Origin of the sequence: Dactylosporangium sp. NPDC000555 (assembly GCF_040300025.1) — a bacterium.
Taxonomy (GTDB): Bacteria; Actinomycetota; Actinomycetes; order Mycobacteriales; family Micromonosporaceae; genus Dactylosporangium.
The window spans coordinates 297,014-406,337 of the sequence record NZ_JBEPDB010000001.1 but is presented as its reverse complement, the minus strand read 5'-3'; the positions used below and the strand labels follow the sequence as shown (position 1 = coordinate 406,337).

The following is a 109,324-nucleotide window of genomic DNA, read 5'->3' as shown; positions in this document are numbered from 1 at the left end:
CGGACCCCCCATGCCCGCTCCGCGGACACTTTCGCCTGCGCTGCGCGGCCCCTGCGCCCTGGGCGCCGTCTCGTGTGGGCGCCTCTGGCGCGGGGCGCCGGGCTGGTTTCTAGCCGGCGGCGCCCCCGGCCCCATGTCCGCTGCGCGGACACTTCTGCCTGCTTCGGGCAGGGGGCGCGGTTTCCGGCGGCGTGCCATGTGCGGTTGTACGGATGGCCGAGGACCGGCGCGTCCCAACCTGCGGAAGATCTTCCCGCGGCGCTTGACCGCGTGCCATACTCGGCTACGTGATCGAGCGGGCGACCCACTACTTTTTTTACGGCTACCGGAGTCCGGCAGCCGTGGGTAGCGCCTGATCGCAAAACCTACCGACGCCCCGGGTTCCGAGCCCGGGGCGTTCGCGTTCCCGGGAGCGGAGCACCGGACCGATCCGACAAGGACGCAGAGAAATGGCCGCCATCACCATGGAGCAGCAGCCCGCCGACGCCCAGCAGGGCTCCCCGGACGACCACATCGCCGGCCTGCGCAACCGCATCGACGACATCGACGCCGCGATCGTCGCGCTGTGGAAGGAACGCGCCGCGATCTCGCAGGAGGTCGGCAAGACCCGTATCGCAGCCGGCGGCACCCGGCTCGTGCTCTCCCGTGAGCGCGAGATCCTCGAGCGCTTCAGCAAGGAGCTCGGCGCCGACGGCACGCAGCTCGCGCTGCTGATCCTGCGCGCCGGCCGGGGCCCCCTGTAGGTCCCGGGGGCGGTACTAATAGATACATGAGTTTTCCGCCCTCGGCCGCGCCCCTGACCGACGTCCAGCGCGTGCTGTGCGTGCTCGCGCACCCCGACGATGTCGACTTCGGCTCGGCCGGCACGGTCGCGACCTGGGTCGATGCCGGCATCGAGGTGGCATATCTGCTGGTGACCCGGGGCGACGCCGGCGGCTTCGACGACACGCCCCGCGAGCAGATGCCCGCGCTGCGCGAGGCGGAGCAGCGGGCGGCCGCGGGGATCGTGGGCGTCAAGCAGGTCGAGTTCCTGGAGGGATACCGCGACGGCATCCTCGAGCCCACGATCGGGCTGCGCAGGGACATCACGGCGGCGATCCGCCGTTTCCGGCCCGACCGGATCCTGACCAGCTCTCCCCTGCGCCGCTGGGACCGCATCGTCGGCCCCAGCCACCCCGACCACCTGGCCGCGGGCGAGGCCACGACCTGCGCGGTCTACCCGGACGCGCGCAACCCGTTCACGTTCACCGACATCGGGCTGGAGCCCTGGACGGTGCGCGAGATCTGGTACAGCGGGGGCCCCAACCCCGACCACTTCGTCGACGTCACCGACGTGTTCCCGCGCAAGCTGGCGGCCCTGCGGGCGCACGTGTCGCAGACGTCGCACCTGGACGGGTTCGACGAGATGCTGCGCGGGCGGCACGCCATGGTGGCGAGGGCCGGCGGCCTGCCCGACGGCCGCCTCGCCGAGGGCTTCTCGATCTTCTCGACCGCCTGAGCCTCAGACCAGCCGGCGGTCGGCGGCCCACCGGGACAGCTCGTATCGGTTGGACATCTGCAGCTTGCGCAGCACGTTGGAGACGTGCGTCTCGACCGTCTTGATCGAGATGAAGAGCTCCTTCGCGATCTCCTTGTAGGCGTATCCCCGGGCGAGCAGCCGCAGCACCTCCCGCTCCCGGTTGGTGAGCTGGTCGAGCTCGGGGTCGGCCACCGGGGCGTCCGGTCGTGCGGCGAACGCGTCGAGCACGAAGCCGGCCAGGCGTGGGCTGAACACCGCGTCGCCGTCCGCGACCCGGCGGATGGCGTCGGCGAGCTCGTCCGGGGAGATCGTCTTGGTCACGTAACCGCGGGCGCCGGCCCGGATCAGCCCGATCACGTCCTCGGCCGCATCGGAGACCGACAGCGCCAGGAAGCGCACGTGCGGGTGGCTGCGGCGCATCGCGTCGAGCACCGCACGGCCGCCGCCGTCGGGCATGTGCACGTCGAGCAGCACGACGTCGGGCTCGATCGCGGAGATCTTCTGCACCGCCTCGGCGACCGCGCTCGCCTCGCCCACGACGTCGACGTGCAGGCCGAGCTCGGCGCGGACGCCGGCCCGGAACATCGCGTGGTCGTCGACCAGGAACACTCGCAGCCGCTGGGTCTCTTCGGTGCTCATCCTTCTCCGCCTTCACTGTGACCTACGCCCTGCGCCGCGGGCTTGCGGCGCAGGGCCTCCGTGTCGATCGGCATGCTGAGGCGCACCTCCGTGCCCTCGCCCGGCGTGCTGCGGATCTCGGCCTTGCCGCCGTGGCGCTGCATGCGCAGGATGATCGAGCCGCGGACGCCGTGCCGATCGGCGTCCACCGCGGCGAGGTCGAAGCCGGCCCCCCGGTCACGCACGAAGACGCTGACGCAGTCGGGCTCCACTTCGGCGTACAGCGAGATCGTCTGCACCTTCGCGTGCTTCGCGGCGTTGACCAGCGACTCCCGGGCCGCCGCGACGATCGCGCCGACCTTCTCGTCGACGTCCACGTCGCCGACGACGACCGTCTCGACCGCGACCGCGAACGTGTCCTCAACCTCTGCGGACGCCTCCTCCAGCGCCGCGCTGAACTTCTCCATCGCCGAGGCCGTGGGCTTGTACAGCCAGTTGCGCAGGGTGCGCTCCTGGCCCCGGGCGAGGCGCTGCACCTCCTTGACGTCGCCGGCGTTGCGCTGGATCAGCGCCAGTGTGTGCAGCACCTGGTCGTGGATCATGGCGGCCAGCTCGGCCCGCTCCTGCTCGCGCACCCGCGCCTCGCGCTCCGCGCTGAGCTGGGTGAACATGCGATACAGCAGGGGCGCGAGCGCCAGCCCGACGCCGGCGAGCGCCACGGCGGCGAAGACGAGCCCGTAGCCGATCGAGGAGAACGGCACGCCGCGCAGCGGGAACACACCGACCACGAACACGCCGATGATCCCGACGATGACCAGCAGGCCGCCGCCGACGAAGCGGATGAGGTACGACTTGCGGTTGTTGTCCATCATCGCGCCGAGCCACGGCATGCCCGGCACGGTCGACGACCAGCGCTCCCGCCGCTTCGGGTCGGCCTGGTGCCAGATGATGCCGGCGCCGAGCGCGATGATCGCGGCGAGCCAGCCGATCACGGCCTCCACGCTGCCGTCGGGCTGCACCATCAGGCGCAGGACCGCGATGCCGACGCCGAGCGCGAGGAACGAGAACAGCTGGTTGACGTTGCGCCCGCCGCGGCGGCCGTGCGGTGGCAGCGGCAGCACCGCCCAGAAGGCGGCGTAGAGCAGCGCGCCGAGCCCGTTGAACACGGCGAGCACCACGAACGCGCCCCGGATCAGCATCACCGGCGCGCCGAGGTGCGCGGCGATGCCGGCCGCCACGCCTGCGACGACCCGGTCGGCGGGCTCGCGGTACAGGCGGCGGGCGGGGTTTGGGCTGCTCATTGCGCTCGTTTCTGCTCCGTTCGGGATTTGGTACCTCAGATCGTCACACGAACGGCGACGGCCGGACCACTCCGAGCGCCCCGGAGCCGCAGAATCAGGGTGGCGTCAGGGTCGTTGCCTGAGGCGGCGGGCGGGCCGGGTCCGCGAGCATTGATGCCATGACGAAACCGCCTGCCGCCGACGAGCCGGCCGCCGACGCCGCCGCGGAACGGGCCGCGGAGGCAGTGGAAGAGCGCACTCCGGACGAGGCCGCCACGGCCGCGACCGAGCCGTCCGCCCACGAGTCCGCGAGGCCCGCCGCATCCGGCGCCGGCGACGAGACCCCCGCCCGCACCCTCGACGACGAACCCCGCCTGGAGGCGGACTACGTTGCCGCCGGCACCCCCTCGCCGGCCGACTGGCCGGCCGGCGAGCCGGGGACGGCGGAGGAGCCGACGCCATCCCCGCAGCCCCCGCCGCGCGCGGCCACGCCGCCCCCCGGCAGCACGCCACCGCCGGGCGGTATGCCGCCGCCCGGCACACCACCGTCGGGCAATGTGCCGCCGCCTCCGCCGCCGGGGGCCACTCCGCCACCGTTCGGCAACCAGCCGCCCTTCGGCAACCAGTCACCGTTCGGGGCCGGGTTCAACCGGGCGCTGCTCGTGCGGCCGCAGCAGGGCCGTTACGTGGCAGGCGTCTGCGCGGCCATCGGCCGGGCCACCAACACCGACCCCACGCTCTGGCGGGTCATCTTCGCCGTGCTGACGCTGGCCGGCGGCGTGAGCATCGTCGCGTACCTGCTCGGCTGGCTGCTCCTGCCCGCCGAGGGCGACACCGGCTCCCCGCTCGATGCGCTGCTCGGCCGAGGCCGCTCGGCCACCTCGGCGCCGGCGGCGGTCGTCATCGGCGTCTGCGCGGTGATCGCCTTCCTGCTCGTCATGTCGCAGAACTTCAGTGCCGCCCTGGTCGGGCTGGCCATCGTGATCGGCGTGGTCACACTCGTGATGCGCGGGCAGGGCGGCAACCAGCAGACGGCCGCCGGGCCGTTCGTGCCGCCCGCCGGGCCCAACCCGCCCCACCCGGGGCCGTTCGCCCCGGCCGGGGCGCCGTTCGGGGCCGCGCAGTTCGAGGCCCGCCCGGGCGCGACCGGTTCGTTCGGGCCCGCATCGTCCGGGCCCCGGCCGTTCGGGTCGCCATCGTTCGGATCCCCCTCGTTCGGACCTGTGCCGTTCGGGGCCCCGTCGCCGGCCCCCGCCCCGGCCACCGATACCAAACCGGGTGCCGCCGCCGGCCCGGTGCGGGAGGACAGGACCGCCGACGCCCCCACCACCGGATCGGCGCCGACCACGGCGTTCCCGGCGACCGGCGGGCCCGCCGCGTACTCGGCGGGAGATGAGCGGGCACCCTCGGTACCGAATCCGCTGCCGATCCCCCCGACGCCGCCGCTGCCGCCCTTTCCGCCCCTGCCACCGCCCAAGGCCGGCCCGGCGGGCTACCGGGCACCGTTCGCCCCGCACGGCCCCTACGCCGGCACCAGCCCGTACGCGGCGAGCCTCGGCTACCCGCCGCCCGGCGTCCCGGTGTCGCCCTACCCGGGGCTGGCACCAGCCCCCCCGCCGAAGCCGCCGAAGGAGCGCTCGAAGCTCGGGCGGATCACGTTCTCGATGATCCTGCTCTCGCTTGGGGTGCTGGCCGTGCTCGAGGTCACCGTGGCGGACTTCAAGGCCAGCACGTTCTTCGCGGTACCGCTGGCGATCACCGCCCTCGGCCTGATCACGGGCGCGTGGCTCGGCCGGGCCCGGGTGCTGATCCTGCTCGGCGCCCTGCTGAGCATCGCGCTGGCGATCGCGACCGCGGCGAGCACGCCCGAGCCGCGGAACACCAGGAACATCCCCATCGCGCCCACGTCGGTCGGGGCCCTGCAGCCGCGGTACTCGACGGACTTCGGCAGAGTCAACGCGGACCTCACGCAGATCGACTTCGTCGACCAGGAAGTGACGGTGGCGTTCCGGGTCAGGGCCGGCAGTCTCAACATCGTGGTACCGCCGGAGGTCGACGTCACCGTGGACGTGCACATCCAGGGCGGCGACTGCCGGGTCTTCGGAAACGACTGCGGCGGCTTCAGGCAGACCAGCTCGTTCACCGACTACGGCAAGGACGGACAGGGCGGGGGCAGGCTCCACCTCAACCTGGACATGCAATGGGGCGAAGTGAAGGTGACCCGATGAAGCCGCACCGACTGGACGGCGTCTCGCTGACGTTCGGCCTGATCTTCCTGGGAATCGTGGTGGTCTGGCTGTTCAACCAGGCCGTCTCGGTGCACCTCAACGCGGGCTGGATCGTGGCTGTGGGCCTGATCCTGTTCGGGGGGCTCGGCCTGGTGGGGGCGCTGCGCTCCGACAAGTCGTCGGAGCGGGGCAAGGCCGGGCAGAACGCGGATCCGTACGACTACGACCTGGATGCCGACTGACGGACCGCGGCACGGAATATGCTGGCCGGCGGGGCAGGTGACCCGTCGGCCAGCTGCCCGTTTCCGTCCGCTGCCTTCTCCGTCCGCTGCCTTCTCCGTCCTGTGCCTTTTCCGTCTTCTGCTTGAGGAGTCCTTCCGAGATGACCCAGTTTCCCGTTGGCGGCACGTCCGGCGCATCCCGCCGTCCGATCCAGATCGGTGACCGGGCCGCCCGGGTCCTCGCCTCCGAACTCGCCCGCCACGGCGGCCCCAAGACCGGCCTGGTGATCGGTGCGGCCGCCGGCTCCGCCGCCCTCGCCGCGGCGATCGACGCGCTGCTGCCGGACGACCGGCTGACGGTGGTCGGGTCCGGCCCCGGCGCCGCAACTGCCCTGCGCGAGCACGTCGAGCGCCAGGGCCGCTGGGTCGCCGAACGCACCCGCGTGATCGACTCGGTCGACGGCGCCGACCCCGCAGACGTGGTGATCCACGCCGAGGCGCTCACCGGCAGCGCCGAGGAGGCCCGCGAGGTGCTCGCCGGCCTGACCAAGCTCGTCACCACCGGCGGCGTGCTGGCCGTGGTGGTGCCCGCCACCCGGCTGCCCAGCGGCGCCGCCGACGAGGTCGAGCGGCAGGCCGCGCTCTACGGCGTCGGCAGCGACCTGGTGCTGCGCAACGTGCCGCCGGTGCGCATCCATCGGCTGCGGCACAGCCCGGCCGACCACGTCGCGGCGGAAAACCTGCTGCCCGCGCTGCGCCCCTCCAGCGTCCCGCTGACCCGGGGCATGAACATCGACTCCAACGGCGTGGCCGCGGCCGGCATCGCGCTCGGCCTGGCCGCGCTGGCCAAGGCGGCCCGGCCGAAGTCGAAGCTGTGGCTGGTCCCGGCGCTGGCCGCGGCCCCCGTGGCGGCGTTCTTCCGCGACCCGCAGCGTGACGTGCCGGAGGACCCGAAGGCCGTGGTGGCCGCGAGCGACGGCAAGGTGCTCGGCGTGGAGCGGCTGCACGACAAGCGCTTCGGCGACGTGGAGTTCCTGCGGATCGCGGTGTTCCTGTCGGTCCTCGACGTGCACGTCAACCGGGCGCCGGTGGCCGGCAAGGTGATCGACTACTTCGTCGAGGACGGCGGATACGCAGCGGCTATGAAGCCGGAGGCCGAGCACAACGTGGCGGCGTACACGCTGTTGGAGACCGCGCACGGTCCGGTCGCGGTCGTGCAGCGCACCGGGCTGATCGCGCGGCGGATCGTGCAGCGGGCACCGATCGGCTCGCTGCTGGCCAAGGGCGAGCGGTTCGGTCTGATCCGGTTCGGCTCGCGCACCGACGTGTACCTGCCCGCCGACCGGGCGACGCCGGCCGTGGCACCGGGCGACCGGGTGGTCGGCGGCCAGACGGTCATCGCCACCTGGCACTGACGGCGGCGACGGCACGGAGGCGGCACGGCCGCCGAAGGCACAGAAACTGAGACGGCCCCCACCCGCGCGGGTGGGGGCCGTCGTCGCGACGCGGGCCGGTCAGGCGGCGCGGCTTCGCTGGCGCAGCCAGATCAGCGGGCCGCTGACCAGGTAGGCCAGCACGACCACGACGAACGTCATCTGGTAGTTGACCAGCGCGCCGACGACCGGCAGCACCAACAGCCACGGCGGCAGCTTGAGCAGCCGGGCCAGCTTCGCGTAGGGGAAGCTGGAGACCATCGCCAGGCCCAGCAGCACCACGCCGGTCACGCGCAGCACGGGCGGCATCTGCGGAGCGATCAGCGTGCCCAGGGCCAGCACCGCGGCGCACATCGTGGTCGGCACGCCGCAGAAGAAGCGGCCGTCCTTGGGCGACACATTGAAGCGGGCCAGGCGGATCGCCGCGGCGCACGCGACCAGCGCGCAGGCCGGCACGAGCAGGGCGGTCGGGGCCGAGCCGTTGAGCCAGGCGAACACCACGACCGGAGCCGCCAGGCCGAACGAGCACATGTCGGCGAGGGAGTCCATCTGGGCGCCGAACGGGCTCGCGACGCCGAGCCGGCGAGCCAGGAAGCCGTCGAGACCGTCGAAGACGACGCACGCGATGAGCAGCGAGGCCGCGATCCTGACGTCGCCATGGTTGACCGCGATGAAGATCGCCGACAGGCCGAGCATCAGGCTGCTCAGGGTGCAGGCGTTGACCAGCGCGAACCGGATGCGGCGGGCGATCGTGCGCTCGCCGGGCAGCAGCGGGATCGCCAGCGATGCCGACTCGTCGTGCACCACGCCGGCCGCCGATTGCCCCGTCTGGGGGGCGGCGACGGCCGGGCTGACCGGCGCGATCGAGATCGCCTCGGTGGCCAGGTTTCGTGACAATCCGTCACGGCGGCGCATCCGAAGGCGCGGCAGCCGAACCCGGCCGGTGCGGGTGTCGGTCTCTGCGGGGGGCACGAGCAGCGAGGTCGCGCCGGCGACATTGCCGTCACCGCGACGGCTGACGCGTCCGGCGAAGAGCACCTGGCGGGCGAGGGAGCCGCTGTTTCGCAGCCGTCCCGCCCACTGCCGGCCCCCGCCGGGTCGCGGACTGTCCGTGGTGCGTCGTCGCTGCCAAGGTGCTCTCGGCACTGATCCTCCATGTAGGAACGAGGTTCCCACGGTCGCGTTTCGGGGTCGATTGACCCCTGGTGTCCGTTTCGCGAGCCCATCTCGCGATCTACACGATCCCATATCGGGTCGCAGTTTGCGATGCCTCAGGAAGGAAACCGCCACCAGAGGCGATCCACGGGACTACAGGGTGTAGTTTCTCGTTAACCTGAAGTCCATATTAACGAGAACGGTCACTCCGCCGTCGCGGACGGTGAGACGGCCCATTGGACCACCTCGGTCACGGACAGGCCCGGCAGCTCCCCGGGATCGAACCAGGCCGCCGCCGCGGTTGACCCGCCGGCCGCCTCCGTCACGCTCGGTGTCGACGGTTCGGACACCAGCACCCGGTAGAGCGCCCGGACCGCGTGCCAGTTCATCGGGTACCCCTCCGGGCCGACGAGCCCGAGGCTGCGCCGGTGCGTGACCCCGAGCAGTTCGACGATCTCGCCTCGCTGGCCGGTCTCCTCGTACAGCTCGCGCAGCAGCGCATCGGACGGCTGCTCGCCGACGTCGGTGCCGCCGCCCGGCAGGTGCCAGCGGCCGGCCCCCGGAAACCCGCGGGCGATCTCGGTCAGCAGCACGCGTCCCGCGGGGTCGGTGACGAACCCGTATGCGGCGAACCGCTGCCCCCTCGGCAGCTCCGACTCCGCGCCGGGCTCCGCGGCCTTCGCGGGCGCCGAGCCCGCCGAGCCCTCTCTGGCGGCGGGCACCACGTCGAAGGTCACCCGGTCCTCGTGGACGCCGGGGGTGATCAGGGCACGCACCTCGCGTACCGCCGAAACCACCACCGGCAGCCCGGCCTCGTCGCGGAAGAGGCGGACCACCGCGGACGCGGGATTCTCCCCGTGCCGGATCGGGCCGCCCACCTCGTCGTCCACGCCCGGCAGCCGCCCGTAGACCGTGATCAACCGAGTCTGCGTCATGGCGATCAGCGTAGGCCGACGCCGCGCAGCGCCTCCTCGGTGACCTCGGTCAATGGCAGCTCGTCCAGATCCTCGGGGTCGAACCAGCGCGCCTCGACGGTCGAGCCGCCGACGTCGTGGATGACCGGACGGCTGGAGCGGGCCACGTGCACCCGGTAGAAGGCGCGCACGCCGTGCCAGTCGATCGGGTAGCCCTCGGGGCCCAGCTGCGCCGCGTCGCGGTGGCTGGCCACGCCGAGCAGCTCGACGATCCGGCCCTCCTGGCCCGTCTCCTCGACCAGCTCGCGGATGAGCGCGACGCCGGGCTGCTCGCCGAAGTCGGTGCCGCCACCGGGCAGGTGCCAGCAGCCACCGCCCGGGTAGCCGTCGGCGATGCGGGTGAGCAGGACGCGGCTACGCCGGTCGGTGCAGACGGCGTAGGCGGCGAAGCGCTGCGCCCGGTGCAGGCCGTCGGGGCCCGGCACCGCGTAGAAGGACGGCACCTCGGGCACCCCGTCGGGCCGGATGTCGGCCGTGGCGTCGGGCAGGCCGAGCGCGTCGGCGGTGAACCGGCGCAGCGGTAGCGACTGCGCCTCCTCGATCGTCACCCAGCGGGCGAGGTCGGTGGGCTGGCCGACCCGGTCGCGCAGGGCGCCGCCGCGCACGGAGACCTCGTAGATCAGCCGGTCGGTGTGGATCGTCAGCTCCCGCAGCGGCAGCGCCCGCATGTCGGCGAGCACGTCGCGCAGTCGCACCACGGCGACGGACAGGCCGGTCTCGGCCGCGGTCTCCCGCACGACGGTGTCGACCGGGTTTTCACCGTGGTCGACCGCGCCGCCGGGCAGCGACCACACGCCCGGCGTGCCGGACTTGGTCGACGCGCGGACCAGCAGGAACCCATCGCCGTCGGTGCAGACGCAGTAGGCCGCGATGCGCCGCAGCGGCTGTAACGCAGGAGTCACGTCGATCAATTGTCCGGTTTTTACCACCGGCCGCAAGACCGGAACCCACCTGAAGGGGGATTCACTCCCATTCAATGGTGCCCGGCGGCTTGGATGTGACATCCACGACCACGCGGTTGACCTCCCGGACCTCGTTCGTTATCCGGGTCGAGATCTTAGCGATCAGCTCGTGCGGCAGCCGCGACCAGTCGGCGGTCATCGCGTCGTCGCTGGAGACCGGGCGCAGCACGATCGGGTGGCCGTAGGTCCGCCCGTCGCCCTGCACGCCGACGCTGCGCACGTCGGCGAGCAGCACCACCGGGAACTGCCAGACGCTGCGGTCCAGCCCGGCCGCGGTGAGCTCCTCGCGCGCGATGAGGTCGGCGGCGCGCAGGATGGCCAGCCGCTCCTCGTCGACCGCGCCGATGATCCGGATCGACAGCCCCGGGCCCGGGAAGGGGTGGCGCATGACGATCTCCTCGGGCAGGCCGAGGGCGGCGCCGATCTGGCGAACCTCATCCTTGAACAGCGTCCGCAGCGGCTCGACCAGCGCGAACTTCAGATCGTCGGGGAGCCCGCCGACGTTGTGGTGCGACTTGATGTTGGCGGTGCCGGTGCCGCCGCCGGACTCGACCACGTCGGGGTAGAGCGTGCCCTGCACCAGAAACTCGACGTGCTCCTCGGCGTCGAGCTCGCGGGCGGCCCGCTCGAAGACCCGGATGAACTCCCGGCCGACGATCTTGCGCTTCTGCTCCGGGTCGGTGACGCCGGCCAGCGCGCCGAGGAACTGCGCGGACGCGTCCACGACCTTGAGGTTGATGCCGGTCGCGGCGACGTAGTCCTTCTCGACCTGCTCCGCCTCGCCGGCCCGCAGCAGCCCGTGGTCGACGAACACGCAGGTCAGCTGGTCGCCGACGGCCCGGTGGACGAGCGCCGCGGCCACCGCGGAGTCGACGCCGCCGGACAGCGCGCAGAGCACCCGCTTGCTGCCGACGCGCGCGCGGACCGCCTCGACCTGCTCCTCGATGATGTTGTTCGAGGTCCAGGTGGGCTCGATGCCGGCGATGTCGTAGAGGAAGCGGCGCAGCACCTCCTGGCCGTGCGGGGTGTGCGCCACCTCGGGGTGGAACTGCACGCCGGCCAGCCGGCGCGCGGTGTCCTCGAACGCGGCGACCGGCGCGCCCGCCGACCCGGCGGTGACCGTGAAGCCCTCGGGCGCCGCGGTGACGCAGTCGCCGTGGCTCATCCAGACCGACTGCTCGGCCGGCAGGTCGCGCAGCAGCACGCCGCCCCCGCCGGTGATCGTCAGCGCGGTGCCGCCGAACTCACGCTGTCCGGTGTGACGGGCCTCACCGCGCAGCGCGACGGCCATCGCCTGGAAGCCGTAGCAGATGCCGAACACGGGCACGCCCGCCTCGAACAGGGCCGGGTCGATCTGCGGCGCGCCGGCCTCGTAGACCGACGACGGGCCGCCGGACAGCACGATGGCGGCGGGCCGCTTGGCCAGCATCTCGGCGACCGGCATCGAGCTCGGCACGATCTCCGAGTAGACGTGGGCCTCGCGCACGCGGCGGGCGATCAGCTGTGCATATTGGGCACCGAAGTCGACGACGAGAACCGGCGGCGTGGTCATGCCGAAAAGCCTAGTCGGAGCGCGGCCGGCGCCTCCGGCGGGACCGCCGGGCGTGACGGAGCTATCGCCGCCACGGGGGTGTAGGGCGCGCCGAGTCCGGGGCGCGGGTCGGCCTCGCCCTTGTTGGGCCACATCGACATCGCCCGCTCGGCCTGCGCGGTGATCGTCAGCGAGGGGTTCACCCCGAGGTTGGCCGAGACCGCGGCGCCGTCGACCACGTGCAGCCCCGGGTGGCCGAAGACGCGGTGGTACGCGTCGACGACCCCGGTCGCCGGGGAGTCCCCGATCGCCGCGCCGCCCAGGATGTGCGCGGTCAGCGGGATGTTGAAGACCTCCGACCAGCTGCCGCCGGGCACGCCGCCGATCTCCTCGGCCAGCAGGCGGACCGCCTCATTGCCGGCCGGGATCCAGCTCGGGTTGGGCTCGCCGTGGCCCCGGGTGGTGGTCAGCCGCCGGCGGCCGGTCCACGAGCGGCGGTAGTGCACGTCGAGGGAGTTGTCCAGCGACTGCATGACCAGCGCGATCACGGTCTGGTGCGACCACCGGCGCACCCAGAGCACCCGCAGGTGCTTGACCGGGTGGCGGAAGAACGCGCCGAACCAGCGCAGCGGCCGCCACGGCCCGCCGTCGGTCAGCACCGTCTGCAGCAGGCCCATCGCGTTGGAGCCGGGACCGTAGCGGACCGGCTCGATGTGGGTGTTCGCGTCGGGGTGGAACGAGCTGGTGATCGCGACCCCGTCGGTGAAGTCCACGTCCCCGCGCAGCGACCTCGCCCCGACGATGGACTCGGAGTTGGTCCGGGTGAGCGCGCCCAGCCGCGGCGACAGCCCCGGCAGGGCTCCCTCGGCGCGCATCCGGTGCAGCAGGCGCTGGGTGCCCAGGGCCCCGGCGGCGAGGACGACCTGGCCGGCCTCGAAGATCAGGCGGCGACGGCGGCGATCCGTGCCGCGGGTGCGCACCACGTAGCCGCCGTCCGGGGCGGGGCGGACCGCGTCGACCGTGGTCAGCGCGAAGACCTCGGCGCCGAGCCGCTCGGCGAGGTACAGGTAGTTCTTCACCAGGGTGTTCTTGGCCCCGACGCGGCAGCCGGTCATGCAGGCGCCGCAGTGCGTGCAGGTCTGGCGCTCGGGCCCGGCACCACCGAAGTACGGGTCGGCGCCCGGCCGGCCGAAGTGCACCCCGACCGGCGTGGCGTGGAACGTGCCGCCGGCGCCCATGCGCTCGGCGACCGTCCGCAACGCGCGGTCGGCGCTGGTCGTGCGGGCGTAGGTGGCGGCCCCGAGCATCCGCTCGGCCTGGTCGTAGAACGGCTCGAGCTCGGCGCGCCAGTCGGTGATGGCCTTCCACTGCGGGTCGTCGTAGAAGGGCTGCGGCGGGCGGTACAGCGTGTTGGCGTACACCAGCGAGCCGCCCCCGACGCCGGCACCGGCCAGCACGAGCACGTTGCGCAGCATGGTGATGCGCTGGATCCCGTAGCAGCCGAGCGCGGGGGCCCACAGGAAGCGCCGCGCGTTCCAGGACGTCTTCGGGAACTCGTCGTCGGCGAAGCGCCGGCCGGCCTCCAGCACCGCGACCGAGTACCCCTTCTCGGCCAGGCGCAACGCGGTCACGCTGCCGCCGAAGCCGGAGCCGATCACCACAACGTCGTAGCGCATGCCCCATGGTGACTCATGGGTAACTTACCGGGAAGACCCTTCGGTTTCGGTACCGTTCTGCGGCAGACTGATCAACCATGGCGAGACTTCCCGGCGGACTGGCCGTCTGGCGTGGTCGCCGTCTGCTGGGCGGCCCGGCCGAGCCGTCGCCGCCCGTGCTGCCGGCGGTCGACGCGGGCAACCACGCGGCCCTGCACTCGCTCGTGCTCGACGCGCTGAAGTTCGCCGATGTACCGCTACCGCACTCGATACACCTCGGCGGCACCGCGACCGTGCGGACGACCGGCGGGGTGCTGGTCATCGGGCTGCCGCTGGCGTGGGGTCTCTCCGCCGACCAGCTGCGGATCCTGCTGACCCACGAGCTCGCGCTGCCCGCCTCCCGCCACCCCGACCTGGTCCGCGAGCTGCTCAACGAGCGGCTGCGCTCGCCCGCCACGGAAAAGGCCGCCGTCCGGCGCGCGCGCCTGCTGGCCGCGACCGAGACGCTGCTGGCCGAGGCCGAGCGGGTCCGCGACGCGGCGGCGGTGACCGCGGCCGGCGGCGGGCTCTCCGCGGTCGAGGACGCGGCCCTGGCCCTGCTCAAGGCCGCCGCGATCGAGGGGGCCTTCGCGGCCTTCGCCGCCGCCCCGCTGGCGTCGGGCACGCTATCGGCGTTCGCGACCGGGTCGCTGCCCACGGCTGGCCCGATCCGGGCGGAGGACCTGCACGCCGGCTGGCGGCTGCGGCTCGAGCGCTGGGGCGCGCCGGCCTGGGACGTCGCGGCGTTGCACGGCGAGCTGGCGGCCCGGCACCCCGGGCTCGCCGAGGAGCTGCGCGCGCCGGCCGCCGGGCCGCTCGTGGCGCTCGCCCCGGACGCGGTCGCCCTGGACGAGCTGGGGCCCGCCGCCGGGCGCGCCCTCGCCGCCGAGGCGCTGAGCGCCGCCGAGGGCCCCTGGGTCCGCCTCGCCGACCTGCCCGTCGAGGCCTACCTGCCCGACGTCGAACGGCGGGCGCGGCAATATGTCGAGGCCGTGCACGAGGTGCTGGGCCGCACGCCGGACGGGCGCGACGAGCTCGCGGGCACGCTGCTGCGCCGCCCGGTCGACGTGGAGCGGGCCCGCCGCGGCCTGCCGGCCGGGGGTGAGGACGACGCCGCCACGCCGCCGTGGATGGGGGCGGCGCTGCTCGCGGTCGTGGTGGAGTACGCGCTGCTGCGCCAGGGCTGGCGGCGCGAGCACCCGCTGCTGCCCCGCCGGCTCGTCGGCCCGGACGGCTCGGACGTGCTCGACCTCAACGAGCTGGTCCGCAGCGACCCCGCCGGGCTGCGCGCCCACCTGGGGTGAGCCGGCCGGTCACAGGTTCAACGTCGGCGTGGCCGCCAGCTCGGCCGGGTGGACGACCAGGTAGCCGTTCGGCACGCGCTGCTCGATGACCCCGGCCGCGAGCTGGTTGGCGCCGTTGCCGTCGAATCGCACCCCGTTCCACGGCATGATCGTCTGCGTGGCCGGGAACGCCACCTGCTGCACGGCGTTGCGGACCGCCTGCTTCGAGTAATCGAGCGACTGGTCCATCGCCATCGCGAGCACCAGCGTCGCCATGAAGGCGTCCGCGGCGACCTCGGTCAGCTTGGTGTGGAACGCCTGCTCGTACATCCCCGCGACGACCTGCGCGATCGGGTTGCGCGCGGCGAACTCGTTCGACCAGCCGGAGGCCCGCAGCGCGGTCGGGTTCTTCACCAGGTCGAGCGCGGACACGGCCGGCCCGATCGCGATCACCGGGGCGGTGCCCTTGAGCTTCACCGCGAGGTCGTTCGCCGCGGACGCCTCGGCCGCGCTGGTCACGATCGCGAGCACCGCGTCGCCCTTGGTCACCTGGCCGCCGGGCTGCCCGGCCTCGCTGCCCGCCAGCGGCACGACATGGTCCTTGCCGGCCACCTCGTAGCCCGCGGCCAGGCTCAGGTCCTCGATCGAGTTCTTGAGGGCGGCAGCCTCGTCGCCGAGCGGGCCCGCGGGCGAGCCGACCGCGGTGACGATCCGCTTGTACTGCCCGCCGCCGCGCTGGCGGTGGAGCATGTCCAGCGCCGTGGTGACCATCCGCCGGTCGCTCGGCTGGATCCGGAAGTGGCCGATGCGGTTGAGTTCGCCGAAGGTGTCCGAGGTGCTCAGCGCGTCGACCAGCGAGACGCCGAGCAGGTCGGTGACCCGGCCGGTGGACAGCGCCACGTCGATCGTGTCGGCCACCACCAGGCCGACGGCGCCTTGCTCGACCAGGCGGGTGGCCTCCTTCTCGACCTTCTCCGGCGCGCTCTCGGTGTTGCCGGTGATCAACGTCAGCTTGGTGCCGTTACGCAGTCCGGCGCCGGGGCCGAGCGGCAGGGGCAGCGGCTGGGCCGGAATGTCCCGGTTGACCAGTTCGATGGCGAGCTTCGCGCCCAGCGTGGCCTGCTGGCCGAGGGCGGCGTTGGCACCGCTGGTCGGCACCAGCAGTCCGATCGCGATCGTGGCCGGCGCGTGCGATCGCGGCGTGTCGCCGCCCGTGCAGGCCGACATGAGTAACGCCGACGCGAGCACCAGGGCGATCACTGCGGGCCGGAGCCCCCGGGTGAGCACGGCGTAAGACTCCTTGCGGTGCGCGGTAGGTCAGACGGCCGTATCCTTCCCGTCCAGTCAATGTGGAGCAAGCCCGCTGTCCGGCTTCGAGTAATGTGACCTGCGCCACTGTGACGTGGTTGGACACGAGTCGCAACCCTGGTTTGATAAGGGCCGCACGCTGCTCAGGCAGCGCGATGACGCATGCGAAAGGTGTGAGGGGTGCAGACCTTCGCTTCGCCGCCTCCCACGCCGGCTCCGGCCGTCGTGATGAAGGTGAACAGCCATCGGCGGAGACGGCTGGGGGAGCCGCAACGCCGCAGCGCATCGCTGTTCCGGGTGCGCGACTGGCGTGTGCCCACGAAGCTCGCGGCCGTCCTCGTCCTGCCCGCCGTCGCCTTCCTCGTCATCGCCGGCGTGCAGATCAACCTCTCGGTGCAGGACGCGACGAAGCTGGGTCAGTTCGCCCAAGGAGTCAAGGTCGGCCGCCAACTGACCGAACTCATCCACCAGTTGCAGATCGAAAGGGACCGAACGGCCGGAGTTCTCGCCAAGTCGAACGCCCCCACCGCGCCGACCGGCCCGAACGGCGCCGCCGACGAGCTCACGGCGAGCTACGCCGCGACCGACGCGGCGCTGCAGGCCTTCTCCACGCAGGCCCACCCGCTGCTGGAAAACCCGATCTTCGGCCAGACGCAGAACCGGGTCACCGCCGACTTCCAGGACCTCGCGCTCGTGCGCGCCGGCGTGAAGTCGCGCTGGCTGCGCGAGGAGGCGGTCTTCGAGCAGTACTCCGTGACGATCCAGCACCTCTTCGACCTGGTGCCGGCCCGCCCGGACATCGGCGGTGACTCCCAGTCCGTCGCCGAGGTCTCCTCGCTGATGGATCTCGCGCAGTCCAAGGAGCTCAAGGACCAGCTGCGCGGGCGGATCTTCGCCGCGGCCAGCGCGGGCAGGTTCGCACCCGACGACTTCGAGACGTTCTCGGAGATCCAGGCCCGGCAGGTCGCCGCCGCCGAGCGGTTCCGCGCCTCGGCGAGCCCCCGCCACCTCGCCCTCTATGACAGCAACCTGCGCCAGTCCGCGGTCTCCACCGTCGCCCGGCTGCAGCGGGAAGTCATCTCCCGCGCCCGGGGCGCCGCGGTCGGCGTCTCCGCCGAGGACTGGTGGCGCGCCAGCACCCAGGAGCTGGACTACCTCCGCAGCATCGAGAAGGAGATGCTGGAGGACGCCATCCAGGGCGCCGGCAAACGCAGCACCACGCAGCGCAACAGCGCGATCGCCGCCACCTCGGCCATCGTGCTGGTCATGCTCCTGGCGCTGCTGCTGTCCTGGCTCATCGGCCGGTCGATGGCCCGCTCGCTGCGCCAGCTGCGGGCGCAGGCGCTCGATGTGGCCCAGCACCGCCTGCCCGAGGCGATCCAGCGCCTGAGGACACTGCCGCGCGGCGAGACGGTCACGGTCGACACGACGACCCGGGTCCGCTCCTCCGACGAGATCGGCGAGGTCGCCGACGCGTTCACCGCCGTGCACCGCAGCGCGGTCAGCCTGGCCGTCGAGCAGGCGGTCATGCGGCGCAACGTCAACTCGATGTTCATCAACCTGGCCCGCCGGTCGCAGACGCTGGTCGAGCGCCAGCTCCAGCTGCTGGACCAGCTGGAGTCGGCGGAGACCGACCCCGACCAGCTGGCCAACCTGTTCCGGCTGGACCACCTGGCCACGCGCATGCGCCGCAACGACGAAAACCTGCTGGTCCTCGCCGGTAGCGACGCGACCCGCCGGTGGGCGCAGCCGGTCTCCCTCTCGGCCGTGATGCTCGCGGCGATGGCCGAGATCGAGCAGTACGCCCGAATCCGCCACGACGTGTCCAACGACATCTACCTCGTCGGCCACGCCGTCTCCGACATCGTGCACCTCTTCGCCGAGCTGCTGGAGAACGCGACGACGTTCTCCCCGCCGGACACGGTGGTGGCGGTGACGGGCTGGCCGGCCCAGCAGGCCCGCGAGGCGACGATCGTCATCGAGGACAAGGGCATCGGCATGACCGAGTCCGGCCTCATCGAGGCCAACGAGCGCGTCTCCAGCCCGATCGCGATCGACGTCGCCGCCTCCGAGCGGATGGGCCTCGTCGTGGTCGGTCACCTCGCCGAACGTCACGGGGTCTCGGTCCGGCTCACCGCCACCGAGGACGGCGTGACGGCATACGTGACGCTGCCGGCCCGCCTGCTGGCTCCGCCGCCCGAGGGCGTGGGGCTCTACGGCAACGCCGCCAATTGGCTCGCCGGCGCGGCCCGGCTGCCGATCCCGGCCGACAGCGCCGCGCCGCAGGTGCTGACCGGGCCCGATCTCGCCGACGCGCCGACCGCCGTCCTGCCGGCCCTGCCCAGCCGGCCGGCGTCCGCGGCCGGACAGGAGGGCACAGAGACGGCATGGCCGGTCTCCGGGGTGCCCGCGGTCGCGGCGCCGCAGCTGCCGCAGACTCCGGCGGCGGACACGACCTGGCCCGTGGCGTCCTCCGCCGCGGCGGCCGCGGCCCGCGAGGCGGCTGGCCCGGATCAGAACACGGCTCAGGACGCGGGTCAGGCCGACGAGGCCTCCGGACCGCGGGTGCTAGGCGGGACCGCACCGGTCTCGGCCGCCCCAGTCTCCGCAGCCCCGGTTTCCTCGGCCCCGGTTTCCGCGGCTCCGGTCTCGGCGGCTCCGGCGTCGGCGGCCCCCACGTCGGCGACGCAGGTCTCCGCCGCGCCGGTCTCGGCGACGCCGGTGTCGTCCGGGCCTCTGCCGGCGACGCCGTCGTCCGGGGTGCCGGCCGCGTCCGGTGCGCCGGTGACGGAGGCGCCCGCGTCGGCGCCGCTGCCGAACCGCGCCGCGAACGGCGGCCCGGCCAACACCCGGCGCGGCCCGAGCCGCGCCGAGGACATCCTGGGCGCCGCGGCGCGCGGCAATGTCGCGCCCCCGGCGAAGGGCACCCGCTGGTGGTCCCGCGGCGGGGGTGGCGACGCGGCCGTCGCGTCGCCGGCGATCCCGGCGCAGCGTCAGCCGGTCACGGCCGGCACCAGCAACGCCGGGCTGCCCATCCGCGTCCCGCTCGCCCAGCTGCCAGGAGACCCCGCCGGCCAGGTGCCGGCGCCCGAGCCGGCGCAGCCGATCTCGGGCCCTCATACGGAACCGGATCCGGCCAGCGTTGGGAGCATGCTCACCCGGTTCTACAGTGGTGTGCACCGGGCCGCGAACGAGGACGAGGTGCCCACGGTGCCGATCAACGAACATCGAGGGAGCACGGCGTGACCCTGAGCCAACAAGCACGGGACCTGAGCTGGCTGATCAACGCGTTCACCGAGCGGGTGCCCGGCATCGCACATGCTGTGGTGGTCTCCTCCGACGGCCTGCTGGTGGCCGTCTCCGACCACCTGCCCCGCGACAGCGCCGATCAGCTGGCCGCGGTCACGTCCGGCCTGGTGAGCGTCACCAGCGGCGCCGCGCGGATCTTCGACGGCGACGAGGTCAAGCAGACCGTGGTCGAGATGGGCCAGGGCTTCTTCCTGGTCATGTCGATCCGCGACGGGTCGATCCTGGCCACGCTGGCCGGCCGCGATGCCGACATCGGCGTGGTCGGCTACGAGATGGCCCGCCTGGCCAAGCAGGCCGGCGAGATGCTGACCCCCGCGCTGCGCGCCGAGCTGCAGCAGGCCCTCCCCCGCTGAGCCATCAGCGGCAGGACCGGAAGCCCGGCCCTCCCGCCGGCGTCGCTACGAGCAGGACGAACCAGGGGCCCGTCCTGCTCGTGGTCGACTTGTCGAGGGCTTACTTGTCGAGGACGAGGCCGACCTTCTGGAACTCCTTCAGGTCGCGATACCCGCACTTGGCCATCGCCCGGCGCAGGCCGCCGAAGAGGTTGAGCACGCCGTCGGGGTCCTCGGACGGGCCGTAGAGCACCCGCTCCAGGCTGCCCAGCGAGGGTTCGGCCGAGCCGAACGAGCCGCGCGGCAGCTTCGGGTGGCTCGCCGCCGAGTGCCACCACGCGCCGCCGGCCGGGGCCGTCTCGCTGCGCGACAGCGGCTCGCCGACCATGACGGCGTCCGCGCCGCAGCCCAGCGCCTTGGCGATGTCGCCGGAGGTCTGGATGTTGCCGTCGGCGATGATGTGGACATATCGCCCGCCGGTCTCGTCCAGGTAGTCGCGGCGCGCGTCGGCGGCGTCGGCGATCGCCGTCGCCATCGGGACCCGGATGCCGAGCACGCGGTCGGTGGTCGACCACTCGTCGGCGCCGATGCCCACGATGACGCCCGCGGCGCCGGTGCGCATCAGGTGCAGCGCGGTCTGGTAGTTGGTGCAGCCGCCGACGATGACCGGCAGGTCGAGGTCGGCGATGAACTCCTTGAGGTTGAGCGGCTCGTCGGTGGTCGAGACGTGCTCGGCGGAGACCAGCGTGCCCTGGATGACCAGGAGGTCCACGCCGGCGTCGAGGATCACCGGGGCCAGGGCGAGCGTGTGCTGCGGCGACACCCGCACCGCCACCGTGACGCCGCCGTCGCGGATCTCCTTGACCCGCTCGCCGATCAGCTCGGGCTTGATCGGCTCGGAGTAGACCTCCTGGAGGCGGGCCGTGGCGGGCGCGTCGTCGTCCAGCCCGGCCAGCTCCTCCAGGATCTTGGTGGGGTCGGTGTACCGCGTCCAGAGCCCCTCGACGTTGAGCACGCCGAGACCGCCGAGCTTGCCCAGCGCGACGGTCGTGGCCGGGCTCATGGTGGCGTCGGAGGGGTGCGCCACGCAGGGAATCTTGAACGGATACGCATCGAGCTGCCACGTCGTGGAAACGTCGTCGACGTCGCGGGTGCGGCGCGTCGGGACGATCGCGATGTCGTCCAGGTGGTAGCCACGCCGGGCAATCTTGCTGAGCCCGATCTCGACCACGTCACGCATTGTCAGCTCCTGTTGAATTCGGGGTGTGGACCACCGCTACCGCGAGTGGTAGTTCGGTGCCTCGACGGTCATCTGGATGTCGTGCGGGTGACTCTCCTTGAGCCCGGCCGCGGTGATCCGAATGAGCCGGCCGCGCTCGTGCATCTCGGCGACGGTCGGCGCGCCGACGAACCCCATACCGGAGCGCAGGCCGCCGATGAGCTGGTGGGCGACCGCGGCGAGCGGGCCGCGGTAGGGCACCTGGCCCTCGATGCCCTCGGGGACCAGCTTGTCGTCGGAGAGCACGTCGTCCTGGAAGTAGCGGTCCTTGGAGTAGGAGCGCGCCTGGCCGCGGGACTGCATGGCGCCGAGGGAGCCCATGCCACGATACGCCTTGAACTGCTTGCCGTTGATGAAGATCAGGTCGCCCGGGCTCTCCTCGCAGCCGGCGAGCAGGCTGCCCAGCATCACCGTGTGGGCGCCGGCCACGATGCCCTTGGCGATGTCGCCGGAATACTGCATGCCGCCGTCGGCGATGATCGGCACGCCGAGCGGGCGGCAGGCACGGGCGGTCTCCATGATCGCGGTGATCTGCGGCACCCCGACGCCGGCGACCACCCGGGTCGTGCAGATCGAGCCGGGCCCCACGCCGACCTTGACCGCGTCGGCGCCGGCCTCGGCGAGCGCCTTGGCGCCCTCGTAGGTGGCCACGTTGCCGCCGACGACGTCGACCGACGTCTCCTTCTTCAGGCGGGTGACCATGTCGACGACCTGCCGGTTGTGCCCGTGCGCGGTGTCGACCATCACGATGTCCAGGCCGGCGTCGATGAGCGTGCGGGCCCGCTTGTAGGCGTCCTCACCGACACCCACCGCGGCGGCGACCCGCAGGCGGCCGGCCTCGTCCTTGGTCGCGTGCGGGAACTTCTCGCTCTTGGAGAAGTCCTTCACGGTGATGAGGCCGCGCAGCTTGCCCGAGCCGTCGACGATCGGCAGCTTCTCGATCTTGTGTTGGCGCAGCAGCGCGAGCGCCTCGTCCTTGCTCACCCCGACGCGCGCGGTGATCAGCGGGGCGACGGTCATGATGTCGCGCACCCGGGTGTTGGGGTCGGACACGAAGCGCATGTCGCGGTTGGTGACGATGCCCACGAGCTGGCCCTCGGCGTCGGTGACCGGGACGCCGGAGATGCGATAGCGGCCGCACAGCGCGTCGACCTCGCGGAGGGTGCTGTCGGGCGAGCAGGTCACCGGGTTGGTGATCATGCCGGCCTCGGACCGCTTCACCAGGTCGACCTGCTGCGCCTGGTCCTCGATCGAAAGGTTGCGGTGCAGGGTGCCGATGCCGCCCTGCCGCGCCATGGCGATCGCCATCCGCGCCTCGGTCACGGTGTCCATGGCGCTGGAGACGAGCGGTATCCGGAGGGTGATGTTCCGGGTGATTCGGCTCGACGTGTCGACACCACTGGGCACGACGTCCGATTCGCCTGGAAGTAGCAGCACGTCGTCGAAGGTCAGGCCCAAAGGCAGCACGTCAGGTCGCGAGAAGTCCATGAAGCGCATCCCAGCTCTCGGTCGTCCAGCGGGTGCGTCTCATCGTACTTCCGCTCCGGCGGCGCACCCGCCCGCCATGGCAGAGCCGTGCCCGGGCCCACATCGGGGCCGAATAGGGCTACCGTTGAGTCGTGCACGAAGAGCCCATCGACCCGTTCGCCGGCGACCCGGCCGATCCGTCGGCCGAGCTCGACGACAGCGCGACCGACGACCCGCTGACCGCCGCCGAGCGCCAAGACGTTCTCGAGGACCTTGCCGACCTCGAGATCTACCAGGCGCTGCTCACGGCGATCGGCGTCCGTGGGCTCGTCATCGAGTGCGAGGACTGCCACGAGCCGCACTATTTCGACTGGGACCTGCTGCGGGGCAACCTGAAACACCTGCTGACCTCCGGGCGCCCACGCGTGCACGAGCCCGCCTTCGACCCCGACCCCGACCATTACGTCACCTGGGAGTATGCGCGGGGTTACGCTGACGGTGTGCACGATGCGCTCGCGAGCGCGACCGACGACAACGACGGCTGAAGAGGCCTCTCGTTTAGGTTTGTGGCGCGACGGGTACGGGCTGCGGCATGCGCTGGATCGCCCGCACCGCCGCTAGCTCACGAGCCCGGCCCGAAACGCCGCCGCTACGGCGTGCGCACGGTCACGCGCACCCAGCTTCCGAAACAGCCGGCGAGCGTGCGTCTTGACGGTGTCCTCGGAGACGAAGAGCTCGCGTCCGATCTCGGCGTTGCTCTTCCCGTCCGCCATCCCCCGCAGCACCTGCAGCTCGCGCTCGGTCAGCTCGACGCGGCGCCGTGGCGGCTCGCCGGGCACATCGCCGCGCTGCTGGGGCACCCCGGCCCCGGCGGCCCCGGCGACCCGGGCGTTCGGCACGCCGACGGCGGTGCGCGCGGTGGCGGGCAGCCCCCGGCCCGAGTGCACCATGCCGCCCGCGGCCTGGCTCGGCGCGCCGACGCGCGCCTGGAGCACCGGCTCGCCGTTGCCACGACCGACCTGGCTCAGCACCAGCAGCACCGCCTTGGCCAGCGTCGTCACCGGGTCGGCCGTATCGACGCGGATGACCGCCCGGGCACCGGCGGCGATCGCCGCGGCGGCGGCCCTGGGCTCCTCCGTGCCGAAGAAGACCACCGTCGCGCCCGGCGACACGGCCAGCACGCGGCGGGAGAACTCCGCGCTGTCGGGCCGGGAGAGCGTCGGGTCCGCCAGCACCAGGTCGGCCGGCTGCTCACTGAGCCGCGCCAGGGCCTCGACCATCGTGACGGCGGTCCGCACCGCGTGTGCCACTCCCAGCCTGGCCGCGGCTGCGGCAACCGTCTGCGCCGCGACCTGTGTTCGCACACACACCAAAATCGTACGCACCGTCGTGCTCCTCTCTCTCAAAGAGAGAAACACGAAATGGCGAGATCTAGACGTGGTTTCACCGCGATTGGCTCACGAGAAATTGACCGACGACGTGCCGTCACCCGCGGCGGTCTCGCGCGTTGTACAGGGATTGCACCCCGCGCGAACTCCAGGCCGCACGAGGAGGAGCGAATGACGAATGTGACTCGCCTGCCCGGTCCGATCGCGGACGTGTGGGACTGGCAGCGGCTCGGCCTGTGCCGCGGACGGGACAGCGCACAGTTCTTCCACCCCGACGGCGAGCGCGGGGCCTCGCGCGGCCGCCGCGAGACCGCCGCCAAGAACGTGTGCCGGGCGTGCCCGGTGCGCGCGGAGTGCGCCGCGCAGGCGCTGAGCACCCGCGAGCCGTACGGCGTGTGGGGCGGCTTCACCGAGGGCGAGCGCCTGCGTCTGCTGGCCCTCGGCTGGGAGGACTCCGCCGACCGCCACCACGCCCGGGTGGACGTGTCGCGGCTGGAGGCGAAGCTGGGCCTGCGCCCGACGCCGACCGGCGCGGGCGCGCAGCAGCCGCTGCGCATCGCTCCCGGCGGGCGGCCGGGCCCCACGCACCCGGCGCCCGGAGCGCCGACGCAGCGGCGCCCGCAGACCACGGCCGGCACCCCTCGGTCACGTACCGCGGCTCGCTAGCGGGCGCGTCACTTCACCTCGACGTCGATCGAGTGCCACCCCGTGGCGCCGTCGGGAGCCGGCGGCGCCACGGCGTCCGTCTGCGTCTGGCCGCCGTTGTCGCTCGCGCGCACCGTCAGCCGGTGCCGGCCGGGCGTGGCCCGCCACTTGAGGGTCCACTGCCGCCACGTGTCGATCGACGGTACGGGCAGCAGCGTCGCCGCCTGCCAAGGCCCGTCGTCGACCCGGACCTCGACCTTGGCGATGCCGCGGTGCTGCGCCCAGGCGACGCCGGCAATCATGACCTCGCCGGCGTGGGGATTGGCACCGTCGCGTGGGGTGTCGATTCTCGATTGCGTCTTGATCGGCCCCTGCGCCGACCATCCGCGCTTGATCCAATAAGCGTCGAAATCGGCGAACGACGTCAGCTCGAGTTCCACGAGCCATTTCGTCGCCGAGACGTATCCGTACAGTCCCGGCACCACCATGCGGACCGGAAAACCGTGCTCGATCGGCAGCGGCTCGCCGTTCATGGCGATGGCGAGCATGGCGTCACGGCCGTCGCGCAGGACCGCCGTGGGGGTGCCCGCGGTGAACCCGTCGATCGAGCGGCTCACGACCTGGTCGGCGCCCGGCCTGGGGCGCGCCTCGTCGAGCAGGTCGGCGACCCGCACGCCCTGCCACTTGGCGTTGCCGATGAGCCCGCCGCCGACCTCGTTGGATACGCACGCGAGCGTAATGTACCGCTCGATCATGGGCCGCTCGAGCAGCTCCCGGTAGCCGATGGTGACCTCCTTCTCGACCCGGCCGTGGATGCGCAGCTTCCAGTCCTCGCTGGTCAGCCGGGGCACCACCAGCGCGGTGTCGATCAGGTAGAAGCCCTTGTTCGGGGTGACGAACGGGGCGAGACCGGGCAGGCCGGCGTCGGCCTGCGGCGGCAGGGGCGCCACCCTGTCGGGCGGGACGCTGGGCAGGTCGATCGCGGCCCGGTCCGCCTCCACGCCGCGCCGCGTCGACCACCAGCGGCTCGCGAAGCCCGCGACGGCCGCCACGGCGAGCGTGTAGGCGGCGGCGCGCAGGAACCACCGGCGCTCCTCGAGGGTCGCGTTGTCCCCCGCCTCGTGGCCGAGCAGCCAGCGCAGCACGGCGGCGCCGGCGAGCGCGCCGGCCAGGGTGGGGGCGAACGCGTACCACGGGGCGTTGTGCCGGCTGAGCGCCGCGGCGATGCCGACGACCCCGAAGACGGCGATCCCGATGTACCCGATGATCCGGCGCCTGGTCGCCAGTATCCCGATCACCGCGGCGAAGAGGGCCAGCACGACGATCGTGCCGATCGTGAGGGCGAGCTTGTCGTAGGTGTAGAACACCGAGACGGCGAGGTCCTTGACCCCGGCCGGCACGCTGTCGATGACCACACCGCCGACGCTGACCAGGGGCGACGTGGTGGCCCCGGTGAGAATCGCGACGGCTTCGGCGACGCCGAGCGCGACGGCCGCGGCGGCCAGCCCGGCGAGCGCCCCGAACCTACGAGTCTGCACGCCCCAAGCATGCGGCGATCGTCCCGGCGGCTCCAAGCCCGGTAATCAGTCCCTAATGTTTTGCGCCGCCACCCGATCGGAGAACGGCCCCGGGCGCGAGCGCCCGGGGCCGTCGGTGTGGCATTCGCCGGGTCAGAAGCCCGGGCCGTGCGAGTGGCCGTGTCCGTGCCCGTGGCCGTGACCGCCGGCGGCGGCGGGCTCCGGGGCGACCGGCTTGTCGACGACCAGGCTTTCCGTCGTCAGCAGCAGGGCGGCGATCGACGAGGCGTTGGCGACCGCGCTGTGCGTCACCTTCACGGGGTCGACGATGCCCGACTTCACCAGGTCGACGTACTCGCCCGTGGCAGCGTCCAGGCCGTGGCCGAAGTCGAGCGCCGTGACCTTGCCGACCACGACGTATCCGTCGAAGCCGGCGTTCTGGGCGATCCACCGCAGCGGCTCGACCAGGGCCTTGCGCACGATGGAGACGCCGACCTTCTCGTCGCCGGTGAGGCCGAGGTCGCCGTCGAGGACCGAGACGATCTGCGCCAGAGCGGCGCCGCCGCCCGGGACGATGCCCTCCTGCACCGCGGCCTTGGTCGCGGAGATCGCGTCCTCGATGCGGTGCTTGCGCTCCTTCATCTCGATCTCGGTCGCCGCGCCGGCCTTGATGACCGCGACGCCGCCGGCGAGCTTGGCGACCCGCTCGTTGAGCTTCTCCTTGTCCCAGTCGGAGTCGGAGGCCTCGATCTCCTTGCGCAGCTGCTCGACGCGCCCGGTGACCTCGGACTGCTCGCCGCCGCCGTCCACGATCGTGGTCAGGTCCTTGCTGACCACCACGCGGCGGGCGGTGCCGAGCTGCTCCAGGCCGACGCCCTCGAGCTTGTAGCCGAGCTCGGGGGCGACCAGCTCGGCGCCGGTCAGGATCGAGATGTCCTGCAGCATCGCCTTGCGACGGTCGCCGAAGCCGGGAGCCTTGACCGCGACGATCTTGAACGTCTTGCGGATCGCGTTCACGACGAGGGTCGACAGCGCCTGGCCCTCGACGTCCTCGGCGATGATCAGCAGCGGCTTGTTGTTCTGGACGATCTTCTCCAGGAGGGGCAGCAGCTCCTCGATGGCGGAGATCTTCTGGGTGGTGACGAGGACGTACGCGTCCTCGAGCACCGCCTCCTGCGCCTCCGTGTCGGTCACGAAGTGCGGGGAGATGAAGCCCTTGTCGAACTGCATGCCCTCGGTGACCTCGAGCTCGGTCGTGAGGGTCGAGCCCTCCTCGACCGTGATGACGCCGTCGCGGCCGACCCGCTCCATCGCCGAGGCGATCAGGTCACCGATGGTGGCGTCCTGCGCGGAGATGGTCGCGACCTGCGCGATCTCGGTGTGGCTCGCGACCGGCGTGGCCTTGCCCTTGAGCGCGTCCACGACCGCGGCCGTGGCCGTGTCGATGCCGCGCTTGATGCCGGCCGGGTTGGCGCCGGCCGCCACGTTGCGCAGGCCCTCGCGGACGAGCGCCTGGGCCAGGACCGTGGCGGTGGTCGTGCCGTCGCCCGCCACGTCGTTGGTCTTGGTGGCGACCTCCTTGACCAGCTGGGCGCCGAGGTTCTCGTACGGATTGGCGAGCTCGATCTCCTTGGCGATCGTCACGCCGTCGTTGGTGATGGTGGGGGCACCGAACTTCTTGTCCAGGACGACGTTGCGCCCCCGGGGGCCGAGCGTGACCTTGACCGTGTCGGCCAGGTGGTTGACGCCGTGCTCCAGCAGGTGGCGCGCCTCGTCGGAGAAGCTCAGGATCTTCGCCATGCTTATGGATTCCCTTCAAAGCGACACCGCCCCGGCTGCCTCGCGCCTGCGCACGGGTCCGGGGCGGTGGCCACTGCTTCTAGTGTGATGCTTCTAGTTGAAACGCGGTCACTTCTCGATGACGGCGAGCACGTCGCGGGCCGAGAGCACCAGGTACTCCGCGCCGGCGTACTTGACCTCGGTGCCGCCGTACTTCGAGTAGATGACGGTGTCGCCGACCTTGACGTCGATCGGCACCCGGTTGCCCTTGTCGTCGATGCGACCGGGGCCCACCGCGATGACGGTGCCCTCCTGGGGCTTCTCCTTCGCGGTGTCCGGAATGACGATGCCCGAGGCGGTGGTCGTCTCAGCCTCGTTGGCCTGGACCAGGATGCGGTCCTCGAGCGGCTTGATCGCAACCTGCGTCGCGGTAGTCACGGGCATACCCTCCTGGGGTATCGAGCTTGCTATCGGTGCCCGGTGAAGCCGTCGTCGCGGGTGCCGGCTCCGGCCGGGTTTACTGGCACCCTCGACTGGAGAGTGCTAATCGGAGATTATGTCGGCGGCTAGCACTCCGTCAACTAGAGTGCCAGACACGCCGCGAAATCACCCCGGGATAATCGCTGGGTGGAGCTCGACGATGTGCAGGCCCTGGAAACCGAGGCCGGACGGGCCGCACTCGAGGCGGCGGCCGCCCTGCCCGACGGCGACCCGCTCGCCGCGGCCTCGGCGCTGCGCGCCCGCGGATTCGCGCCGGCCCTGGCCGCCGCCGCGCTGACCCAGGCCGCGCTGCGCCGCCGCGCGGCCACGAAATTCGGCGCGGACGCCGCCGTGATGCTCTTCACCCGCGCCGGGCTCGAGCAGGCGACCCGGGCCGCGGTCGCGCGCCGCCGGGCCGCCCGGCTGGCCGCCGCGGGCGTGCGCCGCGTCGCGGACCTGGGCTGCGGTGTGGGCGCCGACACCATCGCGTTCGCCCGGGCCGGGCTGCGGGTGCTGGCCGTGGACGCATCCGCCGCCACCGCCGCCGTCGCGGAGGCCAACGTCCGCGCCCTGGGTCTGGCGGATTCGGTACTCGTGGAGACCCGCGACGCCACCGAGGTCCCCCTCGACGCCGTCGACGCCGTGTTCTGCGACCCGGCGCGCCGCACGCCGGGCGGCCGGCGGGTGTTCGACCCGCGCGCGTACTCGCCGCCCTGGGACTTCGTCACCGGACTGCCCGGCCGGGTGCCGCACACGGTGCTCAAGCTCGCCCCCGGCATCGACCACGCCCTGCTGCCCGCCGGCGCCGAGGGCGAGTGGGTCTCGGTGGACGGCGACGTGGTCGAGGCGGCCGCGTGGTGCGGGCCGCTGGCCGCGGCCCCGCGCCGGGCCACCGTGCTGCGCGGCACGGACGCCTTCGAGCTCACCGGCTCCGGCGACGAGCGCGCCCCGGTGGGCCCGGCCTGCGCCCACCTCTACGACCCCGACGGCGCCGTGGTCCGCGCCCACCTCGTGGCCGAGCTCGCGGCGCAGCTCGACGGAGTGCTGCTGGACCCGACGATCGCCTACATCACCGCGGCCTCGGCGACACCCACCCCGTTCGGCCGCCGCTACGAGATCCTCGACCGGCTGCCGATCGCCCTGAAGAAGCTGCGGGCCGCGCTGCGCTCGCTCGACGTCGGGTCCGTCCAGATCCTCAAGCGCGGGTCGGCCCACAACGTCGAGGACCTGCGCCGGCAGCTGCGGCTCGAGGGCTCCCGCCCCGCGACGCTCGCGCTGACCAGGATCGCCGGGGAGCCCGCCGCGCTGCTGCTCACACCAGCGGATGGCCCAGGCGGCGCTGCAGGTCGTTGAGCACGTCGTCGGCGAGCAGGTCGGGCGGGCGCGTCCCGAGGTGGCCGAGCAGGTGGCGGCCGGTGTCGCGGCACATCTCGTATGTCAGGCGGTCGTTGAGCCAGCGCAGCCACTCCACGATGTCGTTGACGTAGAAGGCGACGCTCTGCTCGGAGTTGCGCTGCCGGCGCTCCTCGGCGACGACCAGCAGCGCCGCCGCCAGGCGCTTGCGCGGGAAGTCGTGCCCGGCCAGGGCGTCGGCGAACGCGTCGGCCCGGTGCCGCGGTGCGGTCGGCGACACCGTCAGCTTCGCGAACGGCGGCTCGCCGGCGGTCCACACCTGCGCGCTGCGGGGCACGAACTCGGGCTCGAGGACGACGTCGACGCGGGAGGCGTGCCCCGGGTCGTCGACCGCGATCAGCACGCGCGGGCTGTGGCTGTTCACCTTGGTGACGTACCGCGAAAGCCCGGTGCCCTCCTCGACGCAGAACTTCGCGTCCGGCAGCTTCAGCAGCCCGTCGAAGACCAGCCGGCCGACCCGCGGCCCGGCACCCTGCCACAGCCGCACCCGCACCATCCCGACCTGTGGCCGGGCCGCGATGCGCACGTGGTGCTCGGTCGCGGTGACCGCCCCGTCGCCGTCGAACACCGAAAGGTCCACGCCGTTCGTCGCGCCGAGGAACAGGTGGCCGTGGCCGAGGTACAACTGGACCGCGCCGATCTGCATGTCGCTATTGTGGGCCAGTGGCGAGCAAGGGCACCCCGGCGACCGCACTGCTGACGCGCGCGAAGATCGCGTTCACCCCGCACACCTACGAGGTCGACCCCCGCGCGGCCTCCTACGGCGAGGCCGCCGCCGAGGCGCTGGGCGTCGATCCCGCGCGGCTGTTCAAGACCCTCGTCACCGCGGTCGACGGGCAGCTCACCGTCGGTGTGGTGCCGGTGTCGTCCTCGCTGGACCTCAAGGCGCTGGCCGCCGCGGTCGGCGGCAAGCGCGCCGCGATGGCCGAGCCGTCCGCCGCCGAGCGCGCCACCGGCTACGTGACCGGCGGCATCTCCCCGGTCGGCCAGCGTTCCCGGCTGCCGATCGTCATCGACGACACCGCGTCGCAGCTGCCCACCATCTACGTCTCGGGCGGGCGGCGCGGACTGCAGATCGAACTGGCCCCCGCCGATCTCGTGCAGGTCACCGGGGCCACCCTGGCGCCGATCGCGGCACGCTGACAGCATGGTCGCTGTGCGGGCATCCAACGAGGACCGGCAGCGCGTGATCGCGGCCCTGCAGCGGCACACCGAGGCGGGGCGGCTCACCCTGGACGAGTTCTCCGACCGGGTCGGCATCGTCTACGCGGCCAAGACGATCGACGAGCTGCGCGCCGCGATCGTCGACCTGCCGGCGCTGGCCCCCGCCGCGCCGCCGGCTCCGCACGGCGACCGGCAGCTGCTGCTGACGTTCGTGCTCGCGATCCTGGCGGTGGCGCTGCTCGGGACGGTCTACACGCTGTTTCATTAGGGACTATCTGGTCCCGTGCCACTTCACTAGGGACTATCTGGTCCCGTGCCACGAGCGCCACAGCGCCGCGTAGGCGCCGCCGGCCTCCACCAGCTCGTCGTGACTGCCGAGCTCGGTGATCCGGCCGTCCTCCACGACCGCGACCCGGTCGGCGTCGTGCGCGGAGAAGAGCCGATGCGCGATCGCGACCACGGTCCGGCCCTCCAGCGCGCCGGCGAGCGAGCGCTCCAGGTGGCGGGCCGCCCGCGGGTCGATCAGGGACGTTGCCTCGTCGAGCACCAGCGTGTGCGGATCGGCGAGCACCAGCCGCGCCAGCGCCAGCTGCTGGGCCTGCGCCGGGGACAGCGCGAGGTCGGTGGTGTCCAGGCCCTTGGGCAGCGCCAGCGCCCAGTCCAGCGCGTCGACGGTGGCCAGGGCCGCGCACAGCTCCTCGTCGGTGGCCCCGGCGCGGGCCAGGGTCAGGTTGTCCCGCAGGCTGCCCAGGAAGACGTGGTGCTCCTGCGTCACCAGCGCTACGTGGCCGCGCAGCTCGTCCAGCGGGAGTTCGGTCAGCGGCACCGCGCCCAGCTCCACCGAGCCGGCCCGGGGCGCGTGGACCCCGGCCAGCAGCCGGCCGAGCGTCGACTTGCCCGCCCCCGACGGGCCGACCATGGCGAGCCGCTCGCCGGGCCGGATCGCGAGGTCGACGCCGTGCAGGACGTCGCGGCCGGCTACATAGGAGTACCGCACGCCCTTCGCCACGAGCTGCTCGTCGACCGGCTGCGGGCCGCCCGCCGGCACCGGTTCGGCCGCCGCGGTGCGCACGCCGACCAGGCGCGCGAAGGAGGCGAGGCCGAGCTGCAGCTGGTCGAAGTACGACAGGACGCGGTCCAGCGGGTCGATGATCGCCACGAAGTACAGCACCGCGGCGGTCACCTGCCCGACCGTCGACCAGCCCTCCGCCACGAACCACCCGCCGGCGACCAGCGTCACCGCGGCCGGCAGCGCGTAGCCGAACTCGGTGACCGGAAACCAGACCGTGCGCAGCGACAGGGTGTATCTCGCCGCCGCGTAGGTCCCGGCGAGGTGCTCCTGCGTGCGCTCGATCCGGCGCCGCCGCAGCCGAAGTGCGTCGACGGTCCGGGCGCCCTCTACGGTCTCGGTCAGCCCGTCGGTGAGCCGCGCGTACGCCGCCCCCTCGCGCAGGTAGCCCGCGGTCGCGCGGCGGAAGTACCAGCGGGAGACGAAATACAGCACCGGGACCGCGACCAGGCCCGGCAGCAGCAGGATCGGCCCGACCAGCGCGATGGCGCCGAAGGTGAGCAGCATCTGCAGCACCCCGACCACGATCGCCGGCAGCGCGCTCTGCACCGACTCCGAGGTCTGCGAGACGTCCCGCGAGGCCCGGCTGAGCAGGTCGCCGGTGCCGGCACGCTCCACGGTGGACAGCGGGATCGCGAGCACCCCGTCGACGAACTCCTCACGCAGCCGGGCGAGCGCCAGCTCCGCGAGCTGCGCGGCGGCCAGCCGGGCGTAGCGCACCAGCACCGACTGCGCGACCACGAAGCCGGCGATGGCCAGCGCGATCCGGTCGACGGTCCAGGTCGTGGTGCCGGCCGCGACCCGCTCCACCAGCGCGCCGAGCAGCGGCGGCGCGGCCAGCCCGGCCACCGCGGCGGCCAGGTGCAGCGCGAGCACCAGCGCGAGCCGCCCGGGATGGGCGGCGAACAGGCCGCGCAGGTATGCGCGCACCTGCGCCGGTCCGGCGATCGGCAGCATCAGTCCTCCCCGCGGGTCACGGCGGCTGCGTACTCCGGGCAGATGTCCAGCAGCTCGCGGTGCGGCCCGGTCGCGGCGACCCGCCCGTCGGCGCCGACGAACGCGACGGTGTCGGCCCGGTCGAGCAGCAGCGGGCTGGTCGTGCAGACCACGGTCGTGCGCCCGGAGCGGGTCGCCGGCAGCCGCTCGGCGATGCGCGCCTCGGTGTGCGCGTCGACCGCGCTCGTGGGCTCGACGAGCACCAGCACCGGCGGGTCGAGCGCGAGCGCCCGGGCCAGCCGCAGCCGCTGCTGCTGGCCGCCGGAGAAGTCCCGCCCGCGCTCGGCGATCTCGGTGTCGAGGCCGTCGGGCAGCGCGTCGACGATGTCCCGCGCCGCCGCCGCGTCCAGCGTCGCGCCGCCGCCGACCTCGTCCCGCAGCGGGCCGCGGAACAGCCGCCCGTCGTTGTCGGCGAGCACGATCCGCCGCCGCACGTCCTCCAGCGCCATTTCCCGCAGCGGTACCCCGTGCAGGCGGGCCGAGGAGCCCGGGGCGAGCAGCGCGATCCGGTCGGCGATGGCCGCCGCGTCCTCCGGGCGCACGGCCGCCACCGCCGTGAACCGGTTCTCGCGCACGACCAGTCCCGAGTCTGGGTCGTCGAGGTCGCCCGGCTCCGGCGGTACCGTATCCGGGGGATCCTGAAGATCCGGCTCGATCCGCAGCAGGTCGACCACCCGCCGCGCGCTCACCAGGCCGCGCGTCACCTTGTCGGCGAACTCGGTCAGCGTCCGCAGCGGCGCGATCAGGAACGCCGCATACGCGTAGAACGCGACCAGCTCGCCCGGCGTGATCCGGCCCGCCACCGCGAACCGCGCGCCGAGCCACGTCACCAGCGCGACGAAGCACCCGGGCAGCAGGATCTGCGCCGCCTCCAGCATCGACTCGACCCGGGCGACCCGAACGCCGGCGGCGCGCACGCGCTGGGACTCGGCGCGGTACCGCGCGGAGAACACCGCCTCGCCCCCGACCCCGCGCAGCACCCGCAGCCCCGCCACGATGTCCGCGGCCCGCCCGGTGAGCGCCCCGGCGAGGTCGCGCTGGTGCCGCCGCCGGTGGTGCAGCGGACGCAACAGCAGCCCGACCACGGCGACCAGGATCGGCACGCCGATCACCACCACCAGGCCGAGCGGCACCGACACCCGCAGCAGCAGTGCGGAGACGACCACGATCGCCACGACGGCGCCGCTGCCGCGCGCGGTGATGTCGATCGAGTACCCGATGTGGTCGAAGTCGGTGGTGCCGATGCTGACCACCTCGCCCGTCGCCACCCGCCGCGACAGCGTGGCCCCGAGCCGCGTCGCGTGGCGCACCGTCACCTGCATGGTGCGGAAGCCGGCGCCGAGGAAGTTCGAGACCGCGAACCGGTGCCGCATGATCCCGGCGAACGCGGTCGCCGCGCCGAGCCCGAGCACCCCCGCCGCCGCCCAGAGCAGCCCCCGCTGGTCGTGCCGCGCGAGCGCGTCGACCCCGGCCCCGATCGCCGCCGGCACGAGCGCCTGGCTGACCATCCACACGATGCCGAAGCACACGCCTCCGGCGATCAGCGAAATCTGGTGACGCGCGATCCAGAGCAGATATCGGGCGGCCGACCGGCTGTCGGGCTCCCCGGGCTCGGCAAGGGGCAGTCTGCGCACAATCCCCGACGGTAACCGCAGCCCCCGGTCGAGCGCCTTACATTTTTCAGCGGTCGACCTGCGTGAAGTCCCAGAACTGCGGCTTGCGCGCGACCAGGTGCGACGGCGGCTCGGTAAAACCCTCGGGCGTGCTGCCCCGCCACTTGGACACGACGACGAGCCGCTGGTCCGTCGAGGCGTACACCTCGCTGCTCATGTGCATCGGGTGCACCTCGACCTTGGGCAGCATCGCCTCACAGACCCAGGACAGCAGTTCATCGAACGCCTCCGGGTGCGCCCTGACCTCCCACATGCGCACGATCACGGCGCTGGACTCTACTCCCACACCCATCCCCTCAATGACCATGGTGGACACCCCCGGTTACGGATCACGCCCCGCGCGGGGACGCCGACACCCGGCTCCATTGTCGCGAAGGCCACCGCGCGCCGCCGGGTTTACGGCCCGCGATCTCGGTGACAGCGGCTCGGAGGGGAAGAAGCGCTCACATAGCTCGATCGCGGTGTCGATGGTGGGTTCGCAAGCGTGCGTAGGTCGTCCTCGTCACGGCTGCGGGCCCGACGGGCGCACACGACCCCAGCCCGCCCTGGGGTGTGAGTCGGCACGACCCGGCCCGCGCGGCCTCGAAGCTTTGCGTCGCCCCGGTCCTACGCCGTGACGAGCGTGATCGGCATGGCCGAATCGGAGGGCAACCCCAGCGACCCGGGCGCCGCGCCCGCGGCCACCAGATGCGACCCGAGCGCCGCCACCATGGCGCCGTTGTCGGTGCACAGCTTCGGGCGTGGCACTCGCAGCGTGATGCCGTATTTGTCGCAGCGCTCCTGGGCCATCGACCGGATCCGCGAGTTGGCCGCCACGCCACCGCCGATCACGAGCGTCTCCACGCCGTGCTCCCGGCACGCGTCCACGGCCTTCGCGGTGAGCACGTCACACACCGCCTCCTGGAAGCTCGCCGCCACGTCGTTGACCGGCACCGCCTCGCCGGCCCGCTGACGCGCCTCGACCCATCGCGCGACGGCCGTCTTCAGCCCCGAGAACGAGAAGTCGAACCGGTGCTCGGCGAGGTCGCGCGGCGCCGTGAGCCCGCGCGGGAACGGGATCGCCACGTGCCCTTCGCGCGCCGCCCGGTCGATCGGCGGCCCGCCCGGGAACGGCAGCCCCAGCACCCGAGCCACCTTGTCGAACGCCTCGCCGGCCGCGTCGTCGATGGTCGCGCCCAGCGGTGTCACCCCGCCGGCCAGGTCGTCGACCCGCAGCAGCGAGGAGTGCCCACCCGAGACCAGCAGCGCGATCGCCGGCTCCGGCAGGGCCCCGTGCTCGAGCGTGTCGACGGCGACGTGGGCGGCGAGGTGGTTGACGCCGTAGATCGGCTTGCCCGCGGCCAGCGCATACGCCTTCGCGGCGGCCACCCCGACCAGCAGCGCGCCCGCCAGCCCCGGCCCGGCCGTGACCGCGATGGCGTCCACGTCGGACAGTGTCACGCCCGCCTTGTCCAGCGCTCGCTGCATCGTCGGGACCATCGCCTCGAAGTGCGCCCGGCTGGCCACCTCGGGCACCACGCCCCCGAACCGCGCGTGCTCGTCCACGCTCGACGCGATCTCGTCCGCGAGCAGGGTGTGCCCGCGGACGATCCCGACGCCGGTCTCGTCGCACGAGGTCTCGATCCCGAGAACCAGCGGCTCAGTCTTCGTGCTCACGCATCATCACCAGTGCATCCGTGTTGCTGGGCTGGTAGTAGCCGCGGCGGATGCCGACGGCCTCGAACCCGTACCGCGCATAGAGTTTCTGCGCCGGCGCGTTGTCGACGGCGACCTCGAGCAGCACCTGCCGGACCCCGCGCCGCGCCGCCTCGTCGAGCAGGGCCTCCAGCAGCAGCCGGCCGATCCCGCGTCGCTGCGCGTCCTTGCGCACGCCGATGTTCTGTATCCATGCCTCGTCCGGCGGCGCCACGGCGAGCCCGGCATATCCGACGATCCGCCCCGCCCCCGCATCGCCGCCGAGGCCACCGGAGACACCGGTGCCCTCCGGAGCACGGTGCGCGCCGCCCGTGTCGCCGTCTGAGCCACCTGAGGCACTCGGGGCACTCGCGTCGTCGGCCAAGACGCCCAAGGCACGGCGCGCGCCGACCGCGTCGTGATCCGAACCGCCCGGCTCGACGGCTGAGACCCCCCGCTCACCGAGCGCGGCGGCCGGGGTGCGGTCCGCGCCGGCGAAGGCCGATGCGGCCGGCGTCGAAACGGCTGAGGTCGAAACGGCGGGAGTCGCGGCCGCGTCCAGGGCGACCAGGTAGTGATGCCCGTTGGCCAGCTCGTTCCAGAACATGCCGGCCGACCAGCGCTCCTCGCCGAACAGCTCGTCCTCGATCGGCAGCAGCTCCTGGATGTGGAACCACCGCAGCTCGGCCAGCGTCACCGCGGTCACTGCAGGGCCGGTTTCCGCTCGCCGGGCAGGACGGCGTCGGGACGGCGCAGGTAGAGCGGGGTCAGTGTCTCGCCCGGCGCCTTGGCCCGCACACGCTCGGCAGCCAGCTCGGCCAGCGCGAGCGCGGACGGATAGCGCGGCCCCTCGACGGGGAGGCCGAGCACGTCGGCATACTTCTCGGCGCCGTCTCCCGCGGCCCGCTCGATCCCGTCGAGCGCGACGGCCACGGGCCGGGCCACGTCCGGCCCGGCGAGCCGGTGGCCGTCCTGGTAGACCGCCCAGTAGATCTCCTTGCGGCGCGCGTCGGTCGCCACCAGAGCCTGGCCGGGCAGCCGCACGCCGATCGCGTCGAGGGTGCACACCCCGTAAACCGGCACGGAGAGCGCGTGGGCCATCGCCGTGGCCGTGACCAGCCCGGCACGCAGCCCGGTGAACGGCCCGGGCCCGAGGCCCGCGACGACCGCCGCCAGGGCGCCAGCCGCCACACCGCCCTCGGCCAGCACGGCGGCGATCTGCGGCGCCAGCAGCTCCCCGGCGCCGCGGGCGTCGACGGTCACCCGCTCTGCGAGCAGGGTCACCTCGTCGTCGCCGACCCGCGCGAGCGCCGCGGTCACCGCCGCCGTCGCCGTGTCCACCACCATCACCAGCACGGCCCCAACTCTAGAGGAGAGGTCCGACACTTCTTCGGCGTGACCCTCGACCTTGCGACGTCACAGGCACGATCAGTTAACGCGACCGCAACGAGCGGCTCTTAGCATCGGCCGCTATCGACGCCGGGAGTATCGCAGTGACCGAACCGATCCTGGTCGTGGACATCGGGTCGTGGGCCCTGTCCGCCGCCGTCGTCCTGCCCGATCAGCTGCACCCCGTCCGCGAGCCGGTCACCGGCGCTCCACGCTGGCCGGGCAGCGCTGCCCTCGCCACCGGCGCAAGCCACCCGCGCCTGCTCGTCGGGGCGGCCGCGGAGCGGGCCCGCGACCAGCATCCGCGACAGTACGTCGACGGCGCGCGCCGCGCGGTCGACGCCAACGCTCCGATCTGGCTCGGCGACCAGCTCGTCAGCGGCGTGGAGCTGGTCGGCAGCGCGCTGAAGGCGATCGCCGACGAGGCGCGCCGCGGCTACGGGCCGATCGGCCGGCTGGTGCTGAGCGCGCCCACGGCATACCGCATCCATGACCCCCGCCGCGAGGCCCTTGTCGCCGCCGCGAACATGGCCGGCTTCCCCGACGCGGAGCTCGTCTGCGACGCGACGGCTGCGGTGCTCGACCCGATGGCGCTGGCCGAGGTCGCCGAGGGCGGCCACGTGCTCGTGTGCGACCTGGGCGCGACGTGGTCCGCCACGCTGGCGCAGGTGCGCCACGGCCAGCCGGTACCGCTGAGTCAGGAAAGCTCCGGCAGCGGCCGCGACATCGACGTGATGCTCGCCGCGGACCTGCGGGCCACGCTCGCCGAGTGGGTGGAGCCGGCGTTCGCGGCCGGCGGCGACACGAGCGTCCGCGCCAACCTGCACGCCCTGGACATCGTCCGCCGGCTCAAGCACCGGCTGGCCGACACGCCCGAGGCCGCGGACGAGGTGGAGGCGGGCGTCCCCGCGTACCAGATGGATCGCCGGATGCTCGACCAGCTCACGGAGCCGGCGACGCGCTGGCTGATCGCGAGCTGCCGGGCGGTCGTCGCGCGGGCCGGGCTCGTGCCGGCCGACGTGACCGCCGTGCTCCTGGTCGGCGGCGCGGCCCGGCTGCCCGGCGTCGGCCCGGCGCTGCACAGTGGCCTCGGCCGTCCGGTCACCCGCCCCACCGACCCCGAGCTCGCCGTCATGCGCGGCGCCGCCGCCTGGGCCCGCGGCCACCAGTCCCGAGCTGTGCCCGCCGACCCGCCGTCGTGGCGGGTCGAGCCGCTGTCGTGGACGATCCCGGGCGGCCGTGGCCGGCTGGTGCGGTGGCTGGTCAAGGAGGGCGAGGGGTACCGCCAAGGCACCCGGCTGGCCCAGGTCCGCACCGTCGACGACAGGGTGTACGACCTGACCGGCGACCGCGCCGAGGGCATCCTGCTCAAGCAGTGTGTCGCCGTCGATGGCGTGGTCGTCTCCGGCGCCGTCGCCGCGCACGTGCGCCTGGAGCCGGCCGGCCCCGAGCGCTTCCAGCTGGCCAAGCGCCACCACCTACGCGTGGCCGGCGACTGGCTGCTCACGCCCGACCGCCGGACGCTGGTCGAGTGCGCGCGCACCGGCGAATACGTCAAGGTTCGCGCCATCGACAGCGGTGCCCTGGTCACCGAGTTGCGTCCCGGCCGCGGCGCCGGCCGCCCCCGGCACGCGCAGGTCGCCCTCGGCCCGGGCCACCAGCTCGCGCTCGTCACCTGGGACGCCGACGGGCACTTCGCCGTGTGGGACGTGCTCTCGGGCCGCGTCACGGCCAGCTTCTCGGACGCTCACAAGCCGGATGCCGTACTGCTCAATGAATCCGAATGGCGCCTCGTCAGCACCGGCGAGGGCGCGGCGAGCGTCGGCCGCTACCGCCGCGACGTGGCGACCGTCTGGGACCTGGCCACGGGCGCCCGCCTCGACCGCATCGTGGGCGAGGATCTTCCGAAGCGCTTCACCGGGTACACCGGGACGAGCCGCGCGGACGCCTTCGCCGCGGAGATGGACAGCCCGGATGGCCGTCTGCGCGCGGCGGCGCTGGACGGCACGCTGTCGGTGCGCGACCTGGAGACGGAGGCGGAGGTGTTCCGCGCCGACCTGGCCCCGGGCCGCCGGGTGAGCACCGCGTTCTGCCACGCCGGCCGCCACCTGCTGGCCCGCGCCACAGACGACGAGGGCACCTGGGTCGACGTCTGGGAAGTCCTCCAACCCGCTTGACAGTCATGTCTGCGGGGGCAGGACTGACGCGATGAGCCGATGCATCCCTGACGATGGATTGTCGTCCGGGACACAGGTGCTGTTCTGCTGATGGAACCGATCGAGTGCGGCGGCGCGGCGCGCGGCGTCGCGCTTTTGCGGCATGTAGACCGTTCCGTCGATCCCCTTGTCGGCGGACCCGTCATGCTCGCGGCGCACGCGACGGGCTTGTTCGTTGTCAAGGAATCGGCGGTAGTCCCGAAAATGCAGCACCAGCCACAGCTCGAAGCAGGGGTTCGACACCGCAAGGTTGATCCCGTTGCGCTGGGCGAGATCGCGCGCCTCGACGAGTGCCGGGTGATGTTTGGGCCACTCAACGTCGTACACGCACCAGATCTCGTCGATCTCGCTCTGCTCCCGCCTCGCCCTCTCGCGGATCTCGAGCGCACGGCGTACCAGAGTGAGGGGGACCGCACCACTGGCAGAGCCCTCGATACGAATATCCACGGCCGCGACGTCATGGATCTCTCGATCGCGCCGAAGCGCGTCCAGGTATTCGGGCTCGGTGCGCCGCCCTTCGCAAAGGATCACGAGCGTCTTGCGCGGCTGCCGTTCGCCGACCTTGCGACGCAGCGACGCCGGCGGTTGCCTGCCACGTGTCATCAGGCAACCGGCCCGAGCGCCCGGCGCAGCCGCTGCTGGTCGAACTCGGGAACACCGCCGAACCGGCCCTGGAGATATGCCCGTTCCAGGTTCAATGAGCGGCGTACCTTGTCGCCGCCGAACTCGGCCAGCGCGGTCAACGTCGTCGCTCCCGAAGGCCCCTTCTCGGTCAGCCAGACCTCGTCCCGGTTGAGGTGGTTGAGCAAGCTTGTGTCGTGGGTCGTGAAGACCAGTTGGGCCGCCGCCGGGTTCGTCGCAGGATCTTGGAAGAGTTCGATCAGCTTGGCCGACAGCCGCGGATGAAGGCTGGCGTCGATCTCGTCGAACAGTAGAACCTGGCCGGTGCTCAGCGCATTCAGGACCGGGCCGATGAGTTCGAACCAAGCCAGCGTGCCGTCGGACTCGTCACGCGAGTCGAAGGCCACGAACTGTTCGCCGACCTGATGGACGAGCCGGACCCGCAGCTGCGTCGCGGCCTTGCCGTCCCGGTTCACGACCGGCTTGCCCGCCGCGTCGACGAACTGATGCTCCGTGACGTCGATGTCGTTGATACCGAGATCCGCAAAGCGCAGTAGCTCGAGCGCTGCCTCCGCCGCCAATCCATCGGGCAGCGGCAGCCCCGCCGCCGACGCCAGCAGCCGCGCCGTGGAGCGGGACGACCTGCGGCGACCGACGCCGAGCGTCCCGATGCCCGCGAGCGCGCGGGCGAACGGACGCACCTCCGGCTCGTCGAATCGCATAGCCGCCGACAACGCCAGGGTCGTCGGCGTCAGCAACTCGCGGATGCCGGAGAGCCGGCCGAGCCCTCGGCGCAGCGAGAGGTTCAGGTCCTCACGTTCGAAGAGCGACCGCGGCTGCCGCTTCGGGTAGCTGTGGAGTGCCTCGTAGAGCACGCGAGTGTCGTCAAGCTCGATCTGGTACGAATACCGCACGCCATCGACCACCATGTCGATCTCGAAGCGCGTCGGCCGGTCGGGGCCGTCGCCGAACTTGAACGGCTCCCGCGGCACGGCGTCGCCCCATGATCGCAGCGACCGGTCGACCGCCTCGGCGAGCCAGGCTAGGGCGGCGAGCAGGTTGGACTTGCCGGACGCGTTCGCACCGTACACACCGGCGACCGTCAGGACATGCTCGTTGAGACGCTCGAACGCCCGAGCCGCGGGTCGATCCTCGTCGACCGCGATCATCGAGAACTCGATCGGCTCGCCGATAGAGCGGTGATTGGCCACTTGAAAACGCAACAGCACGGCGTCGACCCTCGCAGCAAGATGCACGTCCAGGCCACTCTACGTCAATTTTCGACGAAAAGTGTCGTGGGCGTGCTACAGCACCGCAAGTGCCGGCAAGACCGGCGAACGTGCCGGTGGGTCAGGCGGTCAGGGCGGCCGCGCGGGAGGGCCAGTCGCCGCCGCGCGGGATCAGGGCCACCACCCGCGAGTCGTCGTCGCGGCGGTCGAGGCGGACCTCCAGGTGCTCGTCGCTGAGCTGCTCGACCAGGCCCTCGCCCCACTCCACGAGCGTGACCGAGTCCTCCAGCGTCGCGTCGAGGTCCAGGGCGTCGACCTCGCCGATCGGGTCCTTGACGTCGCCCAGGCGATAGGCGTCGACGTGGACGAGCGGCAGCGTCCCGCCGCGCGACTCGTCGGGGCGGTGCACCCGCGCGATCACGAACGTCGGGGAGGTGACGTCGCCGCGCACGCGCAGGCCCGCGCCAACCCCCTGGGCCAGTGCGGTCTTGCCCGCGCCGAGCGGGCCGGTCAGGACGACCAGGTCGCCCGCCCGCAGTACCGCCGCCAGGGCCTTGCCGAAATCCCTCGTCTGCTCGACGGTCGACAGGATTCTCGTCACTCCAGCACCTTCGTCAAGAACATGTCCATCGCGTCGTTGACCTCGTCGGCGTGCTCGAGCATGACGACGTGGCCGCCGTCGGCGACCACCACCAGCTCCGCCTCGGGCAGCACCGACGTTATCTCGTACGTGTGCGCCAGCGGCGTCAGCAGGTCCTTGTCGCCGCAGACCAGCAGGACCGGCACCGTGCGCAGCGGGCCCAGAACGAGCAGCCGGGCGTGAGTGTAGAGGGTGCGCAGGTATCGCGCGATCACCTCGGTCGACGTGGTCGAGTTCATCTTCTCGACGTACGACACCAGGGCCGGACTGGGACGCGCCGTGCCGAACCCGTAGCGCCGGGTCAGCAGCCAGGCCAGGTCGGTCGAGGCGCGGCGGGCCCGGTCGATGACGGCCGAGCTGATCGGGCCGGCGAAGCCGACGACCGGCAGCAGCGGGCGGCGGAACCGGGCCACGATGTCGGGGAAGCCGAAGTTGACCTGGTCGAGCTTGCCGGCGGAGGTGGAGATCAGCACGGCCGCGGCCACTCGGGACTCGAACAGCTCGGGCACCTGCTCGGCGAGCGCCATGATGGTCATGCCGCCCATGGAGTGGCCGACGAGCACCACCGGGCCGGTCGGCGTGGTGGCCTGCAGCACCGCGCGCAGGCCGGCGCCGAGGGAGTCCAGGGTGTACTCCCCCTTGGTGAGCCGTCCCGAGCGGCCGTGGCCGGGCTGGTCGTAGAAGACCATCCGGTGCTTGCCCTGAAGGTACCTGCGCTGGAAGTGAAACGTGCCCATGTCCAGGCAGAAGCCGTGCACGAAGACCAGGGTGGGGCCGTCGTCTCCGGGCGGGCCGTCGACGACCTCGACGTAGAGATCGAGGCCGTCGTCGGTGGTGACGGTGAGCTGCTCGTCGCTGTCCCAGACGCCGAACTCCTCGTCGGCGTAGGGGTCGTCGGCGTTCTTGGAGCGGCGGACAATGTACCGCTCGGCGGCGACCCCGGCGGCCACGCCGGCCGCCGCGAGACCCACGACCGCGCCGATGATGCCGGCCGTTCGCTTGCGGTTGCCGCTCTTGACCACCTCGGTACCCATGCGCAAAGACTAAACGTTCGTTACCTAGGAGTTAAGATCGCTACCGATTCGCGCAGCTGGGAGGCCACGTCGGCGGAGGTCACCGGGCCGCCCTCGGCGGCGAGGCGGCCGGCCAGGCCGTGCGCGTACGCCGCGGCGAGGGCCGCGTGCTCGGCCTGCACACCCCCGGCGAGCAGCGAGCCCAGCAGCCCGGACAGGACGTCGCCGGTGCCGCCGGTGGCCAGGGCCGCGGTGCCGGTCGGGTTGACGAAGACCCGGCCGTCGGGCGTGGCGATGATCGTGCGGTCGCCCTTGAGCAGCACGACCGCGCCGATCCGAGCGGCGAGGCCGGTCGCGGCGGCGACCCGGTCGTCGCCCGGAGCACCCCCGGCGAGGCGCTGGAACTCCCCGTCGTGCGGCGTCACCACGGTGGGCGCGTCGCGCTCCCGCAGCCGGTCGGCCAACCGGGCGTCGGCGAGCAGGGTCAGCGCGTCGGCGTCGAGCACCACCGGCACCGGCGTACCCAGCACGGCACGCAACTCGCCGTAGGCGCGCTCGTCGGTGCCGAGGCCGCTGCCGCACACCCACGCCTGCACCCGGCCCGCGTCGGCGACCCGCTCATTGGCGATCACGGGCGGGTGGTGCAGGCGCACCGCCTCGGCCGCGGCGCCGGCGTAGCGGACGAGGCCCGCGGGGCCGGCGAGGGCACCACCGACGGAGAGCACGGCGGCCCCCGGGTACTTCGCGGAGCCGGTGGCGAGGCCGACGACGCCGCGGGAGTACTTGTTGTCGTTCGCCCGTGGATGCGGCCACCAGGCGGCGATGTCGGCGGCGTCGGGCACGTAGAGGGCGGGGTCGCCGTCGAGGTGCCCGCCGAGGCCGATGTCGACGAGCTCCACGATCCCGCTGTGTACCGCACCGGCGCCGACCACCAGCCCCGGCTTGAGCACGCCGAAGGTGACGGTGATGTCGGCGTGGATCGCCATGCCCGTCACCGCGCCGGTGTCGGCGTCGACGCCGGACGGCACGTCGACGGCGATGACGGGAGCGTCGTGCAGGATGTCGGAGATCTCGGCGACCCGGGCCGCGGCCGGCTCGCGCAGCCCGCCGCGCCCGCCGATGCCGAGGATGCCGTCGACCACGAGGTCGACGCGGCCCCGCGGCCGATCGACGGTCACGCCCCCGGCGTCGCGCAGCGCGGCCAGCCCCCCGTGGTGGGCCCGCTCCGGGTCGAGCAGCATGACCGCCACGTGTGCGCCGCGGCGGGCGAGCCGGGCGCCGGCGTAGAGGGCGTCGCCGCCGTTGTTGCCGGGGCCGACGAGCAGCAGGACGCGGCTGCCGTACACCCGGGGCAGGGTGTCGGCGCAGCGCCGCGCCAGACCCGCGGCGGCGCGCTGCATGAGCGCGCCGTCGGGCAGGGTGCTCATCAGGGATTCTTCGGCGGCGCGTACCTGCGCGACCCGCCACGCGGCCCTCATTGGGCGCTCCCGAGGTTGGCCGGCGTCTGTTCCGCCACCACCATGGCCGAGGCGATCCCACCGTCGTGCGACAGCGACAGGTGCCAGCGGGAGATCCCGCGCTCGGCGGCGGCCTCGGCGACGGTCCCGGAGACGGTCAGCCACGGCCGGCCGTCCGGATCGGTGACGATCTCGCAGTCGTGCCAGTGCAGTCCGCCGGGCGCGCCGAGCGCCTTCGCGACCGCCTCCTTCGCCGCGAAGCGGGCCGCGAGCGACTCCGCCGAGCGGGGGTTTCCCGATGGGGTGACCCGCTCGGCGGAGGTGAACAGCCGCTCGGTGAGCAGCGGCGTGCGTTCCAGCGCCTGGCCGAACCGCTCGACCAGCACGACGTCGATGCCGACAGACACGATCACAGGGACAACCCTGTCACATGTGCACTACTCGACGGTGACGGACTTGGCCAGGTTTCGCGGCTGATCCACGTCGTGGCCGCGGGCCGAGGCGATCTCGCAGGCCAGGACCTGCAGCGGGACCGTGGTGACCAGGGGCGCCAGCAGGGTCGGGGTGACCGGGACGTAGAAGAGGTGATCGGCGTAGGGTGCCACGGCCTCGTCACCCTGCTCGGCGATCACGATCGTGCGCGCGCCACGGGCCCGGACCTCCTGGATGTTGGAGACGACCTTGTCGTGCAGCACCCCGCGACCGCGCGGCGAGGGCACCACGCACACCACCGGGGTGCCGTGGTCGATCAGCGCGATCGGCCCGTGCTTGAGCTCGCCCGCGGCGAACCCCTCGGCGTGCATGTAGGCGAGCTCCTTGAGCTTCAGGGCGCCTTCCAGGGCCACCGGGTAGCTGACGTGCCGGCCGATGAACAGCACGCTCTTGGCGTCGGCCAGCTCGCGGGCCAGCTTGCGGATCGGCTCCATCATCGACAGCACCTGCTCGACCTTGGCCGGCATCTCCTGCAGCTGGGCGACGACGGCGGCGACCTCGTCGGCGTACTTCACCCCGCGCACCTGCGCGAGGTGCAGCCCGACGAGGTAGCAGGCGACGAGCTGGGTGAGGAACGCCTTGGTCGAGGCGACCGCGATCTCCGGGCCGGCGTGCGTGTAGAGCACCGCGTCGGACTCGCGCGGGATGGTGGATCCGTTGGTGTTGCAGATCGCGAGGACCCGGGCCTTCTGCTCCTTCGCGTGGCGCAGCGCCATCAGGGTGTCCATCGTCTCGCCGGACTGCGAGATCGCCACGACGAGCGTGGATCGGTCCAGCACCGGGTCGCGGTAGCGGAACTCGCTGGCCAGCTCGACCTCGCACGGGATGCGGGTCCAGTGCTCGATGGCGTACTTGGCCACCATGCCCGCGTGGTAGGTGGTGCCGCAGGCCACGATGAAGACCTTGTCGACGTCGCGGAGGTCCTGGTCACTGAGGCGGACCTCGTCGAGCATGAGGTCGCCTTGCTCGTTGAGCCGGCCCAGCAGCGTCTCGGCGACGGCGTGGGGCTGCTCGGCGATCTCCTTGAGCATGAAGTAGTCGTAGCCGCCCTTCTCGGCGGCGGAGGCGTCCCAGTCGATGTGGAACGGCTTGCCCTCGGCGGCCTGACCGAGGAAGTCGGTGATGACGATCTCGTCGCCGCTGATCAGCACGACCTGGTCCTGGCCGAGCTCGACCGCCTCGCGGGTGTGCTCGATGAACGCGGACACGTCGCTGGCCAGGTAGTTCTCGCCGTCGCCGCGGCCGACCACGAGCGGGGAGTTGCGCCGGGCGCCGACCACCACGCCGGGGGCCTCCACGTCGACGGCGAGGAGCGTGAACGCGCCCTCCAGCCGGCGGCACACCGCGCGCATCGCCTCGGCGAGCCGCTCGCCGGGCGTGTCGCCGGCGGCGCCCTGAGCACCCTCCGCCAGCGCGAGCGCGAGCAGGTGCGCCGCGCACTCGGAGTCGGTGTCGCTGGCGAACTCGATGCCGGCGGACTCGAGCTCGGTACGCAGCTTGGCGAAGTTCTCGATGATGCCGTTGTGGATCACCGCGACCCGGCCGTCGTAGGAGCGGTGCGGGTGAGCGTTTCGGTCGGTCGGGCCGCCGTGGGTGGCCCAGCGGGTGTGGCCGATGCCGGTGGTGCCGACGCCGATCGCGTGCCCGCTCTCCTCGGTCAGCAGCTCGGACACGGCCTTCTCGAGGTTGGCGAGCTTGCCGGCGCGCTTGGCGGTGAGCAGCTCGCCGTTGACGATCGCGACGCCGGCGGAGTCGTAGCCGCGATACTCCAGCCGCCGCAGCCCGTCCAGCACGATGTTCAAGGCCGGCCGGGCGCCGGCGTACCCCACGATTCCGCACATGCCGGTACCGTAGCAGAAATGCGCGCATAGCCCTTGCGTGAAACAGTCACATACGCGCATGGGCCATGCACGCAAACGGGCGGTCGTCAGGCGAGGGATGAGAGGATCTGTGCCCCGCCGTCCACGACGATGGTCTGCCCGGTCATCCAGCGTGACGCCGCACCGGCCAGGAAGGTGATGACGTCGGCGATGTCCTCCGGCTCGCCGATGCGCCTGAGCGGCAGCCTGCCGCTGAGATACTCCTCGTGGTCCTCCCACAGCCCGCGCGCGAGCTGCGTGCGCACGATGCCGGGCGCGACCGCGTTGACCCGCACCGACGGTGCCAGCTCGGCGCCCATCTGCCGGGTGAGATGGATGACGGCGGCCTTGGTGGCGTTGTAGTAGCCGATGCCCGGCTCGGTGAGCATGCCGCCGAGCGAGGCGACGTTGACGATGGCCCCGCCGCGCGCGGACATCGACGCCTTCCACACCAGCTGGCTCCACAGGACCACGCCGAACTGGTTGAGCCGGACGGTCTTCTCCGCGCGGACCGGGTCGATGTCCATCAGCGGCCCGAAGTACGGGTTGGTGCCGGCGTTGTTGACCAGGACGTCGATCGCCCCGAAGCGCCGTACGGCGGCGTCGACGACCTCGGCGGCCTGGTCGGGCTCGGCCGCGTGCGCGGCATGGGTGAGCACGCCGACGTCCGGGAAGCGGGCGGAGATCTCCGCCGCGACCTCGTTCAGCGCGTCGATCTTGCGAGAGGTCAGCACGACGTTGCAGCCCTCGGCGGCGAAGGCCACGGCGCTCGCTTTGCCGATGCCGCGGGAGGCGCCGGTGACGATGACGGTGCGGGCATTGGTCATGCGCGCACGCTACTACCCGGTAGACACGGTCCTCACGATGTGCGCGATCCGCTCGGCGGCATCCCGAGCGACCTCCTGCGTCCCGGCCTCCACCATCACCCGGACCAGCTGCTCGGTGCCCGACGGACGCAGCAGCACCCGGCCGGCGCCGCCCAGCTCGGCCTCGACCTGCTTGGCCGCATCGAGCACCTGCGGCGAGCGGGCGGCAGCGGTCCGGTCGAGCACGGGCACATTGATCATCACCTGCGGCAGCCGCCGCACGACCGCGGCCAGCTCCTTGAGGCTCTTGCCGGTCTGCTCCATGCGGCCCATGAGGTGCAGCGCGGTGAGCACGCCGTCGCCCGTGGTCGCGAACTCCGGCATCACGATGTGCCCGCTCTGCTCCCCGCCGAGCGCGAGGCCCTTGGCGCGCAGCTCCTCCAGCACGTACCGGTCGCCGACCCGGGTCTCCAGCAGCCGGATGCCGGCCTCGGCCATGGCGAGCTTCAGGCCCAGGTTGCTCATGACGGTCGCGACGAGCGTGTCCTGCGTCAGCGCGCCCGCGTCGCGCATCGACAGCGCCAGGATCGCCATGATCTGGTCGCCGTCGATCTCGGTGCCGTCCGCGGCGACCGCGATGCAGCGATCGGCGTCGCCGTCGTGGGCGATGCCCAGGTCAGCGCCGTGCTCCACGACGGCCGCACGCAGCTGGGCGATGTGGTTGGAGCCGCAGTCGTCGTTGATGTTGAGGCCGTCGGGGTCCGCGTTGATCGCGATGACCGAGGCGCCGGCCCGGCGATAGGCCTCCGGCGCGGCCGAAGAGGCGGCCCCGTTGGCGCAGTCCACGACGACCTTGAGCTCGGCGAGCGGGCCGGGCAGCGACGTGAGCAGGTGCCGCACGTAGCGGTCCTCGCCCTCGGCGTAGTCGGTGACCCGGCCGACCCCGGCCCCGGTCGGGCGGCGGTGGGTGCCGCTGTCCATGAGGCGCTCGATCTCGTCCTCGACCTCGTCGGGCAGCTTGTGCCCGCCGGCGGCGAAGAGCTTGATCCCGTTGTCGGGCATCGGGTTGTGCGACGCCGAGAGCATCACCCCGATGTCGGCGTCGAGCACGCCGGTGAGATAGGCGACGGCCGGCGTCGGCAGTACGCCCACCCGCACCACGTTGGCGCCGGCGCTGGTGAGGCCGGCCACGACGGCCGCCTCCAGCATCTCGCCGCTCGCCCGCGGGTCGCGGCCGACGACGGCGACCGGGGCGTGGGAGTGGTCATGTTCGAACAGCGCCTGGGCGGCGGCGATGGCGACCGCCATCGCGAGCTCGGGAGTGAGGTCGGCGTTGGCCCGCCCACGCACTCCGTCAGTGCCGAAGAGTCGCCCCATCGCGGTACCTCCCTGGTCGAACCCCACCCGTGCGTTCCCCACTTGGCATGACCGCCCACGCGACACGAAACGGCCGGGCGCACACCTCCAGGGTGGCACCCGGCCGACGGGCTTCGTTAGCGCTTCGAGTACTGCGGGGCCTTGCGGGCCTTCTTCAGGCCGTACTTCTTCCGCTCGGTGGCGCGCGCGTCCCGGGTCAGGAAGCCGGCCTTCTTGAGCGCCGCGCGGTCGTCCGCGTCGTTCTCGACGAGGGCCCGCGCGATCGCGAGCCGCAGCGCACCGGCCTGGCCGGTGGTGCCGCCGCCGCGCAGGTTGGCGAAGACGTCGAACGTCTCGGCCTTCTCGGCGATGACCAGCGGCTCGCGAACCGACTGCTGGTGCACCTTGCTCGGGAAGTAGTTGTCCAGCTCGCGCCCGTTGAGCAGGAACTTGCCGGTGCCGGGGACCAGGCGGACCCGGACGATGGCCTCCTTGCGGCGGCCCACGGTCTGGATCGGCTGGCCGGCGCGGCGCGACCGGGTCGGCGCGGTGGCGGTAGCGGTGGCGGTGGGCGCCTCGACGGTCGCGACAGCGGCCGGCGTCGGGGCGGCGATGGTCTCGTCGGTCACGCTCTGTCCTTCGTCCGCGCTCACTGCGCGATCTGCTTGATCTCGAACGGCTGGGGCAGCTGGGCCGCGTGCGGGTGCTCGGCGCCCGCGTAGACCTTCAGCTTGCGAATCTGGCGCGCGCCCAGGCGGTTGTGCGGGAGCATGCCCTTGACGGCCAGCTCGATCGCCCGCTCGGGGTGCTTCGTCAGCAGCTCGTCGTAGCCGACCGCCTTGAGACCACCCGGGTAACCCGAGTGGCGGTAGGCGACCTTCGACTGCCGCTTGTTGCCGGTCAGCGCCACCTTGCCGGCGTTGATCACGATGACGAAGTCGCCGGTGTCCACGTGCGGGGCGAACGTCGGCTTGTGCTTGCCGCGCAGCAGCGTCGCAGCGTGCGTGGCCAGGCGGCCGAGCACCACATCGGTGGCGTCGATGACGTGCCACACGCGCTCGATCTCACCCGGCTTCGGGCTGTACGTACCCACAGGTCTACCTTGTCTTCCACGTCGTCGGTCCGGGGTGCGCTCTCGATGGCGGCGTCGAACCGGTCGGCCTCGGCGCACGACCATCCAGCGTACCCGAACAATGGGGACGCCTTGTCATCGCACAACAGCAGTCCACGATACTCGGCGTCCCCATCGACACAAAATCGGGTGCCGCCTCAGACCGCCGCGAGCCGCCCGGGCGACTTGCGCAGATAGACGAACCAGGTGACCACGAAACACAGGGCGTAGAAGCCGATGAAGGCGACGTACGCACCGTCACCCGTCTTGTACTCCAGGAACGACTGCCGGAACGCGAGGTTGACGAGGACACCGCCGAGCGCGCCGACCGCCCCGGCCACGCCGATGAGCGCGGTCGCCAGGCGCCTGGCCTCCCGCTCGCCGTCGGGGTACTTCGCCTTGAAGATCGCCGGGATCATCTTGTACGTCGATCCGTTGCCGATGCCGCTGAAGAGGAAGAGCAGCACGAACCCGGTCACGAACAGCGGCAGCGAGTGCTGGCGGGAGGCCAGCAGCACGGTGCCGGCGCCGGCGGCCATGGCCACGAAGTTCCAGAAGGTGATCAGGGCGCCGCCGAAGCGGTCGGCCAGCATGCCGCCGACCGGGCGGATCAGCGAGCCGAGCAGCGGGCCGAGAAAGGTCAGGGAGGCCGCCTGCACGGGGGTGGAGAAGTCCGCCTTGAACTGCACCTGCAGGACCTGCCCGAAGGCGAAGCCGAAGCCGATGAAGGAGCCGAAGGTCCCGATGTACAGCAGGGACATGATCCAGGCGTGGCGGTCCTTGATGACGTCCCGCATGGCCCGCTTGTCGTTGGAGGCGTGTGTCAGGTTGTCCATGTGGATCGCGGCGAGCAGCGCGGCGATCACGATCAGTGGCAGGTAGATCAGCACGATGAGGCGGGGGTGCGCGGCGCCGGCCGTCGCGAGCACCAGCAGGCCGACGAGCTGCACGGCAGCCACGCCGATGTTCCCGCCGCCCGCGTTGACGCCCAGCGCCCAGCCCTTGAGCCGCTGCGGGTAGAAGGCGTTGATGTTCGCCATCGACGAGGCGAAGTTGCCGCCGCCGACGCCGGCCACCGAGGCCGCGATGAGCAGTGTGGTGAACGAGACGCCGGGCGAGAGAATGATCCCGGCGAAGACGGCCGGCACCAGCAGCATGAGGGCGCTGAAGATCGTCCAGTTGCGCCCGCCGAAGGTGGCCACCGCGAAGGTGTACGGCAGGCGCAGCGCGGCACCGACGAGCGTGGGGGCGCTGGTGAGCAGGAACTTCTGCGCGGGGTCGAGCCCGTATTCGGGACCCAGGAAGAGCACGAAGACCGACCACAGGCTCCAGATCGAGAAGCCGATGTGCTCGGAGAGGATCGAGACGATGAGGTTGCGCCGGGCAACCTTGGCCCCGGTCCGCGCCCAGAACTCGGGGTCCTCCGGGCGCCATTCGTCGAGCCACCGGCCGCGGCGCGGCTCGGGCTGAGGCTGCGGTTTTTCCACGGCGAGGGTCATGACCGTGAATCTTATGGATGCCCGGTTTCCGCTCGTCGCGTCGAAGTTGTCGGCGCCGAAACGTTTGCCACACGGCGGCGGACCGGCGTTTGTGAGATCCGCCGCCGGGAGAAGATCCTGATCAGGCCTTCTTGAACGTCCAGGTGCCGGTGTCGGCGCCGCCCTGCGGCGGGGAGAGCTTGAGCGTGTCGCCGCCGCACTCGTACCGGCTCTTCTTGAGCACCGGCTGCGCGTCGACGGCACCGCCGGTGTCCGCGGTGCCGCTCCCGGTGAACTCGGTGATCGCCATCTTGTCGGCGACGCGGACCGAGGCGGGGGCGGTGAGGTCCACGGTCACCGTGAGGGTGCCGAAGTCGACCGTGCCGGTGGGCTCGAGCGTGCCGGTCGCCGCCGACGGGGTCTTGATCGAGCCGTTGACCTTGCCGCCGTAGGCGAAGCTGCCCTTCACATCGTTGCCGGACACGGAGAAGGTGAAGGCCACCGGCTGCATCGGGCCGAAGTCGACCTGCGTCTTGCCGCCGGCGCCGATCGTCAGCAGGGCGCCGCCGCCACCCGTGAAGGTGCCGTTCACCGAGCCGCTGAGCTTGCCGGTGAGCGCGTCCGCCTTCCAGGTGCCGACGAGGCACGACGCCGCGGTGCCCTGCCCGCCACCACCGGTGGCGCCACCACCGGTGGCGCCGGCGCTGCTGCCGTCGCCCGCGCCGGCGGACACGCCCGCGCCGGCCGAAGCGCCCGCGGAGGCGCTGCCGGAGGCTCCGGCCGAGGTGGCCGCCCCGGGGTTGACCTTGTCGCCGCTGCATCCGGTGAGCCCGATGCCGAACACCGCAACGGCCGCGATCGCGGCCTTGCCGGTCGTGCGCATCTGCGTCCTCCTCGCTGCTACATAGGGGTCGATGGTTTGTTACCCCGCCGTGAACCGTCGCCACCCTACCGTGCGAAGATCTGGCACATCCGGCGCCCAACATCCGGGACAGCATCGACCGTGATCGACGGAAATTCCACCACGGGCCGGTAACGGCCTGCTCAAGACGCGTGTGAGCCGCTCTTAGCAGGCGTGAAACATTCGGGACTTTGGCGCGAAACCGCCCCCCGGCAGCCTTTGGCCATGTCCGAAGCGCGGCTTACCGGGGGGCACGCATGAGTGACTCAAGGCCTTCGATGAGGGTCGTCGTCGTCGGTCACGGCATGGTCGGGCACCGCTTCGTCGAGGCGCTGCAGTCCCGCGACACCGGGCGGCGCTGGCACGTCACCGTGCTGGCCGAGGAGGGCCGTGCCGCCTACGACCGGGTGCGCCTTTCCGCGTACTTCGACGGCGTCTCCGCCGAGGAACTGACCTATGCGGTGCCCGACGGGATCGACCTGCGACTCGGCGAGCCGGCCGTGTCGGTCGACCGCGAGGCGCGCCGGGTCCGCACCGCCGCCGGGGAGTACGAGTACGACGTGCTGGTCCTGGCCACCGGCTCGTCGGCGTTCGTGCCCCCGATCAGCGGCGTCGACCAGGACGGGGTCTTCGTCTACCGCACCCTCGACGATCTCGAGGCGATCCGGGACCACGCCAAGGGCAGAGAGGTCGGCGCGGTCATCGGCGGCGGCCTGCTCGGCCTGGAGGCGGCCAACGCGCTGCGCCTGCTGGGCCTGCGCACGCACGTGATCGAGTTCGCGCCGCGGCTGATGCCCGTGCAGGTGGACGAGGCCGGCGGCGCCGTCCTGCGCCGCCACGTGGAGGACCTCGGAGTGCGCGTGCACGTCGGTGCCGGCACCACCGCGATCCGCCGGACGGCCCCGGGCGGGCGGCTCGGCCTGACCCTGTCCGACGGCGCGCACGTCCCGGCCGACATCGTGGTGGTGGCCGCGGGCATCCGGCCGCGCGACGAGCTGGCCCGCTCGATGGGGCTGGCGACGGGGGCGCGCGGCGGGGTGGTCGTCGACGACGGGTGCCGGACCGAGGACCCGGCGATCTACGCGATCGGCGAGTGCGCCGAGATCGGCGGGCGCTGCTATGGCCTCGTCGCGCCGGGCTACGCCATGGCGGAGGTGGTGGCCGACCGGCTCGTCGGCGGGGCCGCCGAGTTTCCCGGCGCGGACACGTCCACGAAGCTCAAGCTCCTCGGCGTCGACGTGGCGAGCTTCGGCGTTGGGCCCGAGAAGACGACGCCGGACGACGGCCTGCTCGACATCGTGTATCTCGACCCGGCCAACGGCCGCTACGCCAAGCTGGTGCTCTCCGACGACGCCCAGACCCTGCTCGGCGGCATCCTGGTCGGCGACGCGAGCGCCTACCCGACGCTGCGGGCGAGCGTCGGCGGCCCGCTGCCCGGCCACCCGCTGACCCTGCTGGCCGGCGACGCGCCCAGCGACGTCGCCCTGCCGGCCGAGGCGCAGGTCTGCAGCTGCAACGCGGTCACCCAGGGCCAGGTGGTCGCCGCGATCGCGGACGGCTGCGCCGACGTCGGCGCGCTCAAGGAGTGCACCCGGGCCGGCACGAGCTGCGGCTCGTGCGTGCCACTGCTCAAGCAGATCCTCAAGCAACAGGGCGTGGCCACGAGCAAGGCGCTGTGCGAGCACTTCGACTACTCCCGCGCCGAGCTGTTCGACATCGTCCGCATCCGCGAGATCCGCACGTTCTCGCAGCTCATCGCCGAGCACGGCCGGGGCCGCGGCTGCGACGTCTGCAAGCCGACGGTCGCCTCGATCCTGGCGTCGCTGCACAACGACTACGTCCTGGACGGCGAGCAGGCCTCGCTGCAGGACACCAACGACCACTTCCTGGCCAACATCCAGCGCAACGGCACCTACTCGGTGGTCCCCCGCATCCCCGGCGGCGAGATCACGCCGGAGAAGCTGATCGTGATCGGCGAGGTCGCCCGGGACTTCAACCTCTACACGAAGATCACCGGCGGGCAGCGCATCGACCTGTTCGGCGCGCGCGTCGAAGAGCTGCCGGCGATCTGGAGCCGGCTGGTCGCGGCCGGGTTCGAGTCCGGCCACGCCTACGGCAAGGCGCTGCGCACCGTGAAGTCCTGCGTCGGGTCGACCTGGTGCCGGTACGGCATGCAGGACTCGGTCGGGCTCGCGATCGAGCTCGAGCTGCGGTACCGCGGCCTCCGCGCGCCCCACAAGATCAAGTCGGCGGTGTCCGGCTGCGCCCGCGAATGCGCCGAGGCCCGGAGCAAGGACTTCGGCATCATCGCCACAGAGAACGGCTGGAATCTCTACGTCGGCGGCAACGGCGGCTTCCGCCCGCGCCACGCCGACCTGCTGGCCGCGGACCTCTCCACCGAGGAGCTCATCCGCGTCGTCGACCGGTTCCTGGTGTTCTACATCCGCACCGCCGACCGGCTCCAGCGCACCGCGGCCTGGATCGAGGGCATGGAGGGCGGCCTGGACTACCTGCGCGCGGTGGTCGTCGAGGACTCCCTCGGCATCGCCGCCGAACTCGACGCCATGATGGCGCACCACGTCTCCTCCTACATCGACGAGTGGCGCGCGACGGTCGAGGACCGGGAGCGGCTGGCGCGGTTCGTGTCGTTCGTGAACGCGCCGGGCACCCCGGACCCGACGATCTCCTTCGTATCCGAACGTGGACAGCCCGTACCTGTAGTGCTAGGAGCGCGCCCATGAAGTGGACCGCCATCTGCCCGTTCCTGCGCCTGGAGCCGGAACGCGGCGTGGCCGCGCTGATCGACGGGGTACAGGTGGCGCTCTTCCGGACCTTCGACGGCAGCCTGCACGCGATCGGCAACCTCGACCCGCTCAGCGGCGCAGCGGTGCTCTCGCGTGGCATCGTGGGCAGCCGCGGCGACGCACCGGTCGTCGCGTCGCCGATGCACAAACAGGTGTACTCCCTGACCACCGGGGAGTGCCTGGACGAGCCGGGCGTGCGCGTGCCGGTCTACCCGGTCCGCGTCAGCGACGGCATGGTCGAGGTCGCCGTGGTACGGATGGCGGCCGTCACGGGTGGAGAGCCGACGTGAGCGCGGGCAGCACCCTGGAGGCGCGCCCGGCGTCGGGCGAGGACCTTCCCCTGGCCGGCTTCACGGTGGCGGTGACCGCCGACCGCCGCCGCGACGAGCTCGGCGCCCTGCTGGAGCGGCGGGGCGCCCGCGTCGTGCTCGCCCCGGCCCTGCGCATCGTCCCGGTCGCCGACGACACCGAGCTCAAGGCGGCCACGGTGTCCTGCGTCGAAATGGCGCCGGACATCGTCATCGCCACCACCGGCATCGGCCTGCGCGGCTGGATCGAGGCCGCCGAGGGCTGGGGCCTCGGCGAGGCGCTGCGGGCGCGGCTCGGCCAGGCCTACCTGATCGCGAGGGGCCCCAAGGCCAAGGGCGCGGTCCGAGCGGCCGGCATGATCGAGTCCTGGTCCCCGGACGCCGAGGGCTGCGACGAGGTCCTGGACCACCTGCTGTCCGCCGCCCTGCCGGGCGGGATCGCGGGCCGGCGGATCGCCGTGCAGATGCACGGCGAACCGCATCCCGAGTTCACGTCCTCGCTACGCGACGCCGGCGCGATCGTCGTGGAGATTCCCGTGTACCGCTGGGCTCCGCCGGTCGACCCCGCACCCCTGCGCCGCCTCGTGGACCTGATCTGCTCGCGCCTCGTCGACTCGGTGACGTTCACCTCCGCGCCCGCGGTCGGCTCGCTGCTGCGGGTCGCCGCGTCGGAGGCCCCGGACGTGCTCGAAGCGCTGCGCACCGACGTCCTGGCCGCGTGCGTCGGCCCGGTCACCGCGGCCCCGCTGCAACGCCTCGGCGTGCCGGTCACGGCGCCCGCGCGGGCCCGGCTCGGTGCGCTCGTGCGCATCCTCGTCGACGAGCTGCCGAAGCGCTCCCCCACCCTGCACGTCGCGGGCGCGGCCGTCACCCTGCGCGGCCACGCCGCGATCATCGACGGCACGCTCAAGCCGCTGGCCCCCGGCCCCATGGCCGTCCTGCGCGCCCTGGCGGCCTCGCCCGGCCGCGTGCTGTCGCGCGCGGCCCTGCTGCGAGAGCTACCGAGGGGTGCGGACGAGCACGCCGTGGAGATGGCGGTGGCCCGGCTGCGGGCGGCGCTGGGCGGCCCGACGTTCGTGCAGACGGTCGTGAAGCGGGGCTACCGACTGCGGGTCGACTGATCGCCGGCTTCGACGGCTACTGCAGGTAGTGCTCGACCTCGTCGATCGAGTGCGCCTCGACCTCGTCCGGCGAGAGGCCCTGCTGCCGCGCCGCGCGCCGGCGGCGCAGCAGGTCCCAGAGCTGGTCGAGCTGCTCCTCGATCCCGCGCAGCCGGTCGTGCTCCTCCTGCTCGGTGATCTTGCCCGCCTGCAGCTGGGTGCGCAGCTTGTGCTCCTCGTCGACAAGGGTCGAGATCTGGTGGATCAACGTCTTCTCATCCATGGGTTGCATCATCCACCACACGGCGGGCGGCGGCCGCCCCTCAGCGCCCTCACCCGTCAGCCGCGCCCCTCCCACACCGGCTCGGGCACCTCCACCACCTCGCCGTCGGCGCGGAACAGCACGTATCGGTCGAACGAGCGGCTGAACCACCGGTCGTGCGTCACCGCGACCACGGTCCCGTCGAAGCGCCGCAGCCCCTCCTCCAGGGCCTCGGCGCTGGCCAGGTCGAGGTTGTCGGTCGGCTCGTCGAGCAGGAGCAGCGTCGCGCCGGACAGTTCCAGCAGCAGGACCAGGAACCGGGCCTGCTGGCCGCCGGACAGCGTGCCGAAGCGCTGGTCGGCCTGGCCCGCCAGCTCGTACCGCGACAGCGCCGGCATCGCCTGCGGGCGGGGCAGCCCGTCGCGCCAGTCGTCGCCGCGCCAGAGAATCTCGGCGAGGGTGCGGTCCACGAGCTCGGGGCGGTCGTGCGTCTGGGAGAAGTGCCCGGGCCGGACCCGCGCGCCGAGGCGCACCTGCCCGCCGTGGGCCACCGGGGCGAGCTCCGTACCGATCCCGGAGCCGATCTGCGGGCCGTCGGGGTCGGTGCCGCCGCGGGCCAGCAGCCGCAGGAAGTGCGACTTGCCGGTGCCGTTGCCGCCCAGGACCGCGACGCGGTCGCCGTACCAGACCTCCAGGTCGAACGGGTAGGTCAGGCCGTCGAGCTCGAGCTGCTCGCACATGATCGCGCGCTTGGCCGTGCGGCCGCCGGACAGGCGCATCTGGATGTCCTGCTCCTTCGGGGGCGCCGGCGGCGGGCCGGCCTCCTCGAACTTGCGCAGCCGGGTCTGCGCCGCCTGCAGGCGGGAGGCGAGCCCGTCGTTGTAGGCGGCCTTCGCGCGGTACATCTGGACCAGGTTTTTGATCTTCTCGTGCTCCTCGTCCCAGCGCCGGCGCAGCTCGTCCAGCCGCTCGTGCCGCGCGCTGCGGGCCTCGTGCCAGGAGGCGAAGCCGCCGGGATGCACCCACGCGGAGCCGCCCTCGACCGCCACCACGCGGTCGGCCGACTGGGCCAGCAGCTCCCGGTCGTGGGAGACGTACAGGACGCTCTTGGGCGACTCGCGCAGCCGCTCCTCCAGCCAGCGCTTGCCGGGCACGTCGAGGAAGTTGTCGGGCTCGTCGAGCAGGAGCACCTCGTCCTCGCCCCGCAGCAACAACTCGAGCGCGAAGCGTTTCTGCTGACCGCCGGAGAGGGTGCGCACCGGCCGGTCCCGGGTGTCGTCCCAGGTCAGCGCGAGCGCGGCGACGCTGGCGGTGTCGAAGAGCACCTCGGCGTCGTACCCACCGGCCTCGCCCCACGCCGCGAGAGCGTTGGCGTAGCGCAGTTGGGCCTTCTCCGCGGCGGCCCCGGTGGCCTCGTGCACGGCGCGCTCGGCGGCGGCCAGCCGCCGCCCCACCTCGCCCAGTCGCGGCGGCGCGAGCTGCAGCGCCAGGTCGTACAGCGTGCGATCGTCGCCGATCATGCCGATGAACTGGCGCATCACGCCGAGCCCGCCGGAGCGCGCGACCGAGCCCGCAGACACCGGCAGGTCGCCGGCGACCATCTTCAGCAGGGTCGTCTTGCCGGCGCCGTTCGGCCCGACGAGCGCCACCTTCGCGCCCTCGCCGACCCGGAACGACACCTCGGAGAAGAGCTCACGGCCGTCCGGCAGCGTGTGCCCGACCCCAGCGACGTCCACATATCCCACGCTGAAGAGCTTCAGCGGCAGCGGCAGGTCACGGAAGCGATTTTTCCACGCGCAGCACCCGGAACCCCTTGTGGCTGGCGTACCGATCGGCCGCGAAACCCTGCTCGCCGAGCCAGCGCTGCAGCGAGTCGCCGCCCAGGTTCTTGGCCACGACCAGCCACGCCGTGCCGCCGGGCACCAGCCGGGGCAGCCAGCGCAGCAGCAGCGCGTGCAGCTCCGGCTTGCCGATGCGGATCGGCGGGTTGGACCAGATCTGCGCAAACCTGACAGTCTCCGGCACCTCGTCGGGGAGGGCCGCGACGATCCGGCCGGCCGCCCCGAGCGCCGCCGCATTCTCGCGGACCAGGTCGAGGGCGCGCTGATTCACGTCGATCGCGTAGACGGCGGCCCTCGGCGCGGCGGCGGCCAGCGCGGCGGCGATCGGCCCGTATCCGCAGCCCAGGTCCAGCAGCGCCCCTTCCGTGCCAGGGTCGGGCGGAGGCGCCTGCGACAGCAGCACCGCGGTGCCCGGATCGAGCCGGCTCCACGAGAACACCCCGGACGCCGAGGTCAGCCGAAACTCCTGGTCAAAGGCCTCGAACGCGACCTCGTGCCGCTCGTGCGCGACCGCCGGATCGGCCGAGAAATAGTGCTCGCCCGCCAAGATGCCCTCCCTCTGCGCGGCTCGCAACGCATTGTCCTCGCACCGGTGACCGGGCGTTCGCGCGGCCACCTGTTCGGATTGTGCGAAACCTCGCCGGCAAGCCACCGGCTGGCGCCGTCGGCTACTGTGTGCGACATGACTTCTCGGGACGAGCCGCGTCGAAAGCGGCGTTCCGACTCGTCCCGCCAGGATGAGGCGGACGAGGCCGACAACTGGCTCGCGGGCCTCCGGGGCGGCGGACGGGGCGAACCCGACCCGTTCGCGGCTCCTCCGCCCGAGCCCGCGCCCTTCGATCGCCCCGGCCCTCCACCCGGCTCGTTCGACCACCCCGGCCCGCCGGAACGCTCAGGATCCTTCGATCGCCCCGGGCCACCGGAATGGTCCGGATCGTTCGATCGCCCCGGGCCACCGGAACGGTCCGGATCCTTCGATCGCCCGGGCCCGCCGGAACGCCCTGACGCGGCCGATCGGACCACGGCGATCCAGCGGCCTCGGGCGGCCGACCGCCCGGGCGGCTACGAGGGCAGCGGCGAGTCCCGGGCACCGGGTGCGCCCCCGCGCGGCGGCCGGCGCTCCAACGACGACTCCCCCAGCGGCGTCTTCGGCCCGTCGGCCCTGCCGCCCGCCCCGCCGCCGGGACGGCCCAACCTCGACGGCTGGTCCGCACCGGAAGCTGCCCCGTCCGGCCGCCGGCGCGCCGCCGACGATTCGCCCGGCGGCACGTACGGGCGCTCCGCGGTCCCGGCGAACCCCCCGCCCGGCCAAGCCACCGCCCAGCCGCCGGCCGCCGAAGCCCCTGGCACGTACGGGCGCTCCGCGGTCCCGGCGAACCCTCCACCCGGCCAAGCCACCCCCCAGCCGCCGGCCGCCGAGTCCCGCGGCCGCCGTCGCGCTCGCGAGGAGGCGGAGCATGGCCCCTCGGAGTCGTACGATCACGGCCCGCAGCTGACGCCGATCATCAAGCCGCTCACCGATCTCGCGTCGGCGGCGCCGCCGACCGAGCCCCCGCCGCTCGTGCCGATCTTCCCGAACATGCGCCCGGACCCGTCCCCGACGAGCGGTGCCGACCGGCGGTCCAGGCGCCCGGCGGAGGATGTCCAGCCCGCCGCCTTCACCGGCGACGTCACGGGCGGACGCCGCGGCGCGGACGAGTCCACGGGCCGCCGTCGCCGCGACGACAGCGGCGAATTCGGACCCCGCACCGGCGACCTCGCATCCGGGACCGGCGACCTCGGCGGGCGGCGCCGTGCCGCGTCCGACGAGCCTCGCACCGGCAACGGCTTCGAGTCCCCGGCCTTCGGCGCCGACCGTGACGAGGTCGGCACCCGGCGCAACGGGTTCGGCGGCGAGCCCGGCCCCGCGGGCCGTAGCAGCGCGTACGCGGGCGAGACCACGATGTTCCGCCAGGGCGACGAGACCGGGCGTGCCGCCCCGTATTCGGGCGAGACGACCATGTTCCGCCCCGGTGAGGACAGCGGCGTACGCCGGCGCGAGGCGGCCCTGCGCCACCCGCCGGCTCTGGACGAACCGCCGCACCAGCGCCGCGCGCTCGACGACGCGATGCCCGGCTACGACCCGTACGCCGATCCGTCCGCCGCCCGTGGGCGCGGCGAGGGGCGGCGCGGCAGCGGGGAGCAATCCGGCGACTACAGCTCCGGCGGCACCCGCCGCGCGCTGCGCGAGCCGCCCGGCGGCGGGCCCGACCGCTTCGACCGTGACGATCGCTCCGGCGGGGCGCCGGCTCGCGCGGCCGCCGACCCGGCCCGCACCGGTCCGCGGCCGCACCGCTGGGTGGCGCTGCTCAGCGTCGTGGCCGTGCTCGTGGTGCTGGGCGCCTGCGTGATGGGCACCTGGTTCATCCTCAAGGACGAGAAGAACGGGCCGGACTCGACGAAGTCCAGCGCGGCGTCCGCGCCGAAGAAGCGCGACATCAGCAGCCGCGACGTCGACTCGAAGCCGCTGACCGAGGCCGAGGTGTTCCCGAGCAACAACATCCAGGCCGCGCCGGACGAGCAGCCGTACGTCATCCTGGCGACGAAGGCGTCCAACGACTGCAAGGTGGCCGCGACCGACGAGCTGGCGAAGCTGCTGGCCAACGGGGGCTGCAGCGAGGTCGTGCGCGCGACGATGAAGTCGCCGAACGGGGAGTACCTGGTCACGGCCGGGGTCTTCAACCTGAGCACCGAGAAGGTGGCCGGCCAGACCTTCGAGGGCATCAGGCCCATCGTCGACGCCCAGAAGGGCCGCTTCGCCGGCATGAGCGTGGGCGTGGGCACCGGCACGGACGCCCTGGTCCGCGCGCCGACGCAGCTGGGCTGGAACTACAAGGGCCACTTCATCACGTACTGCGTGATCGCCCGCGTCGACGGCAAGAACTTCGCCCAGGGCGACCCGTACCCGAGCCAGATCACGTTCGACATCGTCGAGACGTACCTGGACAACGGCATCATCGAGAACCGCGCGACCATCCAGCCAGAGGCCGCCCCGGCGGCGTCGCTGCCGGGGTCGCAACCGCCGAGCTGACGCACACGGGCCGGCCGGCGCGTCGCCTATAGGTCGCGGCGGCGGCGGGTCTGGGCGGCGCGCTCGCGGAAGGACTCGGCCGAGGACGGGTACGTCACCTCGACCAGGGTCAGGCCGTGGGCGGGGGCCACCATCACCTCGTCCGCGCGGACACTGCGCGTCAGCAGGGTCGCCGGCCAGTCCGGCGCGCGGCGGCCGTCGCCCGCGACCAGTTGAGCGCCCACCAGGCTGCGGACCATCGACCAGCAGAACGCGTCCGCCTCGACGGTGGCCACCAGCGTGCCGTCCGGGTCGCGGCGCCAGTCCATGCGGGTCACGGCGCGGATCGTGCTCGCGTGCTCCTTGCGGCGGCAGTAGGCGGCGAAGTCGTGCTCGCCGACGAGGTCCGCGGCGGCGGCGTTGAGCCGTTCTAGGTCGAGCGGGCGGGGCCAGGCCAGGGTGTCGCGGCGGCGCAGCGGCGCGGCGCCGTGCGGGGCGTCCGTGACGCGGTACTCGTAGCGGCGCGACAGGGCCGAGAAGCGCGCGTCGAACTCGGCGGGAGCGGCGCGGGTCGCCAAGACGCGGACGTCGGGCGGGAGGAGGCCGGACAGCTTGCGGATGAGCGCCGGCTCGAGGGCCGCCCAGCGCTCCTCGGGCACGTCGGCGTGGCAGACCTGGCCGGTGGCGTGCACGCCGGCGTCCGTGCGGCCGGCGACGGTCAGGCCCTCGACCGTGCCGAAGAGGCGCTCCAGGACCGCTAGCAGCTCGCCGGCCACCGTCCGGCGGCCCGGCTGCAGGGCCCAGCCCGAGAAGTCGGTGCCGTCGTAGGAGACGTCGAGCCGGATGCGCACGCTCATGCGGTACAACTCCCAAAGGAAAGCCCGGCACCCCACGAAGGGTGCCGGGCCGACGGACCTCGACCGGTGATCAGGCCTTGGTCTCTTCGTCCTTCGCCTTCTCCGCCTCGTCGGCGGCCTTGGCCTCGGCGACGTCCTCGCCTGCGGTCTCGGCGGCGGCGACCGGGGTCTCCTCCGCCTCGTCGCCGGCGAGCACCGCGATCGAGTCCGCCTTCGCGGCCTTGCGAGCGGCCGTGCGCGGCGCCTTCGGCGCGGCCACCTCAAGCTCCTCGACCAGCTCGATGATCGCCATCGGGGCGGCGTCGCCCTTGCGCGGGCCCGTCTTCACGATGCGGGTGTAGCCACCCTGACGGTTGCTGAACCGCGGCGCGATCTGGTCGAACAGCGCGAACACCACGTCCTTGTCCCGCACCACGGAGAGCGCTTGACGGCGCGCGTGCAGGTCGCCGCGCTTGGCCTTGGTGATGAGCTGCTCGGCGAGCGGGCGCAGCCGCTTGGCCTTCGTCTCGGTGGTCGTGATGCGACCGTGCTTGAACAGCGACGTGGCAAGGTTCGCCAGCATCAGCCGCTCATGCGCGGGGCTGCCGCCGAGGCGGGGACCTCTGGTGGGCGTGGGCATTGTTGGGACTCCTCTAATACAGCAGCTTGTGATGCAGCTGCCGACGTTATTAAAGCTGCTCGGTCTCGCGGTAGTCGTCGGCGTCGTAGTCCACCTCGGCGAAGGAGTCCACGACGTGGGCCGGGTCGAACGTCGGCGCGGAGTCCTTGAGACCCAGGCCCATCCCGGCGAGCTTCATCTTGACCTCGTCGATCGACTTCTGACCGAAATTCCTTATATCGAGGAGGTCGGCTTCCGTGCGGCTGATCAGCTCACCGACGGAGTTGATGCCCTCACGCTTGAGGCAGTTGTAGGAGCGGACGGTCAGGTCCAGCTCCTCGATCGGCAGCGCCAGGTCGGCGGCCAGCTGCGCGTCCTGCGGCGACGGGCCGATGTCGATGCCCTCGGCGTCGGCGTCCAGTTCCCGCGCCAGGCCGAACAGCTCCACCAGCGTCGAGCCGGCCGAGGCCAGCGCGGTGCGCGGGGTCAGCGACGCCTTGGTCTCGACGTCGATGATGAGCCGGTCGAAGTCGGTCCGCTGCTCGACGCGGGTCGCCTCGACGCGGTAGGTCACCTTGAGCACCGGCGAGTAGATCGAGTCGACCGGGATGCGCCCGATCTCCTGGCCCTGCTGCTTGTTCTGGTTGGCGGTCACGTAGCCGCGGCCACGCTCGACGGTGAGCTCCATGTCGAGCCGGCCCTTGCCGTTGAGGGTCGCCAGCTTGAGGTCGGGGTTGTGCACGGAGACGCCGGCCGGGGGCTGGATGTCGCCCGCGGTGACGTCGCCCGGGCCCTGCTTGCGCAGGTACATCGAGACCGGCTCGTCGTGCTCGGAGCTGACGCACAGCTCCTTGATGTTCATGACGAGCTCGACCACGTCCTCCTTGACGCCGGGGATCGTGGTGAACTCGTGCAGCACGCCGTCGATCTTGATGCTGGTCACCGCCGCGCCCGGGATGGAGCTCAGCAGGGTGCGCCGCAGCGAGTTGCCGAGCGTGTACCCGAAGCCCGGCTCGAGCGGCTCGATGGTGAACTTTGACCGGACCTCGCTGATCGACTCTTCGGCGAGGCTGGGCCGCTGGGAGATGAGCACGTTCTGTTCCTCCAGTTCGTTGCGCGCCCGCTATTTGACGCGCTCCGCTTCGGCGGGGCCGTCAGGCCCCTACGCCCAGTCTGGCTCGATGACGCTTCGCGAAGATCGACCCAGACCGGGCGCCGACGATGGTGCTACTTGCTGTAGAGCTCGACGATGAGCTGCTCCTGGACCTGGGTGTCGATGACCTGCCGCGCGGGCAGGCTGTGCACCAGGACCTTGAACTCGCTCGGGATGAACTCCAGCCACGCGGGGACGGTCTTGCTGCCCGCGAGGCCCTGCGCGATCTGGAACGGGGTGAGCTCCCGCGACTTCTCGCGCACCTGCACGATGTCGTGCTCGCGCAGGCGGTACGACGGGATGTCGACCTTGCGGCCGTTGACCACGATGTGGCCGTGCTTGACCAGCTGGCGGGCCATGTCGCGCGACGACGCGAGGCCGGCGCGATACACGACGTTGTCCAGCCGCGACTCGAGGATCTTCAGCAGCTCCTCACCGGTCTTGCCCGGCTTGGCCACGGCCTCGGCGTAGTAGCCGGCGAACTGCCGCTCCAGCACGCCGTAGATGCGGCGGGCCTTCTGCTTCTCGCGCAGCTGCAGGAGGTACTCGGTCTCCTTCGGACGCCCACGGCCGTGCTGGCCGGGCGGGAAGGGGCGCGACTCGAACGGGCACTTCGGCCCGTCGCACTTGCTGCCCTTCAGGAACAGCTTCATCTTCTCGCGACGGCAACGACGGCAGTCGGCACCTGTATAACGAGCCATGTTCTCTTCGTCTCTTCCCTTAGACCCGGCGGCGCTTCGGCGGACGGCAACCGTTGTGCGGCTGCGGCGTGACGTCAGAGATCTGCCCGACCTCCAGGCCGACGGCCGTCAGCGAGCGGATCGCGGTCTCCCGGCCGGAGCCGGGGCCCTTCACGAAGACGTCGACCTTGCGCATGCCGTGCTCCATCGCGCGACGCGCGGCGGCCTCGGCGGCCAGCTGCGCGGCGAACGGGGTCGACTTGCGCGAGCCCTTGAAGCCCACCTGACCGGCGGACGCCCAGGAGATGACGGCACCGGTCGGGTCGGTGATCGACACGATGGTGTTGTTGAACGTGCTCTTGATGTGCGCCTGCCCGTGGGCGACGTTCTTGCGTTCCTTGCGCCGGACCTTCTTGACAGCGGTCGCGCCGGCGCGAGCCTTCGGCGGCATTCTCTATGCGCTCCTAGATACGTTTCTGATCTCGAACCGGCTGTTACTTCTTGCCCGGCTTCTTCTTGCCGGCGACCGTGCGCTTCGGCCCCTTGCGGGTGCGCGCGTTGGTCCGGGTGCGCTGACCGCGCACGGGCAGGCCCTTGCGGTGCCGGATGCCCTCGTAGCAGCCGATCTCGACCTTGCGGCGGATGTCCGCGGCGACCTCGCGGCGCAGGTCACCTTCAACCTTGTAGTTGGCCTCGATGTAGTCGCGCAGCTGCACGACCTCTTCATCGGTCAGGTCCCGGGCCCGCTTGTTCGGGTCGATGCCAGTGGCGGCCAGGGTCTCGACGGCACGGGTACGCCCGATGCCGAAGATGTAGGTGAGTGCGATCTCGGTGCGCTTCTCGCGCGGGAGATCGACACCAACGAGACGTGCCATAAGTGGGCGTGCTCCTCGTGTGTGCGGAGGTCTGTGCCCGCTCCGCTCCCGTCTGCCCACAGACGGGCCCCGGCCTCCGACCGGGGGTGCAGCCCACGAACGCCGCCGTGACAGCGGCCGCCCGGGGCTGGAACGGGCAAATGCAATGTGTTGCGGTGGATCCGGCAGCGCCCGGGACTCAGCCCTGGCGCTGCTTGTGGCGCGGGTCAGTGCTGCAGATGACCATGACCCGGCCATGCCGCCGGATGATCCGGCAGTTGTTGCAGATCCGTTTGACGCTCGGCTTGACCTTCACGGTTTGCCTAACTCTCGCTGCGTGCGCGCTGCTACGAGCGGGCACGACAAAACCCGACCGTTTCCTGGGTACCGACACCGATCACTTGTAGCGGTAGACGATGCGCCCGCGAGTGAGGTCGTAGGGCGAGAGCTCCACGACGACACGGTCCTCGGGCAGGATGCGGATGTAGTGCTGCCGCATCTTGCCACTGATGTGCGCCAAGACCTTGTGGCCATTGGCGAGCTCAACCCGGAACATCGCATTCGGGAGTGGCTCGATCACTCGGCCCTCGATCTCGATGGCCCCGTCTTTCTTCGGCATGTCCTCCGCTACCTGACATCGGGTCTGGTGGTCGACGCTCGCATCCGTTTCACGAGGTCATCGGCGGTGCCGTTGAGCAGTGCCGAAGTCCTCGAGCCAGCCGCGGCTCCGGTCATGCCACTAGAAGCGCGTGGAGGCATGGCGGAGTGGACGCTTTGCGCCAATGGGGAAGTCTACGCGTGGGAGGGCGACGCACCAAATCGGGGGTGTCTAACTGTCGCGGTAGCGCTTCTGGTTGTCCGGGTTGTTGCCCAGCGCCTTCACCGAGAAGGTGGTGGCCAGCAGAACGGCGCCCCAGGGGCCGGCGACCCACATCGGCCAGAAGTATACGGCCTCGCGGTTGGTGATGCTGACAAGAGCCCAGATCACCACGTTGACCGAGACGGCGACGAACCAGGCGCTCCAGACGCCGACCAGCCACTTCGGGTTGTGGCCTTCGGAGCGATCGGACCGCTCGTCCGGGTCGCCAACGGCCGACTGGACGGGCACACCCGGTTCGAGCTGGGAGCCGGCAACGGGATGGAAGCCGGGCAGGTCCTTGAGGACGCGATCCAGGTCGCCGTAGGTGCGCGACGCGTACGTCTCCTCGATGCGATCGTCGTACTCGCTGAGCGACAGCCGGCCCTCGTCGAGCGCCGCCTTCAGGCGCTCGGCGACGAACTGCCGATCCACGTCGGCCGCACGCAGATCTTCCCGCCGCTCTTCCCGCCGCTCCGCCACCGTTCCCCCTTCGCCTCCGCCGACAGCATCCCATCCTGCCCGCAGGGGGCTCCACCCCGATCTTTCCCTTACTCGGTCGCCGGCACGGGTTCACGGGCGGTGATGAGGTCGCCCAGGCGGGCCCGGCCGCCGTCGCGGGCCGTGAGCACCCAGACGCCGTCGTCGCAGAAGGCCATCGTGTGCTCCACGTGCACGGCGACCGATCCGTCGACGGTCACCACGGTCCAGCCGTCGTCGAGCTCGGCGACCTTCGGCTTGCCGCGGGTGATCATCGGCTCGATCGCGAGCGCCATGCCGGGCCGCAGCATCGGGCCCTTGCCCGGCCGGCCGGAGTTCTGCACGAACGGGTCCTGGTGCATGGCGGTGCCGATGCCGTGGCCGCCGTAGCCTTCGACGATGCCGTACCGGCCCGCCTTGCGGATCGAGGACTGGATGGCGAACGAGATGTCGGTCAGCCGCCCCCGGCCCGAGCGCGCCCCGCGGGCCGCCGCGGCGATCCCGGCCCACATCGCGTCCTCGGCGACCCGCACGAGCCGGCGCAGGTCCGCGTGGACCTCACCGACCGGGACGGTGATCGCCGCGTCGCCGTGCCAACCGTCGAGGTCGGCGCCGCAGTCGATGGAGATCAGGTCCCCCTCGCGCAGCACCTGGCGGGGGCTGGGGATCGCGTGTACGACCTGGTCGTTGACCGACGAGCAGATCGAGGCCGGGTAGCCGTGGTAGCCCTTGAAGGACGGCACGGCGCCCGCGGCGCGGATCGTCTCCTCGGCGATGCGGTCCAGCTGCGCAGTGGAGACCCCGGGCACGACGGCGGCCCGCATCCGCTCCAGCGCGTCGGCAACAACGAGCCCGGCTCGGCGCATGAGGCCGATCTGTTCCGGGGTCTTGAGTTCGATCTCGACCTTGTGGGCCATGAACCTACCGCCGCGCTTTCAGCCGCCGTACGAACGGAGAGCGTCGATCGCGCGCACGGTGACGTCCTCGACGGGACCCGTGGCGTCGATGCCCACCAGCTTGCCCTGCGCGCCGTAGTAGTCGACCAGCGGCGACGTGTCGCGGGCGTACACCTTCAGACGCTCGGCGATCGTCTCGGCCTTGTCGTCGTCACGCTGGAACAGCTCGCCGCCGCACCGGTCGCAGACACCGTCGTGCGTGGGCGCATCGAACTCGACGTGCCAGATCTTGCCGCAGCCACGGCAGGTCCGCCGGCCCGAGAGCCGGCGGATGACCTCTTCGTTCTCGACGACCAGCTCGAGGACGATGTCCAGGCCGGTGCCGAGGTCGGCCAGCAGCTTGTCCAGCGCGTTGGCCTGCGGCACCGTGCGAGGGAAGCCGTCGAGCAGGAAGCCGTCGAGCGCGTCGCCCTCGGCGAGCCGGTCGGACACCATGTTGATGGTGACCTCATCCGGCACCAGCTGCCCGGCGTCCATATACCGCTTGGCCTCGATGCCGAGCGGGGTGCCCTGCCCGACGTTGGCCCGGAAGATGTCGCCCGTGGAGATTTTGGGCACAGCGAGGTGCGCGGCGATGTACTCGGCCTGGGTCCCCTTGCCCGCCCCGGGGGGACCTACCAGCACCAGCCTCACTACCGGAGGAACCCTTCGTAGTTGCGCTGCATCAGCTGGCTCTCGATCTGCTTCACCGTCTCGAGGCCAACACCAACAATAATGAGTACTGCGGTGCCGCCGAACGGGAAGTTCTGCAGAGCCTGTCCGTTGCCCACCATCCCGATGAGCAGGTTGGGCAGGACCGCGATGATGCCCAGGTACAGCGCGCCGGGGAGGGTGATACGGCTGAGGATGAAGTTCAGATACTCGGCCGTCGGCTTACCCGGGCGGATGCCGGGCACGAAGCCGCCGTACTTTCGCATGTTGTCCGCCACCTCGGTCGGGTTGAAGGTGATGGACACGTAGAAGTACGTGAAGAAGATGATCAGCAGGAAGTAGATCACGATGTGCCAGACGCTGTCCTGCGGCACGATGTTGCGATTGATCCACAGGATGGTCTTGTTCGTCGTGTCGCTGCCGGCGAACTGGGTGATCAGCGTCGGCAGGTACAGCAGCGACGAGGCGAAGATGACCGGGATGACACCCGCCTGGTTGACCTTCAGCGGGATGTAGGTCGAGGTGCCGCCGTACATGCGCCGGCCGATCATCCGCTTCGCGTACTGGACTGGGATGCGCCGCTGGGCCTGCTCGAGGAACACGACGAAGGCGATGACCACGATGGCGAGGCCGACGATCACGAAGAACGTGGTCTTGTTGTCCTGCCAGATCTGGATGCCCTCGAGCGGCAGGCGAGCCGCGATCGAGGTGAAGATCAGGACCGACATGCCGTTGCCCACGCCGCGGTCGGTGACGAGCTCGCCGAGCCACATGACGACGCCGGTGCCGGCGGTCATCGTGATGACCAGCGCGGTGAGCGTCAGCCACATCGGGATCTTGTTGGTGTCCGGGATGATCGGGAACCGCGACTGGTCGCACGAGCCGCCGAAGAGCTGGCCGGACCGCGCCAGGGCGACGAACGCCGAGGCCTGCAGGATGCCGAGGCCGAGGGTCAGGTAGCGCGTGTACTGCGTGATCTTCGCCTGACCGGACTGCCCCTCCTTGCGGAGCTGCTCCAGGCGCGGGATCACCACCGTCAGCAGCTGCAGGATGATGCTCGCGGTGATGTAGGGCATGATGCCCAGCGCGAACACCGACAGCTGGAGCAGTGCCCCACCGGAGAACAGGTTCAACAGGGTGAAGACCTGGTTGTCCTTGCTGTTCTCAACGATGTTGAGGCACTTCTGCACGTTGCCGTACGACACCCCGGGGCTGGGCAGCGTGGCGCCGAGCCGGTAGATGCCGATCACCAACAATGTGAAGAAAATTTTCTTGCGCAGGTCAGGCGTACGGAACGCACTGGCAAAGGCGGAGAGCAACTTCATCCTCCTGCGCAAGGCGGCCGGTCGTTCGGCCGACGAGGTGGGGTCCTGGTGGTGCCGGTAACACTGTCGAACGTATGAGTCGTACGTGGTACTGCGCAACGGACTCTAACAGGATGTCCGGGGCACATCACGTCCGGCTTTTGAGGCGCCGCGTGGCGCCCACCGAACCGGTGGACGCCACGATAGCGTTCTATGCGGTTTCGCCGCCGAGCAGCGCCACGGAGCCGCCGGCCGCCTCGATCTTCTCTTTGGCCGACGCGCTGAACTTGTGCGCGCTGACCTGCAGCTTCACGCCGCCGAGCTCCCCATCGCCGAGAACCTTGACGAGCTCGCCCTTGCGGACGGCGCCGGCCTCGACCAGGTCGGCCACGCCGACCTCGCCGCCCTGCGGGAAGAGTTCCGCGAGGCGCGCCAGGTTCACCACCTGGAACTCGATGCGGTTGCGGTTGCGGAAGCCCTTGAGCTTCGGCAGCCGCATGTGGAGGGGCATCTGCCCGCCCTCGAACGCCGCCGAGATGTTCTTGCGGGCCTTGGAGCCCTTGGTACCACGACCGGCGGTCTTGCCCTTGGAGCCCTCACCGCGACCCACGCGGGTCTTCTCGGTCTTGGCACCCGGGGCGGGCCGCAGGTGGTGCAGCTTGATCGTCATCGGATTACTCCACCTCTTCCACGGTGACCAGGTGCGTCACGGTGTGGATCATGCCGCGGATCTCCGGGCGGTCCTCCTTGACGACCACGTCGCGAATCCGCTTCAGCCCGAGCGTACGCAGCGTGTCCCGCTGGTTCTGCTTCGATCCGATCTCGGACCGGATCTGGGTGACCTTCAGACGAGCCATGGCTAAGCACCCACCCCGGCACGAGCGGCCAGCATCGCGGCCGGCGCGACATCCTCGACCGGCAGGCCGCGGCGTGCAGCAACCGCCTCCGGCGACTCGAGCTTCTTCAGCGCCGCCACCGTCGCGTGGACGATGTTGATCGCGTTGGAGGAGCCGAGGCTCTTGGAGAGCACGTCGTGGATGCCCGCGCACTCCAGGACCGCGCGGACCGGACCGCCGGCGATGACGCCCGTACCGGCGGAGGCCGGCTTGAGCAGCACCACGCCGGCCGCGTCCTCGCCGATCACCGGGTGCGGGATCGAGGCCGCGAGCCGCGGAACCTTGAAGAAGTGCTTCTTGGCCTCCTCGACGCCCTTGGCGATCGCCGCGGGCACCTCCTTGGCCTTCCCGTAGCCGACGCCGACGGTGCCGTCGCCGTCGCCGACGATGACCAGGGCGGTGAAGCTGAAGCGACGACCACCCTTCACGACCTTGGCGACGCGGTTGATCGAAACGACCCGCTCGAGGTGCGGGGTCTTCTCGGCGGGCGCGTTGCCGCGGCCGCCACCCTCGCGACGGTTCTCGCGACGGCCGCCACCACCTTCTTGGGTGTTACCGGACCCGCCGCCCCTGCGCTGAGGACCAGGCATGAACGTTTCTCCTTCTCAGAACTCGAGTCCGGCTTCGCGGGCGGCATCCGCCAGCGCCGCGATGCGGCCGGCGTACCTGTTGCCACCACGATCGAAGACGACCTTGCCCACACCCGCGGCCTTGGCCCGCTCGGCGAGGAGGGCGCCCACCTTGCGGGCCTGCGCCTTCTTGTCGCCCTCGGTGCCGCGGACGGTCGCGTCGAGCGTCGAGGCCGAGGCCAGCGTGTGGCCCTTGAGGTCGTCGACGATCTGCGCGCTGATGTTGCGCAACGAGCGGGTGACCACCAGGCGGGGACGCTCGGCGGTGCCACCGACGTGCTTGCGGATACGGAAGTGCCGGCGAGCACGCCCCGTGCGGCGCGCGGCGGCAACGCCGCCGGAGTTGCGGCGCTTGAGCAGCGTGGCGCTCATTTCTTACCAGCCTTTCCGGCCTTGCGGCGGATGACCTCGCCCTGGTATCGCACGCCCTTGCCCTTGTACGGCTCCGGCGGACGGATCTTGCGGATGTTGGCGGCGACCTCGCCGACCTGCTGCTTGTCGATGCCGGCGATGTGGAACACCGTCGGCTTCTCGACCGTGAAGGTGATGCCGGGCGGCGGCGTCACCACAACCGGGTGAGAGAACCCGAGCGCGAACTCGAGGTCGCTGCCCTTGGCCGTGACGCGGTAGCCGGTGCCGGCGATCTCCAGGCTCTTGCGGTAGCCCTCGGTCACCCCGAGCACCATGTTGGCGACCAGCGTGCGCGACAGGCCGTGCAGCTCCTTGGCCTTCCGCTCGTCGGTCGGGCGGACGACGTTGTACGTGCCGTCCTCGGCCCGCTCCAGCGAGATCGGCTCGGCGAGGGTGTGAGAAAGCTCACCCTTGGGGCCTTTGACGGTGACAACCGGGCCGTCGATCTTGACTTCGACGCCCGCGGGCACCGTGATCGGCTTACGTCCGATTCGAGACATGTGATGCCTTCCCTTACCAGACGTAGGCGAGGACTTCCCCGCCCACCCCTCGCTTGCGGGCCTGCTTGTCGGTCAGCAGACCCTGGGACGTCGAGATGATGGCCACGCCGAGACCACCGAGCACGCGCGGCATCTCCACCGACTTCGCGTAGACGCGGAGGCCGGGCTTCGACACGCGGCGGATGCCGGCGAGGCTGCGCTCACGGTTCTGGCCGTACTTGAGGTCGACGACGAGGGTCTTGCCGACCTTGCCGTCCTCCGGCTCCTGAACCTGCCACGTGGACACGTAGCCCTCGGACTTGAGCACCTCGGCGATGTTCGCCTTGATCTTCGAATATGGCATCGACACCCGGTCGTGGTACGCCTGGTTGGCGTTGCGCAGACGGGTCAGCATGTCTGCGATCGGGTCGGTCATGGTCATGGGTTTGTCAGCCTTTCTCGCCGCGGTTCCGCACCGGTCCGGTGGGCCTACGGCGAAGGAGGATTACCAGGAAGCCTTGGAAACGCCGGGCAGTTCGCCACGGTGCGCCATCTCGCGGATGCACACACGGCACAGACCGAACTTGCGGTAGACGGCCTTGGGCCGGCCGCAGCGCTGGCAGCGGGTGTACGCGCGGACCGCGAACTTGGGCTTCGCGGCGGCCTTGAGGACGAGAGCCTTCTTCGCCATGGGTCAGTTCTCCCTAGTTCTCACGGAAGGGGAAGCCGAGCAGCTTGAGCAGCGCACGACCTTCCTCGTCCGTGCGGGCGGTGGTGACCACGGTGATGTCCATCCCTCGCGGCCGGTCGATGCGGTCCTGGTCGATCTCGTGGAACACCGACTGCTCGGTGAGACCGAACGTGTAGTTGCCGTTGCCGTCGAGCTTGCGTCCGTCGAGGCCGCGGAAGTCGCGGATACGCGGCAACGCGATGGACAGCAACCGGTCCAGGAACTCCCACATACGGTCGTTGCGCAGCGTGACCTTGGCACCGATCGGCATGCCCTCGCGCAGCTTGAACTGTGCGATCGACTTGGTCGCCCGGCGGACCTGCGGCTTCTGGCCGGTGATCGTGGCCAGGTCGCGGACCGCGCCGTCGATCAGCTTCGAGTCGCGGGCCGCCTCGCCGACGCCCATGTTGACGACGACCTTCACCACGCCCGGGATCTGCATGACGTTGTCGTACTTGAACCGCTCCCGCATCGCACCGGCAATCTCATCACGGTAGCGCTGCTTGAGGCGCGGGTTCACCTTCTGGACGGTCGTCATCACAGTTCCTTACCGCTGCGGCGGGACACGCGGGTCTTCACGCCGTTCTCGTCCTCGCGGGCTCCGATCCGGGTGGCCTGGCCGTCCGAGTCGATCACCATCACGTTGGAGATGTGGATCGGGGCTTCCTGCGTCACGATGCCGCCGGTCTTCGAGCCCCGCTGAGTGGTGCGGATGCGGGTGTGCTTCTTGACCCGGTTGACGCCCTCGACGATGACCTTGTCCTCGCGCGGGAGGGCGGTCAGCACCTTGCCGCGCTGCCCCTTGTCCCTGCCGGCGATGACGAGGACGGTGTCGCCCTTCTTCACCTTCATGGCTACAACACCTCCGGCGCGAGCGAGATGATCTTCATGAAACGCTTGTCCCGGAGCTCACGCCCGACCGGGCCGAAGATGCGGGTACCGCGAGGGTCACCGCCGTCCTTGATGATCACGGCGGCGTTCTCGTCGAAGCGGATGTACGACCCGTCCGGCCGGCGCCGCTCCTTGTTGGTCCGGACGACGACGGCCTTGACCACGTCGCCCTTCTTCACGCCGGCGCCCGGGATGGCGTCCTTCACCGTGGCCACGATGATGTCACCGATGCCTGCATAGCGGCGGCCGGAGCCACCGAGCACACGGATGCACAAGATCTCCCGGGCACCCGTGTTGTCGGCGACGCGCAGCCGCGACTCCTGCTGAATCACGCTTGTCTCCTAATGTCTGCCAGTTCTCGGCGCCGGATCGCACGGATCGTCGGCGATCCGGCGCCGAGCTTGGCGGAACGACGGCCTTACTTGGCCTTTTCGAGGATCTCCACGACCCGCCAGCGCTTGGTCGCCGACAGGGGACGGGTCTCCATGAGCAGCACACGGTCGCCGACGCCACACGCGTTCTGCTCGTCGTGCGCCTTCAGCTTGCTGGTGCGGCGCATGACCTTGCCGTACAGCGGGTGCTTGACCTGGTCCTCGACCGCCACGACGACGGTCTTGTTCATCTTGTCGCTGACCACGAGGCCCTCGCGGACCTTGCGGCGGCCGCGCACCTCGGTGCCCGACTCGGTCGTCTGCTCGCTCATGCTCATGCCACCTCAGCCACAGCGTCGGGCGCAGCCGAAAGACCCAGCTCGCGCTCGCGCATGATCGTGTAGATCCGGGCGATGTCCCTGCGGACAATCTGCAGGCGCCCATGGTTGTCCAGCTGCCCGGTGGCCGACTGGACGCGGAGGTTGAACAGCTCCGCCTTGGCTTCCCGCAGCTTCTCGACCAGGCCCTCGTCGGACAGCTCACGCAGCTCGGTCGCCTTGATACCGGCGGCCATCACACATCAGCCCCTTCGCGCGTGACGATCCGGCACTTCAGCGGAAGCTTGTGGATCGCACGACGCATAGCTTCCCGGGCGATCTGCTCGTTCGGGAACGACATCTCGAAGAGGATCCGGCCCGGCTTGACGTTGGCCACCCACCACTCCGGCGAACCCTTGCCGGAACCCATCCGAGTCTCGGCCGGCTTCTTGGTGATGGAGCGGTCCGGGAAGATCGTGATCCAGACCTTGCCACCACGGCGGATGTGCCGGGTCATCGCAATACGCGCCGCCTCGATCTGGCGGTTCGTGATGTATGCGGGCTCGAGGGCCTGGATACCGAACTCACCGAAGACCACGCGGGTGCCACCCTTGGCCGGACCGTGCCGGTCCGGGTGGTGCGGCTTGCGGAAGCCCTTCGGGGGCTTACGAGGGATCAGCATTCGTCAGCCCTCCTGCTGCTTCTCTGCCGGAGCGGCGGCCGCCTCGGCGGCGGGTGCGCTGTCGCCGGCGGCACCGGCGGCCTGCGCGGCGGCCGCGGCCCGACCGGCCTCGGTGCCACCGGCGGTCGTGCCGGAGGAGCCGGAACGCCCGCGACGCGGCCGCTCGGGCCGGTCGGCGCGCTCACGACGGCCACGCGGGGCAGCGGCCTCGGCCGGCGCCTCGCGACCCGGAACGGCGTCGCCCTTGTAGATCCACACCTTCACGCCGATGCGGCCGAAGGTGGTACGCGCCTCGAAGAAGCCGTACTCGATGTTCGCGCGCAGCGAGTGCAGCGGGACGCGACCCTCGCGGTAGAACTCGGTCCGGCTCATCTCGGCGCCGCCGAGGCGGCCCGAGACCTGCACCCGGATGCCGCGCACCAGCGGGTTCTTCATCGCCGACTGCATGGCCTTGCGCATCGCCCGGCGGAAGCTGACCCGGCTGGACAGCTGCTCGGCCACGCCCTGCGCGACGAGCTGCGCGTCCGACTCGGGGCTCTTCACCTCGAGGATGTTGAGCTGCACCTGCTTGCCGGTGAGCTTCTCCAGCTCCGCGCGGATGCGGTCCGCCTCGGCGCCCTTGCGGCCGATCACGATACCCGGGCGGGCCGTGTGGATGTCCACGCGGACCCGGTCGCGGGTGCGCTCGATGTCGACCTTGGCGATGCCGGCGCGCTCCAGGCCCTTGGACATCATCCGACGGATCTTGACATCCTCGGCGATGTAGTCCTTGTAGAGCTTGTCGGCGTACCAGCGGGACTTCCAGTCGGTGCTGATGCCGAGCCGGAACCCGTGCGGGTGAACCTTCTGACCCATTACTCGGTCCCTTCCTCGGCGTCAGCCTGCTTGGCCGCCGGCGCCTGCTTGGCCGGAGCCTTCTTCGCCGCGGTCTTCTTCGCTGGCGTCGAGGACTCCTCGTCCGGCTCCGGCGTCACGGCCTTGGCCGCCTTGGCCGCCTTCGCCACGCCGGCCTTCGCCGCGCGAGCCTGTGCGGCCGGGACGCTCTCGACCACGATCGTGATGTGGCTGGTCCGCTTGCGGATCCGATACGCACGGCCCTGCGCCCGCGGCCGGAACCGCTTCAGCGTCGGGCCCTCATCGACGTAGGCCTCGGCGACCAGGAGCGAATCGGGGTCGAGACGCTCGTTGTTCTCTGCGTTGGCGATGGCGCTCGCGAGCACCTTGTAGACCGGCTCGCTCGCTGACTGCGGCGCGAACTGCAGCACCGTGAGCGCCTCGCGCGCGGGAAGCCCGCGGACGAGGTTCACCACACGGCGCGCCTTCATCGGCGACACGCGCACGTGCCGCGCGATCGCCCGCGCACCGGGCAGCGCCGCCTCGCTCTTCGTTGGCATCGGGAAATCCCCTTGATTCCTATCGGCTGCCTTAGCGGCGGCGGCTCTTCCGGTCGTCCTTCTCGTGACCCTTGAACGTGCGGGTCAGCGCGAACTCGCCGAGCTTGTGCCCGACCATCGCCTCGGTCACGAAAACGGGCACGTGCTTGCGTCCGTCGTGGACGGCGATCGTGTGGCCGAGCATCTCGGGCACGATCGTCGACCGGCGCGACCAGGTCTTGATGACGTTCTTGGAATTCTTGGCGTTCTGGACTTCCACCTTCTTGATCAGGTGGTCGTCAACGAACGGGCCCTTCTTCAGGCTGCGAGGCATTGCTCAGGCTCCTTAGCCGCGCTTCCGGGTGGCGTAACGCCGGCGGACGATGAGGCGGTCGCTCGGCTGGCCCTTGCGCCGCGTGCGGCCCTCCGGCTTGCCCTGCGGGTTGACCGGGTGGCGACCACCCGAGGTCTTACCCTCACCACCACCGTGCGGGTGGTCGATCGGGTTCATCGCGACACCACGGACGGTCGGGCGCTTGCCCTTCCACCGCATGCGGCCGGCCTTGCCCCAGTTGATGTTCGACTGGTCGGCGTTGCCGATCTCGCCGACGGTGGCACGGCAGTGCACATCGACACGCCGGATCTCACCGGAGGGCATGCGCAGCGTGGCGTACTGCTCCTCGCGGCCCAGCAGCTGGATGCCGACGCCGGCCGAGCGGGCCAGCTTGGCACCGCCGCCCGGGCGCAGCTCCACCGCGTGAACGGTGGTGCCGACCGGGATGTTGCGCAGCGGCAGGTTGTTGCCCGGCTTGATGTCCGCACCGGCGCCCGCCTCGACGCGGTCGCCCTGCTTGAGGTCCTTCGGGGCGATGATGTAGCGCTTCTCGCCGTCGGCGTAGTGCAACAGGGCGATGCGCGCGGTGCGGTTGGGGTCGTACTCGATGTGCGCGACCTTGGCGGGGATCCCGTCCTTGTCGGCACGCCGGAAGTCGATCAACCGATACTGGCGCTTGTGGCCGCCGCCCTGGTGACGCGCGGTGATCCGCCCGTGGACGTTGCGGCCGCCCTTGTTCGGCAGCGGGACGACCAGCGACTTCTCCGGCGTGGACCGGGTGATCTCCGCGAAGTCCGCGACGCTCGAACCACGACGACCAGGCGTCGTCGGCTTGTACTTACGAATAGCCATCGTCTATACCCCTCAGCTGACCGGTCCGCCGAAGGCTTCGATCCGGTCACCCTCGGCGAGCTTCACCATCGCCCGCTTCGTGTCCTTGCGCTTGCCCCAGCCCGTGCGGGTCCGCTTGCGCTTGCCTTCGCGGTTGATGGTGTTGACCGACAGGACGCGGACGTTGAAGATCTGCTGGATCGCGATCTTGATCTCGGTCTTGTTGGCGTCCGGGTGCACCAGGAACGTGTACCAGTTGCGGTTGAGCTCGCTGTAGCTCTTCTCCGAGACCACAGGCTGGATGATCACGTCACGCGGGTCGGCGATCGTCGCCATGGCTCAGCCCTCCTCGTTGCGGTCAGCGTCGTCGCTGTCGCCGGAACCCTCAGACAGCCCTGCCGGCACCCCGAGGAACTCGCCCAGTGCCGCGGTGGTGAAGACCACCTGGTCGGACACGAGCACGTCGTGGGTGTTGAGCTGGTCGGCGACCAGCAGGTGCACCGACTGCTCGTTGCGCAGGCTCAGCCAGTTGGCCTCGTCGTCACGCGAGAGGACCACCAGGACCCGGCGCGCCTCGGTGATGCCGCGCAGCACCTTCAGCGCATCCTTGGTCTTCGGCGTGTCGCCCTCGATGAACGTCTCGACGACGTGGATGCGACCGTCGCGGGCACGATCCGACAGCGCGCCACGCAGGGCGGCCGCCTTCATCTTCTTGTTTACCCGCTGGCTGTAGTCCCGCGGCACGGGGCCGTGAACGACGCCACCACCGGTGAACTGCGGCGCGCGGATCGAGCCCTGGCGGGCGCGACCGGTGCCCTTCTGCTTGTAGGGCTTCTTGCCACCGCCGGCGACCTCGCCGCGCGACTTGGCCTTGTGCGTGCCCTGGCGGGCCGCGTTGAGCTGGGCCACGACCACCTGGTGCAGCAGCGGGATGCTGGCCTGGGCGTCGAAGATGTCGTCCGGGAGCTCGACGGTGCCGTTGGTCGCGCCATCGACCGTGCGAACGTCAACGGTGGTCATTTGGTGATCCCACCCTTCTGCGACTTCGCCTCGGTCTTGGCCGCGCTGCGCACCAGGACGAGGCTGCCCTTCGGGCCCGGGATCGCGCCCTTGACCAGGATCAGGCCATCCTCGGCCGAGATCTTCTGGATCGTGAGGTTCTGCACGGTGAAGCGCACGCCACCCATGCGACCGGCCATCCGGACGCCTTTGAAGACGCGACCGGGGGTCGCGCAGGCGCCGATCGAGCCGGGCGAGCGGTGCTTGCGCTCGACACCGTGGCTGGCCCGGAGGCCGTGGAAGCCGTGCCGCTTCATGACACCGGCGTAGCCCTTGCCCTTGCTGCGGCCGGTCACGTCGATGCGCTGACCGTCGGCGAAGGCGTCGGCCGTGATCTCCTGGCCGAGCGAGTACTCGCCCGCGTCGGTGGTGCGCAGCTCGACGATGTGCCGGCGCGGCGCGACATCCGCCTTGGCGAAGTGGCCGGCGCGCGGCTTGTTGACCTTGCGCGGGTCGATCTGGCCCCACGCCAGCTGGATCGCCGAGTAACCGTCGTTGTCGGGCGTGCGCACCTGGGTCACGACGCACGGGCCGGCCTGCACCACGGTCACGGGGACAACCTTGCCGTTGTCCCAGACCTGGGTCATGCCGAGCTTCTCACCCAGGATGCCCTTGACTTGCCTGTCCATAAGTCCGAGTCCCTACAGCTTGATCTCGATGTCGACGCCGGCCGGCAGGTCGAGCCGCATGAGCGAGTCGACCGTCTTCGGGGTGGGGTCGATGATGTCGATCAGTCGCTTGTGCGTGCGCATCTCGAAGTGCTCGCGCGAGTCCTTGTACTTGTGCGGCGAGCGGATCACGCAGTAGCGGTTGATCTCAGTGGGCAGCGGCACCGGCCCAGCGACCTGAGCCCCGGTGCGCGTGACCGTCTCGACGATCTTCCGCGCCGAGGAGTCGACGACCTCGTGGTCGTAGGCCTTGAGCCGGATGCGGATCTTCTGTCCCGCCATGGTGGCTTAGTTCCTTCTCTCGTGCAGGGCCTCACAGCCCTGCGAACCCCGGGGGGTCCGGTGCCGCCTAATGGTCTGTATCCGACCCCCGCGGTCGGGCGTGTCGCGGCCAAGGGCCAGGCTCCGCCGCAGCAAACTTCCGCTGTGGATACCTACCCCAGGGCGCGCCACGCCCAGTTGTGGGGATGGGCGCCAGTCGCAGGACCGACGCCGCGCAGAAGCGGTCGAGACCTCTCATTGAGCAGTCTCGACCGCCCCGCGACGCAACCCGTCCATTATGCCGCATGTGCTGCGGCAAAGTGAAATCGGGGTACCTCAGGTTGTTACTTGATGATCTTCGTAACGCGGCCGGCACCCACCGTGCGGCCACCCTCGCGAATCGCGAAGCGGAGGTTCTCCTCCATCGCGATGGGCTGGATGAGCTGCACGCTCATGCTGGTGTTGTCGCCCGGCATGACCATCTCGGTGCCCTCGGGCAGCGTGACGACACCGGTAACATCCGTGGTGCGGAAGTAGAACTGCGGACGGTAGTTCTGGAAGAACGGGGTGTGCCGGCCACCCTCCTCCTTGGAGAGGATGTAGACGGTCGCCTCGAACTCGGTGTGCGGGGTGTTGCTGCCCGGCTTCACCACGACCATGCCGCGCTCGACGTCCTCGCGCTTGATACCACGCAGGAGCAGACCGACGTTCTCGCCGGCGCGCGCCTCGTCGAGGATCTTGCGGAACATCTCGATCGCCGTGCAGGTGGTCTTCATCGACTTGGCCTTGATGCCAACGATCTCGACCTCCTCGTTCGGCTTGAGGATGCCACGCTCGACGCGGCCGGTGACGACCGTGCCACGACCGGTGATGGTGAAGACGTCCTCGACGGGCATGAGGAACGGCTTCTCGGTCTCACGCTCGGGCTGCGGGATCGCGGTGTCGACCGCGGTCATCAGCTCCATGAGCGCGTCGGACCACTTCGCGTCGCCCTCGAGCGCCTTGAGTGCCGAGACGCGCACCACCGGAGCGTCGTCGCCCGGGAACTCCTGGCTCGACAGCAGCTCACGAACCTCGAGCTCGACGAGCTCGAGGAGCTCCTCGTCGTCGACCATGTCGCTCTTGTTGAGCGCCACGACGATGTACGGCACACCGACCTGGCGGGCCAGCAGCACGTGCTCACGGGTCTGCGGCATCGGGCCGTCGGTCGCCGCCACCACCAGGATCGCGCCGTCCATCTGCGCGGCACCGGTGATCATGTTCTTGATGTAGTCGGCGTGACCCGGGCAGTCCACGTGGGCGTAGTGCCGGTTCTCGGTCTGGTACTCGACGTGCGCGATCGAGATCGTGATGCCGCGGGCCTTCTCCTCCGGCGCCTTGTCGATCTCGTCGAACGGCGTGTACGGGTTCACGTCCGGGTACCGGTCGTGCAGCACCTTGGTAATGGCCGCCGTCAGCGTCGTCTTACCGTGGTCGATGTGACCGATGGTGCCGATGTTGACGTGCGGCTTAGTCCGCTCGAACTTCGCCTTCGCCACTGGTGTCCTCCTGTGGACTTCTTGGTTCGCGGTGCGCCGACGCTGGAAGCGCCGACGCACCCTGTCGACTTGGGTCTGGCGGCTGAAGCCTTCAGGCCCGCTGACACAGCCTCACGGCCAACTACCGGGAACTACTCCCCGGTCGCCTTCGCGATGATCTCCTTCGCCACGTTCGTGGGAACTTCGGCGTAAGAGTCGAACTGCATCGAGTAGCTCGCCCGGCCCTGGGTCTTCGACCGCAGGTCGCCGACGTAGCCGAACATTTCCGACAACGGCACCGTGGCGCGGACGACGCGGGCACCGCCGCGCTCCTCCATCGCCTGGATGGTGCCCCGCCGGGAGTTGAGGTCGCCGATGACGTCACCCATGTTTTCTTCCGGGGTGGTCACCTCGACGGCCATCAACGGCTCGAGGAGCGCCGGGCTGGCCTTGCGGGCCGCGTCCTTCAGCACCATCGAACCAGCGATCTTGAAGGCCATTTCCGAGGAGTCGACCTCGTGGTACTGGCCGTCCAGCAGCGTCACCTTGAGGCCGACCAGCGGGAAGCCGGCAAGCACGCCGTACTGCATGGCGTCCTGGACACCGGCGTCGACCGAAGGGATGAACTCCCTCGGGATACGACCACCGGTGACCGCGTTGACGAACTCGTAGGTCGGGCCGTCGGCGCTCTGCTCCAGCGGCTCGAGCTTGATGATCACCCGCGCGTACTGGCCGGAGCCACCCGTCTGCTTCTTGTGGGTGTACTCCACCTTCTCCGCGACGGACCGCACCGTCTCGCGGTAGGCCACCTGCGGCTTGCCGATGTTCGCCTCGACGTTGAACTCGCGCCGCATGCGGTCGACAAGGATGTCGAGGTGCAGCTCGCCCATGCCGGCGATGACCGTCTGCCCGGTCTCCTCATCGTTCTTGACGCGGAAGGTCGGGTCCTCCTCGGCCAGGCGCTGGATGGCGGTGCCCAGCTTCTCCTGGTCGGCCTTCGTCTTGGGCTCGATCGCCACCTCGATGACCGGCTCCGGGAAGGTCATCGACTCGAGGATGACCGGGTTCGCCGGGTCGCACAGCGTGTCGCCGGTGGTCGTCTGCTTGAGACCCTGCACGGCGATGATGTCGCCGGCGGCGGCGCTGCTGCGCTCCTCACGCTTGTTCGCGTGCATCTGGTAGATCTTGCCGATCCGCTCCTTGCGGTCCTTGGTGGAGTTGACCACCTGGGAGCCGGACTCGAGCGAACCGGAGTAGATGCGCACGTACGTGAGCTTGCCGAGGTGCTTGTCGGTCTGGATCTTGAAGGCCAGGCCGGAGAACGGCTCGCCGACCGACGGCTTGCGCTGCAACGGCGTCTCGCCGTCCGTCGCGAAGCCCTCGATCGCCGGGATGTCCTGCGGAGAGGGCAGGAAGTCGACGACGGCGTCGAGCATGGGCTGGACGCCCTTGTTCTTGAACGCCGAGCCGCAGACGACCGGGTTGATCTTGCCGGCGATGGTGGCCCGGCGGATCGCGTCCTTGAGGTCCTGGACGCCGATCTCGTCGCCGTCGAGGTAACGGACCATGATGTCGTCGTCGGCCTCGGACAGCGTCTCAAGGAGCTTCTCCCGCCACTCGTTGGCCTGGTCGACCAGGTCGGCGGGCACCTCCTCGACCGCGTAGTCGTCACCCTTCTGGGTCTCGCCACGCCAGGTCAGCGCGCGCATGCCCAGCAGGTCGACGACGCCGATGTGGTCACCCTCGAGCCCGATCGGAATCTGCAGCACCAGCGGGGTGGCGTTGAGCCGGTCGATCATCATCTGGACGCAGCGGAAGAAGTCGGCACCCGTGCGGTCCAGCTTGTTGACGAAGCACATGCGCGGGACGTTGTACTTGTCCGCCTGCCGCCAGACGTTCTCGGTCTGCGGCTCAACGCCGGCGACGCCGTCGTAGACCGCCACCGCGCCGTCGAGGACGCGCAGCGACCGCTCGACCTCGACCGTGAAGTCGACGTGGCCGGGCGTGTCGATGATCTGGATCGTGTGGCCCTTCCACTCGCACTTGGTGGCGGCGGAGGTGATGGTGATGCCGCGCTCCTGCTCCTGCTCCATCCAGTCCATGACCGCCGCGCCCTCGTGGACCTCGCCGATCTTGTACGTGATGCCGGTGTAGAAGAGGATGCGCTCAGTCGTCGTCGTCTTACCGGCGTCGATGTGCGCCATGATGCCGATGTTGCGGACCTTGGCGAGGGCGGCGTCTGCGGCAGCCACTACAAATCCCTACTTCGTCTCGTCGGAGTCTGATCGCTGGGGAGCGTCCGCTTACCAGCGGTAGTGCGCGAAGGCCTTGTTGGACTCCGCCATCTTGTGGGTGTCTTCGCGACGCTTGACCGCGGCACCGAGACCGTTGCTGGCGTCGAGCAGCTCGTTCATGAGCCGCTCGACGATGGTCTTCTCGCGGCGGGCGCGGGAGTAGGTGACGAGCCAGCGCAGGCCCAGCGTCGTCGCCCGCGGAGGGCGCACCTCGACCGGCACCTGATAGGTCGCGCCACCGACGCGGCGGCTGCGGACCTCGAGGGTCGGCTTGACGTTGTCCATCGCGCGCTTGAGCGTCACCACGGGGTCGGTGCCGGTCTTCTCGCGGGCGCCCTCGAGAGCGCTGTAGACGATGCGCTCGGCGAGCTGACGCTTGCCCTCGACCAGGATCTTGTTGATCAGCTGGGTCACGAGCAGGGAGTTGTAGACCGGGTCCGCCACGAGCGGCCGGCGCGGCGCGGGGCCTTTACGCGGCATGTCAGCTCTTCTCCTTCTTCGCGCCGTAACGGCTGCGAGCCTGCTTGCGGTTGCGAACACCCTGGGTGTCCAGCGAGCCACGGATGATCTTGTAGCGAACGCCGGGAAGGTCCTTCACACGGCCGCCACGGACCAGCACCATCGAGTGCTCCTGAAGGTTGTGACCGACACCGGGGATGTAGGCCGTCACCTCGATACCGTTGCTCAGCTTCACACGGGCCACCTTGCGCAGCGCCGAGTTGGGCTTCTTCGGCGTGGTGGTGTACACACGCGTGCAGACGCCCCGCCGCTGCGGGCTGCTCTTAAGCGCCGGCGTCTTGGTCTTGCTCAGCTTCGCCTGGCGGCCCTTGCGGACCAGCTGCTGGATCGTAGGCACTGGGCCTGCCTCTCCCTTCGGCCTCCCGGCCGCACGTCTTCTCTTCTGTATGCCCGGCGTGACCGGCACCCGCGGTCGGGCGTGTCGCCCGGTCCGCGACCCGGCCCGTTGAATCCCAGCCCGGGGTTGTGGTCCGCACCCACCCTCACTCCCGCGGAGCGGGTCCGATGTGGGCGCACGCACGAGTTGCCCGACAAAGCCGGGCACGAGGGGAAAGAGTACCCACCGTGAGGACGCTGGTCAAAATCGTCCGGGACGCCTGCTGACGGAACACTCTTCATACCAAGAGTACCTGGTCGCCGATCCAAGTGTCCGGGGGGCTCCATTTCGGCCCCACGGGCCGGCTCGCCATCGGCTCACGCCACCAGGAACGCCACAATCAGCGCGAGGAAGGCCAGTCCGGCGCCGACCGCGCCGAGCACGATTCCGGTGACCGCCATCCCCTTGCCGGTGACGACCTCCCCGGAGGCGCGGCGGATCCGGCGGGTGCCATACAGACCCAAACCGATCGCGCCGCCACCGAGAAAGACACCCAACACGGTGAACGCGCCGACCGCCGCCAGGCCCTGGGCCCCCGCGAGGCAGATGGCGAACAGCGCGACCAGGGTCGACCCGATGCCGGCGACCAGCGCGCCGATGGCCTGGCCGCTAGGGACCGACTGGACCGTCGGGTAGGCAACGCCAAACGGCGTGCCCTGCACGAGGTCGACCCGCACGGCCGGCACGATCGGCGGCGGGGGCGCGGGGACACCGTGGGGACGTGGGGGCGGGGCCGGATAGCCCGGCGGCGCGTACTGCGGCTGAGGGTACTGCGGCGGCTGCTGCTGGGGATGCTGCGGATACTGCGGGGCACCCGGATAGGACATCAGTTCACCGTCGAGTCGAAGTCGGTGCCACGGTGCCGCGCGTAGTGAAGCAGCCCGATGATCGCCAACACGACGAGACCGGCGATGGCGAGCACGATGCCGGTCCAGGCCAGCCGCACGCCGCTGCGCATCCGCCGGGAGCCGAGCAGGAAGCCTTCGGCGGCGACCAGCTCCCGCTGCGACTCCCTCGCCATGAGCAGCGCGAGCGTCGCCGGGATCACCCCGCCGAGAAACGGCCCGGTGACCACGGAGAGCAGGCCCAGCCCGAACACGGCCGAGGCCTTCGTCGCGCGGACCGGATCAGGGTCCAGCGGGTGCCGGGTCGAGGACGTCACGTCACGACTGTATCCGGTGCACGAAGAAGGGGCGGAGACACGTGGTCTCCGCCCCTTCTCGGGCTTTGCCTCAGGCCTAGCGGAACGAGCCCAGGTCGAAGTCGTCCAGCGGAACGGCCTGGCCGCTCGCGGGCCCGAAGCCGTAGTCGGCCTCCGGGTAGCCCGTCATCGAGTAGACCTTGGCCTTCGCCTCCTCGGTCGGCTCGACCCGGATGCTGCGGTACTTGCTGATGCCCGTACCGGCCGGGATGAGCTTGCCGATGATGACGTTCTCCTTCAGACCGATCAGCGAGTCGCTGCGCGCGTGGATCGCCGCGTCGGTCAGCACCCGGGTCGTCTCCTGGAACGAGGCCGCGGACAGCCACGACTCCGTCGCCAGCGACGCCTTGGTGATACCCATCAGGACCGGGCGGCCGGCCGCCGGCTCGCCGCCCTCGGCGACGACGCGGCGGTTCTCCGCCTCGAACATCGCGCGGTCCACGAGCACGCCCGGCAGGAACTCGGTCGAGCCGGAGTCGATGACCGTCACCCGCTTGAGCATCTGGCGGATGATGATCTCGATGTGCTTGTCGTGGATGAGCACACCCTGCGAGCGGTACACCTCCTGGACCTCGGAGGTCAGGTGGACCTGGACCGCCCGGGGACCCATGATGCGCAGCAGCTCGTGCGGGTCGATCGTGCCCTCGGTGAGCTTCTCGCCGACCTCGACGTGCTCGCCGTCCTGGATGCGCAGCTTGACGCGCCGGCTGAGCTTGTCGTGGACGATCTCGTCGCTGCCGTCGTCCGGCACGATGATGATCTTCCGCATGCGCTCGCCGTCCTCGATGCGCACGCGGCCGGGGGTGTCGGCGATGGGCGCCTTGCCCTTCGGCACGCGGGCCTCGAAGATCTCCTGCACACGGGGCAGACCCTGGGTGATGTCCTCACCCGCGACGCCACCGGTGTGGAAGGTACGCATCGTCAGCTGCGTGCCCGGCTCACCGATCGACTGGGCGGCGATGATGCCGACCGCCTCGCCGACGTCGACGGTCTTGCCCGTGGGCAGCGACCGGCCGTAGCAGGCGCCGCAGACGCCCAGCTTCGACTCGCAGGTGAGCACGCTGCGGACCCGGACGTTCTCCACGCCCGCGGCGACCAGCAGGTCGACCACGATCGAGTTGATGTCCGTGCCCCGCTCGGCGACGATCCGGCCGTCCTTGTCCCGCACGTCGTCGGCGAGGGTGCGCGCGTGCACGCCCGTCTCCGCGTGCTGGTGGATGCGCAGCACGCCGTCGAGCACCTCGCCGACCGCCATCGGGATGGCGCGGTCGGTGCCGCAGTCTTCCTCGCGGATGATGACGTCCTGCGAGACGTCGACCAGACGACGGGTCAGGTAACCCGAGTCGGCGGTCCGCAGCGCGGTGTCGGCCAGACCCTTGCGGGCACCGTGGGTGGAGATGAAGTACTCCAGCACGGACAGACCCTCCCGGTAGCTGGCCTTGATCGGCCGCGGGATGATCTCGCCCTTCGGGTTGGCCACCAGGCCACGGATCGCGGCGATCTGGCGGAGCTGGAGGAGGTTACCGCGGGCACCCGAGTTGATCATCTTCCACAGCGGGTTTTCGCGCGGCAGCGCGCTCTCCATCTCCTTGGCCACCTCGCCGGTCGCCTTGGTCCAGATCTCGATGAGCTCGCCGCGGCGCTCCTCGGCGGTCATGAGACCACGCTGGTACTGCTTGTCGATCCGCTCGGCCTCCTTCTCGTAGCGCTCGAGGATCTCGCGCTTACGAGGCGGCTGGATGACGTCCTCCATGCCGATGGTGACGCCGGACCAGGTGGCCCAGTGGAAGCCGGCCAGCTTGAGCGCGTCCAGGGTCGCCGCGAGGGAGACCTTCGGGAACCGCTCGGCGAGGTCGTTGACGATCGCCGAGAGCTGACCCTTGCGGATCTCGTAGTTCACGAAGCGGTACCCCACGGGCAGCGTCTCGTTGAACAGCACGCGCCCGAGCGTCGTCTCGACGGTCACCGTCTCGCCCGGCTGCCAGCCCTCCGGCGCCTCCCACGGCGCGTCGCCCGCGCCGTTGTCGACCCCGACGACGCCCTTCAGGCGGATCTTCACCGGCGCCTGCAGGTGCAGCTCGCCGTTGTCGAACGCCATCCGCGCCTCGGCGTCGGAGCTGAAGGTCCGCCCCTCGCCGATCAGGTTCTTCTGGACGTGCGTGAGGTGGTACAGGCCGATGACCATGTCCTGGGTCGGCATGGTGACCGGCTTGCCGTCGGCCGGCTTGAGGATGTTGTTGCTGGACAGCATGAGGATGCGGGCCTCGGCCTGCGCCTCCGAGGACAGCGGCACGTGCACGGCCATCTGGTCGCCGTCGAAGTCGGCGTTGAAGGCGGTGCAGACCAGCGGGTGGATCTGGATGGCCTTGCCCTCGACCAGCTGCGGCTCGAAGGCCTGGATGCCCAGGCGGTGCAGGGTCGGCGCGCGGTTGAGCAGCACCGGGTGCTCCGCGATGACCTCCTCCAGCACGTCCCACACGACCGGCCGCTGACGCTCGACCATGCGCTTGGCCGACTTGATGTTCTGCGCGTGGTTGAGGTCCACCAGGCGCTTCATCACGAACGGCTTGAACAGCTCCAGGGCCATCTGCTTGGGCAGGCCGCACTGGTGCAGCTTGAGCTGCGGGCCGACGACGATGACCGAACGGCCGGAGTAGTCGACGCGCTTGCCGAGCAGGTTCTGACGGAACCGGCCCTGCTTGCCCTTGAGCATGTCGGACAGCGACTTCAGCGGCCGGTTACCCGGGCCGGTGACCGGACGGCCGCGGCGACCGTTGTCGAACAGCGCGTCGACGGCCTCCTGCAGCATCCGCTTCTCGTTGTTGACGATGATCTCCGGGGCACCCAGGTCGATCAGGCGCTTGAGCCGGTTGTTCCGGTTGATCACCCGCCGGTACAGGTCGTTGAGGTCACTGGTGGCGAACCGGCCACCGTCGAGCTGCACCATCGGGCGCAGGTCCGGCGGGATGACCGGGACGCAGTCCAGCACCATGCCCAGCGGCGAGTTGGCGGTGTTCAGGAACGCCGCGACGACCTTGAGCCGCTTGAGCGCCCGGATCTTGCGCTGACCCTTGCCGCTGCGGATGGTCTCGCGCAGCAGCTCGGCCTCGTCGTCCAGGTCGAGGTTCTCCAGCAGGGCCTTGATCGCCTCGGCGCCCATGGCGCCGGAGAAGTACTCACCGAACCGGTCGCGCAGCTCGCGGTAGAGCAGCTCGTCGGTGATGAGGTTCTTGCGATCCAGCTTGCGGAACGTGTCCATGACCTCGTCGAGGCGGTCGATCTCCCGCTGCGCGCGGTCGCGGATCTGCCGCATCTCGCGCTCGCCGGCCTCCTTGACCTTGCGGCGCACGTCGGCCTTGGCACCCTCGGCCTCGAGCTCGGCCAGGTCCTGCTCCAGCTTGGCGGCGCGCTTCTCGATCTCGGAGTCGCGGGCGTTCTCCGCCTGCCGCTTCTCCGCCGACACCTCGTTCTCGAGGGTGGCGAGGTCGCGGTGGCGGGCCTCCTTGTCGACGCTGGTGATCACGTACGACGCGAAGTAGATGATCTTCTCGAGATCCTTCGGGGCCAGGTCGAGCAGATACCCGAGCCGGCTGGGCACGCCCTTGAAGTACCAGATGTGCGTGACCGGCGCGGCGAGCTCGATGTGGCCCATACGCTCGCGGCGGACCTTCGCCCGGGTCACCTCGACGCCGCAGCGCTCGCAGATGATGCCCTTGAAGCGGACACGCTTGTACTTACCGCAGTAGCACTCCCAGTCGCGGGTCGGGCCGAAGATCTTCTCGCAGAAGAGGCCGTCCTTCTCCGGCTTCAGGGTGCGGTAGTTGATCGTCTCGGGCTTCTTGACCTCGCCGTGCGACCACTGCCGGATGTCGTCGGCCGTGGCCAGGCCGATGCGGAGCTCGTCGAAGTAGTTGACGTCGAGCACTTCGTCTATGTCCTCACGATTCAGTTGCTCGGGTAATTGCTAGGTCGCCTGGGCGGCGCCCCCGCAGGGACGCCGCCGGCGAATCAGACTTCCTCGACGCTGCTCGGCTCACGCCGCGAGAGGTCGATGCCCAACTCCTCGGCCGCGCGGAACACCTCGTCGTCCGTCTCGCGCATCTCGAGGGCCACGCCGTCGCTGGAGAGCACCTCGACATTCAGGCACAGCGACTGCAGCTCCTTGAGGAGCACCTTGAAGGACTCCGGGATGCCCGGCTCCGGGATGTTCTCGCCCTTGACGATCGCCTCGTAGACCTTGACGCGTCCGAGGACGTCGTCGGACTTGATCGTCAGCAGCTCCTGCAGCGCGTAGGCCGCGCCGTAGGCCTGCATCGCCCAGCACTCCATCTCACCGAAGCGCTGGCCACCGAACTGCGCCTTACCACCCAGCGGCTGCTGCGTGATCATGGAGTAGGGCCCGGTGGAGCGAGCGTGGATCTTGTCGTCGACCAGGTGGTTGAGCTTCAGGATGTAGATGTAGCCAACCGCGATCGGGTCCGGCAGCGGCTCGCCGGAGCGGCCGTCGAACAGGCGCGCCTTGCCACTCGCCCCGATCAGCTGGTTACCGTCCCGGTTGGGCAGCGTGCTGCTCAGCAGGCCGGCGATCTCCTCCTCCTTGGCGCCGTCGAAGACCGGGGTCGCCACGTTGGTGTCCGGCTCGGACTCCCCCGCGTTGATGGCCTTCAGCGCCCTCTTCCACTCGGCGTCGTCGCCGTCGATCTTCCAGCCCGTCTTGGCGACCCATCCGAGGTGGGTCTCCAGCACCTGGCCGATGTTCATACGGCTGGGCACACCGAGCGGGTTGAGCACGATGTCGACGGGCGTGCCGTCCTCGAGGAACGGCATGTCCTCAACCGGAAGGATCTTGGAGATGACACCCTTGTTGCCGTGACGGCCGGCGAGCTTGTCGCCGTCCTGGATCTTCCGCTTCTGGGCGACGTAGACGCGCACCAGCTCGTTCACGCCCGGGGACAGCTCGTCGCCGTCCTCGCGGCTGAACGTCCGTACGCCGATGACCGTGCCGGTCTCGCCGTGCGGCACCTTGAGGCTGGTGTCGCGCACCTCGCGAGCCTTCTCGCCGAAGATCGCGCGCAGCAGCCGCTCCTCCGGGGTCAGCTCGGTCTCGCCCTTGGGCGTGACCTTGCCGACCAGGATGTCGCCGGTGACGACCTCGGCGCCGATCCGGATGATCCCCCGCTCGTCGAGGTCGGCGAGCATCTCCTCGCTGACGTTCGGGATGTCGCGGGTGATCTCCTCCGGCCCCAGTTTGGTGTCGCGGGCGTCGACCTCGTGCTCCTCGATGTGGATCGAGGTGAGGACGTCGTTCTGCACCAGCTTCTGGGACAGGATGATCGCGTCTTCGTAGTTGTGCCCCTCCCAGGGCATGAAGGCCACGAGCAGGTTGCGCCCGAGTGCCATCTCGCCCTCGTCGGTGCACGGGCCGTCGGCGATGACCTGCCCCGCCTCGACCCGGTCGCCCTCGAAGATCACCGGCTTCTGGTTGACGCAGGAGCCCGAGTTGGAGCGGCGGAACTTGTGCAGCAGGTAGGTCCGGCGGTGGCCGTCGTCCTGGTGGATGGTGACGTAGTCGGCGCACATGTCCTCGACGACACCGCCGACCTCGGCCACGACCACGTCACCGGCGTCGACCGCGGCACGGTACTCCATGCCGGTGCCGACGAGCGGCGACTCGGCCTTGACCAGCGGCACGGCCTGGCGCTGCATGTTGGCGCCCATCAGTGCCCGGTTGGCGTCGTCGTGCTCGAGGAACGGGATCATCGCGGTGGCGACCGAGGTCATCTGCCGCGGCGACACGTCCATGTAGTCGACCTGGTCGGCGGGGACGTTGTCGACCTCACCGCCCTTCCGGCGGACCAGGATCCGGTCCTCGGCGAAGTTGCCGTCGCTCTTCAGCGGGGCGTTGGCCTGCGCCTTGACGAACCGGTCCTCCTCGTCCGCGGTCAGGTAGTCGATCTGGTCGGTCACCCGGCCGTCGACAACCTTGCGGTAGGGGGTCTCCACGAAGCCGAACGGGTTGACCCGCGCGAACGTCGAGAGCGCGCCGATGAGGCCGATGTTGGGGCCCTCGGGGGTCTCGATCGGACACATGCGGCCGTAGTGCGACGGGTGCACGTCACGGACCTCGAAGCCGGCCCGCTCACGCGACAGACCACCCGGGCCGAGCGCGCTCAGCCGGCGCCGGTGGGTCAGCCCCGCCAGCGGGTTGGTCTGGTCCATGAACTGGGACAGCTGCGACGTGCCGAAGAACTCCTTGATCGCCGCCACGACCGGGCGGATGTTGATCAGGGTCTGCGGCGTGATCGCCTCGACGTCCTGCGTCGTCATGCGCTCGCGCACGACGCGCTCCATCCGGGACAGGCCGACACGGACCTGGTTCTGGATGAGCTCGCCGACCGTGCGCAGGCGCCGGTTGCCGAAGTGGTCGATGTCGTCGGCCTCGTAGCCCTCTTCGCCCGTGTGCAGGCGGCAGAGGTACTCGACCGTGGCGACGATGTCGTCCTCGGTCAGCACGCCCTGGTTGATCGGCACGCCGAGCTCGAGCTTCTTGTTGAACTTGTATCGACCGACCTTGGCGACGTCATACCGCTTCGGGTTGAAGAACAGGTTGTCCAGCAGGTTCTGCGCGTTCTCCCGCGTCGGCGGCTCACCCGGCCGCAGCTTGCGGTAGATGTCCAGCAACGCCTCGTCCTGGCCGGCGATGTGGTCCTTCTCGAGCGTGGTCATCATGAGCTCGGACCAGCCGAACTTCTCACGGATGCGCTCGGCGGACCAGCCGATGGCCTTGAGCAGGACGGAGACGGCCTGCCGGCGCTTGCGGTCGATGCGCACACCGACGGTGTCGCGCTTGTCGATGTCGAACTCCAGCCAGGCACCCCGGCTCGGGATGACCTTGACGCTGGTGAGGTCGCGGTCGGAGGTCTTGTCCGGCTGCTTGTCGAAATACACGCCCGGGGAGCGGACGAGCTGGCTCACCACGACGCGCTCGGTGCCGTTGATGATGAACGTGCCCTTGGGCGTCATCATGGGGAAGTCACCCATGAACACCGTCTGGCTCTTGATCTCGCCAGTGGTGTGGTTGGTGAACTCCGCGGTCACGAACAGCGGGGCGCAGTAGGTGAGGTCCTTCTCCTTGCACTCCTCGATCGGGGCCTTGACCTCGTCGAAGCGCGGCGCGGAGAACGACAGTGACATCGTGCCGGAGAAGTCCTCAATAGGACTGATCTCATCGAGGATCTCCGCGAGCCCTGAACGGGCGTGCTGATCACCGGCCGTGCGGCTCTGCCAATTCTCGTTGCCAACCAGCCAGTCGAACGAGTCGGTTTGGATGGCAAGGAGGTTGGGAACCTCAAGGTGTTCGGTGATCCTGCCGAAGGAGACCCGGCGGGGAGCGTAAGCGCTCGAACTGGTCTTCGCAGGGCGGGAAGCTGCCAAGATGCGTCCTTCCGAGGACCGGTGTTGCAGACAGGCCGTTTCGCGTGCAGCCTGACGACCTCCGATGTGGAGGAGCCCACGATGGGACCTCTCACGCCAGAGGTGAAGTCAGAAGACAGCGCAAACTAGCAGTGTAGCCGAAGGGCTAACCGCTGTCCAGCGGACTCGTGCACGATGTTTTCAACGACCTTTCGCGAAGATCGTTTCTCCACCGGCCGAGCCGCTCGCGTCGGTCGTGGCCTGCGGCTCTCCGGTTGATGCGCCCAGAACCGGACCCAAGAAGGGTCGGGGCACATCGGTCGTCCGCTCGGCCGCCGCGTCCGCGGAAGGCAGTGCCTGATTAGCGTGCCTGGCCGTCGGTCATCGCGTCAAGGGTTCCCACGCGCGTCGAGGCAGCGTGACAGATATCTCGCACCCCAACCACTAAGTGTTGTGGTCGGCCCCCCTAGATCTTGGGTCCTTACAGGTTGCAAACGAAAAGGCGGCCGCCGGACATCCGGCGGCCGCCCACGTCGCGAGGCGCGAACTTACTTGAGGGTGACCTTGGCGCCCTCGGCCTCAAGCTTCGCCTTGGCCTTGTCGGCGTTCTCCTTGTTGGCCTTCTCCAGGACGGCCTTCGGAGCGGCCTCGACCAGGTCCTTGGCCTCCTTGAGGCCCAGGCCGGTCAGCTCGCGCACGACTTTGATGACCTGGATCTTCTTGCCGCCGTCACCCTCGAGGATGACGTCGAACTCGCTCTGCTCTTCCTTCTCCTCGGCCGGCGCGGCGGCGCCGCCGACCGCGGCGACCGCGACCGGGGCGGCGGCGGTGACCTGGAAGACGTCCTCGAACTGCTTCACGAACTCGGAGAGCTCGATCAGCGTCATCTCCTTGAACGCGTCGAGGAGTTCGTCGTTGCTCAGCTTCGCCATGGTGGCGTTTCCTCTCGAAAGTTTGGTTGGGGAGGCGGGCCGTGACTACTCGGCCGCGCCGCCTGCTTCCTGCGCGCGCTTGTCTGCCAGAGCCTGGACGGTCCGGGCCGCCTTCGACAGCGGGGCCTGGAACAGCGCCGCGGCCTTGCTCAGGTTGCCCTTCATGGCGCCGGCCAGCTTCGCCAGCAGCACCTCGCGGGACTCCAGGTCGGCCAGGCGGCGGACCTCGTCCGCGTTGATGGCCTTGCCCTCGAACACGCCGCCCTTGATGATCAGCAGCGGGTGCGCCTTCGCGAAATCGCGAAGGCCCTTGGCCGCCTCGACCGGGTCGCCGCCGACGAAGGCGAGCGCGGTAGGACCGGTGAACAAATCGTCGAGCCCGGTGATGCCCGCGTCCGTCGCGGCACGCTTCGCGAGCGTGTTCTTCGCGACGGCGTACGTGGTCTCGCGGCCCAGGCTGCGGCGCAGGGTCTTGAGCTGCGCCACGGTGAGGCCGCGGTACTCGGTCAGCACGGTGGCCGTCGAGCCACGGAACTGCTCGGTGAGCTCCGCGACAGCGGTGGCCTTGTCGTCTCGAACCGGCTTGTCCGCCATGTCCCTCCCTTCTCGTTGCTTCGGGGTGCTGGTCGGCCCCCGGCAATGAAAAACGCCCCGGCGCAGGGGCGCACGGAGCGGAGAGGCGGCACACGGCGGCGCCGACGTTCACACTGCTGTCCGGCCCTGCGCGGGTCGCCCGCATTGCGGCGGGACCTTCGATGTCCACTCACGCGGACATGACCAGCGGTCTTCGGGTTTCCGATCCATTATGCACGGCCGGCATGTGGCCAACAAATCACGCCCGGGTGCGGCGCAGCGCCGCGTAGGCCGCGACGGCCGCCGCGGTCCAGGCCAGTCCCCAGGCGGTCGCCCCGGCGAGCGCCGGCAGGTGGGCGGCGCCGACGGTGGCGCGGGCCGTGGTCATCACCGGCGGGGCCAGCCACGGCACCGGGAAGCTCTTGAGGCCGAGCACGATCGCGAAGACCACGCCGGAGAGCAGCACGGCAAGGCCGCGGGCCGCCTGGGTGGTCACCGCCCGGCTGGACAGCGCCCCGAGCGCCACTGCCGGCAGCAGGAGCAGCAGGTGGGCCCACACGCCCAACGCGATGCCGGTCGACAGCGGCGGGTCGCCGGCCCGCGGGGTGGTCACCCCGCCGAGCACCCACGGCAGGAGCAGCGCGACGAGCACCACGGGCAGGCCGGCAAGCACCGCGGCGCCCAGGCCGGCGGCCGTCTCCCGCCCGGCGCCGCCGACCGCGACCACGCCGAGGCGTCGCTGCACGTCCGGCTCGACGTCGAGCAGGACCTTCGTCTGCCAGGCGAGCACGACGAAGAGGATCGCGGCGGAGACCCCGTAGGCCTCGCCTGCCTGCGCCTGGCCGCCGCCGTAGAGGACCGAGAGGACGACCAGCGCGGCCAGCAGAGGGGCCGCGGCCCGGCCGGTGCGGACGAAGCCGGCCAGCCGCATGCGGATCAACGCGATCATGACAGGGGCACCTCGTCGCGTACCGTCAGGATTTCGAAGCCCGCGGAGCGCAGCCGGCTGACCGCGTCCGGCGCCTCGGCCGCGTCGACCGCGAGCTCGATCACCTTCTTGCGGGCCGGCCGGTCCCCGGCATGCACCTCACCGTCGCGGACCTGCCAGCGGCGCGCGCCGGGCAGCCGGGCGACCTCGCCGAGGTGGTCGCTGACCAGCACCGAGCCGCCGCGCCCGACGACCTCGGCGACGATGGCCGGCACCTGCTCGCGGGTCTGCGCGTCGAGGCCCTCCCACGGCTCGTCGAGGACCAGCAGGCCCGGCGGCGCGAGCAGGGCCTGGACGAGCCCCACCTTCTGGGCCGAGCCCTTCGACAGCCGGTTGAGCCGGACGTCGAGGAAGTTTTCGAGGTGCAGCCGGCGCGCCCACCGCTCGATGTCCGCGGTGCCGTCGCGGCCGCGGATGGCCGCCATGTGTTTCAGGTGGGTACGGGCGGTGAAGGGCTGATCCGCGGGAAAGCGCTCGGGGACCCAGCCGACCACGGCGGGCCGGCCACTGATCACGCCCCGCCCGGGGCGCAGGACGCCGGCCGCGAGCTGCAGCAGCGTGGATTTGCCGGAACCGTTCGGCCCGGCCACGACGGCCGTCTCGCCCGGTTCGAGGGTCAGGTCGACGCCGCGGAGCGTCCAGGCTGCGCGACGGCTGTAGCGGAACCACACGTCCTGCAAACGCACCGGGACAGCGTGCCACAGACACGCTGTCCCGGGTGATCCCGCTTTGCTGGGAGTTCGGTGTTACTCCGCGGCGGCGGTGACGCTGTCGTCCTCGAGGAGGTTGCGCGTCTTGTTCGGGTCGACCGGGATGCCCGGGCCCATGGTGGTGGTGATGAAGACCTTCTTGAGGTACTTGCCCTTGGACGCCGAGGGCTTGGCCCGGTTGACCTCGTCGAGCACCGCGGCGTAGTTCTCGACCAGCTGCTCCTCGGAGAAGCTCGCCTTGCCGATGATCAGGTGCAGGTTCGAGTGCTTGTCGACGCGATAGGTGATCTTGCCACCCTTGATCTCGTTGACCGCCTTGGTGACGTCCATGGTCACCGTGCCCGTCTTCGGGTTCGGCATCAGGCCGCGCGGGCCCAGGATCCGCGCGATCCGGCCGATCTTGGCCATCTGGTCGGGCGTGGCGATCGCCGCGTCGAAGTCCAGCCAGCCTTCCTGGATCCGGGCGACGAGCTCATCGGTGCCGACCGCGTCCGCGCCGGCGGCCTCGGCCTCGGCAGCCTTCGCGCCCTGCGCGAAGACGATGACGCGGGCCGTCTTGCCGGTGCCGTGCGGCAGGTTGACCGTGCCCCGGACCATCTGGTCGGCCTTGCGCGGGTCGACGCCCAGGCGCATGGCCACCTCGACGGTGGGGTCGAACTTCACGGTCGACGTCTGCTTCGCGAGGCGGATTGCGGCCTTGGGGCTGTACAGCGCGTTGCGGTCGACCAGGTCGACGACCTTGCGGTAGTTCTTGCCGTGCTGCGACATGTCGCTCTGTTCTCCTGTGGTCTCAGTGCGGACGCCGTTCGGGCGTCCTCCCACTCGATGACGGTGTTTCAGTCCTTGACGACGATGCCCATGGAGCGGGCGGTGCCGGCGATGATCTTCTCGGCCTGCTCGACATCGTTCGCGTTGAGATCGGCCATCTTCTTCTCGGCGACCTCACGCAGCTGGGCCTTGGTGATCGAGCCGACCTTGTCCCGCTGCGGGACGCCGGAGCCCTTGGGCACGCTGGCGGCCTTGAGCAGCAGGCGGGCGGCGGGCGGCGTCTTGAGGATGAACGTGAAGGTGCGGTCCTCGTAGACGCTGATCTGCGCCGGGATGATGTCACCGCGCATGGACTCCGTCTGGGCGTTGTACGCCTTGACGAACTCCATGATGTTCACACCGTGCTGACCGAGGGCGGGACCGACCGGCGGAGCCGGTGTGGCCTGGCCGCCCGGCAACTGAAGCGTGAAGGTCTTGACGAGCTTCTTCTTCGGAGGCATGGCTGCTTTCGTCTTCCTGGGCTGGAATCGGTTCGTGCTATTTCCACGCACGCATGAGCGCCCGGCATCTCGGGCCGGACGCTCTAGCGTACCGCAGTGGAATTAGATCTTCGTGACCTGGTTGAAGTTGAGCTCGACCGGGGTCTCGCGACCGAAGATCGAGACCAGCACCTTGAGCTTCTGCTGGTCAGCGTTGATCTCGCTGATGGTCGCCTGCAGCGAGGCAAAGGCGCCGTCGGTGACGGTGACCGAGTCACCGACCTCGAAGTCAAGGACCTTGACCTCGGGCTTGCCGGGCTTCTTGCCCTCCTGCTGCACGACGGGCGCCAGCCACTTGAGCACCTCGTCGAGGGAGAGCGGCGCCGGGCGGTCGGCACGGTCGGTCGCCCCGACGAACCCGGTGACGCCCGGCGTGTTGCGCACGCAGGAATACGACTCCGGGGTGAGCTCCATCCGGACCAGGATGTAGCCGGGGAAGACCTTGTTCTGCACCTGGGTGCGCTTGCCGTTCTTGATCTCGACCTCATCACGAGTCGGGACCTCGACCTGGTAGATGAACTCTTCCATGTCGAGGCTCGTGATCCGGGTCTCGAGATTGGTCTTGACCTTGTTCTCGTAGCCGGCGTAGGAGTGCACCACGTACCAGTCGCCGGGCGCGAAGCGCAGTGCGGCACGCAGCTCGGCGACGGGGTCCTCGGCGTCGGACGCCACCGTCGGGGTGGCGGCCGTCATCACCGTCGACGCTTCCTCGTGCTCCTCGTCGTCGGTACCGGGCGTCTCGTCGAATTCCTGCACGCTGCTCACTTCCGTCTGTCTGTCTTCGCCGGCGCCCGGTTCGGACCGGCGGTCGCCATAGCGGCCAATCGTCGCCTCGCTGGTCGGCGTCGCCGCCCGCCTCTCCGGCGGGCAGCGGCCGGCCCTTACTGGTCGACGCTGCCGTTGCCGAAGGTCCAGAGGACGAGCTTCGCGAAGCCGAAGTCGAGGCCGCCGACGATCGCCAGCATGACGATCACGAACACCACCACGACGACCGTGTAGGTGCTCAGCTCCTTGCGGGTCGGCCAGATAACCTTACGCAGCTCGCCGACGACCTCGCGGATGAAGTTGATGAGCCGCACGAAGATGTTGTTCGAGCCGCCCTCTTTGACCTTGGTCTTCTTGCCGTCCTTGACCTTGGTGTCCTTGGCACGGCCGTTCTTGCTCGCGGTCTCAACGGCGTCGTCGTCCGCAGTGTCGAGGTTGTCCAGCTCGTCGGCGAACTCTTCCTCGATGGCGGCGTCCTCGGCGCTGAGCTCCTCTTCACGGCGATCGTCGGCGGGGTCGGTCCCGCGTCGCCTGCGTTCGGCCACTTTCGCCCTCTTCCGTGATCTCGCGAGTGCTCGGTCCGTGTCGGCCGGCAGCAAGACCCCGGGCCTTCGCGACCCATCGACCACCGGTTCGTGCCCGATCATCGGGCCACCGGCAGGAGCCGGCGGCACGCGATCGGACCAACCGTGACCGCTGCGGTCGCCGCCCCGACCTCATCGGTCGGGACCACTAGACCCAGGTCAGGCCTTCGGCGCAGGGGCGACAGGACTCGAACCTGCAACCTGCGGTTTTGGAGACCGCTGCGCTACCAATTGCGCCACACCCCTTCGTGAAGAGGGCAACCTTGAGTTGCTCACCCCACGGCGGACCAGTGTACGGGTTGAGGCCGGGATATCCCAACCACCCCCCTCCTACTGATGACGAACGAGGGCCTTCGCGGCCCCCAGGATCTTCTCGCCCTGGCAGGTCGCCGTCACGTCGATCTGCACGAGGCCGTCGTCAAAGATCTTCTTCACTGCGCCGATCACCACGATCTCGGTGCCCTTGTCGTCGTCGGGCACCACTACCGGGTTGGCGAATCGGGTGGAGAATTCCACGATCGAGGCGGTGTCGCCCACCCAGCGGGCGACGGCCTGAGTGGCCAGGCCCATGGTGAGCATGCCGTGAGCGATGACGCCGGGCAGGCCGACGGTGGTGGCCTGCCGGTCGCTCCAGTGGATCGGGTTGAAGTCGCCGGACGCGCCCGCGTAGCGCACCAGGTCGGCGCGGGTGACCCGGAACGTCTGGGCCGGGAACTCGGTGCCTGGCTGCATCTCAGCCCTCCCCACGGATCACGAGCCGGGTCCAGATCGTCACGACGGGCTCGCCTTCGACGGTGGCCACCTCGTGCCGGGTGGTCAGGAAGGCGTGGCCGGCCCGGCTGCTGATCTCCTCGACCGTCATGACCGTGATCAGGTGGTCGCCGGCGACGATCGGGCGCTCGTAACGGAACGTCTGGCCGCCGTGCACCACCCGGCTGTAGTCCATGCCGAAGGCGGGATCGTCGACGAGTTGCTGACCGGCGTTCTGACTCAGGATGATCGCGAACGTGGGCGGCGCGATCACGTCGCTGTAGCCCTTGGCCCGGGCCTCGGCGAGATCGCGGTGCACGGGGTCGGTGGCGCAGACCGCGTCGGCGAACTCGCGGATCTTCTCCCTGCCCACCTCGTAGGGCGGGGTCGGCGGGTACACCCGGCCCATGTACGACTGATCCAGCGGCATGGGATGGAACTTACCCGTAACGCGCCGATGCCCCGGCCTGAGGCCGGGGCATCGGGTTGTTTTTGGGACGACTACCGGGTCTCGCGGTGGACGGTGTGCTTGCCGTCGCGCGGGCAGAACTTCTTCAGCTCGATGCGGTCCGGGTCGTTGCGCCGGTTCTTCTTCGTGATGTAATTGCGCTCTTTGCACTCCGTGCACGCCAGCGTGATCTTCGGACGAACGTCGGTCGCCTTGGCCATGGCGAAGTGCCTTCCTTCAGAACGTTCTTGTGGGACGGATACAGATCCAGCGAACCAGCATAGCGGCTCACGCAGATGGACGCCCAATCGGGCGTCCTGTGGTGCGTTCTGTAGCGGTGGCCGGACTTGAACCGGCGACACAGCGATTATGAGCCGCTTGCTCTGCCATCTGAGCTACACCGCCGCGGCGGACTCGATGTCTCAAGCCCGGTCTCGAGCCCCCTTACGGAATCGAACCGTAGACCTTCTCCTTACCATGGAGACGCTCTGCCGACTGAGCTAAGGGGGCGCTTTGCATGCGTTCCCGCACACGCGCTCGCTAAGCGTACACGGCCCCCGGCCGGGCACGAAATCGACTTACCCAATTCCGGTCTTCTCCCAGCTCACGGCGGATTCTTGTCCCGCGTGACACCGCTCGCCGGGGGCTACGGGACGGCGCGCAGCCAGCGGACCTCGCCCGCCGGCGCCTCGGCCGGGTCGGCGGCCGTCTGGACCTGCAGCCAGGACTCGAAGCGCTCGTGCGGCAGCGGCCGGCTGAACAGGAAACCCTGCCCCATGTCGCAGCGCATGTCCTCGAGCAGCCCGAGGGTCAGCTCGCTCTCCACGCCCTCGGCGACGACATCGAGCCCGAAGTTGCGCGCCATGTCCACGATCGTGCGCACGATCGCCAGGTCGCTCGGCGACGTCGCCATGCCCTGCACGAACGTCCGGTCGATCTTGACCTCCTGCACCGGCAGCCGGCTGAGGTCGGCGAACGCCGAGCGTCCGACGCCGAAGTCGTCGACTGAGAGCCGGATGCCGAGATCGCGGAGCCGGTGCAGCGTCGGCAACGCACGCCCGACGGCCAGCAGCCGATCGTCCTCGGCTATCTCCAGGATCAGCCGGTCGGCCGGGACACCGTGCCCGTCGAGCAGCTCGGCGATCTGCAGCGGCAGGTCCGCGTCGCCGAGGGTCCGGGCGGACAGATTGACCGCTACGGCGAGCGGCCGCCCGGCGTCGGCCCATTCCCGGGCCCGCCGGATACCCTCGCGCAGGACCACGCTGTTGAGCCGGGCCAGCTGGCCGGTGTGCTCCGCCACGGCGACGAAGTCGGGCGGGGCGACCTGGCCGTGCACGGGGTGCTCCCACCGTGCGAGGCACTCGACCCCGACCAGCCGCCGGTCGGTGAGCGCGACCTTGGGCTGGAAGTACACCTCGAGCTCGCCGTTGGTGAGCGCGGTCCGCAGGTCGGCCGCGAGCCCGACGCGCCGCACGGCCCGCGACTGCAGCCCGGCGTTGAACACCTGCACGACGCCCCGCGACTTGGCCGCGTGCGTGGCCACGTGCGCGCGCTGCAGCAGCACCTCGGCGTCGTCGCCGTGCTCCGGGTAGATCGACACCCCGACGTTGGCGTCGACATCGACCGTGAGCGACTCGATCACCATCGGATCGCTGAGCCCACTGCGCAGCGTCCCGGCGACGGCGACGGCCGCCTCGACGCCGGCGGTGCGCAGCTCGATCGCGAACTCGTCGTCGCCGACGCGCGCCACCAGGGCACCCTGCGGGGCGAGGTTCTGCAGCCGCCGGGCCACCTCGACCAGAACCTTGTCACCGGCCGTGTGCCCGAGCGAGTCGTTGACCTGGCGCAGCGCCATGACGTCGAAGAGCAGCACGGCCACGACCTCGCGCGCCCCGCGGCCGCTCATCGCCTCGCCCAGCGCCTCGAGCATCCGCCGGCGGTTGGCCAGCCCGGTGAGGGCGTCGTGGTTGGCGTCGTACTGGAGCCGGTCGACGAGCCGGCTGTTCTCCACGGCGACGCCGGTGTGGGCGGCGATGGTCTCGATCAGCTGGACGTCTTCGGGGCCGAAGGCAGCGCGGTCAAGGAGCCGGCCGGCCACTTCCAGGGTGCCGACGGTGACGCCGCCGGAGCTCAGCGGGACCACGATGATGTCCTTGACGCGGGCCTGCTGCAGCGCCGCGCGCAGCTCGGGCGCCCCGGTCTTCGGCCCGGCGGTGACGGTGCAGCCGGTCCGCATCGCCAGCTCGCGGAAGTGGTCGGGCGTCGGCGCGGCGTCGAGCAGCCCGGGATAGTCGAACCGGGCCGAGAGCAGGATCTCCTCGTGCCGGTTCTGCGGCGGCAGCCAGAGCGTCGCCGAGTCGGCCACCAGCAGGGCGCGGACGCGGCCGAGGAGCACGTCCGGCAGCGTGCCGTCGTGATTGGTGCTGGCGATGTCGCGGGTGAGCGCATACATCTCGGTGAGGGTCTTGTGCTGGCGCAGAAACCGCGCGTAGGCGCGGTTGCCGATGCCCAGGACCACGGCGAGCATGACGAGCAGCAGGAGCGACCACGGGCCGGCATCCAGCGTCAGCAGCATGACCAGGCCGAGGACGATGTTGACGCCCATCACGGCGTGGCCCGGCACGGCGATGCGCAGGAACTGGGGCAGCTGCATCGCACCGTGCATCAGGGCCATGACCCCGGACAGCGAAGCGAGACTCACGAAGTTGCTGGCGACGATCGCCAGCCCGAGAACGACCCAGGTGCGCGGGTCGGTCGGCGAGCCCAGCCCTGCCACGAAGATGACGACATTGGCCGCCGCGACCGACGCCACCTGGCTCGCCGCGTTGAAGGCCGCCTTGTGAGGGCCCAGCCGCACACTGAACACGTTCCAGATCAGCCCGGCCACGACCCGAACCGTGATCGTGAGCACCGGCGAGAGGTAGAACAACGACAGCAGCACCGGGACGTCGTTCATCCAGATGCTCAGGCCTTGACGGCGGATGTCGAGGCGCAACTCCATGTGCGACGCGAGAGCGGCGAACAGCAGCAGCGCCGGAGCGTATTCGATGTTGTAGGAGATCGGCCGGGCGTGCCCGGAGAGCAGCACGGGCAGTGACAGCAGGATGCCGAGCGCGAACAGCGGGCCGGTGATCAGCCAGGCAGACTTGTCGGCGCGAACGATGGGCGCCTTCGGTGCGGGCACGTGCTCCCCAATCACACGAAGTGGTGGGCCCTGATGAGCCGCCGCCCCGCTCGCGGAACGAGCAAGATCAGGCTCAGGACCAGCCGTAATCCTCGGTGACGAAGATGCCCGACGGTGGGCTCGTCACCTGTGAGACGCCGGTGTTCAACGCATCCGCCACCGACACGATGCGGGTGGCGATGACACGGTCGTTTGAGATCACACCTGCGTGCGCCGCGGCCGTCGACAGGCCCAGCGCAGCGGAGCCCGCGCCGATGATCACTGCCAATCGAACGATCCACCGGCCGAGCGTCAAATCGCGCATCCTTCACTCCCATGCGGTCGTCGAGACGGCTGGTCCGGTCACATCACCCACGATCGTGCCACAACCCATGTGGGAACCAACAGAGCGCAGACCAAGATGACTCGGCCACACGGAAGAATCGACCTTTCGGCCGATTTCGGCCTGGCGGTCCGGCTAAATCAGCTCGCCCGCGGAAGCCTCGGTGCAACGTTTCGGCGCTGTCGTGAGTCGATCCGGCTCGGCACCTCGCGCCAGTTGGGCTCGGACGTGATCACCGCCGACTCGATCCACTCGACCGCCTCGCGCTCGGACCCGAACGTCCGGCCCCGCACGCGCCCCTCCGGGCCACCCCGGCGGAGCTCGACCTGCCAGCGGCCGTCGGCCGCGTTGCGCACGTAGACGTCACGACGCGTCAGCCGCGACCAGGACCCGTTCCACCACCGTCGTTCGTTCATGGGTACATCTTAGAACTGGTGTACGACATTTTTGCCTCGCCGGGATCAGCAACGACGCGGTGCGCGGTGCTACGTTCCGAAGGTGGAGTTTCCGGGCAAGGGTCTCGCCAAGGGGCTGGCCGTCACGCTGGGCACGATGACCAAGCGGGCCCACACCCAGCAATACCCGGATGTCGAGCCGGACCTGCCGCCACGCTCGCGCGGCGTGATCGCGCTGCTCGAGGAGAACTGCACCGTGTGCATGCTGTGCGCGCGGGAGTGCCCCGACTGGTGCATCTACATCGACTCCCACAAGGAGGAGGTGCTGGTCCCCGGCGCGGCCCGGGCGCGCCAGCGCAACGTCCTGGACCGGTTCGCGATCGACTTCTCCCTCTGCATGTACTGCGGGATCTGCGTCGAGGTCTGCCCGTTCGACGCGCTGCACTGGTCGCCCGAGTTCGAGTACGCCGAGCACGACATCCGCGACCTGCTCCATGAGAAGGAAAGGCTCGAGGAGTGGGTGCCGACCGTGCCCCCGCCGCCCGCCCACGACCCGCGCGGCGAGCCGGCGAAGGAGCAGACGGCCGCGGCGAAGCGGGCCGCGCGGAACACCGGCTGACACTCGCGCACGCCGCGCAACTTTCCTGAGCGCTCTGCGGCCTGATGGTCGATTCGTGTCATACCCGGGTGGCAGGATGTCCGCCATGAGGGTGGCGAAGCGATGACCGTGGCCGATGTGCTCACGGCAGCCCTCGGCGCGGTGGCGTTGGGGGCCGGCCTGCTGGTCGTGACCACCCGGCACGTCGTGCGCGCCGGGCTGTGGCTCGTCGTCGCCCTGGGCGCGATCGCTGGACTCTTTCTGGTGCTCACCGCCGAGCTCGTTGCCTGGGTTCAGGTGCTCGTCTACGTCGGCGCCGTCGTGGTGCTCCTGCTCTTCGCCGTCATGCTGACCCGCGCGCCGATCGGCGCCAGCGCCGATCTGGACCGGATCCGATGGCCGGGCGCCCTGGTCGGCGCCGGGGCAGGGGCCGGGCTGACGGCGCTGCTCATCGACGCCTTCCGCTGGACGCGAGTCGAGATGCCCGAGCCGGGCACCGCGGAGCGGCTCGGCGAGGTGCTCTTCCGCACGTGGGTGCTGCCGTTCGAGCTGGTCTCGGTGCTGCTGCTGGCGGCGCTGGTCGGCGCGATCGTGGTGTCCCGGCCCGACATCGGCGCCCGGCCGACGAAGCGGAGGCGGGACTGATGCATCCGGCGCTGCCGTTCACCATCGCGGCCCTGCTGTTCGGCATCGGGGTCTACGGCGTCCTCGTGCGGCGCAACGCCGTGCTGCTGCTCATGGCCGTCGAGCTGATGCTCAACGCGGTCAACCTGATCTTCGTGACCGCCGATGCCTCGATCCGGGCCGCGGTGCCGCGGGCCGGGCAGTCATTTGCGCTGTTCGTGATCGTGCTGGCCGCGGCCGAGATCGGGGTCGGACTGGCGCTGATCCTGCAGCTGTACCGGCTGCGCCGCACCGTCGGCGTCGACGACCTGCCGCTGGCCGACGAGCCGCCGCCCGATACCGGTGGCGGCCCCGGCGCCGGATCGATCGGCGGGCCGGCCGGATCGGACGGACCCGACGGCCCAGACGGAGCCGATAACCCGAGCGGGTCCGGTGTTTCGGGCGGATCGGCCGGGTCGGACGAGGCGGAGGTTGCCCGATGAGCGTCGATCCGCTGGGTGCGGCGCTGCCGGCCGTGCCGCTGGGGCTCGGGTTGGCGGGGCTGCTGCTGCCGTACCGGATGCGGGGCCTTTCCGCCGTGCTTGGGATCGGCGGGGCGGCCGTCGCGCTCGCGTGCGCGATCGCCGTCGTGCTGCGCGGGGTGCGCGGGGCGGACGCCGGGGTCACCGTCGCGGAGTTCGGCCGGTTCCCGGTCACGTTCGGCACCTGGCTCGACGGGCCGGCCGGGCTGGTGGCCGTCGCGGTCGGCGTGGTCGCGCTCTGCGTCCAGGTCTACTCGGTGGCCTATCTGCACGACGACGAGCGGTATGCGCCCTATGCGGCGCAGGTGAGCCTGTTCACCGGGGCGATGCTGCTGGTGGTCGTGTCCGGGGACCTGATCGCGCTGCTGGTGGGCTGGGAGGTCATGGGCATCTGCTCGTACCTGTTGATCGGCCACGACCGGCGGCTGCCGGAGGCGCCCGGCGCGGCGGTGAAGGCGTTCCTGGTCACCCGGGTGGGCGACGTCGGCTTCCTGCTCGGCATCCTGCTGCTCGGCCTGCACGCGCACAGCTTCCGCATCGCCGACGTGTTCGCGGCGGCCGGCTCCGGGGCGCTGTCCGCCGGCACGGTGACCGCGGCATGCGTGCTGCTGCTGGCCGGGGTGGCGGGCAAGAGCGCGCAGTTCCCGCTGCACACATGGCTGCCCGACGCGATGGCCGGCCCGACGCCGATCTCCGCCCTGATCCACGCCGCGACGATGGTGGCGGCCGGCGTCTACGTGGTGGCGCGGCTGTATCCGCTGTTCGACCGCTCGCCCGCGGCGCTGGTCGTGCTCGCCGTGATGGCCTCGGTGACGATGCTGCTCGGCGCCCTCAGCGCGCTCGGGCAGGACGATATCAAGCGGGTGCTGGCCTGGTCGACGGTGAGCCAGCTCGGATACATGACGGGCGCCCTGGCGGTGGGCGCGCCCGCCGCGGCCCTGTTCCACCTGCTCACCCACGCCGCGTTCAAGGCGCTGCTGTTCCTCGCGGCGGGATCGGTGATCCACGCTGTCGGCAACAACCGGATGTCGGCCATGGGCGGGCTGCGGAAGCGCATGCCGGTGACGTTCTGGACCATGACCATCGGGCTGGGCGCGCTGGCCGGGGTGCCGCCATTGGCCGGTTTCTGGAGCAAGGACGCGGTCCTCGAGGCGGCCGCCGGGTCGGGGCCGGTGCCGCGGGGCGTTGCTCTGATCGTCCTGTGCTCGGCCGGGGCGACGGTGGCGGTGACCGCGGCTTACGTCGTGCGGCTCTGGCGGCGCACCTTCCTGGGCGAGCCGCGCAGCGAGGCGGCCCGGACCGGTCACGAACCCGCGTGGGCGATGCGGGGGCCGCTGCTGGTCCTCGCGGTGCCGTCCGGGCTGCTCGGCCTGGCCGGGCTCGCGCCGGGCTTCGGCACGCGGCTCGGCACCGCCGAACCGCTCGCGGCGGTGGGCTGGACGACCGCGGTGGCCCTGGTGCTGCTGCTGGCCGGCGGCTGGGTGGCCTGGCACCGCACGTCGCGGGGCGACCTGGTGGCGCCGGACACCGGCCCGGGCCGGCTGCTGGCCAATGCCTTCTATCTCGACTCCGTGCAGGACGCGCTCGTCACGCGACCGGTGGTGGCGCTGGCCGGGCTCGCCCGGCGGGCCGACGAGCGGCTGGTCGACGGAGCGGTCGAGGGGGTCGGCGCGGGCACCGGTGCCCTCGGCGGGCTGCTGACACGGGCGCACGCCGCCGCACTGCCGCGAGCCGCGACGGCGGTGCTCGGCGGGGCGGTCGTCATCGCCATCGTGATCGCGGTCGTCCTGGGGGTGACGCGATGACCTCCGGGCAGACTCTGCTGCTGGCGACCCTGCTGCTGCCGGCGATCGGCGCCCTGGTGGCCGCCGGGCTGCCGGCGCGGCTGGACCGGGCGGGACGGATCTGCGGCACCGTCTTCGCCGCGGCCACGGCCGGCGTCGTGGTCGCGCTCGGGCTGTCGCGCACCGCGGGGCTGGGGCAGCGGCGGATCGAGCCGTTCGCCGAGATCGACCTGCCCTGGGCACCGTCGCTGAGCCTGCGCTTCCACATCGGCGTCGATGGCATCTCCTATCCGCTGGTCGCGCTGACCGCGCTGCTCACCCTGCTGTGCTGCGCCTATTGCCTGTGGCGGGTTCCCGAGCCGGGGCGGGGGCGCCTGCTCGTGTCCCTGCTGCTGGTGCTCCAGGCCGGCATCACCGGGGTGTTCCTCGCCCTCGACCTCGTGCTGTTCTTCGTGTTCTTCGAGGTTGTGCTCCTGCCGATGTATGCGGTGATCGCCGTGTGGGGCGGCACCGACCGGCGGCGGGCCGCGCGCAAGTTCGTGCTCTACACGCTCTTCGGCTCCGTGCTGCTGCTCGTCGGCGTGTTCGTGGTGGTGGCGTCGTCGGGCACGGGCGACCTCGTGGCGCTGAGCGACCCCGCCGCCCGGCCGATGTCCGCGGGCGTGCAGCTGCTGGCCTTCGCGCTGCTGGCCCTCGCCTTCGCGGTCAAGAGCCCGCTCTGGCCGCTGCACACCTGGCTGCCGGCCGCGCACACCGAGGCGCCGACGGTCGGCTCGGTGATCCTGGCCGGCGTGCTGCTGAAGATGGGCACGTATGGGCTGCTGCGGGTCGCGGTGGGCGTGGCGCCCGACGGCGCGCAGCGCAGCGCGCCCGTG

Annotated in this window: 110 protein-coding genes, 3 tRNA genes and 6 pseudogenes (1 of these 119 only partly in view); 23 read left to right on the top strand and 96 right to left on the bottom strand. The window is 70.9% G+C overall.

The window, feature by feature from the left end:
- The first annotated feature begins 449 nt into the window (after positions 1-449).
- Positions 450-743 (top strand): chorismate mutase, encoded by a 294-nt coding sequence (locus ABT297_RS02065; protein WP_350543546.1) that lies wholly within the window; start codon positions 450-452, stop codon positions 741-743.
- Between the two features lie 26 nt (positions 744-769).
- The gene (locus ABT297_RS02060) at positions 770-1,498 is read left to right on the top strand and encodes a PIG-L deacetylase family protein (protein ID WP_350543544.1); all 729 of its coding nucleotides are present in this window, start codon (positions 770-772) and stop codon (positions 1,496-1,498) included.
- Between the two features lie 3 nt (positions 1,499-1,501).
- On the opposite strand, the gene ABT297_RS02055 is transcribed toward ABT297_RS02060, so the two are convergent.
- Both ABT297_RS02055 and ABT297_RS02050 read right to left on the bottom strand, forming a co-directional pair.
- Entirely contained in the window at positions 1,502-2,158 is a 657-nt protein-coding gene (locus tag ABT297_RS02055) for a response regulator (protein WP_350543542.1), read from the bottom strand.
- Positions 2,155-3,438 carry an ATP-binding protein gene (locus ABT297_RS02050; RefSeq protein WP_350543540.1) on the bottom strand — a complete coding sequence of 428 codons (1,284 nt, stop codon included), beginning with the start codon at positions 3,436-3,438 and terminating at the stop codon, positions 2,155-2,157. The genes ABT297_RS02055 and ABT297_RS02050 overlap by 4 nt, the downstream gene beginning before the upstream one ends.
- Before the next feature lie 158 nt (positions 3,439-3,596).
- Between ABT297_RS02050 and ABT297_RS02045 the strand changes: the two genes are divergently transcribed.
- From ABT297_RS02045 to ABT297_RS02035, 3 genes are all read left to right on the top strand, one after another.
- Positions 3,597-5,645 carry a PspC domain-containing protein gene (locus tag ABT297_RS02045; RefSeq protein ID WP_350543538.1) on the top strand — a complete coding sequence of 683 codons (2,049 nt, stop codon included), beginning with the start codon at positions 3,597-3,599 and terminating at the stop codon, positions 5,643-5,645.
- Entirely contained in the window at positions 5,642-5,887 is a 246-nt protein-coding gene (locus tag ABT297_RS02040) for a hypothetical protein (protein ID WP_350543536.1), read from the top strand. Before ABT297_RS02045 ends, ABT297_RS02040 begins: the two co-directional genes overlap by 4 nt.
- 140 nt (positions 5,888-6,027) lie before the next feature.
- Positions 6,028-7,281 (top strand): phosphatidylserine decarboxylase, encoded by a 1,254-nt coding sequence (locus ABT297_RS02035; protein ID WP_350543534.1) that lies wholly within the window; start codon positions 6,028-6,030, stop codon positions 7,279-7,281.
- Positions 7,282-7,380: 99 nt separating this feature from the next.
- Here the strand turns inward: ABT297_RS02035 and ABT297_RS02030 are convergent, their stop codons facing one another.
- The 5 genes from ABT297_RS02030 to ABT297_RS02010 form a co-directional block, all read right to left on the bottom strand.
- Positions 7,381-8,367, bottom strand: coding sequence for a CDP-alcohol phosphatidyltransferase family protein (locus ABT297_RS02030; RefSeq protein ID WP_502885472.1), 987 nt, complete (start codon positions 8,365-8,367; stop codon positions 7,381-7,383).
- A gap of 290 nt (positions 8,368-8,657) precedes the next feature.
- Positions 8,658-9,389 (bottom strand): NUDIX hydrolase, encoded by a 732-nt coding sequence (locus ABT297_RS02025; protein WP_350543532.1) that lies wholly within the window; start codon positions 9,387-9,389, stop codon positions 8,658-8,660.
- A gap of 5 nt (positions 9,390-9,394) precedes the next feature.
- On the bottom strand, positions 9,395-10,330 hold the full coding sequence (locus tag ABT297_RS02020) for an NUDIX domain-containing protein (protein ID WP_350543530.1): 936 nt from the start codon (positions 10,328-10,330) through the stop codon (positions 9,395-9,397).
- 61 nt (positions 10,331-10,391) lie between these two features.
- A complete protein-coding gene (gene guaA / locus ABT297_RS02015; RefSeq protein WP_350543528.1) occupies positions 10,392-11,942 on the bottom strand; it encodes a glutamine-hydrolyzing GMP synthase in 1,551 nt (516 codons plus the stop codon).
- Positions 11,939-13,597 (bottom strand): FAD-dependent oxidoreductase, encoded by a 1,659-nt coding sequence (locus tag ABT297_RS02010; protein WP_350543526.1) that lies wholly within the window; start codon positions 13,595-13,597, stop codon positions 11,939-11,941. The genes guaA and ABT297_RS02010 overlap by 4 nt, the downstream gene beginning before the upstream one ends.
- Positions 13,598-13,674: 77 nt before the next feature.
- Between ABT297_RS02010 and ABT297_RS02005 the strand changes: the two genes are divergently transcribed.
- The gene (locus ABT297_RS02005; RefSeq protein ID WP_350543524.1) at positions 13,675-14,919 is read left to right on the top strand and encodes a M48 family metalloprotease; all 1,245 of its coding nucleotides are present in this window, start codon (positions 13,675-13,677) and stop codon (positions 14,917-14,919) included.
- Between the two features lie 9 nt (positions 14,920-14,928).
- On the opposite strand, the gene ABT297_RS02000 is transcribed toward ABT297_RS02005, so the two are convergent.
- Positions 14,929-16,185 carry an ABC transporter substrate-binding protein gene (locus ABT297_RS02000; protein ID WP_350543522.1) on the bottom strand — a complete coding sequence of 419 codons (1,257 nt, stop codon included), beginning with the start codon at positions 16,183-16,185 and terminating at the stop codon, positions 14,929-14,931.
- 201 nt (positions 16,186-16,386) lie between these two features.
- Here ABT297_RS02000 and ABT297_RS01995 point away from each other — a divergent pair, with 201 nt between their 5' ends.
- Both ABT297_RS01995 and ABT297_RS01990 read left to right on the top strand, forming a co-directional pair.
- Positions 16,387-19,452 (top strand): sensor histidine kinase, encoded by a 3,066-nt coding sequence (locus ABT297_RS01995; protein WP_350543520.1) that lies wholly within the window; start codon positions 16,387-16,389, stop codon positions 19,450-19,452.
- The gene (locus tag ABT297_RS01990; protein WP_246655828.1) at positions 19,449-19,868 is read left to right on the top strand and encodes a roadblock/LC7 domain-containing protein; all 420 of its coding nucleotides are present in this window, start codon (positions 19,449-19,451) and stop codon (positions 19,866-19,868) included. The genes ABT297_RS01995 and ABT297_RS01990 overlap by 4 nt, the downstream gene beginning before the upstream one ends.
- 100 nt (positions 19,869-19,968) lie before the next feature.
- Here ABT297_RS01990 and ABT297_RS01985 read toward each other — a convergent pair whose 3' ends face one another.
- Both ABT297_RS01985 and guaB read right to left on the bottom strand, forming a co-directional pair.
- Complete coding sequence (locus tag ABT297_RS01985) at positions 19,969-21,087, bottom strand: GuaB3 family IMP dehydrogenase-related protein (protein ID WP_350543518.1); 1,119 nt, start codon at positions 21,085-21,087, stop codon at positions 19,969-19,971.
- Between the two features lie 36 nt (positions 21,088-21,123).
- Positions 21,124-22,623 (bottom strand): IMP dehydrogenase, encoded by a 1,500-nt coding sequence (gene guaB / locus ABT297_RS01980; RefSeq protein ID WP_502885468.1) that lies wholly within the window; start codon positions 22,621-22,623, stop codon positions 21,124-21,126.
- Between the two features lie 122 nt (positions 22,624-22,745).
- Between guaB and ABT297_RS01975 the strand changes: the two genes are divergently transcribed.
- Positions 22,746-23,138 carry a DUF5319 domain-containing protein gene (locus tag ABT297_RS01975; RefSeq protein ID WP_350543513.1) on the top strand — a complete coding sequence of 131 codons (393 nt, stop codon included), beginning with the start codon at positions 22,746-22,748 and terminating at the stop codon, positions 23,136-23,138.
- A 72-nt stretch (positions 23,139-23,210) separates the two neighbouring features.
- Here the strand turns inward: ABT297_RS01975 and ABT297_RS01970 are convergent, their stop codons facing one another.
- A complete protein-coding gene (locus tag ABT297_RS01970) occupies positions 23,211-23,978 on the bottom strand; it encodes a helix-turn-helix transcriptional regulator (RefSeq protein WP_350543511.1) in 768 nt (255 codons plus the stop codon).
- 174 nt (positions 23,979-24,152) lie between these two features.
- Here ABT297_RS01970 and ABT297_RS01965 point away from each other — a divergent pair.
- Positions 24,153-24,527 (top strand): annotated as a pseudogene (locus ABT297_RS01965) (WhiB family transcriptional regulator); the annotation flags it as partial.
- 128 nt (positions 24,528-24,655) lie between these two features.
- On the opposite strand, the gene ABT297_RS01960 reads toward ABT297_RS01965, so the two are convergent.
- The 3 genes from ABT297_RS01960 to groES all read right to left on the bottom strand — a co-directional run bounded on the left by ABT297_RS01960 (position 24,656) and on the right by groES (position 28,360).
- Positions 24,656-26,164, bottom strand: a complete 1,509-nt coding sequence (locus ABT297_RS01960; RefSeq protein WP_350543509.1) for a molybdopterin-dependent oxidoreductase — start codon at positions 26,162-26,164, stop codon at positions 24,656-24,658.
- A gap of 132 nt (positions 26,165-26,296) precedes the next feature.
- Positions 26,297-27,943 (bottom strand): chaperonin GroEL, encoded by a 1,647-nt coding sequence (gene groL / locus ABT297_RS01955; protein WP_350543507.1) that lies wholly within the window; start codon positions 27,941-27,943, stop codon positions 26,297-26,299.
- A 108-nt stretch (positions 27,944-28,051) separates the two neighbouring features.
- Positions 28,052-28,360, bottom strand: a complete 309-nt coding sequence (groES, locus tag ABT297_RS01950) for a co-chaperone GroES (RefSeq protein ID WP_502885467.1) — start codon at positions 28,358-28,360, stop codon at positions 28,052-28,054.
- Positions 28,361-28,549: 189 nt separating this feature from the next.
- Here groES and ABT297_RS01945 point away from each other — a divergent pair, with 189 nt between their 5' ends.
- A complete protein-coding gene (locus ABT297_RS01945; RefSeq protein ID WP_350543504.1) occupies positions 28,550-29,755 on the top strand; it encodes a THUMP-like domain-containing protein in 1,206 nt (401 codons plus the stop codon).
- Here the strand turns inward: ABT297_RS01945 and ABT297_RS01940 are convergent.
- On the bottom strand, positions 29,715-30,461 hold the full coding sequence (locus ABT297_RS01940) for a hypothetical protein (RefSeq protein WP_350543502.1): 747 nt from the start codon (positions 30,459-30,461) through the stop codon (positions 29,715-29,717). The genes ABT297_RS01945 and ABT297_RS01940 overlap by 41 nt on opposite strands.
- A gap of 17 nt (positions 30,462-30,478) precedes the next feature.
- Between ABT297_RS01940 and ybaK the strand changes: the two genes are divergently transcribed.
- Positions 30,479-30,958 (top strand): Cys-tRNA(Pro) deacylase, encoded by a 480-nt coding sequence (ybaK, locus tag ABT297_RS01935; RefSeq protein WP_350543500.1) that lies wholly within the window; start codon positions 30,479-30,481, stop codon positions 30,956-30,958.
- Between the two features lie 4 nt (positions 30,959-30,962).
- Complete coding sequence (locus ABT297_RS01930) at positions 30,963-31,247, top strand: DUF1707 SHOCT-like domain-containing protein (RefSeq protein ID WP_350543498.1); 285 nt, start codon at positions 30,963-30,965, stop codon at positions 31,245-31,247.
- 33 nt (positions 31,248-31,280) lie between these two features.
- Here ABT297_RS01930 and ABT297_RS01925 read toward each other — a convergent pair whose 3' ends face one another.
- The 7 genes and pseudogenes from ABT297_RS01925 to tsaB form a co-directional block, all read right to left on the bottom strand.
- Positions 31,281-33,005: an ABC transporter ATP-binding protein gene (locus tag ABT297_RS01925; RefSeq protein ID WP_350543496.1), complete on the bottom strand. Its 1,725-nt coding sequence runs from the start codon at positions 33,003-33,005 to the stop codon at positions 31,281-31,283.
- On the bottom strand, positions 33,005-34,678 hold the full coding sequence (locus tag ABT297_RS01920) for an ABC transporter transmembrane domain-containing protein (RefSeq protein WP_350543494.1): 1,674 nt from the start codon (positions 34,676-34,678) through the stop codon (positions 33,005-33,007). Before ABT297_RS01920 ends, ABT297_RS01925 begins: the two co-directional genes overlap by 1 nt.
- Positions 34,679-34,724: 46 nt before the next feature.
- The gene (locus ABT297_RS01915; RefSeq protein ID WP_350543576.1) at positions 34,725-34,982 is read right to left on the bottom strand and encodes a hypothetical protein; all 258 of its coding nucleotides are present in this window, start codon (positions 34,980-34,982) and stop codon (positions 34,725-34,727) included.
- Between the two features lie 341 nt (positions 34,983-35,323).
- Positions 35,324-36,373 carry a tRNA (adenosine(37)-N6)-threonylcarbamoyltransferase complex transferase subunit TsaD gene (gene tsaD / locus ABT297_RS01910; RefSeq protein ID WP_350543492.1) on the bottom strand — a complete coding sequence of 350 codons (1,050 nt, stop codon included), beginning with the start codon at positions 36,371-36,373 and terminating at the stop codon, positions 35,324-35,326.
- Positions 36,357-36,656 (bottom strand): annotated as a pseudogene (rimI, locus tag ABT297_RS01905) (ribosomal protein S18-alanine N-acetyltransferase); the annotation flags it as partial. The gene tsaD and the pseudogene rimI, both read right to left, overlap by 17 nt.
- A gap of 291 nt (positions 36,657-36,947) precedes the next feature.
- Positions 36,948-37,082 (bottom strand): annotated as a pseudogene (locus tag ABT297_RS01900) (ribosomal protein S18-alanine N-acetyltransferase); the annotation flags it as partial.
- 11 nt (positions 37,083-37,093) lie between these two features.
- Positions 37,094-37,747, bottom strand: coding sequence for a tRNA (adenosine(37)-N6)-threonylcarbamoyltransferase complex dimerization subunit type 1 TsaB (gene tsaB / locus ABT297_RS01895; protein ID WP_350543490.1), 654 nt, complete (start codon positions 37,745-37,747; stop codon positions 37,094-37,096).
- A 137-nt stretch (positions 37,748-37,884) separates the two neighbouring features.
- On the opposite strand from tsaB, the gene ABT297_RS01890 reads away from it, so the two are divergent.
- Positions 37,885-39,957: an Hsp70 family protein gene (locus ABT297_RS01890; protein ID WP_350543488.1), complete on the top strand. Its 2,073-nt coding sequence runs from the start codon at positions 37,885-37,887 to the stop codon at positions 39,955-39,957.
- Between the two features lie 3 nt (positions 39,958-39,960).
- On the opposite strand, the gene ABT297_RS01885 is transcribed toward ABT297_RS01890, so the two are convergent.
- From ABT297_RS01885 to ABT297_RS01825, 13 genes are all read right to left on the bottom strand, one after another.
- Positions 39,961-40,599 carry an RloB family protein gene (locus tag ABT297_RS01885; RefSeq protein ID WP_350543486.1) on the bottom strand — a complete coding sequence of 213 codons (639 nt, stop codon included), beginning with the start codon at positions 40,597-40,599 and terminating at the stop codon, positions 39,961-39,963.
- Positions 40,599-41,786 carry an AAA family ATPase gene (locus ABT297_RS01880; protein WP_350543574.1) on the bottom strand — a complete coding sequence of 396 codons (1,188 nt, stop codon included), beginning with the start codon at positions 41,784-41,786 and terminating at the stop codon, positions 40,599-40,601. The genes ABT297_RS01885 and ABT297_RS01880 overlap by 1 nt, the downstream gene beginning before the upstream one ends.
- Positions 41,787-41,967: 181 nt before the next feature.
- Complete coding sequence (tsaE, locus tag ABT297_RS01875) at positions 41,968-42,447, bottom strand: tRNA (adenosine(37)-N6)-threonylcarbamoyltransferase complex ATPase subunit type 1 TsaE (protein WP_350543484.1); 480 nt, start codon at positions 42,445-42,447, stop codon at positions 41,968-41,970.
- Entirely contained in the window at positions 42,444-43,520 is a 1,077-nt protein-coding gene (locus ABT297_RS01870) for an alpha/beta fold hydrolase (protein ID WP_350543482.1), read from the bottom strand. Before ABT297_RS01870 ends, tsaE begins: the two co-directional genes overlap by 4 nt.
- 20 nt (positions 43,521-43,540) lie before the next feature.
- Positions 43,541-44,977, bottom strand: coding sequence for an NAD(P)H-hydrate dehydratase (locus ABT297_RS01865; protein WP_350543480.1), 1,437 nt, complete (start codon positions 44,975-44,977; stop codon positions 43,541-43,543).
- The gene (locus ABT297_RS01860; protein ID WP_350543478.1) at positions 44,974-45,369 is read right to left on the bottom strand and encodes a holo-ACP synthase; all 396 of its coding nucleotides are present in this window, start codon (positions 45,367-45,369) and stop codon (positions 44,974-44,976) included. Before ABT297_RS01860 ends, ABT297_RS01865 begins: the two co-directional genes overlap by 4 nt.
- Before the next feature lie 24 nt (positions 45,370-45,393).
- Positions 45,394-47,289, bottom strand: a complete 1,896-nt coding sequence (glmS, locus tag ABT297_RS01855; RefSeq protein WP_350543476.1) for a glutamine--fructose-6-phosphate transaminase (isomerizing) — start codon at positions 47,287-47,289, stop codon at positions 45,394-45,396.
- A gap of 86 nt (positions 47,290-47,375) precedes the next feature.
- A complete protein-coding gene (locus ABT297_RS01850) occupies positions 47,376-48,134 on the bottom strand; it encodes an SDR family oxidoreductase (RefSeq protein WP_350543474.1) in 759 nt (252 codons plus the stop codon).
- A 12-nt stretch (positions 48,135-48,146) separates the two neighbouring features.
- Positions 48,147-49,490, bottom strand: coding sequence for a phosphoglucosamine mutase (glmM, locus tag ABT297_RS01845; RefSeq protein ID WP_350543472.1), 1,344 nt, complete (start codon positions 49,488-49,490; stop codon positions 48,147-48,149).
- Between the two features lie 116 nt (positions 49,491-49,606).
- The gene (gene rpsI, locus ABT297_RS01840; RefSeq protein WP_350543470.1) at positions 49,607-50,098 is read right to left on the bottom strand and encodes a 30S ribosomal protein S9; all 492 of its coding nucleotides are present in this window, start codon (positions 50,096-50,098) and stop codon (positions 49,607-49,609) included.
- A gap of 20 nt (positions 50,099-50,118) precedes the next feature.
- Positions 50,119-50,562, bottom strand: a complete 444-nt coding sequence (rplM, locus tag ABT297_RS01835) for a 50S ribosomal protein L13 (RefSeq protein ID WP_350543468.1) — start codon at positions 50,560-50,562, stop codon at positions 50,119-50,121.
- A gap of 176 nt (positions 50,563-50,738) precedes the next feature.
- Positions 50,739-52,079 carry a nitrate/nitrite transporter gene (locus tag ABT297_RS01830; RefSeq protein ID WP_350543466.1) on the bottom strand — a complete coding sequence of 447 codons (1,341 nt, stop codon included), beginning with the start codon at positions 52,077-52,079 and terminating at the stop codon, positions 50,739-50,741.
- A 121-nt stretch (positions 52,080-52,200) separates the two neighbouring features.
- Complete coding sequence (locus ABT297_RS01825; RefSeq protein ID WP_350543464.1) at positions 52,201-52,941, bottom strand: hypothetical protein; 741 nt, start codon at positions 52,939-52,941, stop codon at positions 52,201-52,203.
- A gap of 296 nt (positions 52,942-53,237) precedes the next feature.
- Between ABT297_RS01825 and nirB the strand changes: the two genes are divergently transcribed.
- From nirB to ABT297_RS01810, 3 genes are read left to right on the top strand one after another with little or no spacing between them, the layout of a single operon-like run.
- The gene (nirB, locus tag ABT297_RS01820) at positions 53,238-55,700 is read left to right on the top strand and encodes a nitrite reductase large subunit NirB (RefSeq protein WP_350543462.1); all 2,463 of its coding nucleotides are present in this window, start codon (positions 53,238-53,240) and stop codon (positions 55,698-55,700) included.
- The gene (nirD, locus tag ABT297_RS01815; RefSeq protein ID WP_350543460.1) at positions 55,697-56,053 is read left to right on the top strand and encodes a nitrite reductase small subunit NirD; all 357 of its coding nucleotides are present in this window, start codon (positions 55,697-55,699) and stop codon (positions 56,051-56,053) included. Before nirB ends, nirD begins: the two co-directional genes overlap by 4 nt.
- Positions 56,050-57,192, top strand: coding sequence for a uroporphyrinogen-III synthase (locus ABT297_RS01810; RefSeq protein WP_350543458.1), 1,143 nt, complete (start codon positions 56,050-56,052; stop codon positions 57,190-57,192). Before nirD ends, ABT297_RS01810 begins: the two co-directional genes overlap by 4 nt.
- Before the next feature lie 16 nt (positions 57,193-57,208).
- On the opposite strand, the gene ABT297_RS01805 is transcribed toward ABT297_RS01810, so the two are convergent.
- From ABT297_RS01805 to ABT297_RS01795, 3 genes are read right to left on the bottom strand one after another with little or no spacing between them, the layout of a single operon-like run.
- Entirely contained in the window at positions 57,209-57,454 is a 246-nt protein-coding gene (locus ABT297_RS01805; protein ID WP_350543456.1) for a DUF2630 family protein, read from the bottom strand.
- Positions 57,455-57,510: 56 nt separating this feature from the next.
- Positions 57,511-59,178 carry an ABC-F family ATP-binding cassette domain-containing protein gene (locus tag ABT297_RS01800; RefSeq protein WP_350543454.1) on the bottom strand — a complete coding sequence of 556 codons (1,668 nt, stop codon included), beginning with the start codon at positions 59,176-59,178 and terminating at the stop codon, positions 57,511-57,513.
- 28 nt (positions 59,179-59,206) lie between these two features.
- Complete coding sequence (locus ABT297_RS01795; RefSeq protein ID WP_350543452.1) at positions 59,207-59,821, bottom strand: class I SAM-dependent methyltransferase; 615 nt, start codon at positions 59,819-59,821, stop codon at positions 59,207-59,209.
- 135 nt (positions 59,822-59,956) lie between these two features.
- Between ABT297_RS01795 and ABT297_RS01790 the strand changes: the two genes are divergently transcribed.
- A complete protein-coding gene (locus tag ABT297_RS01790) occupies positions 59,957-62,344 on the top strand; it encodes a hypothetical protein (protein WP_350543450.1) in 2,388 nt (795 codons plus the stop codon).
- 26 nt (positions 62,345-62,370) lie between these two features.
- Here ABT297_RS01790 and truA read toward each other — a convergent pair whose 3' ends face one another.
- From truA to ABT297_RS01500, 58 genes and pseudogenes are all read right to left on the bottom strand, one after another.
- Entirely contained in the window at positions 62,371-63,180 is an 810-nt protein-coding gene (gene truA / locus ABT297_RS01785) for a tRNA pseudouridine(38-40) synthase TruA (protein WP_350543448.1), read from the bottom strand.
- Positions 63,181-63,250: 70 nt separating this feature from the next.
- Entirely contained in the window at positions 63,251-63,799 is a 549-nt protein-coding gene (gene rplQ, locus ABT297_RS01780) for a 50S ribosomal protein L17 (RefSeq protein ID WP_350543446.1), read from the bottom strand.
- A gap of 49 nt (positions 63,800-63,848) precedes the next feature.
- A complete protein-coding gene (locus tag ABT297_RS01775) occupies positions 63,849-64,871 on the bottom strand; it encodes a DNA-directed RNA polymerase subunit alpha (RefSeq protein ID WP_350543444.1) in 1,023 nt (340 codons plus the stop codon).
- A gap of 134 nt (positions 64,872-65,005) precedes the next feature.
- A complete protein-coding gene (gene rpsD, locus ABT297_RS01770) occupies positions 65,006-65,632 on the bottom strand; it encodes a 30S ribosomal protein S4 (RefSeq protein WP_350543442.1) in 627 nt (208 codons plus the stop codon).
- Between the two features lie 19 nt (positions 65,633-65,651).
- Positions 65,652-66,062, bottom strand: a complete 411-nt coding sequence (gene rpsK / locus ABT297_RS01765; protein ID WP_350543440.1) for a 30S ribosomal protein S11 — start codon at positions 66,060-66,062, stop codon at positions 65,652-65,654.
- Between the two features lie 43 nt (positions 66,063-66,105).
- Positions 66,106-66,486, bottom strand: a complete 381-nt coding sequence (rpsM, locus tag ABT297_RS01760; protein ID WP_350543438.1) for a 30S ribosomal protein S13 — start codon at positions 66,484-66,486, stop codon at positions 66,106-66,108.
- A gap of 178 nt (positions 66,487-66,664) precedes the next feature.
- Positions 66,665-66,781, bottom strand: a complete 117-nt coding sequence (gene rpmJ / locus ABT297_RS01755; RefSeq protein ID WP_014687778.1) for a 50S ribosomal protein L36 — start codon at positions 66,779-66,781, stop codon at positions 66,665-66,667.
- 81 nt (positions 66,782-66,862) lie between these two features.
- The gene (gene infA, locus ABT297_RS01750) at positions 66,863-67,084 is read right to left on the bottom strand and encodes a translation initiation factor IF-1 (protein ID WP_007073013.1); all 222 of its coding nucleotides are present in this window, start codon (positions 67,082-67,084) and stop codon (positions 66,863-66,865) included.
- A gap of 210 nt (positions 67,085-67,294) precedes the next feature.
- Positions 67,295-67,804 carry a DUF1707 SHOCT-like domain-containing protein gene (locus ABT297_RS01745; RefSeq protein ID WP_350543426.1) on the bottom strand — a complete coding sequence of 170 codons (510 nt, stop codon included), beginning with the start codon at positions 67,802-67,804 and terminating at the stop codon, positions 67,295-67,297.
- A 68-nt stretch (positions 67,805-67,872) separates the two neighbouring features.
- Positions 67,873-68,718, bottom strand: a complete 846-nt coding sequence (map, locus tag ABT297_RS01740; protein WP_350543424.1) for a type I methionyl aminopeptidase — start codon at positions 68,716-68,718, stop codon at positions 67,873-67,875.
- A gap of 18 nt (positions 68,719-68,736) precedes the next feature.
- Entirely contained in the window at positions 68,737-69,390 is a 654-nt protein-coding gene (locus ABT297_RS01735) for an adenylate kinase (RefSeq protein ID WP_350543422.1), read from the bottom strand.
- Positions 69,390-70,727: a preprotein translocase subunit SecY gene (gene secY, locus ABT297_RS01730; protein WP_350543420.1), complete on the bottom strand. Its 1,338-nt coding sequence runs from the start codon at positions 70,725-70,727 to the stop codon at positions 69,390-69,392. The genes ABT297_RS01735 and secY overlap by 1 nt, the downstream gene beginning before the upstream one ends.
- Before the next feature lie 196 nt (positions 70,728-70,923).
- Positions 70,924-71,382, bottom strand: a complete 459-nt coding sequence (gene rplO, locus ABT297_RS01725; RefSeq protein ID WP_350543418.1) for a 50S ribosomal protein L15 — start codon at positions 71,380-71,382, stop codon at positions 70,924-70,926.
- Between the two features lie 4 nt (positions 71,383-71,386).
- Positions 71,387-71,569 (bottom strand): 50S ribosomal protein L30, encoded by a 183-nt coding sequence (gene rpmD, locus ABT297_RS01720; RefSeq protein ID WP_350543416.1) that lies wholly within the window; start codon positions 71,567-71,569, stop codon positions 71,387-71,389.
- 2 nt (positions 71,570-71,571) lie between these two features.
- On the bottom strand, positions 71,572-72,198 hold the full coding sequence (rpsE, locus tag ABT297_RS01715) for a 30S ribosomal protein S5 (RefSeq protein ID WP_350543414.1): 627 nt from the start codon (positions 72,196-72,198) through the stop codon (positions 71,572-71,574).
- A 15-nt stretch (positions 72,199-72,213) separates the two neighbouring features.
- A complete protein-coding gene (rplR, locus tag ABT297_RS01710; RefSeq protein WP_350543412.1) occupies positions 72,214-72,609 on the bottom strand; it encodes a 50S ribosomal protein L18 in 396 nt (131 codons plus the stop codon).
- Entirely contained in the window at positions 72,606-73,148 is a 543-nt protein-coding gene (rplF, locus tag ABT297_RS01705; RefSeq protein ID WP_350543410.1) for a 50S ribosomal protein L6, read from the bottom strand. The genes rplR and rplF overlap by 4 nt, the downstream gene beginning before the upstream one ends.
- A 13-nt stretch (positions 73,149-73,161) precedes the next feature.
- Positions 73,162-73,569: a 30S ribosomal protein S8 gene (gene rpsH, locus ABT297_RS01700; protein ID WP_350543408.1), complete on the bottom strand. Its 408-nt coding sequence runs from the start codon at positions 73,567-73,569 to the stop codon at positions 73,162-73,164.
- Between the two features lie 63 nt (positions 73,570-73,632).
- The gene (locus ABT297_RS01695; RefSeq protein WP_190249376.1) at positions 73,633-73,818 is read right to left on the bottom strand and encodes a type Z 30S ribosomal protein S14; all 186 of its coding nucleotides are present in this window, start codon (positions 73,816-73,818) and stop codon (positions 73,633-73,635) included.
- Between the two features lie 13 nt (positions 73,819-73,831).
- Entirely contained in the window at positions 73,832-74,395 is a 564-nt protein-coding gene (rplE, locus tag ABT297_RS01690) for a 50S ribosomal protein L5 (protein ID WP_350543405.1), read from the bottom strand.
- On the bottom strand, positions 74,395-74,709 hold the full coding sequence (rplX, locus tag ABT297_RS01685; RefSeq protein ID WP_350543403.1) for a 50S ribosomal protein L24: 315 nt from the start codon (positions 74,707-74,709) through the stop codon (positions 74,395-74,397). The genes rplE and rplX overlap by 1 nt, the downstream gene beginning before the upstream one ends.
- 2 nt (positions 74,710-74,711) lie before the next feature.
- Positions 74,712-75,080 (bottom strand): 50S ribosomal protein L14, encoded by a 369-nt coding sequence (gene rplN / locus ABT297_RS01680; RefSeq protein WP_350543401.1) that lies wholly within the window; start codon positions 75,078-75,080, stop codon positions 74,712-74,714.
- An 86-nt stretch (positions 75,081-75,166) separates the two neighbouring features.
- The gene (rpsQ, locus tag ABT297_RS01675) at positions 75,167-75,451 is read right to left on the bottom strand and encodes a 30S ribosomal protein S17 (protein WP_344615991.1); all 285 of its coding nucleotides are present in this window, start codon (positions 75,449-75,451) and stop codon (positions 75,167-75,169) included.
- 2 nt (positions 75,452-75,453) lie between these two features.
- Positions 75,454-75,693: a 50S ribosomal protein L29 gene (gene rpmC, locus ABT297_RS01670; RefSeq protein ID WP_350543398.1), complete on the bottom strand. Its 240-nt coding sequence runs from the start codon at positions 75,691-75,693 to the stop codon at positions 75,454-75,456.
- Positions 75,693-76,118 (bottom strand): 50S ribosomal protein L16, encoded by a 426-nt coding sequence (gene rplP, locus ABT297_RS01665; protein ID WP_350543396.1) that lies wholly within the window; start codon positions 76,116-76,118, stop codon positions 75,693-75,695. The genes rpmC and rplP overlap by 1 nt, the downstream gene beginning before the upstream one ends.
- A 3-nt stretch (positions 76,119-76,121) precedes the next feature.
- Complete coding sequence (rpsC, locus tag ABT297_RS01660) at positions 76,122-76,973, bottom strand: 30S ribosomal protein S3 (RefSeq protein WP_350543394.1); 852 nt, start codon at positions 76,971-76,973, stop codon at positions 76,122-76,124.
- Between the two features lie 98 nt (positions 76,974-77,071).
- A pseudogene (gene rplV, locus ABT297_RS01655) lies at positions 77,072-77,512 on the bottom strand (50S ribosomal protein L22); the annotation flags it as partial.
- 31 nt (positions 77,513-77,543) lie between these two features.
- On the bottom strand, positions 77,544-77,825 hold the full coding sequence (rpsS, locus tag ABT297_RS01650) for a 30S ribosomal protein S19 (RefSeq protein WP_190249384.1): 282 nt from the start codon (positions 77,823-77,825) through the stop codon (positions 77,544-77,546).
- A 12-nt stretch (positions 77,826-77,837) separates the two neighbouring features.
- Complete coding sequence (rplB, locus tag ABT297_RS01645) at positions 77,838-78,677, bottom strand: 50S ribosomal protein L2 (protein ID WP_350543389.1); 840 nt, start codon at positions 78,675-78,677, stop codon at positions 77,838-77,840.
- A 12-nt stretch (positions 78,678-78,689) separates the two neighbouring features.
- Entirely contained in the window at positions 78,690-78,992 is a 303-nt protein-coding gene (gene rplW, locus ABT297_RS01640; protein WP_033357665.1) for a 50S ribosomal protein L23, read from the bottom strand.
- A 3-nt stretch (positions 78,993-78,995) separates the two neighbouring features.
- Positions 78,996-79,676 (bottom strand): 50S ribosomal protein L4, encoded by a 681-nt coding sequence (rplD, locus tag ABT297_RS01635; protein WP_350543386.1) that lies wholly within the window; start codon positions 79,674-79,676, stop codon positions 78,996-78,998.
- Positions 79,673-80,344: a 50S ribosomal protein L3 gene (gene rplC, locus ABT297_RS01630; RefSeq protein WP_350543384.1), complete on the bottom strand. Its 672-nt coding sequence runs from the start codon at positions 80,342-80,344 to the stop codon at positions 79,673-79,675. The genes rplD and rplC overlap by 4 nt, the downstream gene beginning before the upstream one ends.
- 12 nt (positions 80,345-80,356) lie before the next feature.
- Positions 80,357-80,665, bottom strand: coding sequence for a 30S ribosomal protein S10 (gene rpsJ / locus ABT297_RS01625; RefSeq protein ID WP_018347762.1), 309 nt, complete (start codon positions 80,663-80,665; stop codon positions 80,357-80,359).
- A 323-nt stretch (positions 80,666-80,988) separates the two neighbouring features.
- Positions 80,989-82,182, bottom strand: a complete 1,194-nt coding sequence (gene tuf, locus ABT297_RS01620) for an elongation factor Tu (protein WP_350543381.1) — start codon at positions 82,180-82,182, stop codon at positions 80,989-80,991.
- 131 nt (positions 82,183-82,313) lie between these two features.
- On the bottom strand, positions 82,314-84,413 hold the full coding sequence (gene fusA, locus ABT297_RS01615) for an elongation factor G (RefSeq protein WP_350543378.1): 2,100 nt from the start codon (positions 84,411-84,413) through the stop codon (positions 82,314-82,316).
- A 51-nt stretch (positions 84,414-84,464) separates the two neighbouring features.
- On the bottom strand, positions 84,465-84,935 hold the full coding sequence (rpsG, locus tag ABT297_RS01610) for a 30S ribosomal protein S7 (protein ID WP_350543376.1): 471 nt from the start codon (positions 84,933-84,935) through the stop codon (positions 84,465-84,467).
- A 1-nt stretch (position 84,936) separates the two neighbouring features.
- Positions 84,937-85,311 carry a 30S ribosomal protein S12 gene (gene rpsL, locus ABT297_RS01605; protein WP_350543374.1) on the bottom strand — a complete coding sequence of 125 codons (375 nt, stop codon included), beginning with the start codon at positions 85,309-85,311 and terminating at the stop codon, positions 84,937-84,939.
- 356 nt (positions 85,312-85,667) lie between these two features.
- Positions 85,668-86,177: a hypothetical protein gene (locus ABT297_RS01600; protein ID WP_350543372.1), complete on the bottom strand. Its 510-nt coding sequence runs from the start codon at positions 86,175-86,177 to the stop codon at positions 85,668-85,670.
- Entirely contained in the window at positions 86,177-86,512 is a 336-nt protein-coding gene (locus ABT297_RS01595; protein WP_350543370.1) for a hypothetical protein, read from the bottom strand. Before ABT297_RS01595 ends, ABT297_RS01600 begins: the two co-directional genes overlap by 1 nt.
- A gap of 76 nt (positions 86,513-86,588) precedes the next feature.
- Positions 86,589-90,476, bottom strand: a complete 3,888-nt coding sequence (locus tag ABT297_RS01590) for a DNA-directed RNA polymerase subunit beta' (RefSeq protein ID WP_350543368.1) — start codon at positions 90,474-90,476, stop codon at positions 86,589-86,591.
- A gap of 83 nt (positions 90,477-90,559) precedes the next feature.
- Positions 90,560-93,985, bottom strand: coding sequence for a DNA-directed RNA polymerase subunit beta (gene rpoB, locus ABT297_RS01585; RefSeq protein WP_350543366.1), 3,426 nt, complete (start codon positions 93,983-93,985; stop codon positions 90,560-90,562).
- Between the two features lie 527 nt (positions 93,986-94,512).
- Positions 94,513-94,896 carry a 50S ribosomal protein L7/L12 gene (gene rplL, locus ABT297_RS01580; RefSeq protein ID WP_350543364.1) on the bottom strand — a complete coding sequence of 128 codons (384 nt, stop codon included), beginning with the start codon at positions 94,894-94,896 and terminating at the stop codon, positions 94,513-94,515.
- Positions 94,897-94,941: 45 nt separating this feature from the next.
- On the bottom strand, positions 94,942-95,490 hold the full coding sequence (gene rplJ / locus ABT297_RS01575) for a 50S ribosomal protein L10 (protein ID WP_350543362.1): 549 nt from the start codon (positions 95,488-95,490) through the stop codon (positions 94,942-94,944).
- 238 nt (positions 95,491-95,728) lie between these two features.
- Positions 95,729-96,418 carry a hypothetical protein gene (locus ABT297_RS01570; RefSeq protein WP_350543360.1) on the bottom strand — a complete coding sequence of 230 codons (690 nt, stop codon included), beginning with the start codon at positions 96,416-96,418 and terminating at the stop codon, positions 95,729-95,731.
- The gene (locus ABT297_RS01565; protein WP_350543358.1) at positions 96,415-97,143 is read right to left on the bottom strand and encodes an ATP-binding cassette domain-containing protein; all 729 of its coding nucleotides are present in this window, start codon (positions 97,141-97,143) and stop codon (positions 96,415-96,417) included. The genes ABT297_RS01570 and ABT297_RS01565 overlap by 4 nt, the downstream gene beginning before the upstream one ends.
- A gap of 60 nt (positions 97,144-97,203) precedes the next feature.
- Positions 97,204-97,935: a 50S ribosomal protein L1 gene (rplA, locus tag ABT297_RS01560; protein ID WP_350543356.1), complete on the bottom strand. Its 732-nt coding sequence runs from the start codon at positions 97,933-97,935 to the stop codon at positions 97,204-97,206.
- A 68-nt stretch (positions 97,936-98,003) separates the two neighbouring features.
- Positions 98,004-98,435, bottom strand: coding sequence for a 50S ribosomal protein L11 (gene rplK / locus ABT297_RS01555; RefSeq protein ID WP_350543354.1), 432 nt, complete (start codon positions 98,433-98,435; stop codon positions 98,004-98,006).
- 102 nt (positions 98,436-98,537) lie between these two features.
- Positions 98,538-99,170, bottom strand: coding sequence for a transcription termination/antitermination protein NusG (nusG, locus tag ABT297_RS01550; RefSeq protein ID WP_502885471.1), 633 nt, complete (start codon positions 99,168-99,170; stop codon positions 98,538-98,540).
- Positions 99,171-99,355: 185 nt separating this feature from the next.
- Positions 99,356-99,784, bottom strand: coding sequence for a preprotein translocase subunit SecE (secE, locus tag ABT297_RS01545; protein WP_350543352.1), 429 nt, complete (start codon positions 99,782-99,784; stop codon positions 99,356-99,358).
- Between the two features lie 212 nt (positions 99,785-99,996).
- Positions 99,997-100,069: transfer RNA gene (locus ABT297_RS01540), tRNA-Trp, on the bottom strand.
- A gap of 84 nt (positions 100,070-100,153) precedes the next feature.
- Positions 100,154-100,555 carry a MaoC family dehydratase gene (locus ABT297_RS01535; protein ID WP_350543350.1) on the bottom strand — a complete coding sequence of 134 codons (402 nt, stop codon included), beginning with the start codon at positions 100,553-100,555 and terminating at the stop codon, positions 100,154-100,156.
- Position 100,556: 1 nt separating this feature from the next.
- Positions 100,557-101,003, bottom strand: coding sequence for an FAS1-like dehydratase domain-containing protein (locus ABT297_RS01530; RefSeq protein WP_350543348.1), 447 nt, complete (start codon positions 101,001-101,003; stop codon positions 100,557-100,559).
- A 71-nt stretch (positions 101,004-101,074) separates the two neighbouring features.
- Positions 101,075-101,242, bottom strand: coding sequence for a 50S ribosomal protein L33 (gene rpmG, locus ABT297_RS01525; protein WP_033357682.1), 168 nt, complete (start codon positions 101,240-101,242; stop codon positions 101,075-101,077).
- Positions 101,243-101,353: 111 nt separating this feature from the next.
- Positions 101,354-101,426 (bottom strand) — tRNA-Met (locus tag ABT297_RS01520).
- A 32-nt stretch (positions 101,427-101,458) separates the two neighbouring features.
- A tRNA-Thr gene (locus tag ABT297_RS01515) sits at positions 101,459-101,531 on the bottom strand.
- Positions 101,532-101,667: 136 nt separating this feature from the next.
- Positions 101,668-104,205, bottom strand: a complete 2,538-nt coding sequence (locus ABT297_RS01510) for a putative bifunctional diguanylate cyclase/phosphodiesterase (RefSeq protein WP_350543345.1) — start codon at positions 104,203-104,205, stop codon at positions 101,668-101,670.
- Between the two features lie 73 nt (positions 104,206-104,278).
- Positions 104,279-104,509 carry a hypothetical protein gene (locus tag ABT297_RS01505; RefSeq protein WP_350543343.1) on the bottom strand — a complete coding sequence of 77 codons (231 nt, stop codon included), beginning with the start codon at positions 104,507-104,509 and terminating at the stop codon, positions 104,279-104,281.
- 158 nt (positions 104,510-104,667) lie between these two features.
- Positions 104,668-104,943 carry a hypothetical protein gene (locus tag ABT297_RS01500; RefSeq protein ID WP_350543341.1) on the bottom strand — a complete coding sequence of 92 codons (276 nt, stop codon included), beginning with the start codon at positions 104,941-104,943 and terminating at the stop codon, positions 104,668-104,670.
- A gap of 82 nt (positions 104,944-105,025) precedes the next feature.
- Here ABT297_RS01500 and ABT297_RS01495 point away from each other — a divergent pair.
- The 5 genes and pseudogenes from ABT297_RS01495 to ABT297_RS01475 all read left to right on the top strand — a co-directional run.
- Positions 105,026-105,526 (top strand): annotated as a pseudogene (locus ABT297_RS01495) (NuoI/complex I 23 kDa subunit family protein); the annotation flags it as partial.
- Between the two features lie 117 nt (positions 105,527-105,643).
- Positions 105,644-106,165 carry an NADH-quinone oxidoreductase subunit J family protein gene (locus tag ABT297_RS01490; RefSeq protein WP_350543339.1) on the top strand — a complete coding sequence of 174 codons (522 nt, stop codon included), beginning with the start codon at positions 105,644-105,646 and terminating at the stop codon, positions 106,163-106,165.
- A pseudogene (gene nuoK, locus ABT297_RS01485) lies at positions 106,165-106,503 on the top strand (NADH-quinone oxidoreductase subunit NuoK); the annotation flags it as partial. The gene ABT297_RS01490 and the pseudogene nuoK, both read left to right, overlap by 1 nt.
- A gap of 119 nt (positions 106,504-106,622) precedes the next feature.
- Positions 106,623-108,470 carry an NADH-quinone oxidoreductase subunit 5 family protein gene (locus tag ABT297_RS01480; protein WP_350543335.1) on the top strand — a complete coding sequence of 616 codons (1,848 nt, stop codon included), beginning with the start codon at positions 106,623-106,625 and terminating at the stop codon, positions 108,468-108,470.
- Positions 108,467-109,324 carry the 5' portion of a complex I subunit 4 family protein gene (locus tag ABT297_RS01475; RefSeq protein WP_350543333.1) on the top strand. The gene runs 657 nt beyond the window's last position, so only the first 858 of its 1,515 coding nucleotides appear in the window; its start codon is at positions 108,467-108,469; its stop codon lies off the right edge, out of view. The genes ABT297_RS01480 and ABT297_RS01475 overlap by 4 nt, the downstream gene beginning before the upstream one ends.

Coding starts and splice junctions, on each gene's coding strand:
- rplB (WP_350543389.1), bottom strand. CDS start 78,677: ATGGCTATTCGTAAGTACAAGCCGACGACGCCTGGTCGTCGTGGTTCG.
- rpsQ (WP_344615991.1), bottom strand. CDS start 75,451: ATGAGCGAGCAGACGACCGAGTCGGGCACCGAGGTGCGCGGCCGCCGC.
- ABT297_RS01830 (WP_350543466.1), bottom strand. CDS start 52,079: ATGACCCTCGCCGTGGAAAAACCGCAGCCTCAGCCCGAGCCGCGCCGC.
- rplO (WP_350543418.1), bottom strand. CDS start 71,382: ATGACGATCAAGCTGCACCACCTGCGGCCCGCCCCGGGTGCCAAGACC.
- rplF (WP_350543410.1), bottom strand. CDS start 73,148: ATGTCTCGAATCGGACGTAAGCCGATCACGGTGCCCGCGGGCGTCGAA.
- ABT297_RS01505 (WP_350543343.1), bottom strand. CDS start 104,509: ATGCGCGATTTGACGCTCGGCCGGTGGATCGTTCGATTGGCAGTGATC.
- rplJ (WP_350543362.1), bottom strand. CDS start 95,490: ATGGCGGACAAGCCGGTTCGAGACGACAAGGCCACCGCTGTCGCGGAG.
- rpmG (WP_033357682.1), bottom strand. CDS start 101,242: ATGGCCAAGGCGACCGACGTTCGTCCGAAGATCACGCTGGCGTGCACG.
- ABT297_RS02050 (WP_350543540.1), bottom strand. CDS start 3,438: ATGAGCAGCCCAAACCCCGCCCGCCGCCTGTACCGCGAGCCCGCCGAC.
- rpmC (WP_350543398.1), bottom strand. CDS start 75,693: ATGGCCGCCGGTATCAAGGCGACCGAGCTGCGTGAGCTGTCCGACGAG.
- ABT297_RS01925 (WP_350543496.1), bottom strand. CDS start 33,005: ATGCTGCCGATCGCCGGACCGGCGCAGGTGCGCGCATACCTGCGCGGC.
- rplP (WP_350543396.1), bottom strand. CDS start 76,118: ATGCTGATCCCTCGTAAGCCCCCGAAGGGCTTCCGCAAGCCGCACCAC.
- ABT297_RS02045 (WP_350543538.1), top strand. CDS start 3,597: ATGACGAAACCGCCTGCCGCCGACGAGCCGGCCGCCGACGCCGCCGCG.
- rplC (WP_350543384.1), bottom strand. CDS start 80,344: ATGGACAGGCAAGTCAAGGGCATCCTGGGTGAGAAGCTCGGCATGACC.
- ABT297_RS01535 (WP_350543350.1), bottom strand. CDS start 100,555: ATGCAGCCAGGCACCGAGTTCCCGGCCCAGACGTTCCGGGTCACCCGC.
- ABT297_RS01985 (WP_350543518.1), bottom strand. CDS start 21,087: ATGCGTGACGTGGTCGAGATCGGGCTCAGCAAGATTGCCCGGCGTGGC.
- rpsM (WP_350543438.1), bottom strand. CDS start 66,486: ATGGCACGTCTCGTTGGTGTCGATCTCCCGCGCGAGAAGCGCACCGAG.
- ABT297_RS01500 (WP_350543341.1), bottom strand. CDS start 104,943: ATGAACGAACGACGGTGGTGGAACGGGTCCTGGTCGCGGCTGACGCGT.
- ABT297_RS02040 (WP_350543536.1), top strand. CDS start 5,642: ATGAAGCCGCACCGACTGGACGGCGTCTCGCTGACGTTCGGCCTGATC.
- nirB (WP_350543462.1), top strand. CDS start 53,238: ATGAGGGTCGTCGTCGTCGGTCACGGCATGGTCGGGCACCGCTTCGTC.
- ABT297_RS01885 (WP_350543486.1), bottom strand. CDS start 40,599: ATGACACGTGGCAGGCAACCGCCGGCGTCGCTGCGTCGCAAGGTCGGC.
- rplK (WP_350543354.1), bottom strand. CDS start 98,435: ATGCCTCCGAAGAAGAAGCTCGTCAAGACCTTCACGCTTCAGTTGCCG.
- rpsE (WP_350543414.1), bottom strand. CDS start 72,198: ATGCCTGGTCCTCAGCGCAGGGGCGGCGGGTCCGGTAACACCCAAGAA.
- ABT297_RS02010 (WP_350543526.1), bottom strand. CDS start 13,597: ATGCGCTACGACGTTGTGGTGATCGGCTCCGGCTTCGGCGGCAGCGTG.
- rplL (WP_350543364.1), bottom strand. CDS start 94,896: ATGGCGAAGCTGAGCAACGACGAACTCCTCGACGCGTTCAAGGAGATG.
- rpsS (WP_190249384.1), bottom strand. CDS start 77,825: ATGCCTCGCAGCCTGAAGAAGGGCCCGTTCGTTGACGACCACCTGATC.
- rpsG (WP_350543376.1), bottom strand. CDS start 84,935: ATGCCGCGTAAAGGCCCCGCGCCGCGCCGGCCGCTCGTGGCGGACCCG.
- rplW (WP_033357665.1), bottom strand. CDS start 78,992: ATGGCGACGATCGCCGACCCGCGTGACGTGATCATCCAGCCTGTGGTC.
- ABT297_RS01490 (WP_350543339.1), top strand. CDS start 105,644: ATGACCGTGGCCGATGTGCTCACGGCAGCCCTCGGCGCGGTGGCGTTG.
- rpsC (WP_350543394.1), bottom strand. CDS start 76,973: ATGGGTCAGAAGGTTCACCCGCACGGGTTCCGGCTCGGCATCAGCACC.
- ABT297_RS01865 (WP_350543480.1), bottom strand. CDS start 44,977: ATGAGGGCCGCGTGGCGGGTCGCGCAGGTACGCGCCGCCGAAGAATCC.
- rpmD (WP_350543416.1), bottom strand. CDS start 71,569: ATGGCTCGTCTGAAGGTCACCCAGATCCGGTCCGAGATCGGATCGAAG.
- glmS (WP_350543476.1), bottom strand. CDS start 47,289: ATGTGCGGAATCGTGGGGTACGCCGGCGCCCGGCCGGCCTTGAACATC.
- rplR (WP_350543412.1), bottom strand. CDS start 72,609: ATGAGCGCCACGCTGCTCAAGCGCCGCAACTCCGGCGGCGTTGCCGCC.
- ABT297_RS01930 (WP_350543498.1), top strand. CDS start 30,963: ATGGTCGCTGTGCGGGCATCCAACGAGGACCGGCAGCGCGTGATCGCG.
- ABT297_RS01570 (WP_350543360.1), bottom strand. CDS start 96,418: ATGATCGCGTTGATCCGCATGCGGCTGGCCGGCTTCGTCCGCACCGGC.
- guaA (WP_350543528.1), bottom strand. CDS start 11,942: ATGACCACGCCGCCGGTTCTCGTCGTCGACTTCGGTGCCCAATATGCA.
- rplX (WP_350543403.1), bottom strand. CDS start 74,709: ATGAAGGTGAAGAAGGGCGACACCGTCCTCGTCATCGCCGGCAGGGAC.
- ABT297_RS01880 (WP_350543574.1), bottom strand. CDS start 41,786: ATGATCGCGGTCGACGAGGATCGACCCGCGGCTCGGGCGTTCGAGCGT.
- rpsJ (WP_018347762.1), bottom strand. CDS start 80,665: ATGGCGGGACAGAAGATCCGCATCCGGCTCAAGGCCTACGACCACGAG.
- ABT297_RS02060 (WP_350543544.1), top strand. CDS start 770: ATGAGTTTTCCGCCCTCGGCCGCGCCCCTGACCGACGTCCAGCGCGTG.
- ABT297_RS01695 (WP_190249376.1), bottom strand. CDS start 73,818: ATGGCGAAGAAGGCTCTCGTCCTCAAGGCCGCCGCGAAGCCCAAGTTC.
- ABT297_RS01600 (WP_350543372.1), bottom strand. CDS start 86,177: ATGTCCTATCCGGGTGCCCCGCAGTATCCGCAGCATCCCCAGCAGCAG.
- rplD (WP_350543386.1), bottom strand. CDS start 79,676: ATGACCACCGTTGACGTTCGCACGGTCGATGGCGCGACCAACGGCACC.
- rplA (WP_350543356.1), bottom strand. CDS start 97,935: ATGTCGCAGCACGGCAAGAACTACCGCAAGGTCGTCGACCTGGTCGAC.
- ABT297_RS02005 (WP_350543524.1), top strand. CDS start 13,675: ATGGCGAGACTTCCCGGCGGACTGGCCGTCTGGCGTGGTCGCCGTCTG.
- guaB (WP_502885468.1), bottom strand. CDS start 22,623: ATGCGCTTCATGGACTTCTCGCGACCTGACGTGCTGCCTTTGGGCCTG.
- ABT297_RS01870 (WP_350543482.1), bottom strand. CDS start 43,520: ATGGGTACCGAGGTGGTCAAGAGCGGCAACCGCAAGCGAACGGCCGGC.
- ABT297_RS02065 (WP_350543546.1), top strand. CDS start 450: ATGGCCGCCATCACCATGGAGCAGCAGCCCGCCGACGCCCAGCAGGGC.
- rpsD (WP_350543442.1), bottom strand. CDS start 65,632: ATGGCTCGTTATACAGGTGCCGACTGCCGTCGTTGCCGTCGCGAGAAG.
- nirD (WP_350543460.1), top strand. CDS start 55,697: ATGAAGTGGACCGCCATCTGCCCGTTCCTGCGCCTGGAGCCGGAACGC.
- rplQ (WP_350543446.1), bottom strand. CDS start 63,799: ATGCCCACGCCCACCAGAGGTCCCCGCCTCGGCGGCAGCCCCGCGCAT.
- ABT297_RS01850 (WP_350543474.1), bottom strand. CDS start 48,134: ATGACCAATGCCCGCACCGTCATCGTCACCGGCGCCTCCCGCGGCATC.
- rplE (WP_350543405.1), bottom strand. CDS start 74,395: ATGACGACCGTCCAGAAGGTGAACCCGCGCCTCAAGCAGCGCTACCGT.
- ABT297_RS01805 (WP_350543456.1), bottom strand. CDS start 57,454: ATGGATGAGAAGACGTTGATCCACCAGATCTCGACCCTTGTCGACGAG.
- rpsK (WP_350543440.1), bottom strand. CDS start 66,062: ATGCCGCCGAAGGCTCGCGCCGGCGCGACCGCTGTCAAGAAGGTCCGG.
- ABT297_RS02025 (WP_350543532.1), bottom strand. CDS start 9,389: ATGACGCAGACTCGGTTGATCACGGTCTACGGGCGGCTGCCGGGCGTG.
- ABT297_RS01825 (WP_350543464.1), bottom strand. CDS start 52,941: ATGCGCACGACCGGCAAGGCCGCGATCGCGGCCGTTGCGGTGTTCGGC.
- ABT297_RS01530 (WP_350543348.1), bottom strand. CDS start 101,003: ATGCCGCTGGATCAGTCGTACATGGGCCGGGTGTACCCGCCGACCCCG.
- groL (WP_350543507.1), bottom strand. CDS start 27,943: ATGGCGAAGATCCTGAGCTTCTCCGACGAGGCGCGCCACCTGCTGGAG.
- truA (WP_350543448.1), bottom strand. CDS start 63,180: ATGAGCGTGCGCATCCGGCTCGACGTCTCCTACGACGGCACCGACTTC.
- ABT297_RS01480 (WP_350543335.1), top strand. CDS start 106,623: ATGAGCGTCGATCCGCTGGGTGCGGCGCTGCCGGCCGTGCCGCTGGGG.
- map (WP_350543424.1), bottom strand. CDS start 68,718: ATGGCCCACAAGGTCGAGATCGAACTCAAGACCCCGGAACAGATCGGC.
- ABT297_RS01940 (WP_350543502.1), bottom strand. CDS start 30,461: ATGCAGATCGGCGCGGTCCAGTTGTACCTCGGCCACGGCCACCTGTTC.
- rpsH (WP_350543408.1), bottom strand. CDS start 73,569: ATGACCATGACCGACCCGATCGCAGACATGCTGACCCGTCTGCGCAAC.
- infA (WP_007073013.1), bottom strand. CDS start 67,084: ATGCCGAAGAAAGACGGGGCCATCGAGATCGAGGGCCGAGTGATCGAG.
- ABT297_RS02055 (WP_350543542.1), bottom strand. CDS start 2,158: ATGAGCACCGAAGAGACCCAGCGGCTGCGAGTGTTCCTGGTCGACGAC.
- ABT297_RS02035 (WP_350543534.1), top strand. CDS start 6,028: ATGACCCAGTTTCCCGTTGGCGGCACGTCCGGCGCATCCCGCCGTCCG.
- ABT297_RS01790 (WP_350543450.1), top strand. CDS start 59,957: ATGACTTCTCGGGACGAGCCGCGTCGAAAGCGGCGTTCCGACTCGTCC.
- glmM (WP_350543472.1), bottom strand. CDS start 49,490: ATGGGGCGACTCTTCGGCACTGACGGAGTGCGTGGGCGGGCCAACGCC.